The organism is Nitrospina gracilis Nb-211 (assembly GCF_021845525.1).
GTDB lineage: Bacteria > Nitrospinota > Nitrospinia > Nitrospinales > Nitrospinaceae > Nitrospina > Nitrospina gracilis_A.
In genome coordinates this window covers 978,244-1,091,902 of record NZ_JAKJKD010000001.1, presented here as the reverse complement: position 1 = coordinate 1,091,902, position 113,659 = coordinate 978,244, and the positions used below count along the sequence as shown (strand labels likewise).

112 protein-coding genes and 1 other RNA gene (1 of these 113 cut by a window edge) are annotated in these 113,659 nt (G+C 58.3%); 59 read left to right on the top strand and 54 right to left on the bottom strand.

All coding sequences use genetic code 11. From position 1 onward, the window contains the following. Positions 1-68 precede the first annotated feature (68 nt). From J2S31_RS05140 to J2S31_RS05110, 7 genes are all read left to right on the top strand, one after another. On the top strand, positions 69-401 hold the full coding sequence (locus J2S31_RS05140; RefSeq protein WP_237097993.1) for a hypothetical protein: 333 nt from the start codon (positions 69-71) through the stop codon (positions 399-401). 187 nt (positions 402-588) lie between these two features. After that, positions 589-1,698: a mechanosensitive ion channel family protein gene (locus J2S31_RS05135; RefSeq protein ID WP_237097992.1), complete on the top strand. Its 1,110-nt coding sequence runs from the start codon at positions 589-591 to the stop codon at positions 1,696-1,698. A gap of 77 nt (positions 1,699-1,775) precedes the next feature. Beyond that, positions 1,776-2,360, top strand: a complete 585-nt coding sequence (gene thpR / locus J2S31_RS05130; protein WP_336886591.1) for an RNA 2',3'-cyclic phosphodiesterase — start codon at positions 1,776-1,778, stop codon at positions 2,358-2,360. A 35-nt stretch (positions 2,361-2,395) separates the two neighbouring features. Continuing rightward, positions 2,396-3,478, top strand: coding sequence for a recombinase RecA (gene recA / locus J2S31_RS05125; protein ID WP_237097990.1), 1,083 nt, complete (start codon positions 2,396-2,398; stop codon positions 3,476-3,478). 21 nt (positions 3,479-3,499) lie between these two features. Beyond that, positions 3,500-3,973 (top strand): regulatory protein RecX, encoded by a 474-nt coding sequence (locus J2S31_RS05120; protein ID WP_237097989.1) that lies wholly within the window; start codon positions 3,500-3,502, stop codon positions 3,971-3,973. Positions 3,974-4,036: 63 nt separating this feature from the next. Beyond that, positions 4,037-4,837 carry a prepilin peptidase gene (locus tag J2S31_RS05115; RefSeq protein WP_237097988.1) on the top strand — a complete coding sequence of 267 codons (801 nt, stop codon included), beginning with the start codon at positions 4,037-4,039 and terminating at the stop codon, positions 4,835-4,837. A gap of 34 nt (positions 4,838-4,871) precedes the next feature. Further along, the gene (locus tag J2S31_RS05110; RefSeq protein WP_237097987.1) at positions 4,872-5,483 is read left to right on the top strand and encodes a hypothetical protein; all 612 of its coding nucleotides are present in this window, start codon (positions 4,872-4,874) and stop codon (positions 5,481-5,483) included. Here the strand turns inward: J2S31_RS05110 and J2S31_RS05105 are convergent, their stop codons facing one another. Then, on the bottom strand, positions 5,484-6,428 hold the full coding sequence (locus J2S31_RS05105) for an aldo/keto reductase (RefSeq protein WP_237097986.1): 945 nt from the start codon (positions 6,426-6,428) through the stop codon (positions 5,484-5,486). A gap of 137 nt (positions 6,429-6,565) precedes the next feature. On the opposite strand from J2S31_RS05105, the gene J2S31_RS05100 reads away from it, so the two are divergent. Then, positions 6,566-8,290 carry an ABC transporter ATP-binding protein gene (locus J2S31_RS05100; RefSeq protein ID WP_237097985.1) on the top strand — a complete coding sequence of 575 codons (1,725 nt, stop codon included), beginning with the start codon at positions 6,566-6,568 and terminating at the stop codon, positions 8,288-8,290. A 25-nt stretch (positions 8,291-8,315) separates the two neighbouring features. Here the strand turns inward: J2S31_RS05100 and J2S31_RS05095 are convergent, their stop codons facing one another. From J2S31_RS05095 to pheT, 12 genes are all read right to left on the bottom strand, one after another. Further along, the gene (locus J2S31_RS05095; protein ID WP_237097984.1) at positions 8,316-9,290 is read right to left on the bottom strand and encodes an acetyl-CoA carboxylase carboxyltransferase subunit alpha; all 975 of its coding nucleotides are present in this window, start codon (positions 9,288-9,290) and stop codon (positions 8,316-8,318) included. Positions 9,291-9,305: 15 nt separating this feature from the next. Then, a complete protein-coding gene (locus J2S31_RS05090; RefSeq protein WP_237097983.1) occupies positions 9,306-10,370 on the bottom strand; it encodes a leucine-rich repeat domain-containing protein in 1,065 nt (354 codons plus the stop codon). 70 nt (positions 10,371-10,440) lie between these two features. Beyond that, entirely contained in the window at positions 10,441-11,457 is a 1,017-nt protein-coding gene (gene lpxD / locus J2S31_RS05085; protein WP_237097982.1) for a UDP-3-O-(3-hydroxymyristoyl)glucosamine N-acyltransferase, read from the bottom strand. 22 nt (positions 11,458-11,479) lie between these two features. Continuing rightward, a complete protein-coding gene (locus J2S31_RS05080) occupies positions 11,480-12,190 on the bottom strand; it encodes an ABC transporter ATP-binding protein (RefSeq protein ID WP_237097981.1) in 711 nt (236 codons plus the stop codon). Beyond that, on the bottom strand, positions 12,183-13,451 hold the full coding sequence (locus tag J2S31_RS05075; RefSeq protein WP_237097980.1) for a lipoprotein-releasing ABC transporter permease subunit: 1,269 nt from the start codon (positions 13,449-13,451) through the stop codon (positions 12,183-12,185). The genes J2S31_RS05080 and J2S31_RS05075 overlap by 8 nt, the downstream gene beginning before the upstream one ends. 61 nt (positions 13,452-13,512) lie before the next feature. Further along, a complete protein-coding gene (gene lysS / locus J2S31_RS05070) occupies positions 13,513-15,015 on the bottom strand; it encodes a lysine--tRNA ligase (protein ID WP_237097979.1) in 1,503 nt (500 codons plus the stop codon). A gap of 85 nt (positions 15,016-15,100) precedes the next feature. Next, the gene (rny, locus tag J2S31_RS05065; RefSeq protein WP_371831627.1) at positions 15,101-16,690 is read right to left on the bottom strand and encodes a ribonuclease Y; all 1,590 of its coding nucleotides are present in this window, start codon (positions 16,688-16,690) and stop codon (positions 15,101-15,103) included. Between the two features lie 51 nt (positions 16,691-16,741). Continuing rightward, positions 16,742-17,314 carry a 5-formyltetrahydrofolate cyclo-ligase gene (locus J2S31_RS05060; protein ID WP_237097978.1) on the bottom strand — a complete coding sequence of 191 codons (573 nt, stop codon included), beginning with the start codon at positions 17,312-17,314 and terminating at the stop codon, positions 16,742-16,744. Positions 17,315-17,651: 337 nt separating this feature from the next. Next, a non-coding RNA gene (gene ssrS, locus J2S31_RS05055) (6S RNA) lies at positions 17,652-17,827 on the bottom strand. A gap of 66 nt (positions 17,828-17,893) precedes the next feature. Next, positions 17,894-18,217 (bottom strand): cell division protein ZapA, encoded by a 324-nt coding sequence (locus J2S31_RS05050; RefSeq protein WP_237097977.1) that lies wholly within the window; start codon positions 18,215-18,217, stop codon positions 17,894-17,896. Between the two features lie 5 nt (positions 18,218-18,222). Next, positions 18,223-18,501, bottom strand: a complete 279-nt coding sequence (locus J2S31_RS05045) for a hypothetical protein (RefSeq protein WP_237097976.1) — start codon at positions 18,499-18,501, stop codon at positions 18,223-18,225. A gap of 62 nt (positions 18,502-18,563) precedes the next feature. Then, positions 18,564-20,663 (bottom strand): phenylalanine--tRNA ligase subunit beta, encoded by a 2,100-nt coding sequence (gene pheT, locus J2S31_RS05040; protein WP_237097975.1) that lies wholly within the window; start codon positions 20,661-20,663, stop codon positions 18,564-18,566. A gap of 71 nt (positions 20,664-20,734) precedes the next feature. Here pheT and rnr point away from each other — a divergent pair, with 71 nt between their 5' ends. The 6 genes from rnr to J2S31_RS05010 all read left to right on the top strand — a co-directional run bounded on the left by rnr (position 20,735) and on the right by J2S31_RS05010 (position 28,513). Then, positions 20,735-22,954 carry a ribonuclease R gene (gene rnr / locus J2S31_RS05035; RefSeq protein ID WP_237097974.1) on the top strand — a complete coding sequence of 740 codons (2,220 nt, stop codon included), beginning with the start codon at positions 20,735-20,737 and terminating at the stop codon, positions 22,952-22,954. Positions 22,955-22,971: 17 nt separating this feature from the next. After that, positions 22,972-25,527 (top strand): DNA internalization-related competence protein ComEC/Rec2, encoded by a 2,556-nt coding sequence (locus J2S31_RS05030; RefSeq protein WP_237097973.1) that lies wholly within the window; start codon positions 22,972-22,974, stop codon positions 25,525-25,527. Positions 25,528-25,682: 155 nt separating this feature from the next. Continuing rightward, positions 25,683-25,886, top strand: a complete 204-nt coding sequence (locus tag J2S31_RS05025) for a hypothetical protein (RefSeq protein WP_237097972.1) — start codon at positions 25,683-25,685, stop codon at positions 25,884-25,886. Positions 25,887-25,936: 50 nt separating this feature from the next. After that, on the top strand, positions 25,937-26,224 hold the full coding sequence (gatC, locus tag J2S31_RS05020) for an Asp-tRNA(Asn)/Glu-tRNA(Gln) amidotransferase subunit GatC (RefSeq protein ID WP_237097971.1): 288 nt from the start codon (positions 25,937-25,939) through the stop codon (positions 26,222-26,224). A 2-nt stretch (positions 26,225-26,226) separates the two neighbouring features. Beyond that, a complete protein-coding gene (gatA, locus tag J2S31_RS05015) occupies positions 26,227-27,678 on the top strand; it encodes an Asp-tRNA(Asn)/Glu-tRNA(Gln) amidotransferase subunit GatA (RefSeq protein ID WP_237097970.1) in 1,452 nt (483 codons plus the stop codon). Positions 27,679-27,808: 130 nt separating this feature from the next. Then, the gene (locus tag J2S31_RS05010; protein WP_237097969.1) at positions 27,809-28,513 is read left to right on the top strand and encodes a hypothetical protein; all 705 of its coding nucleotides are present in this window, start codon (positions 27,809-27,811) and stop codon (positions 28,511-28,513) included. A gap of 39 nt (positions 28,514-28,552) precedes the next feature. On the opposite strand, the gene J2S31_RS05005 is transcribed toward J2S31_RS05010, so the two are convergent. Further along, positions 28,553-29,350, bottom strand: a complete 798-nt coding sequence (locus J2S31_RS05005; RefSeq protein WP_237097968.1) for a D-2-hydroxyacid dehydrogenase — start codon at positions 29,348-29,350, stop codon at positions 28,553-28,555. Between the two features lie 339 nt (positions 29,351-29,689). On the opposite strand from J2S31_RS05005, the gene J2S31_RS05000 reads away from it, so the two are divergent. The 17 genes from J2S31_RS05000 (at position 29,690) to J2S31_RS04920 (ending at position 43,990) form a co-directional block, all read left to right on the top strand. Continuing rightward, positions 29,690-30,031 carry an HU family DNA-binding protein gene (locus J2S31_RS05000; RefSeq protein WP_237097967.1) on the top strand — a complete coding sequence of 114 codons (342 nt, stop codon included), beginning with the start codon at positions 29,690-29,692 and terminating at the stop codon, positions 30,029-30,031. A 127-nt stretch (positions 30,032-30,158) separates the two neighbouring features. After that, on the top strand, positions 30,159-30,431 hold the full coding sequence (locus J2S31_RS04995) for a hypothetical protein (protein ID WP_237097966.1): 273 nt from the start codon (positions 30,159-30,161) through the stop codon (positions 30,429-30,431). A 237-nt stretch (positions 30,432-30,668) separates the two neighbouring features. Beyond that, positions 30,669-31,352 carry a succinate dehydrogenase gene (locus tag J2S31_RS04990; RefSeq protein WP_237097965.1) on the top strand — a complete coding sequence of 228 codons (684 nt, stop codon included), beginning with the start codon at positions 30,669-30,671 and terminating at the stop codon, positions 31,350-31,352. Next, positions 31,352-33,292, top strand: coding sequence for a succinate dehydrogenase flavoprotein subunit (sdhA, locus tag J2S31_RS04985; protein WP_237097964.1), 1,941 nt, complete (start codon positions 31,352-31,354; stop codon positions 33,290-33,292). Before J2S31_RS04990 ends, sdhA begins: the two co-directional genes overlap by 1 nt. An 11-nt stretch (positions 33,293-33,303) precedes the next feature. After that, complete coding sequence (gene sdhB / locus J2S31_RS04980) at positions 33,304-34,056, top strand: succinate dehydrogenase iron-sulfur subunit (protein ID WP_237097963.1); 753 nt, start codon at positions 33,304-33,306, stop codon at positions 34,054-34,056. A gap of 130 nt (positions 34,057-34,186) precedes the next feature. Then, entirely contained in the window at positions 34,187-35,068 is an 882-nt protein-coding gene (ispH, locus tag J2S31_RS04975) for a 4-hydroxy-3-methylbut-2-enyl diphosphate reductase (RefSeq protein WP_237097962.1), read from the top strand. A gap of 61 nt (positions 35,069-35,129) precedes the next feature. Continuing rightward, a complete protein-coding gene (locus J2S31_RS04970; protein ID WP_237097961.1) occupies positions 35,130-36,245 on the top strand; it encodes a squalene/phytoene synthase family protein in 1,116 nt (371 codons plus the stop codon). 4 nt (positions 36,246-36,249) lie between these two features. Further along, positions 36,250-36,696, top strand: a complete 447-nt coding sequence (locus J2S31_RS04965; protein ID WP_237097960.1) for an Lcl C-terminal domain-containing protein — start codon at positions 36,250-36,252, stop codon at positions 36,694-36,696. Between the two features lie 69 nt (positions 36,697-36,765). Further along, positions 36,766-37,218 carry a hypothetical protein gene (locus J2S31_RS04960; protein ID WP_237097959.1) on the top strand — a complete coding sequence of 151 codons (453 nt, stop codon included), beginning with the start codon at positions 36,766-36,768 and terminating at the stop codon, positions 37,216-37,218. Between the two features lie 28 nt (positions 37,219-37,246). Next, positions 37,247-37,654: a CopD family protein gene (locus J2S31_RS04955; protein ID WP_237097958.1), complete on the top strand. Its 408-nt coding sequence runs from the start codon at positions 37,247-37,249 to the stop codon at positions 37,652-37,654. Positions 37,655-37,669: 15 nt separating this feature from the next. Beyond that, the gene (locus tag J2S31_RS04950; protein ID WP_005005565.1) at positions 37,670-37,819 is read left to right on the top strand and encodes a hypothetical protein; all 150 of its coding nucleotides are present in this window, start codon (positions 37,670-37,672) and stop codon (positions 37,817-37,819) included. 13 nt (positions 37,820-37,832) lie between these two features. Then, positions 37,833-38,435, top strand: coding sequence for a uracil-DNA glycosylase (locus J2S31_RS04945; protein ID WP_237097957.1), 603 nt, complete (start codon positions 37,833-37,835; stop codon positions 38,433-38,435). 109 nt (positions 38,436-38,544) lie between these two features. Next, a complete protein-coding gene (locus J2S31_RS04940) occupies positions 38,545-38,859 on the top strand; it encodes a hypothetical protein (RefSeq protein WP_237097956.1) in 315 nt (104 codons plus the stop codon). A 1-nt stretch (position 38,860) separates the two neighbouring features. Next, positions 38,861-39,808 (top strand): aldo/keto reductase, encoded by a 948-nt coding sequence (locus tag J2S31_RS04935; RefSeq protein ID WP_237097955.1) that lies wholly within the window; start codon positions 38,861-38,863, stop codon positions 39,806-39,808. A gap of 48 nt (positions 39,809-39,856) precedes the next feature. Continuing rightward, on the top strand, positions 39,857-40,201 hold the full coding sequence (locus tag J2S31_RS04930) for a hypothetical protein (RefSeq protein WP_237097954.1): 345 nt from the start codon (positions 39,857-39,859) through the stop codon (positions 40,199-40,201). A 224-nt stretch (positions 40,202-40,425) separates the two neighbouring features. Beyond that, positions 40,426-40,890, top strand: a complete 465-nt coding sequence (locus tag J2S31_RS04925; RefSeq protein WP_237097953.1) for a urate hydroxylase PuuD — start codon at positions 40,426-40,428, stop codon at positions 40,888-40,890. A 328-nt stretch (positions 40,891-41,218) separates the two neighbouring features. Then, positions 41,219-43,990 (top strand): AsmA family protein, encoded by a 2,772-nt coding sequence (locus tag J2S31_RS04920; RefSeq protein ID WP_237097952.1) that lies wholly within the window; start codon positions 41,219-41,221, stop codon positions 43,988-43,990. A gap of 48 nt (positions 43,991-44,038) precedes the next feature. On the opposite strand, the gene J2S31_RS04915 is transcribed toward J2S31_RS04920, so the two are convergent. From J2S31_RS04915 to J2S31_RS04875, 9 genes are all read right to left on the bottom strand, one after another. Next, positions 44,039-44,695 (bottom strand): NifU family protein, encoded by a 657-nt coding sequence (locus J2S31_RS04915; RefSeq protein WP_237097951.1) that lies wholly within the window; start codon positions 44,693-44,695, stop codon positions 44,039-44,041. A 113-nt stretch (positions 44,696-44,808) separates the two neighbouring features. Then, positions 44,809-46,512 (bottom strand): carbon starvation CstA family protein, encoded by a 1,704-nt coding sequence (locus J2S31_RS04910; protein WP_237097950.1) that lies wholly within the window; start codon positions 46,510-46,512, stop codon positions 44,809-44,811. A gap of 68 nt (positions 46,513-46,580) precedes the next feature. Continuing rightward, positions 46,581-46,874 carry a CC/Se motif family (seleno)protein gene (locus tag J2S31_RS04905; RefSeq protein ID WP_237097949.1) on the bottom strand — a complete coding sequence of 98 codons (294 nt, stop codon included), beginning with the start codon at positions 46,872-46,874 and terminating at the stop codon, positions 46,581-46,583. Between the two features lie 21 nt (positions 46,875-46,895). Then, positions 46,896-48,182: an adenylosuccinate synthase gene (locus J2S31_RS04900; RefSeq protein ID WP_237097948.1), complete on the bottom strand. Its 1,287-nt coding sequence runs from the start codon at positions 48,180-48,182 to the stop codon at positions 46,896-46,898. Positions 48,183-48,331: 149 nt separating this feature from the next. Next, complete coding sequence (locus tag J2S31_RS04895; protein ID WP_237097947.1) at positions 48,332-48,742, bottom strand: YkgJ family cysteine cluster protein; 411 nt, start codon at positions 48,740-48,742, stop codon at positions 48,332-48,334. A gap of 2 nt (positions 48,743-48,744) precedes the next feature. Further along, on the bottom strand, positions 48,745-49,899 hold the full coding sequence (gene proB / locus J2S31_RS04890) for a glutamate 5-kinase (protein ID WP_371831644.1): 1,155 nt from the start codon (positions 49,897-49,899) through the stop codon (positions 48,745-48,747). Between the two features lie 117 nt (positions 49,900-50,016). Then, complete coding sequence (locus J2S31_RS04885; RefSeq protein ID WP_237097945.1) at positions 50,017-50,682, bottom strand: ankyrin repeat domain-containing protein; 666 nt, start codon at positions 50,680-50,682, stop codon at positions 50,017-50,019. Next, a complete protein-coding gene (locus tag J2S31_RS04880) occupies positions 50,679-51,542 on the bottom strand; it encodes an alpha/beta hydrolase (protein WP_237097944.1) in 864 nt (287 codons plus the stop codon). Before J2S31_RS04880 ends, J2S31_RS04885 begins: the two co-directional genes overlap by 4 nt. Positions 51,543-51,549: 7 nt before the next feature. Continuing rightward, positions 51,550-52,911, bottom strand: a complete 1,362-nt coding sequence (locus J2S31_RS04875) for an NfeD family protein (RefSeq protein ID WP_237097943.1) — start codon at positions 52,909-52,911, stop codon at positions 51,550-51,552. Positions 52,912-53,079: 168 nt separating this feature from the next. Here J2S31_RS04875 and J2S31_RS04870 point away from each other — a divergent pair, with 168 nt between their 5' ends. From J2S31_RS04870 to J2S31_RS04850, 5 genes are all read left to right on the top strand, one after another. Continuing rightward, entirely contained in the window at positions 53,080-53,490 is a 411-nt protein-coding gene (locus J2S31_RS04870; RefSeq protein WP_237097942.1) for a hypothetical protein, read from the top strand. 46 nt (positions 53,491-53,536) lie between these two features. Then, on the top strand, positions 53,537-54,373 hold the full coding sequence (kdsA, locus tag J2S31_RS04865; RefSeq protein WP_237097941.1) for a 3-deoxy-8-phosphooctulonate synthase: 837 nt from the start codon (positions 53,537-53,539) through the stop codon (positions 54,371-54,373). Between the two features lie 39 nt (positions 54,374-54,412). Next, the gene (locus J2S31_RS04860; RefSeq protein ID WP_237097940.1) at positions 54,413-55,372 is read left to right on the top strand and encodes a Kelch repeat-containing protein; all 960 of its coding nucleotides are present in this window, start codon (positions 54,413-54,415) and stop codon (positions 55,370-55,372) included. 173 nt (positions 55,373-55,545) lie between these two features. Continuing rightward, positions 55,546-56,211 (top strand): hypothetical protein, encoded by a 666-nt coding sequence (locus J2S31_RS04855; protein WP_237097939.1) that lies wholly within the window; start codon positions 55,546-55,548, stop codon positions 56,209-56,211. Then, positions 56,180-57,277 (top strand): helix-turn-helix domain-containing protein, encoded by a 1,098-nt coding sequence (locus J2S31_RS04850; protein WP_237097938.1) that lies wholly within the window; start codon positions 56,180-56,182, stop codon positions 57,275-57,277. The genes J2S31_RS04855 and J2S31_RS04850 overlap by 32 nt, the downstream gene beginning before the upstream one ends. A gap of 36 nt (positions 57,278-57,313) precedes the next feature. Here the strand turns inward: J2S31_RS04850 and J2S31_RS04845 are convergent, their stop codons facing one another. Together J2S31_RS04845 and J2S31_RS04840 are read right to left on the bottom strand one after the other, a co-directional pair. After that, positions 57,314-57,682 carry a hypothetical protein gene (locus J2S31_RS04845; protein WP_237097937.1) on the bottom strand — a complete coding sequence of 123 codons (369 nt, stop codon included), beginning with the start codon at positions 57,680-57,682 and terminating at the stop codon, positions 57,314-57,316. Between the two features lie 23 nt (positions 57,683-57,705). Continuing rightward, on the bottom strand, positions 57,706-58,464 hold the full coding sequence (locus tag J2S31_RS04840; protein ID WP_237097936.1) for a phosphorylase family protein: 759 nt from the start codon (positions 58,462-58,464) through the stop codon (positions 57,706-57,708). A 100-nt stretch (positions 58,465-58,564) separates the two neighbouring features. Between J2S31_RS04840 and rlmD the strand changes: the two genes are divergently transcribed. After that, entirely contained in the window at positions 58,565-59,938 is a 1,374-nt protein-coding gene (gene rlmD, locus J2S31_RS04835; RefSeq protein ID WP_237097935.1) for a 23S rRNA (uracil(1939)-C(5))-methyltransferase RlmD, read from the top strand. A gap of 13 nt (positions 59,939-59,951) precedes the next feature. On the opposite strand, the gene asnS is transcribed toward rlmD, so the two are convergent. After that, positions 59,952-61,352: an asparagine--tRNA ligase gene (gene asnS / locus J2S31_RS04830; protein ID WP_237097934.1), complete on the bottom strand. Its 1,401-nt coding sequence runs from the start codon at positions 61,350-61,352 to the stop codon at positions 59,952-59,954. 215 nt (positions 61,353-61,567) lie between these two features. On the opposite strand from asnS, the gene J2S31_RS04825 reads away from it, so the two are divergent. The 4 genes from J2S31_RS04825 to J2S31_RS04810 are packed head-to-tail and all read left to right on the top strand — an operon-like array spanning position 61,568 to position 64,298. Then, the gene (locus tag J2S31_RS04825; RefSeq protein WP_237097933.1) at positions 61,568-61,870 is read left to right on the top strand and encodes a YggT family protein; all 303 of its coding nucleotides are present in this window, start codon (positions 61,568-61,570) and stop codon (positions 61,868-61,870) included. A gap of 58 nt (positions 61,871-61,928) precedes the next feature. Next, positions 61,929-62,228, top strand: coding sequence for a DUF167 domain-containing protein (locus tag J2S31_RS04820; protein WP_237097932.1), 300 nt, complete (start codon positions 61,929-61,931; stop codon positions 62,226-62,228). A gap of 28 nt (positions 62,229-62,256) precedes the next feature. Beyond that, on the top strand, positions 62,257-63,297 hold the full coding sequence (gene mtnA, locus J2S31_RS04815) for an S-methyl-5-thioribose-1-phosphate isomerase (RefSeq protein WP_237097931.1): 1,041 nt from the start codon (positions 62,257-62,259) through the stop codon (positions 63,295-63,297). Then, complete coding sequence (locus J2S31_RS04810; protein WP_237097930.1) at positions 63,294-64,298, top strand: sugar phosphate nucleotidyltransferase; 1,005 nt, start codon at positions 63,294-63,296, stop codon at positions 64,296-64,298. The genes mtnA and J2S31_RS04810 overlap by 4 nt, the downstream gene beginning before the upstream one ends. A 79-nt stretch (positions 64,299-64,377) precedes the next feature. Here J2S31_RS04810 and J2S31_RS04805 read toward each other — a convergent pair whose 3' ends face one another. After that, positions 64,378-65,055, bottom strand: a complete 678-nt coding sequence (locus tag J2S31_RS04805; protein WP_237097929.1) for a DUF3386 family protein — start codon at positions 65,053-65,055, stop codon at positions 64,378-64,380. Positions 65,056-65,213: 158 nt separating this feature from the next. Further along, on the bottom strand, positions 65,214-66,266 hold the full coding sequence (locus J2S31_RS04800; protein WP_237097928.1) for a peptidylprolyl isomerase: 1,053 nt from the start codon (positions 66,264-66,266) through the stop codon (positions 65,214-65,216). A gap of 320 nt (positions 66,267-66,586) precedes the next feature. On the opposite strand from J2S31_RS04800, the gene J2S31_RS04795 reads away from it, so the two are divergent. Then, positions 66,587-69,226: a fused MFS/spermidine synthase gene (locus J2S31_RS04795; RefSeq protein ID WP_237097927.1), complete on the top strand. Its 2,640-nt coding sequence runs from the start codon at positions 66,587-66,589 to the stop codon at positions 69,224-69,226. A gap of 44 nt (positions 69,227-69,270) precedes the next feature. Here the strand turns inward: J2S31_RS04795 and J2S31_RS04790 are convergent, their stop codons facing one another. Both J2S31_RS04790 and J2S31_RS04785 read right to left on the bottom strand, forming a co-directional pair. After that, positions 69,271-69,681 carry a hypothetical protein gene (locus J2S31_RS04790; RefSeq protein WP_237097926.1) on the bottom strand — a complete coding sequence of 137 codons (411 nt, stop codon included), beginning with the start codon at positions 69,679-69,681 and terminating at the stop codon, positions 69,271-69,273. Between the two features lie 71 nt (positions 69,682-69,752). Next, complete coding sequence (locus J2S31_RS04785; protein ID WP_237097925.1) at positions 69,753-70,325, bottom strand: hypothetical protein; 573 nt, start codon at positions 70,323-70,325, stop codon at positions 69,753-69,755. 298 nt (positions 70,326-70,623) lie between these two features. Between J2S31_RS04785 and J2S31_RS04780 the strand changes: the two genes are divergently transcribed. From J2S31_RS04780 to J2S31_RS04765, 4 genes are all read left to right on the top strand, one after another. After that, positions 70,624-71,541, top strand: a complete 918-nt coding sequence (locus J2S31_RS04780) for a DUF58 domain-containing protein (protein ID WP_237097924.1) — start codon at positions 70,624-70,626, stop codon at positions 71,539-71,541. Beyond that, positions 71,538-73,694, top strand: coding sequence for a BatA domain-containing protein (locus J2S31_RS04775; protein WP_237097923.1), 2,157 nt, complete (start codon positions 71,538-71,540; stop codon positions 73,692-73,694). Before J2S31_RS04780 ends, J2S31_RS04775 begins: the two co-directional genes overlap by 4 nt. A 109-nt stretch (positions 73,695-73,803) precedes the next feature. Then, entirely contained in the window at positions 73,804-76,311 is a 2,508-nt protein-coding gene (locus J2S31_RS04770) for an SUMF1/EgtB/PvdO family nonheme iron enzyme (protein WP_237097922.1), read from the top strand. Continuing rightward, a complete protein-coding gene (locus J2S31_RS04765; protein ID WP_237097921.1) occupies positions 76,308-76,574 on the top strand; it encodes a hypothetical protein in 267 nt (88 codons plus the stop codon). The genes J2S31_RS04770 and J2S31_RS04765 overlap by 4 nt, the downstream gene beginning before the upstream one ends. Before the next feature lie 19 nt (positions 76,575-76,593). On the opposite strand, the gene J2S31_RS04760 is transcribed toward J2S31_RS04765, so the two are convergent. Further along, the gene (locus J2S31_RS04760) at positions 76,594-77,070 is read right to left on the bottom strand and encodes a flavin reductase family protein (protein ID WP_237097920.1); all 477 of its coding nucleotides are present in this window, start codon (positions 77,068-77,070) and stop codon (positions 76,594-76,596) included. Between the two features lie 325 nt (positions 77,071-77,395). On the opposite strand from J2S31_RS04760, the gene J2S31_RS04755 reads away from it, so the two are divergent. Continuing rightward, positions 77,396-78,550, top strand: coding sequence for a sensor histidine kinase (locus J2S31_RS04755; protein WP_237097919.1), 1,155 nt, complete (start codon positions 77,396-77,398; stop codon positions 78,548-78,550). 20 nt (positions 78,551-78,570) lie between these two features. On the opposite strand, the gene amrS is transcribed toward J2S31_RS04755, so the two are convergent. The 7 genes from amrS to J2S31_RS04720 all read right to left on the bottom strand — a co-directional run bounded on the left by amrS (position 78,571) and on the right by J2S31_RS04720 (position 85,921). Further along, positions 78,571-79,632 (bottom strand): AmmeMemoRadiSam system radical SAM enzyme, encoded by a 1,062-nt coding sequence (gene amrS / locus J2S31_RS04750; RefSeq protein ID WP_237097918.1) that lies wholly within the window; start codon positions 79,630-79,632, stop codon positions 78,571-78,573. Positions 79,633-79,686: 54 nt separating this feature from the next. Further along, on the bottom strand, positions 79,687-80,142 hold the full coding sequence (gene sufU, locus J2S31_RS04745) for a Fe-S cluster assembly sulfur transfer protein SufU (protein WP_237097917.1): 456 nt from the start codon (positions 80,140-80,142) through the stop codon (positions 79,687-79,689). A gap of 110 nt (positions 80,143-80,252) precedes the next feature. After that, positions 80,253-81,506, bottom strand: coding sequence for a cysteine desulfurase (locus J2S31_RS04740; RefSeq protein WP_237097916.1), 1,254 nt, complete (start codon positions 81,504-81,506; stop codon positions 80,253-80,255). After that, positions 81,499-82,815, bottom strand: coding sequence for a Fe-S cluster assembly protein SufD (sufD, locus tag J2S31_RS04735; RefSeq protein WP_237097915.1), 1,317 nt, complete (start codon positions 82,813-82,815; stop codon positions 81,499-81,501). The genes J2S31_RS04740 and sufD overlap by 8 nt, the downstream gene beginning before the upstream one ends. 9 nt (positions 82,816-82,824) lie before the next feature. Further along, a complete protein-coding gene (gene sufC / locus J2S31_RS04730; RefSeq protein ID WP_237097914.1) occupies positions 82,825-83,574 on the bottom strand; it encodes a Fe-S cluster assembly ATPase SufC in 750 nt (249 codons plus the stop codon). A gap of 92 nt (positions 83,575-83,666) precedes the next feature. Next, positions 83,667-85,133, bottom strand: a complete 1,467-nt coding sequence (gene sufB / locus J2S31_RS04725; protein WP_237097913.1) for a Fe-S cluster assembly protein SufB — start codon at positions 85,131-85,133, stop codon at positions 83,667-83,669. Positions 85,134-85,171: 38 nt separating this feature from the next. After that, positions 85,172-85,921 carry a NifU family protein gene (locus tag J2S31_RS04720; RefSeq protein ID WP_237097912.1) on the bottom strand — a complete coding sequence of 250 codons (750 nt, stop codon included), beginning with the start codon at positions 85,919-85,921 and terminating at the stop codon, positions 85,172-85,174. 499 nt (positions 85,922-86,420) lie between these two features. Between J2S31_RS04720 and moaA the strand changes: the two genes are divergently transcribed. From moaA to J2S31_RS04705, 3 genes are all read left to right on the top strand, one after another. Then, positions 86,421-87,434 carry a GTP 3',8-cyclase MoaA gene (gene moaA, locus J2S31_RS04715; protein ID WP_237097911.1) on the top strand — a complete coding sequence of 338 codons (1,014 nt, stop codon included), beginning with the start codon at positions 86,421-86,423 and terminating at the stop codon, positions 87,432-87,434. 371 nt (positions 87,435-87,805) lie between these two features. Then, complete coding sequence (larE, locus tag J2S31_RS04710) at positions 87,806-88,612, top strand: ATP-dependent sacrificial sulfur transferase LarE (protein ID WP_237097910.1); 807 nt, start codon at positions 87,806-87,808, stop codon at positions 88,610-88,612. 13 nt (positions 88,613-88,625) lie between these two features. Beyond that, positions 88,626-88,859 carry a hypothetical protein gene (locus J2S31_RS04705; RefSeq protein WP_237097909.1) on the top strand — a complete coding sequence of 78 codons (234 nt, stop codon included), beginning with the start codon at positions 88,626-88,628 and terminating at the stop codon, positions 88,857-88,859. Positions 88,860-89,149: 290 nt separating this feature from the next. On the opposite strand, the gene proC is transcribed toward J2S31_RS04705, so the two are convergent. The 3 genes from proC to J2S31_RS04690 form a co-directional block, all read right to left on the bottom strand. After that, positions 89,150-90,010: a pyrroline-5-carboxylate reductase gene (proC, locus tag J2S31_RS04700; protein ID WP_237097908.1), complete on the bottom strand. Its 861-nt coding sequence runs from the start codon at positions 90,008-90,010 to the stop codon at positions 89,150-89,152. A 41-nt stretch (positions 90,011-90,051) separates the two neighbouring features. After that, positions 90,052-90,747: a YggS family pyridoxal phosphate-dependent enzyme gene (locus J2S31_RS04695; protein ID WP_237097907.1), complete on the bottom strand. Its 696-nt coding sequence runs from the start codon at positions 90,745-90,747 to the stop codon at positions 90,052-90,054. Between the two features lie 143 nt (positions 90,748-90,890). Continuing rightward, positions 90,891-91,286: a response regulator gene (locus J2S31_RS04690; protein WP_237097906.1), complete on the bottom strand. Its 396-nt coding sequence runs from the start codon at positions 91,284-91,286 to the stop codon at positions 90,891-90,893. 325 nt (positions 91,287-91,611) lie between these two features. On the opposite strand from J2S31_RS04690, the gene J2S31_RS04685 reads away from it, so the two are divergent. Further along, positions 91,612-94,017 carry a PAS domain-containing sensor histidine kinase gene (locus J2S31_RS04685; RefSeq protein WP_237097905.1) on the top strand — a complete coding sequence of 802 codons (2,406 nt, stop codon included), beginning with the start codon at positions 91,612-91,614 and terminating at the stop codon, positions 94,015-94,017. A 28-nt stretch (positions 94,018-94,045) separates the two neighbouring features. Here the strand turns inward: J2S31_RS04685 and J2S31_RS04680 are convergent, their stop codons facing one another. After that, a complete protein-coding gene (locus tag J2S31_RS04680; RefSeq protein WP_237097904.1) occupies positions 94,046-94,807 on the bottom strand; it encodes a SprT-like domain-containing protein in 762 nt (253 codons plus the stop codon). A gap of 175 nt (positions 94,808-94,982) precedes the next feature. On the opposite strand from J2S31_RS04680, the gene J2S31_RS04675 reads away from it, so the two are divergent. The 3 genes from J2S31_RS04675 to tpx all read left to right on the top strand — a co-directional run bounded on the left by J2S31_RS04675 (position 94,983) and on the right by tpx (position 99,356). Beyond that, complete coding sequence (locus J2S31_RS04675) at positions 94,983-96,302, top strand: hypothetical protein (protein WP_237097903.1); 1,320 nt, start codon at positions 94,983-94,985, stop codon at positions 96,300-96,302. 29 nt (positions 96,303-96,331) lie between these two features. After that, entirely contained in the window at positions 96,332-98,680 is a 2,349-nt protein-coding gene (locus tag J2S31_RS04670; protein WP_237097902.1) for an endonuclease MutS2, read from the top strand. Positions 98,681-98,771: 91 nt separating this feature from the next. Continuing rightward, positions 98,772-99,356: a thiol peroxidase gene (gene tpx, locus J2S31_RS04665; RefSeq protein WP_237097901.1), complete on the top strand. Its 585-nt coding sequence runs from the start codon at positions 98,772-98,774 to the stop codon at positions 99,354-99,356. Positions 99,357-99,371: 15 nt separating this feature from the next. Here tpx and J2S31_RS04660 read toward each other — a convergent pair whose 3' ends face one another. Beyond that, complete coding sequence (locus J2S31_RS04660) at positions 99,372-102,299, bottom strand: insulinase family protein (protein ID WP_237097900.1); 2,928 nt, start codon at positions 102,297-102,299, stop codon at positions 99,372-99,374. 95 nt (positions 102,300-102,394) lie between these two features. Then, positions 102,395-103,165: an exodeoxyribonuclease III gene (locus J2S31_RS04655; RefSeq protein ID WP_237097899.1), complete on the bottom strand. Its 771-nt coding sequence runs from the start codon at positions 103,163-103,165 to the stop codon at positions 102,395-102,397. A 155-nt stretch (positions 103,166-103,320) separates the two neighbouring features. On the opposite strand from J2S31_RS04655, the gene J2S31_RS04650 reads away from it, so the two are divergent. From J2S31_RS04650 to J2S31_RS04640, 3 genes are read left to right on the top strand one after another with little or no spacing between them, the layout of a single operon-like run. Beyond that, positions 103,321-103,869 (top strand): sunset domain-containing protein, encoded by a 549-nt coding sequence (locus J2S31_RS04650; RefSeq protein ID WP_237097898.1) that lies wholly within the window; start codon positions 103,321-103,323, stop codon positions 103,867-103,869. A gap of 48 nt (positions 103,870-103,917) precedes the next feature. Continuing rightward, the gene (locus tag J2S31_RS04645) at positions 103,918-104,901 is read left to right on the top strand and encodes an ABC transporter ATP-binding protein (RefSeq protein WP_237097897.1); all 984 of its coding nucleotides are present in this window, start codon (positions 103,918-103,920) and stop codon (positions 104,899-104,901) included. A 3-nt stretch (positions 104,902-104,904) separates the two neighbouring features. Then, positions 104,905-105,867, top strand: a complete 963-nt coding sequence (locus tag J2S31_RS04640) for an ABC transporter ATP-binding protein (protein WP_237097896.1) — start codon at positions 104,905-104,907, stop codon at positions 105,865-105,867. A 20-nt stretch (positions 105,868-105,887) separates the two neighbouring features. Here the strand turns inward: J2S31_RS04640 and J2S31_RS04635 are convergent, their stop codons facing one another. From J2S31_RS04635 to J2S31_RS04590, 10 genes are all read right to left on the bottom strand, one after another. Continuing rightward, complete coding sequence (locus J2S31_RS04635) at positions 105,888-106,301, bottom strand: nuclear transport factor 2 family protein (protein ID WP_237097895.1); 414 nt, start codon at positions 106,299-106,301, stop codon at positions 105,888-105,890. Between the two features lie 41 nt (positions 106,302-106,342). After that, positions 106,343-106,945: a peroxiredoxin family protein gene (locus tag J2S31_RS04630; RefSeq protein WP_237097894.1), complete on the bottom strand. Its 603-nt coding sequence runs from the start codon at positions 106,943-106,945 to the stop codon at positions 106,343-106,345. Beyond that, complete coding sequence (gene ccsA, locus J2S31_RS04625; RefSeq protein WP_237097893.1) at positions 106,902-107,624, bottom strand: cytochrome c biogenesis protein CcsA; 723 nt, start codon at positions 107,622-107,624, stop codon at positions 106,902-106,904. The genes J2S31_RS04630 and ccsA overlap by 44 nt, the downstream gene beginning before the upstream one ends. Next, positions 107,617-107,769, bottom strand: coding sequence for a CcmD family protein (locus J2S31_RS04620; protein ID WP_237097892.1), 153 nt, complete (start codon positions 107,767-107,769; stop codon positions 107,617-107,619). Before J2S31_RS04620 ends, ccsA begins: the two co-directional genes overlap by 8 nt. Positions 107,770-107,773: 4 nt before the next feature. Further along, positions 107,774-108,454 (bottom strand): heme exporter protein CcmB, encoded by a 681-nt coding sequence (locus J2S31_RS04615; protein ID WP_237097891.1) that lies wholly within the window; start codon positions 108,452-108,454, stop codon positions 107,774-107,776. 73 nt (positions 108,455-108,527) lie between these two features. Next, positions 108,528-109,268, bottom strand: a complete 741-nt coding sequence (locus J2S31_RS04610; RefSeq protein ID WP_237097890.1) for an ABC transporter ATP-binding protein — start codon at positions 109,266-109,268, stop codon at positions 108,528-108,530. 57 nt (positions 109,269-109,325) lie between these two features. Further along, complete coding sequence (locus tag J2S31_RS04605) at positions 109,326-109,676, bottom strand: hypothetical protein (RefSeq protein ID WP_237097889.1); 351 nt, start codon at positions 109,674-109,676, stop codon at positions 109,326-109,328. 4 nt (positions 109,677-109,680) lie between these two features. Beyond that, a complete protein-coding gene (locus J2S31_RS04600; protein WP_237097888.1) occupies positions 109,681-110,184 on the bottom strand; it encodes a cytochrome c-type biogenesis protein in 504 nt (167 codons plus the stop codon). A 5-nt stretch (positions 110,185-110,189) separates the two neighbouring features. Continuing rightward, positions 110,190-112,205, bottom strand: coding sequence for a heme lyase CcmF/NrfE family subunit (locus J2S31_RS04595; protein ID WP_237097887.1), 2,016 nt, complete (start codon positions 112,203-112,205; stop codon positions 110,190-110,192). A gap of 88 nt (positions 112,206-112,293) precedes the next feature. Continuing rightward, complete coding sequence (locus J2S31_RS04590) at positions 112,294-112,788, bottom strand: cytochrome c maturation protein CcmE (protein ID WP_237097886.1); 495 nt, start codon at positions 112,786-112,788, stop codon at positions 112,294-112,296. Between the two features lie 419 nt (positions 112,789-113,207). Here J2S31_RS04590 and J2S31_RS04585 point away from each other — a divergent pair, with 419 nt between their 5' ends. Together J2S31_RS04585 and rsmH are read left to right on the top strand one after the other, a co-directional pair. Then, complete coding sequence (locus J2S31_RS04585; RefSeq protein WP_237097885.1) at positions 113,208-113,615, top strand: division/cell wall cluster transcriptional repressor MraZ; 408 nt, start codon at positions 113,208-113,210, stop codon at positions 113,613-113,615. A 26-nt stretch (positions 113,616-113,641) separates the two neighbouring features. After that, positions 113,642-113,659: the start of a 16S rRNA (cytosine(1402)-N(4))-methyltransferase RsmH gene (rsmH, locus tag J2S31_RS04580; RefSeq protein WP_237097884.1), read on the top strand. It continues 921 nt past the right edge of the window; the window shows 18 of its 939 coding nt (coding positions 1-18); the start codon lies at positions 113,642-113,644; its stop codon lies beyond the right edge, outside the window.

Genomic DNA, 113,659 nt, shown 5'->3' with positions numbered 1-113,659 from the left:
GGTTCTTGCTCATTATTGAATTATAAGGACTCGCGTCAATTAATTGAACCCAATTTCACAGGAACCCCATGAACGCAACGGACACCGCCACGAGAAAAAAACCCGATCTCAAACAGTACCTGGACCCGACCGGCGTGCAGGTGCTCAAAAAACGCCTGATTGCGGGACAGATCACCCCGTCGGTTTTCAAACAGACCCTCACGCGGCAGATGGTGAGCCAGTTTTTTCTGGAATACACGCATCCCGTGGACCACGCGTTGGAAAAAATGGCGGGGATTCTGAAGCGGGAACGATCGCTGATCCGTCAGGCCGCAAAAAACAGGAAAGAAGCGGTGGATGCGGATTCGGAAACCGGTCTCAGCCAGCCTTTCCCTTTGCCCAGTTCCAAAAAGATGGAGTGAGGCCGGGCGGGTTTCCTCTCCTCCCAGCCAAGCCCGCAACCGGTTGCTCCCACCCCGTATTGCGCCCACCCTCCGGGCGTCGAATTGAAATCCCCGGCCAATTTTGTTAGTAATGAAAAGGTTGCCCGGATTCGCAGATCGCTGATGAACCCCGGGCCGTTTTTCTCTCTGCCAAGGAGGCCTGCCCATGGATTTTGAGTCCATCGTCCATTACATCACGGAAGATCACTCCTATATCCTGCAGGCCTTCCTTGTCGTCTTCGTGACGCTCCTTGTCGACTACTTCCAAAAACGGGCGTTCGACCGGCTTCAGAAGCGCGCTGAAACATCAGCAAGTATCTGGGACGAGGCCTTGATCGATGCGGTGCGCAAGCCGCTTCGGCTCGCCATCTGGACCATCGGCGTTTACACCGCATCGGAAGTCATTGAGGAAGCCATCAGTTCCGTCGTGTTTGAAATGATGGGACCGGCCCGCGACACCCTCATCATCGCCAGCATCACATGGTTCATCGTGCGGCTCATCAAAAACGGCGAGGAGGTGTTCCTCAAAAAAGAAGGAACCACACTCGACCGCACCACGGCCGACGCCATCGCCAAACTGTTGAAGCTGTCGGTGGTCATCACCGCCTTTCTGGTCGTTCTTCAAACACTGGGCTTCAGCATTTCCGGCGTGCTCGCTTTCGGCGGCATCGGCGGTATCGCCGTCGGTTTCGCCGCGCGCGACCTGCTCGCCAACTTTTTCGGCGGATTGATGATCTATCTCGACCGGCCCTTCGTGGTGGGCGAATGGGTGCGCTCGCCCGACCGCGAGATCGAAGGGATTGTGGAGGACATCGGCTGGCGGCTGACGCGCATCCGCACCTTCGACAAACGCCCGCTTTACGTGCCCAACGCGGTGTTCGCCTCGATCTCGGTGGAAAACCCGAGCCGCATGGAGAACCGGCGTATTTACGAAACCATCGGCATCCGCTACGACGACATTTCCAAAATGGGGACCATCGTGGAAAAAGTGAAATCCATGCTGGCGAATCACCCGGAAATCGACACAAACAAAACCCTTATAGTCAACTTCAATAAATTCGCCGCATCGTCGCTCGACTTTTTCATTTACACCTTCACCAAGACCACCGTTTGGGAGCGGTATCATGAAATCAAGCAGGACGTGCTTCTGAAGGTCATCGACATCATCGAAAAGGAAGGCGCGGAAGTGGCATTCCCCACCTCCACCATCCATTTGGCCAACGGCTGGAACACGCAGGCTCCGGAACCCCAGGCCCCTGCAAAGGACTATCAATGAGGTGGGAAAGTCCCTCTTTTTCAGGTGCGGACAGCCCGGCAAATCAAATTGACAACCCCGGAGGCGATTTGTAAACTGTGCAGGCCATAAGAACCTTTGTAGCCGTTCCTGTTCCGTCCGTGGCGCTCGGCACTCTCAGCGAAATTCAGAATCGGTTCAAAAAACTGGGGTTGCACGCATCCTGGACACGGCCCGGCAACATACACCTGACCCTGAAATTTCTCGGCGACACCGACCCTCAACGCATTCCTGAAATCAAGACAGCTTTGTCCGGGGCGGTATCCATCCACGCGCCCTTCCTGGTTTCGCTTGGCGAGGTGGGAGTGTTTCCGGGATGGAAAAAACCGAGGGTGGTCTGGGTGGGCCTGAAGGATGCGGAACAGCTTTTGACCACGCTTCAGTTCGAGGTGGAAGGCGCCTTGGAACCGCTGGGCTGGCCGCGGGAGAACCGGCCTTTTTCGCCGCACCTGACTCTGGGACGCATCAAATCACCGAAAGGTTGCGACCGGTTGCGCCGGGGAATAGAGGAGTTGGGTTCCATCGACCCGAGTCCGTTCCAGGTCGCGTCGTTTTCCCTGATTCAAAGCGAATTGACACCCAAAGGTTCGATCTACACCGTATTGGAAACTATCTCGCTCCAGGGCCGGACCCCGGCCCCCTGAACCATTCATACCTCACCTTTCTATTAGGAGACGTCATGTCCATCGATCCGGATAAGGAGAAAGCCCTCGACCTCGCTTTTTCGCAGATAGAAAAGCAGTTCGGCAAAGGATCCATCATGAAGCTGGGCCAGGCCGAAGCACAGCGGGTCGCCACCATTCCCACCGGCTCCCTGTCGCTCGACGCGATTCTGGGAATCGGCGGCGTGCCGCGTGGCCGCGTGATCGAAATCTATGGACCGGAGGCGTCCGGTAAAACCAGCCTCACCCTGCACATCATCGCCGAAGCACAGAAAGCGGGCGGTGTCGCCGCGTTCATCGACGCCGAGCACGCGCTCGACCCGCAGTACGCGCGCAACCTGGGCGTCAACCTGGACGACCTTCTGTTGTCGCAACCGGATACGGGCGAACAGACGCTGGAGATCGCCGAGGTCCTGGTACGAAGCGGCGCGGTGGACGTGATCGTTATCGACTCGGTGGCGGCACTGGTGCCGAAGGCGGAACTCGACGGCGAGATGGGCGACTCGCACATGGGCCTGCAGGCGCGCCTCATGTCGCAGGCCATGCGCAAACTGACCGGCGTCATCAACAAATCGCGCACGGCGCTCATCTTCATCAACCAGATCCGCATGAAGATCGGCGTCATGTTCGGCAGTCCGGAGACCACCACCGGCGGCAACGCGCTCAAGTTTTATTCCTCGGTGCGCCTCGATATCCGCCGCATCTCCGCGCTCAAGGACGGCGATAAGGTGATCGGCAACCGCACCCGCGTGAAGGTGGTGAAAAACAAGCTCGCGCCACCGTTCCGCGAATGCGAGTTCGACATCATCTATGGCAAAGGCATCTCCCGCTACGGCGACATTTTGGACCTGGGCGTGCAGAACGAAATCATCCAGAAAAGCGGCACGTGGTTTTCGTTTGGAGACGAGCGCATCGGCCAGGGCCGCGAAAACTCCAAGAACTTCCTGGAGGAAAATCCCGATATCGCGCAGAAGATCGAAACCCAGATCCGGCAGAAACTGAACCTGCCGGTGCCCAGCGCGCCTCCCGCAGATAACGGTGCGGCTCCTGAAGAGGAAGAAATCGCAACCAAGGCCGCCGGCAAAGGCAAAAAGAAGTAGCCCTTTCCGGACCCGCTCCCGATGCCGGACGACGACACCCTGAAACAGGCCCGCAACCGGGCCCTGCGTTACCTCACCTACCGCGACCGAACCGAGCACGAACTGCGAACCTACCTTCGCGGTAAGGACTTCGAGCCGCCGGTTGTCGACCTGGTCCTCGATTACCTGAAACGGTTGGGATACGTGGACGACCCGCGCTTCGCCCTGCAATGGGGGCGCTACCGCATCGAGACCAAGCGGTTCGGCCGTTTTCGCCTGCAACAGGATCTACGCCTGAAAGGGCTCGCCGATTCCATCATCAACGACACCCTGCGCCAGCTCTATGGCGAAGTCGATGAAAAGGAACTGGCACGCGAGGCCGCACAAAGCAAACTTCCCAAGTGGAAAAATCTGGACAAGCAGAAGCAGAGACAACGTCTCGCCGGGTTCCTGCAACGCAAGGGGTTCAGCAGTGAAACCGTATTTGATACGGTGGAACGATTGATTCCTTACTGATTCTGCCTGACAATGGAAATGGCGGCGGTTGTGCCGGACGATTCTCTTTCACGTTGAGCCCGCATGGACTTCTCTACATTCGCTCTCATTCCACCTCCCTTGCTCGCGGTCATCGGCTTCGTATTCGGCCTGGTGGTCGGAAGTTTCTGCAATGTGTGCATCGCACGCATGCCGAAAAAGAAATCGGTGGCGTTTCCCGCCTCGCACTGCCCGCACTGCAAAACCCCCATCCGCAAGCGCGACAACATCCCGGTGCTGAGCTACCTCATGCTCGGCGGACGTTGCCGCCAGTGCAAGGAACGCATCTCACCGGTGTATCCGGCGGTGGAACTGGTGACGGCTCTTTTGTGGGCGGCGGTGTTTTACAAATTCGGCTTCACCTGGACCAGTGCGATTTATGCCGTGGTCATGCCGACGCTCGTCATCATCACCGTCATCGACATCGAGCACCAGATCATCCCGGACAAGATCACGCTTCCCGGCATCGCCTTCGGTTTGATCGCGGGAACCTACCTGAATGGATTCGTGGATTCCCTGATCGGGCTGGTGGTGGGCGGCGGTCTGTTTTTGTTTCTGGCCGAGGTGTATTTCAAGGTGCGCGGCGCCATGGGCATGGGTGGCGGCGACATCAAGTACATCGCCGCGGCGGGCGCGCTATTGGGATGGGCGCAGGTCCTGCTCGTCATTTTTCTCGGCGCCATTTCCGGAGCCCTGTTCGGCGCGCTGGGCATGACCACCAAAAAATTGAACTTCCTCAGCCGGATTCCCTTCGGTCCCTTCCTCGCGCTGGCCACGATCATCTCCATTTTCTTTGGTGATGATATTTTAGGCCTTTACCTGAGCCTCATGGTTGTGGAACAATAACTCCCGTTCTGAAAATTCATTGCTGAGGAGAACCATGGAATCGCGTGACGAGAACCTGGAACCGGATCGTTCGTCCGGAAATGGTGAGGAAGGCGCCGCTTCCCCTTCCCCGTTGAAAGAAACCGACAGCCGCGAAACCGTTTCCACTCCCGCTGAAACGCATTCGGCTTCCGAGATGGACGCCCTGCGCGCGGAAATTCAAAAAAACCGGCGGGAGATCACCGTCGTCAAAACCATGCTGTACCTCAGCGTTCTCGCCATCCTCGGGATCACGTTTTACACCATCAACAAAACCCAGGTTCTGCACCTGAAGGATTTGGGAACGCAATTGACGCTGTCCCAAAGCCAGGCTTCCCTCAACCTGGGTGTCAAACAGAAAATCACGGAAGAACGGATCAAGGCGCTGGAGACCGCCCTGCAACAGGTGATGGAGGATGTGTCGAAGAAACCGGAATCGATGGCTCCGCAAATCGACCATCCCGGACAGGTGAACCGGTTGGAAGAAACCGTGACCGGCATCAACGGATCGCTTTCTCTTTTGAAGCCGGAAAACCCGATGGTGCGGGTGAAGGTCGACCTGGTGAAGGAAAAGACCGAGGATATGGTGAAAACCTACAAGGGCATCCTTCAGCAGCCGAATCCCTGATCATTTGACGGCAAAAATTTCGTCGAGGCGTTTCAGAACATCGTCCTCCAGTTTCCAGCCGACAGCCTGCACGTTCTCTTCCATCTGCTTTTCGTTTTTGACGCCGATCAAGGCCGTCGCCACCGCCGGCTGGTGCGTGACCCAGTTGATCGCCACATGGGCACAGGTTTTTCCCAACGCTTCGGCGATGGCTTTCATTTTCTCCACTTTCTCCACGTTACGTTCGAACGCCTCGCCCGTGAACTCGCCGATGATGCCCTTGCTCCGCCAGTCCTTGAACTTGGTGTCCTTGCCGTACTTGCCGGTCAACACACCCGAAGCCAGCGGGCTGTATGCCACGATGCCGATGTTTTTTCCGCGGCAATAGGGAACGATTTCTTTTTCGATCGACCTTTGCAGAAGACTGTATTCCGGTTGCAATGAGACGATCGGCCCCACCTCCAGGCATTCCTGCATCTGCCGGGTATTGTAATTACTGACACCGATGTGGCGTATCTTGCCCTGTCCCTTCAGACGCAACAGCGTTTCCATGGTCTCGGCCTGCGGCGTGTCCACATCCGGCCAGTGCACCTGGTAGAGGTCGATCACATCCGTTTGCAGGCGCTTCAAGCTCAACTCGATTTCTTCTTCAATGGACGCGCGCGTCGCCACTTTGCGGATGGAACCCAGCGATTCCTTCTCCCATCGCAGGCCGCACTTGGTGGCGTAGATCAGCTTGTCGCGGTGTGGTTTCAGAGCTTTTCCGATGAGCGACTCCGAATGCCCGAATCCATACACCGGCGCGGTATCGAAAAAATTGATCCCCAATTCCACCGCCTTCAGCAGGGCCTTCTCGGAGGCGCGGTCGCCTTCCGTCGTCCAGAACGGTGAGCCGCCGATACCCCATGCGCCAAAACCCAAAACCGAAACCTTCAAATCGCTCGATCCCAACTGTCGATATTCCATGCCTTCTCCATGCATCCAGAAGTTTTTATTTAAGATTCCCGCCTTGTCTGGTCTAATATTGAACCATGGACCTCAACGGGGTCAAGCCGCCATGCATGGCTCACACAAAAATAAGACAACGCTGACACACACGCATCATGAAATCACTCATCCGGGTTTTGGGCTACCTGAAACCTTACAAATCCTTTGTGGCGTGGACTCTGGGGTTCGCCATCCTGACCACGCTTCTGGATCTGGTGCCGCCCTGGCTCATCAAGATCATCGTCGATCAACTGGTGCAGGAGCAGACCGGCAACACGATCTACTGGGTCGTGCTGGTGCTCGTGTTGTCTTACTTCGGCCGTAACTTTTCCAACTACAAGCGCATCCGCCTCAACAACGACCTTGAGCAGAAAGTGGTCTTCGACCTGCGGTCGCATGTGTACCGCTCCCTGCAGAAGATGTCGCTCAAGTATTACGAAAACCGCGCCACCGGCGAGATCATGTCGCGCGTCAACGACGACGTCACCTACGTCGAGCGCATCTTCATCGACGGCATCGAGCAGTTGGTCACCGCCGTGCTGACGCTCATTGGCATCACCCTCATCATGTTCTTCCTACACTGGAAGCTTGCATTGGCATCGATGATCCCGATCCCCCTGCTGATCCTCGGTGCGTGGAAATACACGTTCAAGGCACATGATCTGTACCACATGGTGCGCGAACGGGCCGCAAAGATGAACGGCATCCTGCAGGACACCATCTCCGGCATGAAGGAAACCTTCGCTTTCAACCGGCAGAATCATGAGATCGAGCGATTCGAAAAACGGAGCGACGCCTACTGCAAAGGCACACTGGAGGTGATGAAGCTGTGGGCATACTACTCGCCCAGCATGATGTTTCTGGGGTCGATGGGCACGGTGCTGATCGTGCTCTACGGCATCGGCCTGGTGCGCGGCGGGGAGATCACCGTCGGCACGCTGGTCGCCTTCATCGGTTACCTCGCGCTGTTTTACACCCCGATCAACCAGCTCCACTCACTCAATCACATGTTGCAACACGCGCTGGCCTCCAGCGAGCGGCTGTTTGAAATCATCGACGCCGAACCGGAGGTGAAGGAACCGGCGAACCCCATCGTGCCGTCCACCCACGTGCGCGGCCACATCGCGTTCCACGACATTCATTTTTCGTACGTGAAAGGCAAAGAAGTCCTGCATGGCGTCTCTTTTGATGTTGAGCCGGGAGAAACCATCGCACTCGCGGGGCATACGGGAAGCGGCAAATCGACGCTGGTCAAGCTTCTCATGCGGTTTTACGATCCGACGGCGGGTGAAATCCACATCGACGGCTACCCGCTTCGCGAACTCAGTCTGTCATACCTGCGCGAGCAGATCGGGCTGGTATCGCAGGAACCGTTTTTGTTCAATGGAACCGTGGCAGACAATATCCGTTACGGCAACCTGCAGGCCTCCGACGAGGACATCCGCCGCGCGGCACAAGCGGCCAATGCCGCGGGATTCATCGAAAAGCTTCCCAACGGGTATGAAACATTGATCGGTGAGCGCGGAGTGAAGCTGTCCGGCGGGGAGCGTCACCGCCTGGCCATCGCCCGCGTGTTTTTAAAAGATCCACCCATCGTGGTGCTGGACGAGGCCACCGCATCGGTCGATTCCGAAACCGAGTTGCAGATCAAGGCCGCACTCCGCCAGCTCATGTCCAACCGGACGACGCTCATCATCGCGCATCGCCTGTCCACGCTGGAGGATGCGGACCGCATCGTGGTCCTGCAGGAAGGAACACTGGTGGAGTCGGGCACGCACGAAGACCTGATCCAGGGCGATACCAGTTACGCGAACCTGTTCCGGTCGCAACTCCACCTGTAAAGAAAGAAGAATCGGGGGGGGGAAATTATTCTTTAACCGGGCCGGTGACGAACTCGCCCAGTTTGCGGAATTTTTCCTGCCGTTGTGCAACCAACTGTTCGGCACTCATCTGCGTCAATGCATTGAGGTGCACGCGCAGGGCCTTTTTGAGCAGGATGATGGCGCGTTTGTGGTTGCGGTGCGCGCCACCCAGGGGTTCGGGCACAACCTGATCGATCACCTTCATCGTGATGAGTTGTTGCGCCGTCATGCAAAGCGCATCGGCGGCTTGCTTCACTTTGTCCTTGTCGTCCCACAAAATCGACGCGCATCCTTCCGGCGAAATCACGGAATAAACGGAATGCTCCAGCATGAGCACGCGGTTGCCCATGCCGATCGCCAGCGCGCCGCCACTGCCGCCCTCGCCGATGATGGTGGCGATGACCGGCACCTTGAGACCTGCCATGACGAACAGGTTCTGCGCGATCGCTTCCGACTGGCCCTGCTCTTCCGCATCGACGCCGGGGTATGCGCCGGGAGTGTCGATGAAGGTGACGATGGGCAGGTTGAACTTTTCCGCCATTTCCATCAGGCGCAATGCCTTGCGATAAGCGGCGGGTTGCGGCATGCCAAAGTTGCGCAGGAGTTTTTCTTTCGTGTCGCGGCCTTTCTGGTGACCGATGACCATCACCGTGAGGTCGCCGAACTTCGCCATGCCGCCGACGATCGGCGCCCCCAACCCGCCATGACGGTCACCGCTCAATTCCTGAAAGTCGGTGAAGATGCCGTTGATGTAGTCCAGCGTATAGGGACGCATGGAGTGGCGCGCGACCTGCGTTTTCTGCCAACCATCCAGGTTGTTGAACGTGTCGTACTTCATGCGCCGCAGTTTTTTCTTGAGCTTGGCGATTTCGTGGGAGATATCGCCGATGCTGTCATACATGTGCGACAGCGAAACAAGTTCGCGGATCTGGTTCTCGACCGCAAAAATTTCCTTTTCAAATTCGAGTATCTGCACCATGAGTCGTATCCGGAATCAGTAAAAGCCGAAGATGGGGTAAATGAGATTTTTGAGATAAGGAGACTGGTCGAGCGCCCGTGCACCCTCGAACCCAATGCGGTTCTGCCCCAGCCGTAGCATTTCCAACTGCGACAGGTGCTCCGCCTTCGCCAGGGCAAAGGCACCTTCATCGCCGATGTAGTTGAAGTTCAAATCCAGGTTTTTGAGACTGCGCAGGGATTTGGATTGGGCCAGCGCTTCCGCACCGCGATCGGTGATGTAATTGCCCGCGAGGCGAAGCGAACGCAATTTACTCACCTTTGGGGAGTTGGCCAGCGCCACGATGGCCTCGTCCGTCAGGTTGTTGTTGCTCAGGTTCAATTCCTGAATCTCACTGATGTAAGGCGATTCCAAAAGGATCAGCACCCCCCGGTCGCCGATATAATTTTTCTCCAGATTCCCCAGCGAGTCGGTGGCCTTCCATTCCTCGATCTTCTGCCGCAGGCGGAAGTCCTTCAAAGCCTGCGAACCTTCCTTGCCCATCTTGTTGTAGGCGAGACCGATGTGTGTCAGGCGCTTGAAGCTGGAGGAATGAAGGATGGCCAGCGTGCCGGCATCGCCCACCTCGTTGTAATTCAGGTTGAGTTCGATAAGCCCGGAAAGAGTCTGCGACTCCGCCAACGCCTTCGCCCCTGCGTCGCCGATCTTATTGTTGAACAGGTTCAATGTCTCCAGGTTGTTTAGATATGGGGACTCCGCAAGGTAACGCGCCCCGGCATCGGTCACACCATTGTTCTCGATCGACAACTCTTTCAGGTTTTTCAGGTAAGGCGACTGCGCCAGCGCGCGCACACCTCCGTCGCCGATGTCACCTTTATAAATCTTGAGAACGGTGACGTTTTCCAGAAGCGGCGAGTTGGCGAGGAACTCCGCACCGGATTCGTGAATGATCTTTTCATTCAGCTTCAGAGTCTGATCGTTGCGGCGCAGTTTCTTTTCTATATATTGGCCGAGGTCTTCCGGCGTCATTTCCCAGACCGCGCCGGAGGTCATGACCCCGAGGCCCACCCACAACAAAAGTGCCTTGCAGGTCGATTTCATGTTTCGATCTACCTTCCAGAATGACAAAAGTTCGCTAAAATACACTACTTGTTCATTTTAGCAAGCGCTTTCATTTGTTTTCAATCGCATTCAAGCGCTTTTCCAACTCTCGCAATTTCTGCGCCATTTCCGGAAGTTTCGGAAACATGGTGACATATTTCTTCCAAGTCATGCCGGAAACGGCGGGACTGCCGCCGTAGAAGCCCGCATCCGGTATGTCCTTGTTCACGCCGCCCTTCGCGGCAATGATCACCTGGTTTCCCAGCGTCACGTGATCGGCCAAACCCACCTGCCCGGCAAGGATGACATGGTGGCCGAGTTTGCAGCTTCCGGACAACCCCACCTGTGAGACGAGAATGGAATGCGGCCCGATGTCGCAGTTGTGCGCGACCTGCACGAGGTTGTCGATCTTTGTTCCCTGCCGGATGACGGTTTTGCCGAACGCCGCGCGGTCGATACAGGTGTTCGCGCCGACCTCCACATGGTCCTCGATGACCACACAGCCGACCTGCATGATCTTCACATGCTCGCCTTTTTCGTTTGGCGTGTAACCAAATCCATCCGCACCCACCACCACGCCGGCGTGCAGGATGACATTGTTGCCGATCCGCGTATCGCGGTACACGGTGACGTTGGCGTGCAGAGTGCAGCCGTTGCCGATGCGGCAGTTGTCGTGCACCACGGCGCCGGGATACAACACAGTATTGTCGCCGATGATCACGTTTTTGCCGATGGTGACGAAGGGAAGCACGGTGACGTTGCTGCCGAGCTTCGCCGTTGGATCCACGGCGGCGCGATCGTCGATGCCGGGTTCGGGTTTCGGCTCCGGATGAAACACGGCGAGGATTTTGGCGAACGCAAGCTGCGGCGCGGGATGGATGATCTGCACGATGCCGGTTTCCATCGGCTCCTTGACCAGCACCGCCGACGCGGCGCAGGTCGCCAGCTTGTCCTTGTATTTTTTATCTGCGAGGAAGGTGATGTGCCCGGCCTGTGCGTGGTCCAGTCCGCACGCGTCAGTGATGTCGATCTGGTCGTCACCCTGCACGGTGCCGCCCACCTGCGCAATGATGTCCTTGAGTTTCATACTGCCTCTTGGATGTGAAAGGTTACAGAATCAATTCTTTGTCGATCGGCTTGATCTCGCCGTCCACCAGTTGCAGGACCCGGTCCAGGCTTTTGGCAATACGAGGGCTGTGGGTGACGATCACGAACGTCTGGTTGGACTTTTTGTTGAGATCGCGCACGAGATCCATGAACGCATCGCTGGACTTGGAATCGAGGTTGCCCGTGGGCTCATCCGCCAGCAGAAGGTCCGGTTGATTGACCAGGCTCCGCGCCAGCGCCACGCGCTGGGTCTCGCCGCCGGACAACTCTCCCGGCTTGTGGTGCAGACGGTCTTTCAGTCCCATCTGCGTGAGCAGGTGCACGGCGCGCTCCCGAAGGGATCCCTCTTCCTGCCCACCAATGAGACCGGGGAACAGCGTGTTCTCCAGCGCGGTGAAATCCGGAAGCAGGTTGAACAACTGGAATACGAAACCGATGTGCCGATTGCGGAACTGTTCGAGGAATCCGTTTTTCTGCCTGAAGATATCCTGTCCTTTAAACTCGACCTTGCCCTTCTGCGGGCGGTCGAGTCCGCCCATAATGTGGAGCAACGTGCTTTTGCCCGCGCCGCTGGCACCGACGATGCCCAGGATCTCGCCCGTCTTCACCTGCAGGTCGGCGTTTTTGAGCACCTCCACCGATTCCGCGTTGCGCCGGTAGGCTTTCCACACACCGGTCACGTTGAGCAGGATGTCGCCGCGCGAATCATTCATAACGCAAACCGTCCACCGGGTCCAGCCGCGCCGCCCGCCACGCGGGATACAGCGACGCCGCAAAACAGATGAGAATGGAAAACACGATGATCAGAAACGAGTCGAAGTATTGAATCTCCGACGGCAGACGGTCGAGGTAGTACACGTCGCTTGGAAATGCCTGGATATTGAACACCGATTCGATGAAACCGACGATCTCGTTGAGGTTAGGCACGATGGTGAACCCCGCCACCACCCCCAGCCCGGTGCCGACGAGGCCGATGATCAACCCCTGCATGCTGAAAATTTTCATGATGCTTCCGCTGGTCGCGCCCATCGATTTCAGGATGGCGATGTCCTTGGACTTTTCCATGACCACCATGAACAGCGTGCTGATGATGTTGAACGCGGCGACGAGAATGATGAGGATGAGGATGATGAACATGGTGATCTTTTCCAGCTTGAGTGCGGAGAACAGGTTCTTGTTCATCTGCATCCAGTCGCGGGTGATGTAGGGGAACTCCAGCTTCTTCTGGATGGACTCGGCGGTTTTCCATGCGAGGTCGATGTCCTCGACCTTGATCTCCACGCCCGTCACCGTGTTTTTCATATTGAACAGCTTCTGCGCGGACTCGATGGACACAAACGCGAGGTTGGCGTCGTATTCATACATGCCAGACTCGAACAGGCCCACCACCTGCACCATCTTGATATTCGGGATGACGCCGAGCGGCGTCATGCGCACCGAAGGCGCGAGCATGCCGATGACATCGCCCACCGACGCGCCGAGCGAGCGCGACAACTCCACGCCGAGAATGATTCCCTGCCGATGGACGCTCGATTGGCCCGGTGATGTGCCCGCGAGGGCCTCCAGTTTTCCCTGAACCATGTTTTTCTCCAGGTCGGAGATGTCGCCCTCGCGTTTCGGATCGACGCCGCGGATCACCACGCCGGAGGTGCGCTGACCGTAGGTGAGCATCACCTGCTTGAGGATGAACGGCGCCGCCGCCTTCACCTGTTCGACCTCCCTCACCGTGCTCACGACGTTTTCGTAATTGGCGATGCCCTCGCGCTCGAAACTCGTCACCACGATGTGGCTGTTGGTGCCTAGGATCTTGTCGCGCAGGTTCTTGCCGAAACCGGACATGACGGCGATGACCACAATGAGCGCCATCACGCCCAAGGCCACGCCTCCGACGGAAATGAAGGTGATGAGGGAGATGAACTTATGGGATTTCCGGGAGCACAGGTGCCGCCAACTGACTCGTAATTCGTAACCCATGATGATGGCAAGTGAGGTTGACCGAAACCGGACCGCGGTCCGGATGATTAGAGTACGGCGTTCAGGATTCTTTTTTCAACTGCGGGAACAGAATCACGTCCCGGATGGACGGGGAGTTGGTGAACAGCATGGCCAGGCGATCGATGCCGATGCCCTCGCCTGCCGTCGGCGGCATGCCGTATTCCAGCGCGCGGATGAAATCGAGATCCATCCAGTGTGCCTCGTCGTCTCCCGCATCCTTCTGCGCCACCTGCTGTTCGAAGCGCGCTTTCTGGTCGATGGGATCGTTCAACTCCGTGTACGCGTTGGCCAGCTCCCGGCACCCGACAAAGAACTCGAAGCGTTCCACCAGGTTCGGGTCGTCTTCCTTTTTCTTGGACAAGGGCGACAACTCCAGCGGGTAGTCGGTGATGAACGTGGGTTGCACCAGCTTGGGTTCGACAAAGTGATCGAACAGCTTGCCCTGCACCTTGCCCAGCGTGTCGCGCTTTTCCAGCGGCACCTTGTGCTCCAGCGCATAGCCGGTGATCTTGTCGTAATCCTGAAGGACGTCCGCGGGCACACCGCCCAGTTCCGTGATCGACTGAAAGAATGTGTAGCGCTGAAACGGTTTCGACAGGTCGAGGGTTTCCGTGCGGCCTTCCTTGTCATTCAACGTGCACGAGAAGGTGAGCGTGTTGAACACGGTGGTGCCGATGTAGCGGAACAACTCCTCCGTCAGGTTCATCAGGTCCAGGTAGTCCGCGTAGGCGGTGTAAAACTCCAGCATGGTGAATTCGGGATTGTGCTGGGTGGAGATGCCTTCGTTGCGGAAGTTGCGGTTGATCTCGTACACCCGGTCGATGCCGCCGACCACCAGCCGCTTCAGGTACAGTTCAGGCGCAACGCGCAGGTAGAGCTCCATGTCGAGCGCGTTATGGTGCGTCTTGAACGGCTTCGCCGTCGCGCCGCCGGGGATGGACTGCATCATCGGTGTTTCCACTTCCAGGTAGCCGCGCTCATTCAAAAAGGTGCGGATGGCCTGGATGATACGGCTCCGGGCCACGAACACCTCTTTGACCTCCGGGTTGACGATCAGGTCCACATACCGCTGGCGGTAACGCAGTTCGACGTCCTTGAGACCGTGCCATTTTTCCGGAAGCGGCAGGAGCGATTTGGAAAGCAGGGTGACCTTCGTACAAAACAGAGTGAGCTCGCCCGTCTTGGTTTTGGACAAGCGCCCTTCAGCGCCGAGGAAGTCTCCCATGTCCACCTTGCTGAACCACTCGTAATTGTCCTCGCCGATGTCATCCTTCTTCACATAAATCTGGAACTGGCCGGTGCCGTCCTTGATGTGGCAGAACGTGGTCTTGCCGTGCTTTCTGCGAGTCATCACGCGTCCGGCGACGATGAAGTTCAGGTTTTCTTCATCGAGCGTTTCTTTGCTTTTTTCACCGTGTGTGGATAAGAGATCGCCGATGTGGGCATTGACCTTGAAGCGATTGATGTAGGGGTTGACGCCCATCTGCCGCAGTTCATCGAGTTTGTCGCGGCGCTGTTGTAGAAAATTGCTGGTTTCTTCCATGAATTCGGAGGTTAGGGGATTTGAAGGAACGCGCCCGCTTGAGGCAGGCGCAATGGGGTTTTCGGGTTGCTATCGGATCGCCAAATCAGCGGGCGATCTGCACAAAGCGGGATTCGCGCACCACGGTGATCTTGATCTCACCGGGATACGTCACTTCCTTTTCGATGCGTTTGGCCACGTCCTTGGACAGCAGGATGGCTTCATCGTCGGTGATGTTCTCCGGAACGACGACGATGCGCACCTCGCGCCCCGCCTGGATGGCATAGGTCTTCTCGACGCCTTTGAACGAATCTCCGATTTCCTCCAACTGCGACATGCGTTTGACGTAAGTCTCCAGCATTTCGCGGCGTGCGCCGGGACGCGACGCGGAGATGGTGTCGCCCGCGGCGACAAGCACGGCGTAAATGGAATCCGGTTCGATGTCCTCGTGATGCGCGCCGATGGCGTTGACCACGTACTTGTGTTCGTTGTAACGGTTGGCGATGTCCACACCCAGCTGCGTGTGCGTGCCGTCGGTCTGCCGGTCAACGGCCTTGCCGATGTCATGCAGGAGGCCGCAGCGTTTCGCCAACTGCACGTCCAGCCCCATCTCGGAAGCGATGGCGCCGCACACCCAAGCCACTTCCTTGGAATGCTGAAGCACGTTCTGCGTGTAACTGGTGCGGTACTTGAGGCGGCCCAGCAGTTTCACCATGTCCGGATGCATGCGGTCCACGCCCACGTCCATCACCGCCTGCTCACCGGCGTTGATGATGTCCTGGTTGATTTCCTTTTTGGACTTGGAGACGATCTCCTCGATGCGACCGGGATGGATACGCCCGTCGAGGGTGAGTTTCTCCAGCGCGCGGCGGGCGATCTCGCGGCGGATGGGATCGAAGCTCGACAGCACCACCGCCCCCGGCGTGTCATCGATGATCAGATCCACGCCGGTGCTCTGCTCCAGCGCGCGGATGTTGCGCCCTTCCCGCCCGATGATGCGGCCTTTGATATCGTCATTCGGCAACTCGACCACAGACACCGTGGTCTCCGCCACGTGGTCGGACGCCAGCCGTTGCACCGCCATGGAGATGAGGCGGCGCGCTTCCTCTTCCGCATTATTGCGGGCTTCTTCCTCGATGCGTTTCACCTGGCGTGCCGCATCCTGCCGCGCTTCTTCCAGCATCTGATTGCGGATGGCTTCCTTCGCCTCCTCGGCGGTGTAGTTGCTGATGGATTCGAGCTTCTTGATCTGCTCGATGACCAGCGTTTCGTATTCCTGCTTCTGTTTCGCCACCACCGCTTCTTTTTCGTCGAGTTCCTTGCCGCGGTACTCGAAACTGCGTTCCGCCTGGCGGTTTTTTTCGATCAGGTTGTTCAGCTCGGTTTCCTTCTGACGCAGGGATTTTTCCTGTTCGCGCAGTTCGCCCATCTCGCCTTCCAGTTCCTTTTCCATACGGGCGCGGATGGCCATCTGTTCTTCCTTGATCTGGAGCCCGGCTTCCTTCTTGATCGTCTCCGCCTCTTTTTCCGCCTCCTGAATGATCTTGGCGCCCAGTTCTTCCGATTCTTTCAGTTGCAGTTCGACCAACTTTTTACGCACCAGGTATCCGGCGAAAAACCCGAACCCCAGGGTCCCCACCAGGCTCACAATCAATGTCACCAAGCTCAATTCCATACCACCCGTTGCATTTCCCATGATTTACCTCTTTTATATTCCAAAGCACCCTGCCAGAACGGAGCTTTCCATTCAGCAATCAATGATTTTTGTCTCGGTTACGATCTGATGAACGCGTCGGTCCGAAGGGCCTTGAGGCAGGGTGTCGTGAATCTGAAAATCGAAAGCCAGTGCAACCCTGCCCGCGTGTTCATTCAACCGGTCCAGCAACCGGTCGAAATACCCCTTGCCATACCCGATACGTCCCCCTTCTCTGTCAAAAGCCAGCCCCGGCATGAAAACCAGGTCAATTTCCTCCGGCGGCACCCATTTCAGAAACCGGTCCTCCGGTTCGCGGATGCCGAACGGCCCTTTGCGGAACTCGATACTCCATCCCGGCAGGTGCGAGGCATGGAGCTCGCCCGTTCGGGGGTCGATGACCGGCACGCAAACCCGCTTTCCGGCATCCAGTGCCGCGGTCACCAATGCGTCGGTTTCCACCTCTCCGGGAATGGACAGGTAAACCAGCACGGTGTCTGCACGGTGGAATGCATCCAGCCCCAACGCCGTTTCGATGATACGGCTGCTAAGCGCTTTCAGGGTTTCCGGATCGAGCGTCCGGCGATGCGCCAGGATCTCTTTCCGGATGACTGCTTTCGAATGCAAAGAGCCCTCAATATTCCGTGGGTCGAAACAAGTTTAAGAGGGTCAGGCTTTGGAAAAGTGGACGGAAGCGGTTTACCGCATCAACCGGCCCCTTCCGAATCAAGGAAAGAATCGGGTTTGCAGCGGCTTGTGGCGCCGTGCCACAAACCAAAGGGCGAGAGCCCTCCGGCAAACCGTAGGGGAGTTGTCCAAAACTTATATGTAAAAACGTATCCCTGATTCAAGATCCGTTGATCCTTTTCCAGTTTCAGGCCGTGACAACCTGTGTTAAAAAACGCCCCCGTCACGAGGGCGGTTTTCGGCTTTACTGCCGCACACCCACAAAAATATTCAGAAATGCTTCCCCGCGTGTGCCGTGAAAAATCAGTTTTTGAACCTGCCAAGGACAGGTGGGCTCTCCGTGAACTGTTTCAGGCTTCCTCCTAGGGAGGCATGCTCACCACAGTCAGTTTCGATCCCGTTGATTCATGTTGGCTCAAGAATTGATTTTAAACTCGAGCACCACAGGGAAGCACTGTATCCCAATTTTCGATCAATCGTAGCACAACCCCCGAATCCCCTCAAGCCTATTCTTTTGTGTCATTTACCGGGGTTTTCGCGAACCTGCGCCAATTCGTTTTCCAGCTTTTCGGAAAGCGCCCGGGTGCGGTCTTCCAGCTCTTTTTTGTCCGCCTCGCTTTCCACCTTCAGGGCTTCAAATTGTTGTTTCAATTCAAATAAATCCTGCGCGATATTGAGCGCCGCCAGCACCGCCACATCCGCCGGAACGGTGCGGCTGGTGGACGAAAGCTCCCGCATGCGGGCATCCACATAGTCCGCCAACTCCTGCAACGACACGTTGGAGGAGGGAGCCTTGACCGTGTATTTCTTGCCGTATATCTGAATCTGCGTGCCGGAAGCCATGGCCGTCACTCTGCGGGAATGCGGTGAAGTTGTTCGAGGATGTGGCGTACTTTGGTCCGCATGGTTTTGCGTTCCTCCTCCCAGCGTTTCTGCTCGGCTTCCAGGCCGGCCAGCCGGCTCAGCTTCGCCTGGGTGCCGTTCTGTTCCTGCGACAGAGACTCCACCTGCTGGCGTAACTGCCGGAGTTCGGTTTGCAAGCGCGCGTTGTCTTCCCGCAGGGCGCGGGCGGTCTCGATCCATTCGGAGACGAGGCGCTCCAGCTTGTCAACCGGGTGCGTGGACATGGGCGAATCGTATCACCGGGCGGGTGGGGTGTCAATTGGCCGCGACCGGCCTCACGGGCGCATCACTGGTCGCGGAGCGACGCCCCCACCTGGTCTCCCAGCGCCTTCACGATGTTCTCAAAAACCGGATTCACTTCCTCGTCGGTCAAGGTCTTGTCCGGCGACTGAAACGCGAGGGCGTAAGTGAGGCTTTTCTTACCCTCAGGCAGTTTTTTCCCTTCAAACTGATCATACAGATCCACCCGGCTCAATAAGGGCTGTCCCGCCTCGCGGATGAGGTCGCTGACCGCTCCCGAAGCCACGGGCTTGTCCACCAGGATGGAGATGTCGCGGTAGGTTTCGGGAAACTTCGGCAGGGACTCGAACTTTTTACGTCCGGGCAGGACCTCCGCCAGGCGCTCAACGTGGACCTCCAACGCAAAGGCGGGGGTGTCGAGTCCCATCGCGGAGGCCAGCTTCCCTTCCACTTTTCCGCAATAGGCGATCTCCCGGCCCGACACGCTCCACGCCGCCGACTGCCCGGCGTCCAGAAACGAACGGTTCGCGGGACCTGTCTGGGCTTTCACGCCAAGCCCGTCCAGCAACAACTCCAGCGCACCCTTGATGTCGTAAAAATCATGCGCGGCGTTCGCTCCCTTCCACACGCTGGCGGGATGCGGCCCCGCCGTCAGCACGGCGATGCAGGTGTTCTGCACGGCTTCCTGACTGCCTTTGGGCGCGTGGAAAATACCCCCCGTCTCGAACAGGCGCACCGATTTGTTCCCTTTATTGATGTTGCTCACCGCGACCTTGAGAAGCCCCGGCAGAAGGCTGGTACGCATGGCGCCCAGCTCGGCGCTGATGGGGTTGTCGAGGTCGATCGTCTCCGCGTCCCCGGGCGCGAACGCGGTCATGAAATTCACCGCATGTTCCTTTTCGATGAAACTGTAGTTCACCGCCTCGGCGTAACCCAGGTGGCACAATCTTGCGCGGGCTTCCAGCACGAGCGCGCGCGTCGGCGAATCGATGACCGGCGACAACTCGCCTCTCGGGCTGGTGACGGGAACCTTGTCGTACCCGTCGAGCCGCGCCACTTCTTCGATCAGGTCGATCTCGCGTTGCAGGGTCGGGCGGAACGCCGGAACCTCCACCAGAACGCGTTCGCCCTTCTGCTCTTCTTTTACAATTTTCAGTCCCAGCCCCTTCAGATAATTGAAAATTTTATCGGCTTCAAGCGCAGTGCCCAGCACCTGGTTGGTGCGCGAGACGCGGAGAGCGATCTGTTGGCGCGGCACGGGATCGGGATAGATGTCCCAACGGCCGTTCAGTATCTCGCCGCCCGCCAGTTCGCGGATCAACAGCGCCGCGCGGCTTTGCGCGGTGATGACCGCCTCGATGTCCACGCCGCGCTCGAACCGGTACGAGGAATCCGAACGCAGTCCGTACTTCTTCGATGCCTGGCGCACGGTGATGGGATCGAAGTACGCGCTCTCCAGCGCCACGGTGGTCGTGTCCTTGGTCACCTGGCTATTGGCGCCGCCCATGATTCCCGCAAGAGCAATCGGTTTTTCTCCGTCGGCAATGACCAGTGCATCGGGGTCGAGCCGCAGTTGCGTGCCATCCAGAGCCACGAAGGCTTCCTGCCTGCTGGCACGGCGGATGAGAATGCGCCGGTTTTTAAGCAGGTTCAGGTCGAACGCGTGCAGGGGCTGGCCGTACTCCATCATCACAAAGTTGGTGATGTCCACGATGTTGTTGATGGGGCGGAGCCCGATGGCAATCAACCGTTCCTGCAACCATTGGGGAGACGGCGCGACCTTGACGTTGTCGATGACCAGGGCCGCATAGCGCGGGCACAGCTGCGGTTCCTCATTGTCCACTTTCAGGCGCTCGGAGGCCGGAGCCGGAGCGAACGCCTTTTCCAGTTCGGGATCGGGGTCCGGCGAACGGAACGCGGCCCCGGTGAAGCCCGCGATCTCCCGCGCCACACCTAAGTGACTCAGGCAGTATCCACGGTTGGGAGTGACGTTCAACTCCACCACCTCGGTGGTCCGGCCACCGCCCAGGTCCACCGGCTCGTCGGCTTCCACCTCCAGCCCGCCCATGGTCAACAGATGGCACAGGTCCTCTTTGGACATGTTCCACTCCACGTATTGCCACAACCAGTCCAACTGAACTTTCATGTCTCAAACCCTTGATTCGTAAAAACTCAAAGGATTATAGGTGAGTTGCCTTTAAAAAGCAAAACGCCTGTATGGGTAAGAAAAAAGAGTTTTCGGTTGGCTCCATCCGTTTCGGTTTCTCCGGGCGCGGGTTGGTGTTACGATGGGAGAACATTCTATTCTCGGCCTGCCCTCTTATGGAACTCAGCGAATCCGTCGTCCTCAAACTCCTTCACGAAAAAACCAACCGGCCGATGAAGTTTTCCGAACTGATGAAAACGCTCGGCATCCCGGAAACCCAGCGTCGCGAATTCCGCCACCTGCTCAAGGACCTCGCCAGCGAAGGCTCCGTCGTCAAACTGCGCGGCGGACGCTACGGCCTGCCGGACGAGATGAGCCTCGTCTCCGGCCTCCTGCACGGCCACCCGGACGGCTACGGCTTTCTCATCCGCGACGGCGACGAACCGGACATTTACATCAGCCGCCAGAAGATGGGCGGCGCCATGCACCAGGACAAGATCGTGGCGCGCATCGAGTCGCAGTACCGCGGCTACTCGCGGCCGGAAGGTCGCGTCATCCGCATTCTCGAACGGCGCACGCAGAAGCTGGTGGGCCTGTTCGAAGCGCTCAACCGCGACGGCTGGGTGGTTCCTTCCGACGCCAAATACTTTCAGGATGTGTTCATCCCCGGCAAGGACACACTGGGCGCGCAGTCTGGCGAGATGGTGCAGGTGGAGATCGTCGATTACCCGACGCGGAACCACCCCCCGGTGGGACGCGTCATCCATGTGCTGGGCCCGGCGGACGACCCGGCGGTGGAGTTGCGTTCCATATTCCACAAACACGAAGCGCGGCAGGAGTTCCCGCCCAAGGCCCAGCGCCAGGTGAAGAAGCTGAGCCTTGAAATTTCCGATGAAGAACGCGCGCGCCGACGCGACCTGACGGATCAGATGATTTTCACCATCGACGGCGAACGCGCCAAGGACTTCGACGACGCGGTCACCCTCACCCGCGAAAAAAACCTGTACCGCCTCGGTGTGCACATCGCCGACGTCAGCCATTACGTCACCCAAGGCTCGCCGCTTGACGAAGAAGCATTTCAACGCGGCACCAGCATTTATTACGCCGAGGGCGTCATCCCCATGCTTCCGTTCAAACTGTCGAACGAGGTGTGCAGTCTGCGCCCCAATGAGGAACACCTGACGCTCAGTTGCGACATCGTGTTCAACGACAAGGGCGAGGTGGTCGACCACGAGGTTTACGAGTCGATCATCGAAAGCAAGGTCCGTTTCACCTACACACAGGTGGCGTCTCTGCTGGAAGACGGCGACCCGGAAGGCCAGTTCGACGAGGTCATGCCGATGCTGAAGGACATGGAACAGTTGAGCCGCACCCTGCGCAAGAAACGGTTTCAGGAAGGCAGTGTCGATTTCAACGTGCCGGAGGCGGAGATCCTGATGACACAGGACGGAAAAATCCAGACCATCCGCAAGGCGCCGCACAACATCGCGCACGAGATCATCGAGGAGTTCATGCTGTCGGCCAACCGCATCGTCGCCGAAGACATGGCGAAGAAGAACCTGCCCGTCATCCACCGCATCCACGAAGAGCCGGATGCCGACCGCATCCACCGCTTCGGCGAATTCGCCGCGGACTTCGGCTACCGCCTGCCGTCGTTCAAGAAAGTGAAATCGACGCACCTGCAAAAACTTCTGGAACGGGCCCGCGGCAAACCGGAGGAACGCGCGCTCAATTACGTTCTTCTGCGGTCGATGAAAAAAGCCGTGTATTCGGAGAAAGACCCCGGCCATTTCTGCCTCGGCTTCGAGCACTACACGCACTTCACCTCGCCCATCCGGCGCTACCCGGACCTGTTCACCCACCGCGTGGTGAAGGAATACCTCGGCAAGAAGAAATGCTCGCTCAAGGAGCGCAAGCAGTTGATGAGCCAAACCGCGAAGGCCGCCGAACAGTCCACCGGCATGGAGATCAAGGCAATGGGCATCGAGCGTGAGGTCAGCGACCTGCGCCGCGTGCAGTTCATGGCGGACAAGCTGGGCTCCATCCACACGGGGCATATTTCGAACGTCACCTCGTTCGGCTTCTTCGTGGAGTTAAATGATGTGTTCGTCGAGGGACTGGTGCGGGTGTCGACCCTGGCCGACGACTACTACGTGTTTTACGAACACGAGCACGCGCTCAAGGGTCAGCACAAACACAAGACCTACCGGCTGGGCGATCCGGTGAAGGTGCGGGTGCAGAGGGTGGACATGGCGAAAAAGCAGATCGACCTGGCGCTGGTGATCCGATAGCGCCCAGACTCGCGGTTATGGGACCGTTGCTTCCTCATTTCCTGTTTTACCTGTCGGGGTTGTTCCTCGCCCATCCCGCCTCGCGCGGGTTCCTGTTTCCCGGCACCCTGCCACTGGTCACACTGGCGCTGGCGGTGGGATGTGCCCGCCGACTCCACACCCGTCGCGCGTGGCAATTCGTTCTGATGGCCGTGCTGTTCGCGTGGGGCGCGACGACGTCTTATCGCCATACGATCCTGCGGCCCGTTTCCCACATTCTGAATCATGTGGAAGATGGCCGCCGCGCCGATGTCACCGGCATCGTCACCCAACCTCCCCGGCAGTATCCCGATCGCGTGCGAGTGCGAGTCGATCTCGAATCCCTGCAATACGAAGACATACCCATCCCGGTCAGCGGGCGCGCCCGCATCACCGTATATGAAGCGGGAGCGGATCTGCGCGAGGGCGACCGCGTGCGCTTCGACCAGGTGCGGCTGAAGCGCCCGCGCAATTTCAAAAACCCCGGCCGCTTCGATTACGAACACTACATGCGGACGGAAGGGATCGACGTCACCGGCGGTGTGTCGAAGGCCGAACGGGTGGAACGCCTCGACACCGCACAGGCCACCACCCTCTCCCGCTGGCATGAGGCGGTACTGCACTCTCTGCGGGGTCTGTTCGACCGCAATCTCGACTCGCACAAAGCGGCGCTGTTGCGCGGCATGGTGCTGGGCGAAAAGGAATTTCTGAGCGAAGAGTTGCAGGAAGCGTTCCGCGCCACCGGCGTGGCGCACCTGATGGCGGTGTCGGGCCTGCACATCGGCTTCGTCGCCGGCGCGACGTATTTTCTCGTTCACCCCGTGCTGTGGCGGTTGTTTTCGAGATACCGTCCGCGCTGGGTGCTTCTCGGCCGCACGCAGAAATGGGCGGTGGCGTGTTGTTTCCTGCCGGTGCTGGTGTACCTGATGCTGGTGGGGAGCAAGGTGTCGGCCCTGCGCGCCGGGACCATGGTGCTCCTGTTTCTGACCGCGGTGCTCGCCGACCGCGAACGCAGTGTGCTGAACGCATTGCTGGTTGCGGCGTTCGGCATCCTGCTGTGGAGCCCCGGCGCGTTCCTCACCCCCGGTTTCCAACTGTCCTTCGGCGCGGTGTTCGCCATCCTGTACCTGCACCGCATGCTGTTGCAGGCGGAGGACGACGCGATCGATCGCCTCGGCGAACAAGCCTGGTACCGCCGCCTGCCGGGTTTGCGGGATGAGCGTGGCGGGGTGATCGCTTCCGCCCTGCGGTTTCTCTATGGCACCGCGTTCGTCTCCGCCGCCGCCATCCTCGGCACCTTTCCCGCGCTCGTGTACCAGTTCAACCGGGTGAGCGTGGTCGGGTTTCTGCTGAACCTCGTACTGGTGCCGCTGGCATCGGTGCTCATCCCGGCCACGCTGTTGATCGCTCTTCTCAACTCCGTGTTGCCGACACTCGCCGATTTGTTGATGAGCGGCGTCGACGGACTCCTCGGCGTGCTCGTCGCGCTTCCGGTATGGGCGGCATCGTTTGACTTCGCCTCGTTTTATGTGCCGACGCCGCCGGACTTCTGGCTGGTGTTTTATACCGCGCTGGTGCTCGGGGTCCCGGCTTACCTGCATCGTTATCATTTGTCCGCAAAGAGAACCGGGGAGACGCCGTCTCAAAAAACCGGGACCGCGCAACGCGGTCAGGCGGCGGGGCTGGCCCTGTGCGCGGCGGCTGTCTTTGTCTGGTGGGTGTGGCCGCAGTTTCCCAAATTCCAGAACGACACCCTTCGCGTGACCCTGCTCGACGTCGGACAGGGCGAGAGCGTGTTCGTCGAGTTCCCCAACCACGAGACGTTGCTCATCGACGGCGGCGGCTTTTACAAGGACGCGCTGGACGTCGGCAAGGCGGTGGTGGGGCGTTTCCTCTGGCACCGGGGAGAACACGGTCTCGATTACCTGGTGGCCACGCATTCCGATCACGATCACATCAGCGGCCTGCTGTCGCTTTCGGGGATCATGGACGTGGGACATTTTCTCGACCGCGCCCTGACCATCGCCGACATGAAGATCGACCGCTTGCGCCAGACGCTGGTGGCCCGCGGCACGAAGCGTCTGATTCTGGCTCCGGGCGAGAGCCTCGAGTTCGGCGAAGCACGCCTCACCGCCCTGCACCCGGGAAGACGATTCATCAAAACCGTGGGACTCGAACCCCGGCGCATCGGCAACGACCTGTCGTGGGTCCTGCGTCTCGATTACCGCGAGTTCAGCCTGCTGTTGACCGGAGACATCTCCGCCGAGGCCGAGGCGCACCTGGTGGCGTCCGGCGCGCCGCTTTCCGCCGACGTGCTGAAAGTGCCGCACCACGGAAGCCGTTACTCCAGTTCCCCGGAATTTTTAAAGGCCGTCGGGGCGCAGGACGCGCTCATTTCGGCAGGCTACGTCAACCCCTTCGGCCACCCGCATGATGAAACCCTGAAACGGCTGGCCGGACAGGGCGCCCGGGTGTGGCGCACCGACCGGCAGGGCGCGCTCACCGTCACCACAGACGGCCGGGATTGGCAGATCGAGACCCACGAGGGGCTTTAAGTGGCCAAGCGGCGCACCCTCAATCCATCTTCAGGGCATCCCTCCATACCCCATTTTTTCCCGTTGCCTCCCTTTCAGAAGGTTTGCGGAAAAGCCGGAAATCTGGTATAAACAGGCCCCAATCTCAACCCTTTACCCAATTGAGGCACACACGCATGGCAACGAAGGAACAGTTGAAAGGCCACATCGAAAAGGCCAAATCCAAAAAAGACGAGGCGAAGAAAAAAGCAGGCGACAACAAATACGATACGGATCTGCGCCAGTCCAAAAAGAAGTTCAAACGCCTGACCCGCAAATCCGCAAAGATCGATTACAAGGAAAAGATGCTGGCGGAGAAAGGCAAGAAGAAGAAAAGCTGACGCCACTTCAAAACCGCCCTGCTTTTTTTCTTAAACAGCCGCACAACACCATGTCCCACGACGACGTCGACATCCAGAAGATCGCCCACCTCGCCCGGCTGGAGCTGACCGCGAAGGAAAGGGAGAAGCTCGGCCCGCAGTTCCAGAAGATCGTCGAGTACATCGACCAACTGGGCGCGCTCAACACGGATAATGTGGAGCCGACCTCGCACGTCCTGCCCATCCACAACGTCCTGCGCGAGGATGAAGTGGTGGCGCGGTTTCCGCAAGCCGACTACCTGTCGCTCGCACCGCGCCACGACAAGGGTCATTACGAAGTGCCCAAGATCATCCAGTAGCCATGCAGAGACCCAGCCTGGCCGAAGCCCGCAAGCACCTGAAAGCCAAATCCTACTCCTCGCTCGATCTGCTGGAAGAGTATTACCAGCGCATCGACAAGGTGGATCAGGACATCGGCGCCTACGCACACCTGACGCGCGAACTGGCGGAAGAGCAGGCACAGGCGGCGGACGCGCGCATCGCGAAAGGCGAGGACGCTCCCCTATTGGGCGTGCCCATCGCCATAAAAGACCTCATCTGCGTGAAGGACACCCGCACCACCTGCTCGTCGCGCATCCTCGACAACTTTGTCGCACCGTACGACGCGACGGTGGTGACGCGCCTGAAAAACGCGGGTGCGGTGTTGATCGGCAAGACCAATATGGATGAGTTCGCCATGGGCTCGTCCAACGAAACCGCGTATCATCATATCACCCGCAACCCGTGGGACAAATCCCGCGTGCCCGGCGGTTCGAGCGGCGGCTCGGCGGCGGCGGTGGCGGCCAACGAATGCGTCGCCGCGCTGGGATCGGACACCGGCGGCTCCATCCGCCAGCCGGCCAGCTTCTGCGGCATCACCGGACTCAAACCCACCTACGGCCGCGTGTCGCGCTTCGGTCTCGTCGCCTTCGCTTCGTCGTTCGACCAGATCGGCCCCATGACCAAAACCGTGGAGGACGCCGCGGTGCTGATGAACGTCATCGGCGGGCACGATGCGATGGATTCGACCTCCGCCAACGTGGAACTCCCCGATTTCACCGCCACACTCGACCGCGACGTGAAGGGACTGAAAGTGGGCGTGCCAAAAGAATACTTCAGCGACGGCATCGACCCGCAGGTGCGGGCGGCGGTCGAGGCGGGCATCCGGCATCTGGAATCGCTCGGCATGGAGCGGGTGGAAGTCACCCTTCCGCACACACCGTACGCGGTGGCGGCGTACTACATCCTCGCCTGCGCCGAGGCCAGCACCAACCTGTCGCGTTACGACGGCGTGAAATATGGCTACCGGTCCGATAACGCCGGCAACCTGTTCGACATGTACACCCAGACGCGGGAAGAGGGGTTCGGTGAGGAAGTGAAGCGCCGCATCCTGCTCGGCACGTTTGTACTCAGCTCCGGCTATTACGACGCCTATTACTTGAAGGGGCAAAAAGTACGCACCCTAATCAAGCAGGATTTCGACACCGCCTTTAGGAAATGCGATGTCCTGGCCGCACCCGTTTCTCCCGTTCTGCCGTTCAAGCTGGGGGAAAAACTCGACGATCCGTTGCAGATGTATCTTTCCGACCTGCTCACCCTGTCGGCCAACCTGGCGGGCATCCCCGCGCTGTCCGTCCCCTGCGGCTTGTCTCAAGAGGGATTGCCCATCGGCCTGCAACTGATGGGCAGGCATTTTGAGGAAACCCTCCTGCTGAACGTCGGCCATCGTTTTCAGGACACGACGGACCACCACCTGAAAAACCCGCCTCACTGAATTTTAGAAGTTCCGAATATCAGGCATTTCAATTTTTCTTCAGACAAAAAGCTTTCAAGTATATAATTTAATAGACCGATAGGGGATTGGGGCTGTTTTTATAATACCCCTTTTGGGGGTGGAGCGGCTTATGTTTACAGATGAATTTCTGGATCACCTTCCAGACAATCCCGTGGAAGCTCTGGAGAAACTGATCCACAAATTTCAGGAGTGGGAAAGCGCCAACCGCTTCAAAATGAAGAAGCATCCGGATTTCAACGGGCACTATCCGGACATGCTGAAGGCTTATGCGGTCTTGCAGGCGTATTCCGAAGCACACGACCTGAAAATCGTGTTTCCCGATCTGAACGTCAATAACAAGGACGAAAACGTCCTGAATATCAGCAAGGCGTTCAACCACTACGCGAACAGCAAACTCCGTCAGCTCAAGATGGTCCAGGAAAAACTGGACTTTCAGCTGATCAAGGACCAGTACGCGCAGAAATTCGGGCGGAGCTTCGCCTACCAGTTTTCCGACGGCGACCTGCGCAAGACGCAGAATTTACTGCGCTTGCTCGGCCATATCGTGTCGCGCTCCGACTACCTCGACGAAAACCACATGAACCGGCTGGTGAACCGCATTCAGCGGTCCCTGCAGATTCTGCACAAAAAATCAGTCAACCTCGATCCCATTTGGGGGCTGATCGGCGACGCCGGCGTGGTCATCTCCCGCTACGGCTCCAAGGCCGACTCCATCGCCAACCGCATCTTCGAAATCATCGAGATCATCTGGCGCACGCAGGCCATCACCGAAAACCTCGAAAGCGGCATCAACAATCCTTTTCTGGGCGACTGACCTTCCCCAAATGCGAACGGCCCCCGGCAACGGGACCATTCAGATTTTTAATTTTCCAATCAATTCCTGAATAAACAGGTCCAGGTACTGCGGCGAGGCGGCGGACAGGTGCGGTTGGATGAGCACGTTGTCGAAATTCCAAAGCGGCGACGATTCGGGCAGGGGTTCCTCGTCGAATACGTCCAGGTAGGCCCCGGCGATCTGCCGGGTCTCCAACGCCCGCGCCAGGTCCTCCTCACGATACGGGTTGCCCCGTCCCACGTTGTACAGGTGACAGTGCGCGGGCAGTTGTGAAAAGTGATCGGCGGTGAGCAGTCCGTCGGTCTCATCTCCTCCCGGAAGAACGAGAACGAGGTGATCTGTCTCCGGCAGGACCTCGTTGAGGTGATCGACGGAGACGACGCGGTCGGACTCATCAAAATAATCGGGCCGCTCGTCCGTCCGCCGACGCACACCGGTCACCCGGCTTCCAAAGGGTTTCAGCACCCGGCCGATGGTCTGGCCGATCCGGCCGAAGCCGAGGATGGTCACCCGCGCCCGGTAGAGGGAGGTGATCTGTTGCGAAAGCTTGATGCGCGCCCACTTCTTCTGTTTCTGGAAGGCGTACGACGCCTCGAATGCCTTGCAGAAATAAAGCATGGCCCCCAGCACGCTCTCGGCCATCATCATGCCGTGGAAGCCGCCGTGGTGCACCGTGATGGTGGAGTCGGGCGGCAGATCGATCCAGTCGCTCCCTGCCGCGGGGGTGGCAACCCATTGCAGGCGCGGTGCCTGCGCCAGCCATTCGCGGCGGAAATACCAGCAAATGGCCGCCTCCGCCTCGGGAAGGCCCTCCAAAAATTCCTTTGAATGCAGGCACTTTACAACCCGTATCCCCGGAAATTGTGCACTTATTTGCTCAATATGGCGGTCTTGCAGGTTCCACACCCCCACATGAGGGTGGGTTAGGTAAATCAACAGGTTCTTCATGGGCTATTTTCAATGGGTATCAACTGTGGCATCAACTGTTCACTTTATTTCAAGCCGATTTATGAAAAAAGATAAACAAGTCGCTTCCTGCCTAAAACGGCTTTTTTCAAAATATTCAGAAATCAATGGGTTATGCCGTTAAGGGCTCATTGGCACGGTTCTTGAAGTCATGGATGCAAAACCAACTTTTTCCCAATGGGGGTAGCAATGATTCGATCCGATTTAGCCAACAAGTTAGCTCAAAAACTGGACATTTCCAAGCAGGAAGCCGACCGCATCCTCCTCACCTTTGTGGACGGCATCATGACCAACCTGGAGAAAGAAGGGCGTGTGGTGATTCAGGGATTCGGCTCCTTCCGGGTGCGCGAGTATCCGGCCCGTATCGGCAAGAAACCGGTGACCGGCGAGCCCATCGAAATTCCGGCGCGCAAGAAACCGGTGTTCCATGCCAGCAAGGAACTCAACGCGCTGATCAATCGCGAGAGCCGGGAAGTGCCGATCGCCCGCGTGTTCGTGGAATCCGCTCCGCTGTACGTGCAACGTCCTTAACGCAGGGCATCCCTGAATGGGTTTCCCTTAGCGCCCATTCACCCTTGTGCTATAATGGCGGCGGATTCGATGGCAGGGGGAGGATCTCCTCCCCTCATCCATCGACCTTTCACAGGAGGGCCCCGGCATGAGTGATCCCAACACGTGTTCCAAATGCGGTGAGGCGAGCATCCTGAAAGGAGACATCGGCCTCCGCACCAGTCGTGACCTGGAACTCATCATGGTCGTGCGCCAGGATCACGGCATCGAAAAGAAAGTGCCGCTCCAGCCCCGCGTGTGCGGCAAGTGCGGCTACGTCGACCTGTTCGTTGAAGAGCCGAAAAATCTCATGATCACCCGCAACGACAAGCCGGTCGATCCGGACTACAAACACCGGCCGCTCCTCGAGTACGATTTCTGACTTCCGCTTTCACCACATTCCTTTCTCAACGCGTCCCCTTTCTTTCGATGCGTCGAAAGCGGCGCAATTAAATCGTTCCCCTGCACCCCCCAATCGCGTAAAATAAAAAGCATGACCCGTTTCTGCGGGTTTGTTTGCCGGAAGGAGCGCGCCCTGTAATCCACACCGGCGCGCCCCCATGACCGACAATCCGGGCAAGAGCGCGGCGGTTCCAATCTTCTTCACGTGGACGAAACCATGGGCGCGATCCAGCGAGACCAGGCGCATTTTCTCCTGCTGAAAATCCACTCCCTCACCGGCCTCATTCCCATCGGCATCTTTCTTGTCTTTCATCTTGCGATCAACAGCCTGCGCACCGTCGGCGTGTTTCCCTACCAGATCAGCATCGACGTCATCAACAACCTGCCGTTTCTGATCTGGATCGAAATCTTCGTGCTCTACGTGCCCATCCTGTTTCATTCGGTGATGGGCTTCTACCTGACTTCCGTTGCCAAGTACAACTTCCTGCGCTACCGCTACCCGCGCAACTGGATGTACACCCTGCAACGGCTGACCGGCGGCATCGTCTTCGTATTCCTGATTTACCACATGGGCACCACCGTCGCGCCGAAACTGTGGTACGGCCACAACGAATTCCAGGCGGCACCGTTTCTGATCGGCGTCATGAATGACGAATTTCAGACGTGGACCGGACGCATCATCTACCTCATTGGCATCGTCTCGGCGACGTTTCACTTCGGCAATGGATTGTGGGGATTCTGCATTTCGTGGGGCATCATCGTCGGTCCCAAAGCGCAGAGAAACGCGGGCATCGCGTTTCTTCTGATCGGGCTGGGGCTGACGGTGCTCGGGCTGGCCACGGTGGTTGAGTTTTCACTGAACCCGGTTCCCGTGGAACCCACCAAAGTGGGAGACCTGTGATGCCAAAACGGCAGGCGACATTCATCGTCATCGGCGGGGGGCTCGCGGGATTGTCGCTCACCATGAAACTGTGTGAGAACAACGCCCAGGTCCTGCTGGTGTCGTACCAGCCGGTCAAGCGCTCGCACTCGGTGTGCGCGCAGGGCGGCATCAACGCCGCCATCAACTCCAAGGGCGAGGGCGACTCGCCGGACATCCATTTCTACGACACGGTCAAGGGCGGCGATTTCCTGGCGCACCAGCCGCTGGTGCGGGATATGTGCTTTCAGGCCCCAGCCATCATTCATCTGATGGACCGCATGGGCGTCACCTTCAACCGCACGCCGGAAGGACATCTCGATTTCCGCCGCTTCGGCGGCACCCTGTACAACCGCACCGCGTTTTCCGGTTCCACCACCGGCCAGCAACTCCTCTACGCATTGGACGAGCAGGTGCGGCGCTACGAAGCCGACGGACGGGTGAAAAAACTCGAATGGCACGAGTACCTGGGCGCGGTCATCGATGAAGGCGGCGTCTGCCGAGGCGCGGTGATCCACGACCTGCACACCTCGGAAATTTTCACGCTGGCGGGCGACGGCGTGGTGCTGGCCACCGGCGGCCCGACGCAGGTGTACGGCAAATCCACCGGCTCCACCGTGTGCAATGGCGCGGCGGCAATGTCCGCTTACCTCCAGGGCGCGCGCTACGCCAACGGCGAGTTCATCCAGATCCACCCCACCGCCATTCCCGGACAGGACAAACTGCGGCTGATGAGCGAGTCGGCGCGCGGCGAAGGCGGGCGCATCTGGGTGCCGCGCAAGGCCGGCGACACGCGCAACCCGCTCGACATCCCGGAGGCGGAACGCTATTACTTCCTCGAAGAGAACCATCCCCTGTTCGGCAACCTGGTGCCGCGCGACGTCGCCTCGCGCGAAATCTACGACGTCTGCATCAACCAGGGACTGGGTGTCGGCGGCGATCAGATGGTGTATCTCGACCTCACCCATCACACCGAGGAATATCTCAACGAGCGGCTGGGCGGCATCCTCGAAATTTACGAAAAGTTCACCGGCGACGATCCACACAAGGTGCCGATGAAAATCTTCCCCGCCGTGCACTACTCGATGGGCGGCATCTGGACGGATTACGAGGACGACGGCCACGGCATGATCGACCACCGCTCGCCGCGCAACCAGATGACCAACATCCGCGGCCTGTACGCGGCGGGCGAGGCAGATTACCAGTTCCACGGCGCCAACCGCCTGGGTGCGAACTCTCTCTTGAGTTGCATCTACACCGGATTGATGATGGGGCCGGGCATGATCCAGTACAGCAAAAACCTCGACGTGCCCCACGAGGACGTGCCGTCGCGGATATACGAGGACGCGCGCAATCAGTGGCAATCGCGCTTTGAAGACATCAAACGCATGAACGGCAAGGAAAACCCGCACCTCCTGCAGAAGGAACTGGGCGACATCCTGATGAAAAACGTGCTGATCGTGCGCGAAAACCAGAAACTGGAAAAGGCGCTGACCCTGATCCATGACATCCAGACCCGCTTCCGCGACGTCAAGTGCCTGGATACCACGCACTGGTCCAACCCCGTGCCGAGCTTCATCAATCAACTGCATTGCATGATTCACCTGGCGAAGATCATCACCATCGGCGCGCTCCAGCGCAACGAGTTCCGCGGAGCACACTACAAGCCGGAGTTCGACCTGAAACAGCCGGACAACTTCGATCCGCACGAATACGTCGATTACCTGGAAAAAAGCCAGTATGGCGAGGTGGAAGAAAATGAATTCCAGCCGGGGCACATGGAATACATGAAACGCTTCGAGGCGAACAACAAAAAGTGGCTGAAAACCACCATTGCGGAATACAAGGACGGGGAACCCGCAATCCATTACGAAGACGTGGACACCCGCCTCATCACCCCCCGTCCGCGCAAATACGAGTGAGGCCGCAGATCATGAGCGACAAGAAAACGGTTCGACTGAAAATCAAACGGCAGGACGCTCCGGATTCCAAATCCTACTGGCAGGAGTTCGAAGTGCCCGACCGCGAAAACGCCAACGTGATCTCCTGTCTGATGGACATCCAAAGACACCCCGTCACCGCCGACGGCCGGACGGTGACGCCGGTGGTCTGGGAGTGCAACTGCCTGGAGGAGGTGTGCGGCTCGTGCACCATGAACATCAACGGCCACGTGCGCCAGTCCTGCACGGCGCTGGTGCATCAATTGGAACAGCCCATCGTGCTGGAGCCGATGAAAAAGTTTCCCGTCGTGCGGGACCTGGCGGTGGACCGCTCCCGCATGTTCGAAAACCTGAAGAAAGTGCACGCGTGGATCACCATCGACGGCAGTCACGACATCGGCGAGGGCCCGGTGATTTCCGAAAAACAACGCAACGCCGCCTATGCGCTTTCCGAGTGCATGACCTGCGGCTGTTGCCTGGAGGCCTGCCCGCAGTTCGCGCTGGACAACGACTTCATGGGGGCCTCGACCTTCAGCCAGGTGCGGCTGTTCAACATGCACCCCACCGGCGCCATGGAGAAGGAAGAACGGTTGGAGGCGGTCATGGGCAAAGGCGGCATCGCCGACTGCGGCAATGCCCAGGTCTGCGTGGAAGTCTGCCCCAAACGCATCCCGCTGACCGAAAGCATCGCTGAAATCGGGCGTCAAACCACCTGGCAACTGGTCAAGAACCTTATTTTTAAGTGATTCCGCCGGGAATGGCGGGGCCGATTTTTATTCCAAACCCGGTGGCATTCTGTTATGCTTTTGAACTTAAATCATTAGCGAAAAACCCGTTTCGGGTAATCACTCCATATATTCAGAATAAGGACGGACGATGAAAGTATCCCTCGCAAGTGCGCTCGGCACCTGTTTCGGCGTCAAGGACGCCATCAACCTGGCGATGGAACCACAGTTCAAATCCGACCTCACCATCGTGGGTCAGTTGGTCCACAACCGTCAGGTGAATGAATCGTTGAAACGCAACGGTGTCGATCTGGTCAACGGCATCGATGATTTGAATAAGATCAAAACCAAGAAAGTGATGATCACCGCCCACGGCGCCGCCGAGAAAATGAAAGAAGCGCTGGTGAATGCCGGACACATTGTTTACGACGCGAGTTGCCCATTGGTCATGCGCGTGCACAAGACCGTCAAAAGCATGGTCGAGCAGAACTACTTCCCCGTTGTCATCGGACAGGAAGAGCACGTGGAGGTGAAGGGCATCGTCGGCGATCTGGACGATTACATCGTCATCAACAACGAAGAGGATCTCGAAAAACTGCGCGCCGCGCCCACCAAGCGGTTCGGCATTGTCAGCCAGACCACCCAGCAGATGGAGAAGGTGGAAAACCTGGTGCGCAAAATCCGCGAGATGGACTGCGTGGAAGACGTTGCCTTCGTCAACACCATCTGCCAGCCGACGCGCGACCGCCAGATTGCGGTGCGGGACCTGGCCGACCAGGTGGACCTGATGATCGTCATTGGCGGCTACAACTCATCCAACACCAAGAAGCTGGTGCAGGTGTGCGACGAGAAAAACGTCGAAGCGCATCACATCGAAGCCGCAACCCAGCTGGACCGCAGTTGGTTCACCAACAAAAACCACGTGGGTATCACCGCCGGCACCAGCACCCCGGAATACGTGATCAACGAAGTCCACACCGCCATTCTGAAAATCGCACAGGATATGGAAGAAATGCCTCAGGCCGCACACTAGGCCTGTTGACTTCATTCCGGAGGGTTACCCCACATGACGGGTCCCGTACTTTGGATAAAACATGCAGGATTGGGAATATTGCAGACAGATGTTGCCGAAGGTCAGCCGCACCTTCGCGCTCAATATCGCCGTTCTCAAGGATAACCTGTATCGCAGTATCCTGACCGCCTACCTGTTCTGCCGCATCGTCGATACCGTGGAAGACGCGGCGGAGCTCGACCCCAGAATCAAAATCCGCCTCCTGCAGGAGTTCTCGCACATCATCGAGGACCCGGATTACCGTGCCAGCAACCTGGCCCGGTGGGTGGAAGAGTGCCGCGCCGTGGACGGCTCGGAAAACGACCTCGACCTCCTGCTCAACACGCCGCGCGTGTTCAACGTGTTCGACTCGTTGCGCGTCAACCACCGCGAACAGATCATCCCTTCGGTTTCGCGCATGGCGCGGGGCATGGCCTACTTCCAGCAGAAGTTTTCGTACAACGAAATCACCCTGCTCGAAGACGAGCACGAGCTGGAGGAATACTGCTATTTCGTCGCCGGGCTGGTGGGAGAAATGCTGTGCAACCTGTTTTTCCAGGAAATCCCGCATCTGTCACCGAAGGCCAAAGAGACCATGCAACGCACCGCCGTCTCCTTCGGCCTCGGGTTGCAGATGACGAACATCTCGAAAGACATCATCGTCGACCGCGGCCGGGGCTGGTCGTACATTCCGCGTTCGTACATCACCGGTCAGGGCCTGACGGTGGAGGAGTTCAACGCCGGTACTTCCATCAACCGGAACCTCGAGGTCATGGAGCGGCTCCTGCACAAGACGCTGGGGCACCTGGAGGACGCACTCAGGTTCACCCTCGCCATTCCGCGAAGCGAGACGCGCATCCGCCTGTTCTGCATCTGGCCGTTGTGGATGGCCATGGAGACCGTGGCCGTTCTGCACAACAACAAGGCATTGCTGAACTCCGACGATCCGGTTAAAATTTCAAGATCTACAGTACGCCGCATCCTGCGCCGAACGCGTTGGCTGTGTTATTCCGACCTCCTGCTGAAGTGGTCATTCGGAGACATCAAAAAGCGGGCGCAGTTGAAGAACCCGCCCCGATTCGACCTCGATGCCCTGAACCAGCGACTGAACAGGATTTCCCTGGACTCCCTGGGCAACGAAACCGCACTCTCTCACTGAAACCATGAGCGACAAACAACGATTCATCGACAACGGCAACGGCACCATCAAGGACACCCTGCACGATCTCTTGTGGGCGAAGGAAGATTCCTGGCAGGCGGAGCAGAAATGGCTGACCTGGGACGAAGCTTTGGAATACTGTAAAAAACTGACGACGAACAAATTCGCCGGTTACGACGAATGGCGGCTACCGGAAGTCGAGGAATGCAAATCCCTGATGGAACCCGATCCGGTAAACCGCGACAAATACGATCACGAAATTCACCTGAATCCCGTCTTCCCCGCCGGCCCCCTGCCCTACATGTGGACCAAGGACGGCATCGGGCAGGACGGCTACCTGGTGGACCTGAGAAACGGCGAGACGCGCCTGCTCTACAAAAGCAAAAGCGGAAGGATGGCGACGCGCCCCGTCCGCGGCAAACCGTTCAGCGACCGCAAGCCAAATCCCTGAACGCGGCCACAAACCCTTAACCGGCCCGGCATCTGTTTTGGAGACGCGGGCGGCTGGAAAGCCATAACAATGACCAAAAATCAACTTTATACAATTGCAGGAACCATCTGGGGGCTGGTCGGCCTGTTCTTGCTGGTGCGCGGCATCGGCATGTATTTCCTCGCCATCGAAACCCAGGGTTCGTCCCAGCAGGCGGTGTTCATTTCACTCGGCGCGGCGCTTTTGATCGGCGGGGTCAAGGGCAAATTCGTACTCACCAAAACCGCGCGCCGCAACAAGGACCGCATCGACAACCTCGAGCCCCCGCTCAAGGTCCACCACGTGTACGCCAAACCGTTTTATATTTTCATCGCGGTGATGATGGGCGTCGGCTTCATGCTCCGCGCATGGAACGAGCTCCTGGGCGGTTACGTGGTGGTGGCGGCGATTTACTGCGGCATCGGCATGGCCCTCATGGTTTCCAGCCTCGTTTACTGGAAAGCCGGACCGCCGGACAAATCCGCGGTGCAGAACACCCCCTGACCCAAATACACGAACCGGTTTCGAGTCCATGAAAAACTTCTTTCTGACGCTCCATATGATTTCCATGTGCCTCGTGGTAGGCACGCTGTTTTTACAGTCGCTCACCGTCGTGTTCCGCCTGCGTCTGAAAGCCGCTGAAGAACGCGAAGGCCTGCGCAAAACCCAGAAGCGCATCCATAAATTCATCTACTACCCCATCCTCGGCGTCACCATCCTGTCCGGCATCTATCTCGCCGTCACCACCGGCGTGTTCGACGAGTCCAAGTGGATTTATCCCAAGCTGGGACTTCTGCTGGTGCTCATCGCGCTGGGATTCCAGAACGGCGTTCAAATCAATAAAGACATGTTGCCGAAGAAATACGCTATGATGGTGCATATTGCGATTTTCCTCATTGGCGGCGGCATGATTTATTTCGCCACCGTCAAGCCGTTCTGATTTGCGTGAGCCGTCATGGATATTCTGTTCACCATTCTGGCCAGTGTGCTGTTGCTCGTCGGGTTCCTCGTCATCTGCCGCTCCAGCGACGATGACGAAGAGGACGAAACGGAAGACGAGTTGACGCACGACCCCGCCCGGCGCGACAAGACGGAAAACTCCTGACCGGGGCCACACCATGAGCGCCTCCGCCAAACGCCGCCGCTTTCTTTCGCTTTCTGGACGTGCCGCCGAATGCATTCAGTGTCCCAAACTGGCCTGCCAGCAGGCCATCCTGAGCGACCGCAACGGAAGTATCGACTCCGAAGTGGTGTTCGTAGCGGAAGCTCCCGGCCGATTCGGCGCCGCCCGCACGGGCGTGCCTTTTTCCGGTGACCAGTCCGGTAAAAATTTCGAAACCCTGCTCGCCCACATCGGCCTCACCCGCGGCGACGTGTTCATCACCAACGCAGTGCTGTGCAATCCCCTGGAGAACGGCAACAACCGCCGGCCCACGACGCAAGAAATCGACACCTGCGCCGCGTTTTTGAAAGAAACGCTGGAAGTGATCCGGCCGCGCGTGGTGGTGACCCTGGGCACCGTGGGGCTCGAGGCCATCAACCGGCTGATGGGCACCCGGTTCAAGCTGGCGGACATCCTTGCCAGGCCGCAAGATATGGACGCATTCACCCTGCTGGCGCTGTACCACCCGAGTCCGCGCGTGGTCAACTGGCGACGGCCGCTTTCTCTGCAGAAACGGGATTTCGGCCAGATCCGCCGCCTGCTCGCAAAGCCCGCCTGATTCGCAAAGAATCGCCTCAAACGACACATTCGGGCCCTTGACCCGCCACCCCCGCGATTTTATGTAATGGACATGAAGGCAATGGAGCCTCAATTCAGAAGGAGGGCGTATGTTCAACCGGACTCATCAGCCAAAAGATTTGTTCACCGAAGGTTACAATTCACTACAGTGGTCGGTGTTGATTTTTGGTGCGGCATTGATTACGCTTGCGGTCCTGATCTTCCTGTACCCGGCGCTGTTGGGATTCCTGTTCGCCACGCTGATCCTGTTTATCGGCATCGCGGCAGTGATTGGTGGGTACCGCCTGTACCGCTTCAAGAAGCACCTGGAGAAAGTGGAAAAGGAAGGTGAACCCTTCGCCGCGACCATCAAGACGGAAGGTCCTCATTACCGCTACCGCAGTTTCACCATGATCGTGAGGTAACATGCGCGCTGTCTCCGTAAAGGGACTGGACACACCCTGGAGCGTGATCACCTTCGGATGCTGGCAGATCGCCCCCAGCGGCGGCTGGGGGGACTACGCCACACCGGAAGAAGCGGACGCGTCTGTAAAAGCCGCACTGGAGGGAGGCATCACCGCTTTCGACACCGCCGAGGGCTACGGCGATGGCGAGTCCGAACGCCGCCTGGGCAAAGCCCTCGGCAGTAAAAAGAACGACGTCCTCATCATTTCCAAAATCTGGCCGGATGCCGATCTCACCCGCGCCGCGTATGAGGAACGGCTGGACGGAACTCTGAAAGCACTGGACCGGGATTACGTGGATGTGTACCTGGTCCACTGGCCCGGCACGTACTTCAATTCCCCGGACAAATCGCGCAAGTTGTGCGAGATCATGCACGCGCTCAAGGAAAGCGGCAAGGCCCGCACCGTGGGGCTCTCCAATTTCGATGCCACCGACCTGCAACTTCTGGGCGACCGCGCCAGTGCGTTCACCATCAACCAAATCCCTTACAATTTACTGCAACGCGAATACGAAGGCCGGACGCTGGACGCCTGCAAGCAGAACAAGATCGGCTACATGATCTATTCCCCGACGGCGCGCGGACTGCTGGCGGGGCGCATCGATGACGCCGCGCGGAAAGCGCCGACACGGCAGGAATATTATCTGTACCAAGAGCCGTATTTTTCGAACTCCAAACCCGTGCGCGAGGAGGTCGAAGCCATCGCCGAAGAGTTGAGCACCGCTCCTGTCAACGTGAGCCTCGCCTGGGTGCTGGCGCAGGACAACGTGGTGACGGCGGTCGTCGGCTCCAAGAAACCCGGACAGATCCGCGAGTTCGCCCAGGCGGGCGATCTCATTTTATCGCCCGGCCACATCCAGCGGCTGACGGAAGCGAGCGGCCGTTTTCACGCCGCCGGCAAAACGGCCTGATCCGACTCCACTGAGCGTCCCTCCTCCGAGGGGAGAAAGTCTGACACCATGACCGAAGAATGGACCGATCCGCCGGAAAGCGAGGGCATCACCCGCGGACCGGAAGAAGCGCTGGAACGGGAGGTCGCACGGTCGAAAGCGTTGAAGGTGGAACGCCTGCAACTGCGGGACCGGGTAGCGACCCTGCAAAAGGAAGTCGATCGGTTGACGCTGGAAAACCGCCGCCTGAAGGAAATTCAGGGGCGCACACAAGGTGCGGCCCAAACGCCACCCACGCCTGCCACGCCAGCCGCCGTCCCCCGGCCGATGGTGCCGCGGAGCTGGGCATGGTCCCTGCTGCTGTTCAACCTGCTTGCCTTGGGGTTGCTTTTGATCCTGCTATTGGGGCGCTGACCCGGCTCCCCACACAGGCCCCAAATGCCCGGAAATCCGTTCGGGCGCATTTTAATCTGCCCATTTTTCCCAAAATTTTCCAAAATTGATGAATCTCAACCCCTGATTTTCCATCTTACTCATTAAATTGTCTGTCCGTCCTCGTTCGGCCCAGAGCTTGATTCTTAAGAATCCGAATTTAATAAACCAACATTTACCAGGCATATATAAAGGAGGCGCATTTTATGTGGGTAGCTGAATTTTTTCACGTCGTGTTCGGGATTTTCTGGATTGGCCTGCTTTGGTTTTTTAACATCATTCAGGTTGCCAGCATGCCCCAATTGACGGAACAGGGAGCTGCCAAACCGTACACTCAGGTCGTCCTGCCGAAGGCCCTTTGGTGGTTCCGCCATATGGCGTGGTTGACGGTCGTGTCGGGAATCATTTACTACGGCGTCGGCCGTGGCCAGGTGGAAGGCATTCCCAGCATGACGATTCACATCGGCATGGTTTTGGGTATCATCATGATGATCAACGTCTGGGCGTTCATTTGGCCCAACCAGAAAAAGATCATCGCGGGCGAGCTGGAAGGTGATGCGCTGGCCAAGGCAAAAAAGACCGCTTTTGTGGCAAGCCGCACCAACGCCATCCTGTCCATCCCCATGTTGATGTGCATGATCGTCGCCAATCACGGCAGTTGGACGTTCTAAGCACCACCGTAATACAGAGAGCAAACCGGCTGAGGTTCTACGGAACCCAGCCGGTTTTTTTTATGCGCTCCACTCTCCGCAAATAACCGACGCCCGAGCCTCTAATTAAGCTGAATTCGATTTTCCCTTAGCCCAATAAGCCTTTATAATTAAAGGCATGGCCAACACACCACAGAAACCGGACGTCCCCAAAAAAGGGACCCGGGGCCGGGCTTCGGCCGGTCCCGGAAAATCCTCCCCCCACTCACCGCGAAAGCCTCAAAAGGGTTCCGGCAAGTTCATCCGGCCCCGCTTGAAGTCCCCCCGCGCGAGGCGGATGATCGGACTCGTGAAACGAATCATGCTGGGGTTGGCGGCGGCGGTGTTTCTCGGCATCCTCGTTCTCGCCGCACTGGCCTACTTCGTCGATGTTCAGTCCCTGAAAGGTCCCCTCACCCGCACCCTCACCGAGGCCACCGGCATGAAGGTGGAAATCGAAGGCCTCGCCTATAACTTCCAGGATGGATTCAGGCTGAAGGCGGATGGAGTCAGCGTGGAGTCCATGGACGGCAAGGACAAACTCGTTTCCGCCAAAAACCTGTTCGTCAACGTGTACCTGATGCCCCTGCTCGCCGGCAAGGTGGAAGTGAAAACCATCGACCTCATTCAACCCGCAATCACCATTTACCTGGATCAGGACACGGCCCCCGAAGAACAAAAACCGGATGAATCCCAGCCGGAAGCGGAAGGCACGGAAACCATGGTCAATTCCATCCGCGGCACCTTCCGTAACTTTCAACTGGCGATCGATAACATTGGCATCGAACAGGGACGCATTTACTGGATCAAGCGCAAGGGCGGCAAGGCGATCGACCAGCAGATGATGCGGATGTCCGGCATCATTCAAGTCTCCCGGCCCAGCAGTCAAAAACTGGATGTGACGTTGAGCGACCTGGATGTCCGTCTGGACAAACTGCATCTTCAAGGCGACCTTGCGGTGCATGAAGTGCTCACTCCCGGCGCTTCTCTGGACGTGGGCCTCACGTTGAACCGGTTCACGCTGGAGGAACTGCAATCCATCAATTTCTTTTTCCCGCAAGACCCGTCGAAAATCTTCAAACCCTACAACCCGCAAGGCCGGTTTGAAATGTTGCAGGCCGATATGCAGGTGCCGCTGGATGCGTTGGAAGATGGCGCCCAGTTCCAGCAACAAGCCGTAATTCAGGCGCACCTGGTAGGAAGCAATGTGTCCATCACCGCCGCCGGCCGAACCTACCCGTTCGACCACCTGGACAGCCAGGTGGTGTGGCGCCGGGGCAACCTCAACCACCACCTCGATCTCGAAATGGGGGCGGGGCACATCGAACATTCCGGCGACCTGCGGATTTCCGGCACCACCCCGGACCCGGTGCTGAACACCACCACGAAGGTGAGTCAATTGGAACTCAACCGGCTGGGCATCCCGGAAGTATCCCAATGGGGAAACGGACTGGTCACCGGCTCCCTCCAACTGCGCGGCCCCGCCACGCTGGAAGGGCTGACCCTGCACGCCTCGCTTTCGGGTGACGAATTACTGCTCACACCCGCAGACATGCAGATCGGCGTCGGACGCTGGCAGGCCGACGCGGAAATGAAAAACCGCAAACTCCACAACACCCTCAAGGCCACTGCATTCGGCGGCGAAGTTCAGCACGAAGGCGACCTCACCTTCCCCGCCGATGGAAACGAGGGGATGATGCTGGACTCGACCGTCACGGTGAATCGCATCGATGTCGCGCAACTGCCCATTCCCAAATCGGCAGGCATCGGCAAGGGCATGCTTACCGGTAAACTGACCGCCAAAGGTCCCGTCAACGATCCCGATAAACTGGCGTACGAAACCAGCCTGGTGGCCGACGACGTTCTCGTGACCATTCAGGCGCTCGACAGCATGGCTCTCCCCATCTCGCGGCTGGATGCGGACGCCACGATGCAGGGCCGAAACATCGATAGCAAAGTCAAGGCGGCGATGTTGAACGGCGAATTGATCCAGAATGGGAAAATCACTCTGCCCGCACCGGGAAACAAGAAATCGGTGGCGGAGCTCAACTCGGATTTCAAACTCCGCAAACTGGATCTGTCGCAGGCAAAATGGCCGGCAAAATGGGGCCTGGTCAAAACCGTGTTGTCGGGCGACGTGAAGGCCGTGGGACCGGCGTCCATCGACCGCATACGCTTGACCGGAAACCTGCAGGGGGAAAAAATGGTGCTGTCACCGGACAAGCACAACTTCTCTATTCAGGATGCGATGGTGAAAATCAACTCCAAGCCGCCGAAGATCCCGGTGTCACTGGGATTCAAGTTGATGAAAGTGAACGCCAAGGGCTACCCCTTCAATCGCATCACCGGCGAAATCACCCTGCTGAAGGACAAGGTGGTGCTCAACCGCTCCGCCTTCGTGCCGCCGCATGGCACGATGGGCGTCAAGGGGGTGTACAACACGGCGAAGGACAAATACGATTTCTCGTTCGGCGGCAAGGGGCTTTCCATCGAGGACTATGAAGCGAAGCACCTGAAAGGCATCGTCAAGTTCACGGGAACCCTGAAAGGGCACGTTCCGGAAAAGGGCCCGGCCACGAAGGGCATGAATGGAGACCTGAAACTGCTAGTCACAGAGGGCAGTCTCAAGGAACTGGGCGCGGTGAAAGCCATCCTCACCATCCTCAATCCCACCGCCCTGCAGAAGCTGAGCGAAAAGGGCCTGGTGTTTGACCGCATGGGCGGCACGTTCAAAATCAAACAGGGCGTGGTCCACACACCGCTGATGGGGCTGGAGGGCCAGTATCTGAAGGTGTACCTGGAAGGCACCGCCGACCTCAACACGGAAACATTCGACATGAACGGCAAGGCGTTGCCCATGGGCGACCTGGATAAAATCCTGCAAGGGGTGCCCCTGCTCGGCCGGTTTGTTGCGGGAAGCAAAACCGACGAGGGTCTGGTGGAAACCTACTTCAAGCTGGAAGGCCCGTTCAACGACCCGAAGGTGGACATGGAAGCCGCCAAATCAATTCTCGCCAAGCCCAAGCGCATTTTCGAAGCGCTGGGCGACCTCCTCACCGGCGGGGCCGTCACCGGCAAATAAAAAAAGCCTCCCGTGCGGGAGGCCTGTTTTGCGTGGGGTGGAGCGGCGTCAGACCGATTTGACCACCAGTTCGCGGTGCAACTGCTGTTTGATGAGCTTTTCGATGTGCTGGAGGGTGCCGGTCATCGACGACGGGCAGTTCTCACACGCCCCCTGGTAGTGGATGAGCACTTCGTTGCCCTCGAGACCCTGCAGGTCCACGCCGCCGCCATCCTGCGCCAGCTGACTGCGGATGGAGCGGTTCAGCACCATCTCGATGGCTTCCAGTTTCTTCTCGTAAGGCAGGCCGTGGAAATCGGACACGTCCACGTGCTCCGTCTTGCCCGCTTCCTCGCTGGGGTACACTTCCACCAGTTCGTCGATGGTGTTCCACACCTGGGTTTTCAACGGATTCCACCCCGCCGTGTCCTGCTTGGTGACGGTGACGAAATTTTTCATGATGTACACGTTCTTCACCGCCGAATTCTTGAACAGGGCCTGCCCCAGCTTGTCGTCGCCACAGTCTTCCGGCGAGGAGTACGACTTGTTGCCGGTCTCCAGAATCTGGGCGTTGAGCACAAATTGCAGAGCATTGGGATTGGGTGTTTCGCGGGTGCGGATCACTTTGAGCGCCCGATTGTTCACGGGCGTCCGTGGCCGGTCGCCGGGAACCTGACCGCCGGTTTTCTTCTCCGTCTGCCGTGCTATCACCTCGCTCAACTTCATAACGCTTCCCCTTTCAACCTGATCCGTTGATTTGGCCCATCATACATCCCCCGTTGGGGGAAAATCAACCGCCCACCGTGAGAGTGGCGCGGGAAAATTGCGCTCAACGCGGTTCAGGCTTCGCTGGTGACGGGTTCAGTACTGATTTTCCTGCCCTTCAGCGCCTGCAAACCCTCATGTCCGACAAACAACGCGAGGCCGATGAGCACCAGCGCCGCCGTTCCCAGAAACAGGTGCGGCTCCGGCGCGGTGAAAAACCGGTACGCCTGCCACGACAACGCGCCGATGGTGGTGATCACCATGAACACCGCCGGATACAGCGCATAATGAGTCGGCCGCTTGACACCGATGAGGTAGGTGGCGATGACGAACAGGGCGACGGCGGCGATCAATTGATTGGTCGCGCCGAAGATCGGCCAGATCTTCTGCCAGCCGTCGCTCGCGCCGATCACAAACGCGATGGCGATGACAGCCGCGGTGGTCACGTATTTGTTGAGGAACACGGGAACGCGCTGGCCCAGCGACTCCTGCACGATGAAGCGGGTGATGCGCACCGCCGTATCGAGGGTCGTCATGACAAACGTATTGAGCGCCAGCACCGCGATCATCGACGCCAGCGTGAATTCCAGCACCGGCAACATCTGGTGAACCACGTTGCCGTAGCCGTGACCGAAAGCGTGAATCCAGCCGCCCGTTTTCAGCGTCTCGCGGAATCCCAACTGCGCCATGTCGATGCCGCCGCCCGCGGGCGCGACCCAGTACAATCCGCCGCCCACCAGCAGAACCGTCACCACCGCCACCACGCCTTCCGTCAACATGCCGCCGTAACTGATGAGGCGGCCCTGCGATTCGCTCGACAGTTGTTTGGACACCGTGCCTCCGGCAACGAGGGAATGGAATCCCGACACCGCGCCGCACGCCACCAGCACGAACAGCATCGGCCACACCGGACCCTGCTCCTGCGAAAATCCGCCCATGTACGCGGGGGTGTTGAGTCCCGGCGCCACCCACAACAACGCCACGATACCCAGCGACATGCTCCCGAACAACACGTAGGTGGACAGGTAATCGCGCGGTTGCAGAAGAACGTGGACGGGAAGCACCGACGCCACGGCGGCGTAGATCATGAGCAGGACAAACCAGAACATCAGGGGCGACAGGCCCAGCACCGCGCCTTCCAGCGGCAGGGGCAATTTGAATCCGGCATAAATACTGGCGACCAGCGCCAGTACCGCGACGACCGACGCGCCGGCCAGGTTGCCGCCCTTTTTATAAATGAACCATCCGAAGATCATGCTGATGGGGATGATGGCGAACGTGGGAATGACCATCTCCGGTTGCGCGATCAGCGTTTTCGCCGCCACCACGCCGAACACGGCGATGACCAGCAACATCGCCAGCACGAGGAACAGCGCGAACACGGACTTGGCGCGCGAGCCCATGGTGGACTCGGCAATGTCCGCCACCGAGCGGCCGCGGTTCCGCACCGACATCATGAGCGTCAGGTAGTCGTGCACCGCACCGATGAACACGTTGCCGACCAGCACCCACAGCAACGTCAGCGCCCAGCCGAAATGGTGCATGGCGATGATGGGACCGATCACCGGCCCCGCCCCGGCGATGGAGGCGAAGTTGTGTCCGAACAGCACCATCGGCTTGCTGGGCACGTAATCGACGCCGTCGTTTTCCGTCACCGCAGGCGTGTGCGACCCCGCATCCGGGCGCACCACATCGCGGTCCAGCCGCCCGGCGTAATACCGGTAGCCGGCGAAATAGAAAAACAGGCATGCACCAATGAGGATGGTCCAGGTCAGCATGAGGCCTCAGTAAAATCCGGTCTATAAACCGAGGAAAAAACGGCTATATAAATCAACTTTATTATAAATTACAAAATGAGGTGGATGCCAGAGACTTCGATCTTTTTGAAGGGGCCGATGCCGGAGACGTACACCCGCACGGTGTCGCCGGTGTGCAGAAGCTTTGATAAATGGAGGGTGATGCCGCCCGTCTCGAAATGACGGTAACCGGTGGGATCGAACGGCGGCTGGTGCCGGATCCGCATCTCCGGCATGCGTCCGACGCAACACGGCGTTTCCAGGTCCTCGACCTCGATGGTCACGTCGGACCGGCCCCGCTCGCTCAGAAATGCGGCAACATTGTCGGCAACTTCAATCTTCATCGCCCACCTCGATGCGGACGGTTAAAACAGTGCGCCCTGCGAAATGGTGTGGTCGCGGTGCGGTCCGGTGGAGATCATCAGCATCTCCACGTCCAGCAGTTTCTGCAGACCGTCGATGTAGCGCTTGGCGTTGTCCGGCAGGTCGCTGAAGCAACGCGCGCCCGAAGTTTTCTGCTTCCAGCCCGGAAACTCCGTGTACACCGGTTCGCACTCTTCCAGCATGCGCGGACAGGCGGGCACGCTTTCCAGCACTTTCCCCTTGTGCGAGTAGCCGGTGCAGACTTTGATGGTGTCGAACTGGTCGAGCACGTCGATCTTGGTCAGCGTCACCGCGTCAATGCCGTTCAGCTCCACCGCGTACTTCGCCACCACCGCATCGAACCAGCCGCAACGCCGCGGCCGCCCGGTGGTCGAGCCGAACTCGTCGCCGCTTTTCCGCAACTGATCGCCAAACCCGTCGGTCAGCTCCGTCGGGAACGGTCCCTCGCCAACGCGCGTGGTGTAGGCTTTGATCACGCCGATGACGCGGGCGATCTTGTTGGGCGGAATGCCGAGGCCCGTGCACGCACCACCAGAGGTGGCGTTCGACGAGGTGACGAACGGATAGGTGCCGTGGTCCACGTCCAGCATGGTGCCCTGCGCGCCTTCGCACAGAACCTTGTGCCCCGCCGCGATCTCCTTGCGCAGAATGCTTTGCGTGTCGCTGATGTATTTCAGGATGACTTCACGGTAGCCGAGTAGGTCATCGTACAGTTTGTCGAACTCCGCCAGATCGCAGTCATACAGATTCTTGAGGATTTTTTTCTTTTCCTCGTAGTTGGCGCGCATGGTGTCTTTCAGAATCGCCTCGTCCATAAAATCGCACAGGCGCAGTCCGGCGCGTGCCACCTTGTCGGCGTAGGACGGGCCGATGCCGCGCCCGGTGGTGCCGATCTTGCGGTCGCCGGAGGTGCTCTCCTTGTTCTGGTCGGACACCATGTGGTACGGCAGGATGATGTTGGCGCGGTCACTGATCACCAGCTTGTCGTCGAACTCGAACCCCGCCTGCTTGAGCATGTCGATCTCCTCCACCAGCGCCTTGGGGTCGATCACCACGCCATTGCCGATGACGCACAGCTTGCCTTTATGGAAAATGCCGGACGGGATGAGATGCAGGATGAACTTCTTGTCGCCGAAGCAGATGGTATGACCGGCGTTGTGTCCGCCCTGGTAGCGGGCGACCACATCGGCTTCTTCGGAGAACAGGTCGATGATTTTTCCTTTTCCCTCATCGCCCCACTGCATACCCACCACTACGGAAACAGGCATGATTATCCCTTCATTATCGGTTTAATGGAATCGAGCACAGGCTGGCAAGGCCGGTCGTGCGGGGTTGGTCTCAGAGTTTTGACCGGGAAGTTATTATCGGTCCGCACCGGGGCAATGTCAACCGCTTTCGGGTCGGCGGGAAATGCAGGCTAGAGGCGGAAATCCCGCAGGTACTGCTTGATCTCTTTCGCCGGAACGGGCGGGCCTTCGTTGATGCCGGGACAGAACCCGCCCACCAGCGTCCAGTAGTTTTTGGAGTCGAGGTGTTCCTTCCAGAACGGGTAGGCACTGCACTGCTTCGGTTTCGCCGGGTGGATGGAACAGCCCTGCATCGTGAGGAAGGTACAGGCTTCCCCTTCCTTCACTTCCATCTCCCAGTACCCCTCGAACTTGCGCAGGCGGTACTTTTTGCGGAACTCGCTGGGGTTCAGCCCCACATAGTCCGCCGCACGGTGAACGTCGTCGGAATCGAAATACACCACGCCGGGTTTCATGCAGCACTTGAAACACCCCTGCTGGCATTCGAAGCGGACCGGTTCCTTTTCCCACCATTTCGCCATGATTAAAGTATCACCAGGTCGTCGCGGTGCACGACTTCTTCGTAGAAGTCGGTACCGACGAGGTTGCGGATCGCCGACGTTTTCATGCCCTTGATGCGGTCGAGAGCGCCGGAACTGTAATTGACGAGGCCGCGCGCGATCTCGCTTCCGTCCGATACGATGCGCACCGACGCGCCGAACTCGAACGCGCCCTCGACCTTCACCACGCCCGCCGGAAGCAGGCTTTTGCCGCGCTCGACGATGGCTTTACAGGCGCCGGCATCGACGGTCAACGTGCCCGCCGGTTTCAGCGTGTGGGCGATCCAGTGCTTGCGGTCGCGGATCTTGTTTTTTCCCGACCAGAACAGCGTGCCCACCGCCGCCCCGGCGAAGATCCTGTCCAGTATTTTACCATCCAGCCCGTTCACCACCAGCGTGGGAATGCCGAAACTCATGGTCTTTTTCGCCGCCAGCACCTTGGTGTACATGCCGCCGACGGAAAGCGGGTTCCGGCTTTTGCCCGCAAGCTGTTCGATGTCCGCCGTGATGCGGTCCACGTGCGGAATCAGCTTCGGCGCGTCCGCCGCGTTCTTGCGCGCGCGGGCGGGGTCGCCGTCGAACAGGCCGTCCACGTCCGACAGAATGACCAGCAACTGCGCCCCCGCCATGCAGGCAACGTTCGCCGACAAGGTGTCGTTGTCGCCGATCTTGATTTCATCGACCGTCACCGAATCGTTTTCGTTGACGATGGGGATGACGCCGCGCTCCAGAAGGGCCTCGATGGTGTGCTTGGCGTTCAAAAAGCGTTTGCGGTGCTCGAGGTCGTCGTGGCCGAGCAGGATCTGCGCCACCTTCAAACCCTGTTTGTCGAAAAAGTGTTCGTAGGTGCGCATGAGAAAACTCTGACCGATGGCGGCGCAGGCCTGTTTTTCCGGGATGTCGAGGGTGGAACGCACCAGGTTGAGGCGTTGGCGGCCGGCCATGATGGCGCCGGAGGAAACGAGGATGACCTCGACGCCCAAGTCGGTGATGTGTTTGATGCGCCGGGCGTAACTGCGGATGCGCTTTTCGCTGAGGCCGCGCTCGAGCGCGGTGCGGCCCGACTCGTGATCGCTGATCACGCCGCTCCCGATCTTGATCACCACGCGCTTGACCGCCTTCAGGATTTCCCGCCGCAGTTCTTTTTCCTTAGTCCCCGCCCGTGTCGCCATTCACCTGTTCCGTAAATAAAGAAAACCATAAGGAAGGCATCATAATCCATTTGCAGGAGGTGCACAAGATGAGGGAACGGAGCGTCACTCCTTCGCGCCGAGGGATTTGAGCAGGAGGCGCATCTGCGGGTCGGCGGCCAGTTGCAGGGGCGTGGTGTTCGGCTGGCGGGTGAAGGGGTCCTGTCCCCGCGCGTGGATGTCCGCTCCGTGATCCACCAGCAGGGTGACGACGCCCTGCTGTCCGCTCAAGGACGCGTAATGCAGGGGCGTCAGTTCCAGCGCGTCGCGCACGTTCACGTTCGCGCCCTTCTCGACGAACAGCTTCGCCAGGTTCTCGGTACCGAACTGCGCCACGAAATGAAGCGGCGTTTTCTGCCACGAGTTTTCTTTCAATTCCAAATCCGCGCCGTGTTCGATGAGCAGGCGCGCCATCGCCGGTTCGCCCAACTGCGTCGCCAGGTGGAGCGGCGTGAAACCCTCGCGGTCGCGCGGGTTGGCATTGGCCCCGTGATCGACAAGATACCGCACCGCCTCAAGGTGACCCCGCGCCACGGCCCAGTGCAGGGGCGTGCGGTGGAATGCGTCCTTGACGTTGATGTCCTCGCCCTGCTCGATCAGCTTGTCCATCATGCCGACCGCGCCGATCTTCGCCGCCTCGTGCAGGTGGCTGGTCGCTTCATTGCCGCAGGCGGCGAGTCCGCCCAGCATCCAGACCGCCGCCGCCATCCATACCATCCAGGTTTTTTTCATGGAGCCTGCTTGTTAGAGAGTTTCGGTTTGCTGTCCGCCAGCGCTTCATCGACAAAGCGGTGGATGCGGTCGAAGTACGCCTGCCCGCCCAGGCGGTAGGTGTTGTTGTGCCCCACGCCGGGCAGATCGTAAAACGCTTTCGGCTCCGCCGCCGCGTCGTACAGTTTGCGTCCCAGCCGGTACGGCACGACTTCGTCGTCGGTGCCGTGGATGATGAGCTTGGGGATGGTGATGTCCGGCACCTTGTCGACGGCGTTCAATTTGGAACGGATGGCCCAGCCGATGGGCAGGACGGGGAACATCGCGCCCGCCATGTCGCGCGCGTTGGTGAACGCCGCCTCCAGGATCAATCCCGCCGCCGGGTTGTGGTACGCGACGTCCGCGGCGAACGCCCCGCCCAGCGACCGGCCGAACAGGATCACCGTATCCGGCGGCACCTTGCGTTCTTTCACCAGCGTGTCGTACGCCGCCTGCGCGTCTTTCAGCAGGCCCGCCTCGTCCGGCGCGCCTTCGCTTTTGCCGTAGCCGCGGTAATCGAAGATGAACACGTTGAGGCCGAGCGGCATGAGGCGCTGGATGTTGTCCACGCGGTGCGTCAGGTTGCCCGCGTTGCCGTGAAAGAACAGCAACGTCGCGCGCGCTTCGGTGGCGGGAAAGTACCAGCCATGCAGTTTCGTACCGTCGGACGCCTTGAACCACACGTCCTCCACGGCCAGGCCGTCCGCCGCGTGCCATTCGCCTTCCGGGTAGACATGGGGGTGGTAGATGACCTTGTTCTCGCAACTGACCAGCACCACCGCGTAGAACACGAGGATGCCCAGGATTACCGCCGCCGTCTCGAAAATACGCTTTCCTTTCATGAACGCATCAACCGGATTTTTTGACCCGCACGGTGAGGCCGTCGAGCGCCTCCACCACCACCGCCTCGCCCTTGTTGATGGTGCCGTCGCACACCGCCTGCCAGATTTCGCCGTGCACCATGACCTTGCCCTTGGGGTTGAGCTTCGAATACGCCATGCCGTGCTCGCCAATGAGCCCTTCGTGCCCGCTCACCGCCTTCAGCCCGGCGGAGCGCGTGGCCAGCCACACCGCACCCGCTGTCACCAGAACCGAGACAACGAACGTCGGGATCAGGACCGTCTGCGATATCTGCATTGCCGGGTCGTCGCTGTCGATCAGCATGATCGATCCCAGTAACAGCGACACCGTGCCGCCCGCGGTCAACAGGCCGAACGTCGGCACGTTGAGTTCGACGACGAACAAAATGCCACCGAGCAGGATCAAAAGCAATCCCGCGTAGTTGATGGGCAGGGTCTGCATGGCGTAGAGGGCGAGGATCATGCTGATGCCGCCCAGGATGCCGGGCAGGATGAGGCCGGGGTTCGACAACTCAAAGTACAGCCCCACCATGCCGATCATCATCAGAATGTAGGCGACGTTGGGATTGGAGATGACGTCGAGGATCTGCTCGCGCGGTGTCATCTCGCGATGCACGATGGGTTTGTTTTTCGTATCGAGCGTCACCGTGCGCCCGTTGTCGAGTTTCACTTCGCGCCCGTCGATGGCAAGGAGCAGGGCATCGAGGCTCCCCGCAACGAGATCGATCACGCCCAGCTTCTTCGCCTCCTCGGCGGAGACGGACTGGCTCTGCCGGACGGCCTTCTCCGCCCAATAGGCGTTGCGGCCGCGTTTTTCCGCCAGCGAGCGGATATATGCCGAGGCGTCGTTGACCACCTTTTCTTCCATCGGCGAGGGCTTGTCCTGCTTGTCTTTGTCCTGGCCGCCGCCCATCATGTTGACCGGATGCGCCGCGCCGATGTTGGTGCCCGGCGCCATGGCGGCGACGTGCGAGGCGATGGTGATGAACGTGCCCGCCGAGGCGGCGCGCGATCCGCTGGGCGCGACGTAGGTCACCACCGGCACGTCGGACGCCTGAATGGCCTTGATGATCTGCCGCATGGAGGTATCGAGTCCGCCCGGCGTGTCCATCTGCAGGACCACAAGAACCGCGCCCTCGTCGTTGGCGGCCTGGATGTGCTTGCTGGTGTAATCGGCGGAAACGGGGTTGATGGCTCCTGCAATGTTGATGACCACGACCCGGCCGTGGGAGGCGTCCTGGGTGGAGGCCGAAGGCGGCACTTTCTGGTTATCGGTGTCCCCGGCAAACGCCCCGCCCGCCGCCAGCAGGAGGCCACATCCGAACACCGCCATCCATCGTTTCCAGTACATAGGGAGCACGGGATAAAGGATTGATTCCAAATATTTTTTCAAACCGCTCCGGCAAAGTCAAACCGAAAAGCCGCGTCCAAACAGGCCAAACGAGGGACTGGGAAATTTGGTTCAACGGTCCGGTTTTTTGGTGTTACACTGAACCGATTGGAAACACGGGTATTACTCATGGACTACAAAACCATTTTCATTGTCGATCCGGTCAAGTACGAGCGCATCCAGCTGGCCAAGTTTCTCAAGCAGGAGAGCTTCACGGTGATGAGTTTCGTCAGTCTCGCCAATGCGTTCGGCAAACGCACACCGATCCAGTGCGACCTGCTGATTTACGTCCTGCGCAAGGGGCAGACGGACCTGAAAGCGCTGGAGCGGGTGAAGAAGAAAGACCGGAGCCTCCATTTCATCCTGATGGTCCAGCACACGGACGAAAAGGTGGAACTGGAACCGTACCGGGAGATGGGGTTCGAAAACATTTTCATCGCGGCCAACAACGAAAAAGTGCGCGAGATCGCCTATGGCTACCTCGCGCCCGACGGGTTGCAGTCACGCCCGGAAACGCCGCACCCCCTGCCCCTGCCCTGAATTGGCAACGAAACCACTCACAACCTTGCAATAGAATTTTTGAATTATGGAATCCAGTTTGAAAACGCAGGAAGTGCACATCGGCCCCATCACCGTCGGCAACGGTCATCCGCTGGCAGTCATCGCGGGACCGTGCGTCATCGAATCCGAAAAGCACGCCATGGAAACCGCCGGACAGTTGCAGGAGGTGTTCTCCAAGGCTGGCATTCCGTTCATTTATAAATCGTCGTACGACAAGGCGAACCGGTCGTCGTTCAAATCGTTCCGCGGACCGGGCCTCGACGAAGGTCTGCGTATCCTGAACAAAGTGAAGGCGGAACTCGGACTGCCGGTGCTCTCCGACGTGCACAAGGAGGAGGAGGTCGATCCCGCCGCCGAGGTGCTGGACATGTTGCAGATTCCGGCGTTCCTGTGCCGGCAGACGGACCTGGTGGTGAAGACGGCGAAAACCGGCAAGCCGATCAACGTGAAGAAAGGCCAGTTTCTCGCGCCGTGGGACATGAAAAACGTCATCGATAAAGTCAAGGAAACCGGCAACGAAAACATCGTGCTCACCGAGCGCGGCTTCATGTTCGGCTACAACAACCTCGTGGTCGATATGCGCTCTCTCGTGCTGATGCGCGAACTGGGGTATCCGGTGTGTTTCGACTGCACGCACAGCTTGCAGTTGCCCGGCGGTCAGGGCACGAGTTCCGGCGGCCAGCGCGACCTGGTGCCACACCTGACGCGCGGCGCCGTCGCTGTCGGGTGCGACATGCTGTTCATGGAAGTGCACCCGGATCCCGACAGCGCGCCGTCGGACGGACCCAACATGCTGAGGCTGGACACGCTTCCAGCGCTCCTCGACCAGATCAAGCAACTCGACGCCCTGCGGCTGTCCTGAATTCGCCGCCTCATTCCCTTTCTTCTTCGGAGGTGCGGGATGAAATTCAAATGGCTTCTGCCTTTTCTGGGATGCGCTCTGCTTTTTATCTCGAGCCCTTCCACTTCGTTTGCGCAGGAGGGAAGCTGGAAAGTCCTCGCTCCCACCCCCACGCCGCGCACGGAAGTCGGCGTCGTCAACCTCAATGAAAAAATTTACGTGATCGGCGGCTTCACGCCGGACGGCATCGCCGAGAAGGTCGAGGTGTACGATCCCGCCAGCGGGGAATGGTCGGAAGCCGCGCCCCTGCCCCGCGCCCTGCATCATGTCGCGGTGGTGGCGGTAAACGGCAAGATCTATGTGATTGGCGGATTCGCCACGGGCATGTGGTCGCCGGTGAACACGGTGTACGCCTACGATCCGCAGTCGAATGCGTGGACGGAAAAAGCACCGATGCCCACGGAACGCGGCGCGCTGGCGGCAGGAGTGATCGACGGCAAGATCCATGCGGTGGGCGGTGCGCTTAAAAAATTCCTCCGCCTCAAAAACACCGGCGCGCACGAAGTGTACGATCCGGCCACCGACACATGGACGGAAGCGGCCGACATCCCGACGCCGCGCGACCATTTGACCGTCTCAGTGCTGGGCGGAAAACTCTACGCGCTGGGCGGACGCATCGACGTCGATTTCGGCAACAATCTCGATCTCAATGAAGCCTACGATCCGGCCACAGGCCAATGGCAGACGCTCGCGCCGCTCCCGACCAAGCGGAGCGGCATCACCTCGCAAGCCGTGAATGGAAAGATTTTCGTGTTCGGCGGGGAAGCGACCGAGGGCACCTTCGATAAAAACGAGGCCTACGATCCCGCCACCAACACCTGGCAGACCTACAAACCCATGCCCAACCCCTGCCACGGCCTCGGTTCGGCGCTGGTGAACGGCTCCATCCACCTCATCACCGGCGGACCCAACCCCGGCGGCGGCGGCAGTCAGTACCACCAGGTGTTTACTCCCTTTTAAATAAAGGGGTTATGACTCTCCCATTGCATGAATAAGCAGTATAAAAATTCCCCCTTGACCGAATTGTACTTTTGTGAGAATATTATTCATTAGATAGTACACATCCATCCACAAGGAGGAGGCCGAGATGATTATTAACATGACCAAAACGCTAACATTTTGGAGAAAAACCTATGCCGCTAAATATCCCTTCTTCTGACCATGTAATCCAAGACCTCACCCCTACCTTAAAATTGATTCATGAGGCACTTCAATTTGCCACGGAAAAAGCAAAAAGTTACTTCTATGTGGAAAACCCTGATGAAAAAATTGATCCCTATACTGGAGCAATGCTAACTCGGTACTGGGCAAAATTTTTCATCAACAAATGCGGCTATTCGGCTGAATTCGATTCCGATCTTGAATTGAAAAATTCCCCAAATGTGGGATTAATTTTACGCAGTGAAAACTACCATATTCGAATCCTGAAGTCCTGCAATGGCAATGTTCCGGTAGCAGGGCATTCAAGAAAAAGACAAAAGTTTTATGAACAAGCACACTTTGAATTTGAGGTCATACCAGAAAACAGGGATTTACCATTAAACCTTCTGGTCATCTGGGTAGCAGATAGTGATTTAAACATAAACGAATTGTCTCTTGCCTGTCCGAGGGAGGGAGGAGCCCTAAAAGATTCTGTAAAGTGTCACTGGCATCAACCATTCCCGGATTCACTTACCAACCTGGAGTCACAATTCAAATACATCCTCGAAGAGGATGTACCTGAGGATTTACCAATAGCCCCCAACCTTAACCAAAGAAAAATTAAAAATGATAATTGGGGAAAGAATAAGACAAGCTAGAGAATTAAACGGCTTAACTCAAAAAGAATTTGGGGGGAAAATAGGCCTCTCCCAGCCCCATGTAGCAAAATTGGAAAATGGGTTGCTTGATGTTGATAACAACCTTTTAAATAAAATTGTATTTGCTAGCGGGCTATCAATTGAGTTCTTTAGGAAACCAACTTACGTTGACTTACCGTTAGGTTCCCTTTTATTTAGATCAAGAAAAATATCATTAAAGCAAAAAAACCAAATCGTCCAACAAGCAAAATTGTTATTCGAGCTCCATCAATTCTTGGAGGAATTGACATCCCCTATACCGTTGACATTACCCCAGATTAGCGAGGATCCTAAACTTTCCGCGCAACTAACACGTTCAAGTCTGGGCTTAGGCCCTGAAACCCCGATAAAGAAACTAATTTTCTCATTGGAATGTGCGGGAGTCGTAGTATTGGCGCTTCCAAAAGCATTTCAAAAGTTTGATGCTTTCTCCACATGGATAATGAACAAAGGAAAACGTCCCGCAATTGTTTTTTCAAAAACGGAATCGGGTGACAGATTGAAGTTTAGCCTTGCCCACGAACTTGGCCACTTAGTAATGCATTTACCCGAATTAAATAGGGATATTAAAACGTTAGAAAAAGAGGCCGATCAATTCGCTGGGGAATTTTTATTTCCTGAAAAGAGCGCAAGGTCAGAATTGATTCCTCCCATTACTTTAAAAAACCTTATTCCCTTAAAAAACAAATGGGGCCTTTCTTTGCAAGCTCTAATTAGAAGGTCGTATGACTTAGATATTATTTCCAACCGCCAATACAAATACCTAAATCAGCAAATAAGCATTAAAAAATGGAAGCAAAAAGAGCCCGCTTTTGGTGTCCCCATTGAGAAGCCAAGATCTATTGCCCAAATGGCGGAAATGCTTTTCGGAAACCCGGTCCAAATCAAGAGGTTTTCAAAAGACGTCAAGATACCTACTAAAGTTTTAAAAGACATATTAGAAAGTTATAACTTAAAGAGTCCCCCCAATGATCCCGTAATACCGCCAATAAAGCAGGGAATTCTGTTTAATTTTAAAAATCCCTAACTACTAGAATAGAAAAAATTTTATTTTTATGGACCCCTAACAATTGGTCTCGATGATTTCGCCCTTGCGCGCGGAGGTGGCGCAGAGGGAGGGTTCGTCACCGCCCGGATGCCATTCCGTCTGCCCGGCGCGCAGGCTGACGATGTGCACTTCCTCTTTCGGCAGGGCGCGGCTGGCGTACCTCGCGGCGGTGAGGTTGAGGGTGCGGAAGCGGCGCGGCGGATCGATCCAGCCGATCATCACATGATGCCCCTCGGCCCGAATCCACGCCACCTCCGGCAAACCGCGCAGGTAGGTGACGGAATCGATCAGGATCTGCCAGGGCTGACGCCACTCGCGCGCCTCGGCGGCGGCGGGAAGCATCAGCATGGCGGTCAGCAACACAACTGGCATCCATCGCAACATACGCGTTCGCTCCTTCGGAAATATCATTTCAGGCAGTGCAGGTATTCTTTCAAATAAGACGTCAGGTTGGCGGTGGCAAGACGCGCGTGACGGCCGAGTTCGATCATGCCGGTGAGATCGCCGGGATGCGTCAGCACGTGCCACCCGGCTTTCAGGGTCGAGACGTTGCCGTCGGCATCGACCAGGTGCGAGCAATTCATCAGCGCCTGCTCCACCGTGTCGGTGATGGCGCGCACGGACAGAAACTGGACCTCGCGCCGTTCGGCTTCCTTCGCCAGCTCAAACGTTTCCATATCCACCCCCAATGCGTCGCAGGCCTGTCCCAGCTTTTTTTTGTCGTCCGGGTGACTGACGACGTCGTCCACCGTCACCAGCGTGCCCTGGTACGCGGTCGCACCTTCCGGGCAGGCCACCACCATCGCCTGGTTGACCAATGCAGTGGGGATGGCCATCGATTCGGTGGTCACCGCCGCACCGTCGCGGACCATCGTGATGGTATCGGCGACCAGGAGGTCGCCGACCTGAAGCGCGGGGTCGAGCCCCCCGGCAAAGCCTATGGAGATCGCCTGCGCGAGCGGAAAGTTCTCGCACACCTGCTTCAGTGCATTGACGGCACGCGTGCGTCCCACGCCGGAGCGCACCAGCACAAGACGGAAACCTTCCCAGGTGCCGACAAACGCGGATGCGCCGTTCAGCTTGACCGATTTGTCGATGCGCATGCGGCCCTTGATGCCCGCAATCTCTTCCCGGATGGCGCCAATGATGCACAGGTGATGTTCCATGCGCCCGATTGTACTCCCTTCGCTTTGCCGATTGAATCCATTTTTGACGCGGCGGCCTTTGCGGTAGTATGATCTCTGACTTTCCTCACAGGAGCTCATCTTGGCCAAACAGAAATTGGAAATCCCCGTTCGTGTCGGTGACGAGGTCGAACTGGAAGTCGAATCGCTGGCATCGAGCGGCGACGGCGTCAGCCACCACCACGGCTACACGCTGTTCGTACCGCACTCCCTGCCCGGAGACCGGGTGAAAGCGCACGTCACCAAAACCACAAAACGATTCGGCGTCACCCGCGTTGTCGCACGCCTGCACTCGACGCCCGACCGCGTGGACGCGCCGTGCGCGGTGTTTCCCGAATGCGGCGGGTGCAAAATTCAGGACTGGGATTACGCCCGGCAGATGGCATTCAAGGTTCAGCAGGTGCAGGACGCATTGGCGCACATCGGCGGGTTGAACATCGCAGTGGAGATCGATCCCGTTCCCGCCGATATGCCGCTCTACTACCGCAACAAGGCCAACTACGCCATCGACAGACGCGGCCGGAATGCGTCCATCGGTTTCTACAGGCAGGGCACGCATCACGTGGTCGATCACGTCGAATGCCACACGCTGATGGAACCGATCACGCATATCAAGGAATGGTTGCGGGAGTTGATCGAAAGTCACAGCCTGTCGATTTACAAGGAACAGCGTCACACCGGATTTCTGCGCGGGCTGGTGGTGCGGCATTCGGCGGCAACGGGCGAGGCGCTGGTGGGGCTGGTCACCACGCCCGGAGAGTTTTCCAAGAAGTTTCTATCTAACCTCACCGACGAAGGCACGCTGAAACGGTTCGGGATTCAGGGCATCGTGCACAACATCAACCACGCGAAGACCAACATCATCCTCGGCCCGGAAAACATCACGTTGTGGGGACAGGATTTTTTCCGCGAGAAGCTGGGGGAGTTGGAATTTCACCTGTCCCTGCCGTCGTTCTTTCAGGTCAACCCGTACCAGTCGGTCAAACTCTACGGCATCGTGCAGAGCTGGGTGGAGGGAACGGCCGGTGCGGTTCTGGACGCCTACTGCGGCAACGGCGGCATCAGCCTGTGGCTGGCGAAAGCGGGATGCGAGGTGGTGGGCATCGATTCCGCCGCCTCGAACATCGAGGACGCGGAGCAAAGCGCGCGGCTGAACGGGATCACCACCTGCCGGTTTTGGAACCTGCCTCTGGAACGGGCGTTCCAGCTTAAAGAAGAACTGGCGGCGGTGAAGACCGTGGTGATCGATCCGCCGCGCAAGGGCTGTTCACCGGAAGTGGTCGCGGGAATTCTGGAGATGAAACCGGACCGCATCATCTACGTCTCATGCAATCCGGCCACGTTGGCGCGCGACCTTTCGCTCATGCCGGGCTATGCGGTGCGCGCCATCAAGGTGATCGACATGTTCCCGCAGACGCAACACGTGGAAGCGGCGGTCCTGCTGGAACGCGAGTGAGGAATACGTTGCGTTAAAAGCCCGCGTGCTTGGGGGTGCGGGGGAAAGGAATGACGTCGCGGATATTCTCGACGCCGCTGACGAACTGCACCAGCCGTTCGAACCCAAGTCCGAAGCCGCTGTGCGGCGCACTGCCGAAGCGGCGCAGGTCCAGGTACCACCAGTACTCCTCGGGGTCGAGTCCCTTCTCCTGGATGCGCCGTTGCAACGTATCCAGATCGTCCTCGCGCTGACTGCCGCCGATGATCTCGCCCAGCCTGGGCAAAAGCACATCCATCGCGCGCACCGTCTCGCGGTCGTCGTTGAGCTTCATGTAAAACGGCTTGATCGATTCCGGATAGTTGTAAATGATCACCGGCTTCTTGAAATGCTTTTCGGCCAGGTACCGTTCATGCTCGGCCTGCAGGTTGCAACCCCACTCCACCGAGTAGGTGAACTTTTCACTGCTCTTCTCCAGCAGGTGGATGGCGTCGGAATACGGGATGCGTTCGAACTGATTTTCGGCAACGTGCGTCAGCGTTTCAATCAGGTGCTTGTCGATGCGGTTGTTGAAAAACTCCAGGTCCTCGGCGCAGGTCTCCAGCACGTCCTTGAACAGGTACTGGATGAACTCTTCCGCGAGGTCCATGTCGTCGTCGAGGTCATAGAACGCCATCTCCGGCTCCACCATCCAGAACTCGGCGAGGTGCCGGCTGGTGTTGGAATTTTCCGCACGGAACGTGGGGCCGAAGGTGTAAATGAGCGACAGCGCCATCGCATAGATCTCGCCTTCCAACTGACCGCTCACGGTGAGGTTCGCCTTGCGCCCGAAAAAATCCTCGCCGTAGTTCACCTGCCCGTTGTCTTTCGGCACCTGGTTGAGGTCGAGCGTCGTCACCTGGAACATCTCGCCCGCGCCTTCGCAGTCGCTGGTGGTGATGATCGGCGTATGCAGGTAAACAAAGCCGCGGTCTTGGAAGAAGCGGTGGATGGAGTACGCGAGGCGGTTTCTTACGCGCATGACCGCGCCGATGGTATTGGTGCGCGGACGCAGGTGGGAGATCTCGCGCAAAAACTCCAGCGAATGGTATTTTTTCTGAAGCGGATAGGTTTCCGGATCGGCGCCGCCGTACACCCACAGCTCGCCCGCCTGGATTTCCACCGACTGCCCCTTGCCCTGCGAGGCCACCAGCTTGCCGCGAACACCGACACAACTTCCGGTATGGAGTTTCTTTTCGTTATCCTTATAAGCGTCGAGGGAGTGATCGACTATGGCTTGAATGTTTTTCTGGCAGGAGCCGTCGTTGATTTCCAGAAACGAGAAGCCGCCCTTGGAGTCCCGGCGGGTCTTCACCCAGCCTTCGACGATGACGTCGTCGCGCGGCTCGCCCTTTGTCAGCAGTTCTTTCACGCGGGCGCGTTTGCTTTTATCCATGAGGTTCCATCCCAATCATTTCGCGTCTTGCGGTTGGCGAATCCACTATAAACGTTTTCGGAATTGCCTGAAAAGAGAAAAGTGCCGGACCGCGGGCCGTGTTGACATGCCAGGGGTTTTCGGATACGTTAAGGCAGGTTGACAATGAAATCAAAACTGGAATTCTCTGCACCCGTTTACCGCCTGCCGGCGAAAGGGAACCACCACATCCGCCTGTGTTTATCCTAGCCGAATTCATCAATGCCACCGCCACCGTGTTGGGTATCGCGCTCAACCTGTATATGTGGATCGTCATCATCCGCGCCCTGTTGTCGTGGGTGAATCCCGATCCCTACAACCCCATCGTGCAGTTCCTGCACGCGATGACCGATCCCTTGATGAACCGCGTGCGCAACTGGATCGGCATGGGCGGCGGCATGGGCATCGACTTTTCGCCGATCATCATTCTGCTCGGCATCGTGTTCCTGCAGGAATTCCTGGTGACGTCGCTCCGCATGCTGGCCCTGCAATTGCAATGACCGCAGTGGGCCGCATCCGCTTGCCGTAGGTCGCACCCGCCCACCACGGTGTCTCATCATGTCCCTTCCCGTTAAAAAGAATGACCACGGCCTCACGTTTTCTGTTACGATTCAACCCCGGGCGTCGCGCAACGAAATCGCGGGCGTGCACGACGGCGCGTTGAAGATCAAACTCACGTCGCCACCGGTGGAGGGCGCGGCCAACAAAGCCTGCCTGAAACTGCTCGGCAAAACGCTGGGCGTCGCCCCGTCGAAACTGTCCATCGTCAGCGGCACGACTTCCCGCAACAAGGTCATCCAGGTGGACGGCATGGACGAAGCCCGGTTCCGGGAAAAACTGGAACCGCACCTGACCTGATTTCATTCACCCATACCGGTTTTTCAACATGGTCAAAACAATCGAATATCTCGACGGCGTGGTGAGGATGATCGACCAGACCCGCCTGCCTGCTGAAACCACTTTTGTGGACTGCAAAACAATTGAAGACGTCGGCGAGGCCATCCGCGGCATGATCATCCGCGGTGCGCCCGCCATCGGTGTCGCCGCCGCCATGGGCATCAGCCTCGGCGCGAACGCCATCGACGCCGCAGACTACGGCGCGTTTCTGGCGCAACTGGAACAAAAATGCGACCGGCTGGGCCAGGCGCGGCCGACGGCGGTGAACCTGAAGTGGGCCATCGACCGCATGCTGACGGTGACGAAAGCACACAGTCACCTGCCCGTTTCCGAACTCAAGCAACGCCTCAAGCAGGAAGCGATGGCGATCTACCACGAAGACATCGCCACCAACGAAAAGATGGGCGGATTCGGCCAGTCGCTCATCGAGGACAACAGCACCATCCTCACCCATTGCAACGCGGGTGCGCTGGCCACGGCGGGATTCGGCACCGCGCTCGGCGTGGTGCGTGCGGCGGTGAACGCAGGCAAGAACGTGCGCGTGCTCGCCAACGAAACGCGGCCATTCCTGCAGGGCGCGCGGCTGACGGCGTGGGAACTGAAAGAGGACAACATCCCGGTCAAACTCATCACCGACAACATGTGCGGCCATTTCATGAAAAAGAAGGAAATCGACGTGGTGGTGGTCGGCGCCGACCGCATTGCCGCGAACGGCGACGTCGCCAACAAGATCGGCACCTACATGGTGGCGGTGATGGCGCGCCAGCACGGCATCCCGTTCTACGTCGCCGCGCCCGTCTCGACGCTCGACCTCACACTGGCATCCGGCGACGCCATCCCCATCGAGGAACGCAGCGCGGAGGAAGTGGTGACGCTGAACAAGCAACGCATCGCGCCGGAAGGCGTGGACGCCTCGCACCCGGCGTTCGACGTGACGCCCAACGAGTTCGTCACCGCCATCATCACCGAGCGCGGCATCGCGCGCCCCCCGTACACCGAATCGCTGAAGGCGCTGGCCGGGCAATCATGAAGGCGATGATCCTGGCGGCGGGCTTCGGCACGCGGCTGAGACCGCTCACCTTCCACACCCCGAAACCCATGGTGCCGGTGATGAACCGCCCCATGCTGGAACACTCCATCGAACTCCTGCGCGGTCAGGGCATCCATGACCTCACCATCAACCTGCACCACCTGCCGGACAAAGTGATCGCCTACTTCCGCGAGGGTGGCGGATTCGGCGTGCATGTCAACTGGTCGAAGGAAGAGGCCATCCTCGGCACCGCGGGCGGCATCAAGAAAGCGCAGAAGTTTCTGGACGGCGCTCCGTTTCTGGTGATGAACTCCGACGTGTTCGCCGACATCGACTTCAAACGCGTGCAGGCGTTCCATGAAGAAAAGAAATCGGTGCTGACGCTGGTGCTCAAGGAAGGGGATTCGCCGGAGGCGTGCGATCCCATTGAGATCGACGCCAGCGGACGCATCGTGCACATGCCGGGCGTGCCGTCGAAAAACGCGCCGGACACCGAGCACCGCCACACCTTCACCGGCATCCAGATCATGGACCCGCGGGTCTTCGACTACATGGCCGAGGGCGTGTTCTCCGGAACCACCACCGACGTGTTTCCGCAGATGATCGAAGACGGCCTGCCGGTGTACGGTTACATTCACGAGGGATACTGGATCGACATCGGCCAGCCCGCAAGTTACCACCGCGTCCACCGCGACCTTCTGGACGGCACGGTGCGCTGGCAACTGCCGGAAGCGTCCGCCGACCCAGGCAGGGCCACCATCATCCCGCCGGTGCACATCGGCAACGACTGCACCATCGCAGAAAGCGCCCGGCTGGGTCCATACACCGTGCTGGGCGACGGCTGTGTGATCGGGGAGAACGTGACCGTGGACAACACCGTCTGCTGGCAAGGCGTCACGCTGGAAGCGGGAGCGCAGGTGACACGCTCGATTCTCGGGGACGGTGTCACCGTATCCACGGGCAGGCAGTGCGAAGACGCGGTGCTGGCGGCGAAGACCTGAGTCCCAATGTCATCACAAACCATAAAAAAACCCGGCGGGGAAATCCCCGCCGGGTTTTTGTGTTTCTGCGAGAAGCCGGTTACAGCGCTTTGTGGTTTGCCAGCGTCATGGTGCTGACCACGACTTCGCTGTTCTGCACGTCGATCACCCGGCGCTGTTGCGGCAGGTCGTAGTTGCCGACGCGGGTGTAGTCGTCGGTGTAGCTCTCGACGTTCTTGATTGAGTTGTCTTTCGGATTGAAGTAGTACACCGTGTAATTGCGCGTCAGGAATTTGCCTTCCGCATTTTTCACGCTGTCTTCGATGTTGATCGAAAACGCAACGTGCGGCGTCTTGCGGTTGATCTGCCGGATGCGGCCTTCCTTGATGCGGTAGAACGAGCTCATGCCGTCGCCGCCCATGACCACGGCGCGTCCCAGCGGATGCGTGCCGTCATCGCCGAACGTCAGCTTGTACTTGCCGTCCGACTCCTCGAACGAGCGCGGACCGCGGTGCATGGCGATGGACGCCAGGTTTTCCGAGGCGAATTCCTTCATGCTCTCGTCCTGCAGGCTGAGTTCGATTGCCTTCGGGCCTTTCACGGTGACGGTGCCCTGCTCTTCCTTGCCGTTGATGTTGACAGTCACATCCGCGGTGAAGCCTTTGAATCCCGCGTCCCAGCGGGCGGTGTTCGAAAACACCTCTTCCAGCGCCTGGCGCGCCTGCGGGTCGTCCTCCACGGTGGATTGAACGTCTTCCGGCTTGGTGTAGGTGGCCATGATGTTACTCCTTGAATATTCCAAATAGTTTGAAATGTTTGTGTGGTCGTTATGAAGACAGCGGGACGTCAGCAGACACATCCCGCGCCGGTTCAGATCCTGCTTGTAAGAAGGCCACATTCTAGCACAGGGATTCCGACCCGTCGAAGGGCTTTTCCTCACCCCGCGGGCTGATAAAAAATCTCGATGTCCGCCTTTTTGCGCAGGCTGTCGATGTAGCGCGCAATCACCTTTTCCGCCTCGGTGGTGAACAGGTAACTCTGGATGGATTCCTTGACCTCCTCCAGCGGCACGTCTTCCGCGGGCTTGGTTTCATTGAGTTTCAGGATGTGAAACCCATACTTGCTGCGCACGATGCCGCTCACCTCGCCCATCTCCAGCTTGGAGATGGCCTCATCGATTTCCGGATCGAACACGCCTTTGTATATGAAATCCAGATCACCGCCCTTTTCGGCACTGCCCACGTCTTCCGAATACGTCCGCGCGAGTTCCGCAAAATCCGCGCCCGCCTTCACCTTCTCGTAAACCGCTTCGATCTTTTCGCGAGCCTGGGCGATGTATTTTTCCTTGTCCAATTTCAACTGCTCTATCGGGGTTTGCTCAATCACGTCCACCGGAATGAGCGGCACAAAAATGTGCTGGGCGCGGTAGGCCTCCGGCCGCTGGAACGCGTTTTTCTTCTGTTCGTAAAAATGCTCCACCTGCTGATCGGTGATGACGATCTTGCCTTTCACCTGGTCACGCAGAAGGCTGTTGGCGGTGAGGTCCACTTCGATCGATTTTTTGATGTCCGCCTCGGTCAGGTCCCGTTGCTTGAGCGCCGCCTGGAACGCCGCTTCCGATTCGTAATTTTCCTTGAGCTTGTTGAACTGCTCCCGCACCTGTTCCGGATCGATGGCGTACCCGGATTTTCCGCCTTCCTTGTAGATCAACTCGCGGTTGATCTCACGATCAAGAATATCGAGCGCCATGCGCTGGCGCTGACCCAGCGGTATGGGTTCCCCTCGGTCCTTCAGCAGGCGGTTGAGTTCGAACCGGATGTACTTGGACTCCAGGTCCACACCATTGATACGCGCCACCACGTCCGGCAGGTTCATGTCACCGGTGACATCGCCTTCAAAATATTCCGGCTCCGCCGCCACCGGCAGGGCCGCACAAATCCACACCATAACCGCGAGCGCGGTCCACTTTCTAAAAAACGAAACCCACATGCGTATCAATTCCTTACAAGTTTGACAAAAATTAAACCGATTGGCTTCCGCCACCCGGTGGTAACGGTGTATGAATACAGAAGAGGGTATCACTCCGTGACAAGACAGGCAAGAAGCCGCCAAAGGAGGCCGGGGCACGCTGGGGTTCCGGTCCATAGGAGGGACGTTCGTTTTTACCAGACCGGGTTCTCCGTGGCAAGGGTAAAGCCCGGGAACGACGCGCCCGATAACCGCCGCGCCGACACCGGGTGAGAGCCGCGGCGTTGACTCCCCTCCCCGATTGTGTGAAAATCACGGCCAATTTTTGGACAATCCTTTCAATGCATTGGAATCCCATTCGATCCCGGGGCGCGGTCCTGTACGGCTGTCTGTTCCTGTCCGGCTGGACCAGCCTGACCTACGAACTGCTCTGGATCAAGCAGATCACGCTGGTCATTGGCGGCACGTTGTATGCCATCAGTGCCGTGCTGTGCGCCTTCATGGCCGGGCTGGCGCTGGGGGCGTGGGGCGGCGCCCGCATCCTCACACGCTTCACCGAACACCCTGACGGGCTGGTGCGCCTCTATGGCGTGCTGGAAGGCATCATCGGCCTCTACGCGCTGGCGTTTCCGTTTCTATTACACCTCGTCGAAGCGGGCTACCCGCTGTTGTTGACCTTGTCGTTCGGCTCGGACACGCTTCTTCATTTCTGGGAGTTCGTGCTGTGCGCCCTGCTGATGCTCCCGGCGACGTTCATGATGGGCGCGACCCTGCCGGTGATCGGCCGCTGGCGCATTGGCGACCGGCAGGACCGCATCTTCACCGACCTCTCGGTGCTTTACGGCGTCAACACGCTGGGCGCGATGGGCGGCGTGCTGTACACGCAGTTCGGCGGCACGCGCTTTCTGGGCATCGAGGGCACGCTGTACTCGGCAGTAGCGCTGAATCTATTGGTATGCGCGGTGTGCTGGCTGTGGCGGGCTGAGGCAATGCCTGCGAAAGACGCACCGGCACCGTCCCGCACCCAATCCAAACCCGCCAAAGACGAATCGACCCCCGATCGCAAACTGGCGTGGCTCCTGCTGTTTCTGTTTTTCTTTTCCGGCATGGTGGCGTTGTCGAGTGAAATTCTATGGACACGCGTGCTGGTATTTCCGCTGGGCCACTCGCTGTACTCCTTCGCCATCATCCTGGCGACGTTTCTGTTCGGCATTGGCCTGGGCAGCCTGGTGGCGGAGAAAATCCTCGGCCCCGGAAACTGGGTGGCGAAATTCATCGCGGTGGAGACCGCCGTCGCCGTACTGGGCCTTTTGGCCATCCCGGCGCTGGGTTCCATCACCGTATGGACGCAGGAACTGGATAAGCTGTTTTACGATGTGAACGCCACCGCTGCCCGCACGCTGTGGATGCGTTCCCTCATGGCCTTCGCACTGATGATCCTGCCGACCCTCGGCTTCGGCATGATCTTTCCGCTGGCCGGGCACATTCACTTCCACCTGTTCGGCACCGTGGAGCGCACGCTGGGCAACAGCTATGCGGTGAACACCGTCGGCGCGATTGCCGGCACGGTGCTGACGCCGTTTCTGTTCGTGGCGCTGTTCGGCATCCGCGGCTCCCTGTTCGTGCTGTTCGGCGGTCTGCTCTTACTCGCCGTCACGGCGTGGGCGTGGCGCCGTGGCAAGGCACCGCGGCGTTTTCTGGCGGGTTACGCTACCGCCGCATTGCTGATGGGCGTCGTTTGGGCCGCGTCACCACCCTCCGCCGCCACCCACACACCGGGTGAAGGCAACCTGGCGCGGATTGAGATCGACACTCCGCCCGAAAGGTTGAACCTGCTCGATTACAAGGAAGGCGACTTCTCCACGTTGAGCGTGGTGGAGGACGCGCGAAACGGCGGACGGACACTGTACGTCGATGGGTTCAGCACCGCCACGGCGTCCGACTCTCTCGGCGGCAGTGCCTACATGCAGGCGATGGGCCTGGTGCCGATGCTGTTGCATCCCGCCCCGAAAGACGCGCTGGTTATGTGCTTCGGCACCGGCAGTACGCTGGGCACGGTGGCCGAGTTCCCGGATGTGAACGTGGACGGGGTGGAAATCGACGACAACGTGCTCGGCATGGCGCACTGGTTCGAACGCTGGAACCACGGCGTGCTGGACAAACCCAACGTCGATTTTCACATCCAGGATGCACGCCGCTTCATCCGCTGGACCGGTCAACGCTACGACGTGATCACCCTCGAGCCCATGTCGCCGGTGCAGGCGGGGGTGAACAACCTGTACTCGCGGGAATTTTACGCCGAGACGCGCGCCCGGTTGAAACCCGGCGGCCTCATGATGCAATGGCTTCCCCTGCACCTGGTGACGCCCGAGGACGCCCGCGCCATTTTGACCACGTTCCGCGCCGAGTTCCCGCACGTCTCGGTGTGGAACAGCTTTCTGACACGTATCGTCCTGCTGGTCGGCTCCGACCAACCGGTACGGCTCGACAAACAGCACTTTGACGCGGTCACGCAAAATCCCAGACTGAAACCGCTGGCGGAGGGCATCGGTCTCTACAGCTTCATCGACTTCATGGATTTTTACATCACCGAAAGTAAGGCATTGAAGACGTACTGGAAGGAAGCGCCGGTCGTCACCGATGACAACCGCCTGCTGGAACATTCCGACGCGGTGCTGGTGCCGCCGCTCAAACGCGAGACGGACGAATCGTTTTTGAATTTACTGCTGGCGCGGGTGGGGCAGGCGCCTCCTATCACCGGCGTGACGTCCCGTGAAGCGGCGTATTACGAACAGCAATTCCGTCTGCGCACGGCGCAACGGCTGTCCGTATTCGCCCAGCGGTACCGGGGACCGGGGTATTCCCTGTTTGCACAAAAGGAATATGAAAGCGCCGTGGCGCGGGTGCGGGCGTTCCTGGAAGGGTTGGGGGACCGTACGGTGCGTTTGAGCGAGAACGGCTGGAGCCCGGCGGAGAGATGAAAAGGACGCAATGAAAACCGTTCGTCGTCAAAAGGGAAAATCGGCTAACCTTCCCGTGAACGGCCACCCCGATATCTGAACAGGCCGGCGAAGATGTTGTACACCAGCTTGCCGACAAAGAGCAGGACCAGCAACAGGAAAGCATAGATGACGGTGCCGAAGAAGGCCTGCGAGCCTTCACCGCGCTCGAATCCAAACAAGGCTTTCATCCAGTTATCAAAACCCGTCCACGTATCAACGAAGAAGTTTTTGATATCCTGAAAGATTCCCATAATGCCGCTGGTCGCGCCGTCCAGCTTTTCCTTCGCTTCTTTCGACGCATCGGTTACTTCCGTATCCGTATCCCGGTCCGCATCCCGTTGCGCCACTTCCTCATAAACATTGGCCGCCAACGCCGGGACGGACGCCAGAACCGCGCCCCCCAAAATCACAACACCCAGCAGAATCGCCCCCATCCAACCAGAACTCCGCCTGCGATCCGACACACTTTGGCAGGTATGCATTTGTCCCCCTCCTGCGGAGAGTTTCAAGCCAGGATCAGGTCTTTGATTTTGGCGAACGTCTCCGATTGTTTGATAGCGGCCTGACCCTCTTCCGTCAGACCGTTGCCGAAAAGATCCAGGTACTTGAGATCGGTCAGCGTCATCGATGCGGCCAGGGCACGCGCGCCTTCATCGCCGATGCGGTTCTGCGCCAGGTCCAGCACTTCCAGACCCGACAGAGACAGGGATTCGGCGATGGCCTTGGCCCCTTCCGGTCCCACCTTGTTCTTCCACAAATTCAACTGCTTCAGGTGCGAAAAGTTCGCCGACCCGGCGAGAAGCTGAACCGATGCATCGTCCAGGTCGTTCCGCTCCAGGTGAAGCCAGGTCAACTGCGTGAGGACGGGCGACTCCGCCAGCGCGCGAATTCCTTCGGCGGTGATCTCATTCCGCTCCAGGTTCAACTGCCGCAGGTTTTTCAATCGCTCATCCTGAGCCAGCAATTTGACTCCCTCGTCCCCGATGTACTTTACATGCAGGTCGAGCGAGGCGCCGTCGGCACTCAGATTCTTTTCAATCAGCACTTCAACGGGTTGATCGTTGAACGGTCTCGTCATTTCAGTATAAGCATCTCAGGTTGATTTTGGAACCCCGATATTACTTCCAATTTTCCGGGGCCGGTCGGATTTTCACCGGACATGCCCAAACCGGCTGAAATCGTTTGGACTTGGTTTCAATTGTAGACCCCCTTGGTATTTTGTCAACCAACGCCTGCGCGCAGAGGACCAATTTAAAAAGGCGATTCGGCGTTCCTTTTTTATCTGTATGAAGGCAGGCGGGGTATTTCCGCAAACCGTGAATTGTGAGATGATAAACATCGTGACGTATTTTTATTTGCCCTGAGCACCCTACTTCATGGCCGAAGATCCTTCATCCCTGTACCGCGCGGAAACGCTTTCCGAAATCTCATCGCTCAGCCTGCGCGCCATCACGCTGGTGGAGGGCCTGCTTTCCGGCCAGCACCGCAGTCCGCACAAGGGATCGAGCGTCGAGTTTGCCGAATACAAGGCGTACACGCCGGGCGACGACATCCGCCACATCGACTGGAAGGTCGTCGGCAAGACGGACAAGTACCACGTCAAGCAGTTCGAGCAGTCCACCAACCTCAAGTGCACCATTCTTCTCGACACCAGCGGGTCGATGGGCTACGCCTCGCCGCTCAAAAAACAGGACGCCATGCCCAAGGCGCAGTACGTGCGGACGCTGGTCGCGGCGTTTTCGTACCTCCTGCTCAAGCAATTCGATGCGGTGGGGCTGATCACGTTCAATCAGTCGATAACGGCGCACATCCCGCCGCGTTCCAAGCCCTCGCACTTCCAGCACATCCTGCACGCGCTGGCGAATTGTGAGTTTCAGGGCGAGACGCACATCAGCCGCGTGGTGGGCGACATCATCGAACGCCTGCCGGGGCGCGGCATGGTGATCGTCATCTCCGACCTGCTGGTGCGCGACGATGACGTGCTGAAAACGCTCAAGCTTTTGTGCTCGCGCGGACTGGAGGTGCTGCTGTTCCAGGTCCTGCACCCGGATGAACTCCACCTGCCGTTCGACGGCGACATCATGTTCGAGTCGCTGGAGAACGACCCGCCGGTCGGGCTCGATCCCGCAGACGTGCGCGAGCAATACCAGGAAGCGGTGCAGGAGTTCATCGGCCACTTCCAGACCAACTGCCCGTCTCTGGGCATCGATTACCAGTTTCTGGACACCGCCACGCCGCTTGAGCAGGCGCTTCGTTATTACCTGCTCCGGCGCAAGAGCCTGCTGAAACTATGAGCCTCCAGTTTTTATCACCGTGGTTTTTGCTGGGCCTGCTGGGCATCGCCCTGCCCATCCTCGTGCACCTGCTGACGCGCCGCCAGCAGAAGCGGATTCCGTTTTCCGCCGTGTACCTGCTGGAACAGGTGCAGAAGCGGAGCATCCGCCGCTCGCAACCCAACCGGCTCCTTCTCCTGCTGTTCCGTTGCCTGGCCATTGCGTGTTTGAGCCTGGCCCTGGCGAGCCCGATCTTTTCCTTCGGCGGACCGGAGGAATTTCTGCCATCGAAGCCGACCGCCAACGTCATCGTCATCGACAACTCGTACAGCATGGCGGCCCGGGCCAAGGACCAGGCCCTATATGACCAGACCGTGGCGTTTGCAGCGTCGTTATTACAACGGCTCCCTGCAAACAACACGTTCAGTCTCGTTTACGCATCCGATCCGGCGCGGGTGGTGCAGGACTGGACCGGCGATCCTGCGCAGATCGTCAAACTGCTCAAGCTTTCCAAGCCCTCATTCCAGACCACGAGCATCGGCCAGGGGTTGACGAAGGCGTACGACCTGTTGAGCACGGCACAAGAGGAAAACCGGCGCATCTTCGTGCTCACCGACCTCGACCGCAACGGCTGGAAGGAAAAGGAACTGGAGAACCTGACTGAAAATCCCGGATCGGTGCCAATCAAGATCATCGACTTCTCCGCACACCGCATGGAGAAAAACCGCGCGCTGGTGGAGCATGTGGACCTCACGCAGGAATTTCTGACCAACAACCGGATCCTGCGCGTGGAGGCACGCATCGCCAACCTGCAACCGGACACGGCGATTTCGCAGTTGCGCGTGGCTCTGGTGGTGGACGGCAAAACCAAAAGCGAGGATTTCATCGACCTCCCCCCTGGCGGCCGCGTGGACAAGGCATTTTCTTTTCCGTACCTGGGACGCGAGGCGGTGCAGGGATACGTCGAAATTCAGGACGACGGGCTGAACGTGGACAACCGGCGGCTGTTCTCATTTCAACCCGACCGCAAGATCCAGGTGCTGGTGGTGGACGGCGACCCGCGCGGTGTCTCCCATCAGAACGAATCGTTTTACGTTGAAAAGGCGCTGAATCCGTTCCGCGCCACGGTGACGGACATCCAGCCCACGATCTCGACGCTGGCGGAACTGGCGGACCGAAAGCTGGAGCAGTATTCGGTGGTCATCCTGTGCAACGTGCGCTCCCTGCCCTTCGATTACGAGCGCAGGCTTGAAGAATTCGTGAAACGCGGCGGCGGCCTGTTCGTCGCGCTGGGCGACCAGGTGGATGCGAAGTTCTATAACGAAAAAATGGGCATCCTGCTGCCCGTCACCCTGCAAACCCTCAACCAGATCGATACGGAAAGCGAACCTTTCCGGCTGGAAGGCGGCGACCATCCCCACCCGGTGCTCCGCACATTCCAGGGAAAATCCATGCACCAGATGGCGCAGGTGCCCTTTCACGCGCTGTACAGCGTGCGGCCGCGGGCGGACCGCGACTTCCTCGTGCCCATGCGCTTCACCAACGAGTACCCGGCGCTGATCGAATCGGCTTACGGCCGGGGCAAGGTGCTGTTGTTCACCTCCAGCCTGGACCGCGACTGGAACCAGTTTCCCATCCAGCCCACCTTTTTGCCGTGGCTGCAACGCTGGGTGAAGTACATTGCACAGAGTCTGGAAAGCCTGTCCGAGCAGAACCTCAAGGTGGGCCAGCCCATCCAACTGGAAGACGTGTCCCCCTATGCCTACATCGTCGCGCCGGGCGGGGGCATCACTGCGCTGGAGAAAATCGGCGATGCCGAACTGCAGTTTGGGGACACGTGGACCCCCGGGCCCTACCGTCTGCTCCAGTCCGGCACCGCGCCTGAAGGCGAGCGCCACGAAGGGGAGCCCGGCACACGCGTTACCCTGCTTCCCGCCGACGCCCGCTACATCGGCACGGTGACGGCGAACATCGACACCGCCGAGTCACTCTCCGAAACGCTGACACCGGAAGACGTGAAGAAACTCCTGCCGGGATATACGGTGACGGTTCTCCGCGACACAGAGATGAAAGAGACTTCCCGGGTGGATGGCGGCGTGCCGCTGGTGGGACCCTTTCTGTTTCTGCTGGCCTGCGTGTTCCTGGTCGAGGGGTGGATGATCCGGCGCGAATGAGGCGGCAAACAAGGCCTCAAGCGGGGTCTCGTCAACGCCCCGGCATTTGATATAATAGGAAAAATTCTGAACCGCTCCGACAATTCTTTACGAGGTCGCCAGGTACCGTATGATTTCCCGTCCCGCTCCCCTTGCCGTTCTTCTCCTGCTCCTATTGACCCTGTGCTGGCCCTGGAGCGCGACCGCTGCGCCCGTCACCGAGGACGCCATCCGGAAGGCGGTGAACCGCGCCCCGGACGAGATCGACCTGGCGGAAACCCTTCTGCTGGTCTCGCAACACTGGCAACCCTCGCTCGATCTCGACCACCTGCGTCGGCAGTTGGACGATCTCACCGAAAAGGCGAAACAGCGGTTGGGCGACAATCCGACGCCGCAGAAAACCGTGGAGGTGCTGACCGACCTCATCCACAAGCAGGAAGGCTACCGCTTCACCGACTCCGTCGATGCCGCTGGCATGCCGACGGTTCCGGCGGAATTGTTCCTGCACGGTCTTTTGGAGACCAAGCGCGGCTACTGCATGAACCTGTCGTTGCTGTATTTGATCCTCGGCCAGTGGCTGGAACTACCGCTCTACGGCGTGCCTTTGCCGAATCACTTTTTTGTGCGGTACCAGTCGCCAAAGTATCGGGTCAATATTGAATCCACGCAGGGAGGCCAGTCGTTTCCGGACGACTTTTACCGCGATCGCTTTCAGGTTGCGGTAAACGCATCGTATTTCCTGACCAGCCTCAACAACCGGCAGACGCTGGGCGCGTATTTTTCGAACGTCGGCCTCACCTTCTACCGCAACCAGCATCCCGACACGGCGGTGTTCTACCTGACCCTGTCCACGGAGATCAATCCGGAATCCATCGACGCACTCAATAATCTCGGCAATGTGTATTCCGAGATGGGCCGGATGGAAGATGCCATCGCCCAATACAAAAAAGCGTTGGAAGCGGACCCGGAAAACATGTCGTCGATGTTCAATCTGGGCGTGGCCTATGCACAGGCCGACCGCACGGAGGAGGCCATCGAGATCTTCCTGCAGGTGGCGGAGCGGGAACCGCGGTTCCCTCCCGTACACGATCTGCTGTCGCGCCTGTACCTGCAATCAGGGAACTTCGTCGCCGCCCTGCTCCACACCAAACTGCTCGACCGTCTGCAACCCGGCCAGTTTGAAGTGCGCATGCAGATGGGCAACATCCTGCTCGAAATGGGAGAGGCGCCACTGGCTCTCGGGGTGTTCGAATGGATGCAGGGCACGTTTCCCGACCGGCTGGAGATCAACGAGCGCATGGGCGAGGCGTATTACCTGATGGACGATTTCGACAAGGCCATCGTGCAGTACGAATACATCATCGAGCGCGCCCCGCAAAGCCTGCCCGCCTACGTGCAGATAGGCTGGGTGTATTACCGCAAGGGTGAACTGGACAAGGCGGTGGAATGGACCGAACGCGGCCTGCAGGCCAGCCCGCAGGCAAATCCGTTCATGCCGCTCGCCTTCATGAATCTCGGGTTGTACCACGTCCTGAAAAAGGAATTTACGGCCGCCCGCCAGTGGTACCAGAAAGCCTTCAATGCGGATAAGGACAAGGTGGTGGAGGGCATGATCGACGATCTCAATGAAGCCCGCGACAGGTATCCGGGCCTGGCGGAGATCGATTTTTTCTCCGGCTGGATTTTATATGAGGGTGGCCGGGCCCAGCAGGCCCAGGCGCGGCTGAAGGAATTTCTGGCCGCCAGCCCGGAGGGCGAGCTGGCCGAGGAAGCCCGCGCGCTACTGGATAAAATCGGTGAGGTCGTGCCGGCGGGCATGGTGAAGGTGCCACAGGGGTTTTTCATCATGGGCGACGACCACCACGGAGACGATGAAGCGCCGCAACACAAGGTGTATCTGGACACGTTTTACATCGACCAGTACGAAGTGTCCGCCGCCGAGTTCGCCGAATTTTTGAATGCCATGCCGGAGACGAAACAGTTTTACGGCATCAACAAATTCGGCATGATCGAACAAAACGGAAGCCAGTTCGTGCCGCGCCGTGGCTTGGAAAATTACCCGGCCAACAACGTCAGTTGGTTCGGCGCGGCGGCTTATTGCAAGTGGAAAAACCAGCGCCTGCCCACCGAGGCGGAATGGGAAAAAGCGGCACGGGGTCCGAACGGCAACCTGTTTCCGTGGGGGAACGACCCCATCTCACCCCAAAAAAGCCGCTACAACCTGCAATGGAACGAAAACATCCGTCACCGCGTGATGGTGCCTGTGGACTCCATGCCCGAAGGTAAGAGTTTCTACGGCGTGTTCCACATGCTGGGCAACGTCAAAGAATGGGTGGACGACTGGTACGACCGGGAGTATTATAAGGAGGAAAATCACAAAACCAATCCGAAGGGTCAAATCGGCGGCGAATACAAGGTGCTGAAAGGAGGGTCGTGGCGCGACCTCCGGTCTTTCGTGTACGCTTCCTTTCGCAACAACAGTTATCCCGCGGCCATGGTCGATGATTACGGATTCCGTTGCGCCTGGAATGCAGGCACCCTCGATACCCAGACCCCGAAAAAACTCATTTCGTTCGACCCGGCATCCGGTCCCGAAACCCTGAGCCCCGCAAGGCGGGAAGGAATGACACAACCATGATCGGCGCCATTGAAATTCTGATCATTCTGGTCATCATCGGCATCATTTACAGCAAGGATGTCGTGGACAAGACCTGGCGCAAACGTCCCGACGAAGGCGTGGTGGAAAGCTTCGCCGTGGACGTGAAGGATTATTACAAGGAAAATCCCAAGCGCCTGGTCTTCGCCATCATCGGCACGGTGGCGACACTCATGTTCGTCATCACCCTGTTCTGGTGGCTGTGGACGCGCACCGACTTCAAGCAAATGCTGGGCCTGGAGTGATGGTCCGCATCCCTCTTGTTTAGTAACTGAACCCCGTATCGCGCACGTGCACGTAGGGCTCTCCGCCCTTCAGCGTTTTACCGCCGACGATCTCCCCCGTGTACAGGATGTGATCGCCAAACTTCTGCTGGGCGCGCACCTCGCATTCCAGACAGGCCACGGCATCATCCAGAATCTTGATCCCCTTGTGCCCCTTCGACACGTTGAGCCCCTGAAAAATGGAAACACCCTCCGCGGGTGGTTTGAAGAAATGTTTGAGCAGACTGTTGGATTCTTTTCCCAGAATGTTTACGGTGAATGCCTCAGACGCCTCCACCAACAGCCGTGCCGGGCGCGTTGTGGCCAGCACGATGGTCACCGCAGGCGGCTCGAAGGAACACTGGTTGACCCAGCTCGTCAGCACCGCGTCTTCGCGGTCTTCATGCGCCGCAGTCACAATGAACAATCCACTGGGCACACGGCCCAACGCTTTGCCTATCTGTTTTTTATTACGCAAAACTATCTCCTCACTCGGTGTGGCTTAAATTCCAAAGAGAATTTTCGCAAAAGTTGATAATTCCCGGTCCCATGCGGCCCATGCAAGCCCATGGGAACCTGCCTATATTGTCCTAAAATTCAATGCATTTGGCCAGCCCGGAAAACCCCCCGGCTTCATGCTCGATCCGGATCCCCAAACCACCCATAATTCCGTAAGCCACTATTTTCAAACATGTTTTGAATACGCAAAGCTTTTCACATCTTTTTAAATCGTTGAACCTTCCACCGGATTTATTTACGATGAATGTATCAACCTTCATGACTCACCCCACTGGATTTCACTCATGAATTCCGACACCCAGCCGGACAACTCCTCTTGGGACACGCCAAACGCCAAATTGCAACTTTTGAAGCAGTGTAAAGTCTTTGGCCTGCTGGACACCGCAACGCAAGAGGTGCTGATCGAGCAGGGGCACGAACTCCACCTGCAGGAAGAAGATGTGCTTCTGCAGGAAGGCGACACCACCAAGTCTCTTTTCATCATTCTGAAAGGAGAGATCGTGGTCACCCGCGGCGGCAAGGTGCTGGCATGCCTGGAAACCGGCGACCTGCTGGGCGAGATGGCGCTCATCGATTTGAAACCACGCTCCGCCAATGCCCACGCGTCGAAAGAAAGCCTGTTGTTGGAGGTGAACGAGGAGCTGTTCCGCAAAACGGTGGGCAACAACCCCCATGCGCTTTGGGAAATGCTGCAGATTTTATCGGCGCACATACGAGGCCTGTTGGGTGCTTTGGAACAGGATATTCTATCCCTCCGTCATTTCACACACGATCTCAAGAACTGCCTGACGCCCCTGGGCTACGCGGAGTTCTGGGCATACGAACTGCTGGGCAACCTGCGCGGCACCAACGAAGCACACCGGGCGCGGCAAGGCTGGGACACGGCACAGAAATGCCACGATACCATTTCCACCGTCAAGAGCGACCTGGTGGCCATGGTCGAACATGAACTTTCACGCATCAAAAGCAGGCACATCAAATATCCCAAATCAAACTACGACCTGGTCAAACTCCTGCGCGAGACGGTGGAAGAAACCAGTCTGCACAAACATCTGAAAGGCAAGCGGGTGGAATTCGTAAACAACGGCATGGAAGGCTTCGGCCGGTTCAATTACCTGGATATCAAACGCGTGGTCCAGAACCTGCTGATCAACGCCGGTTACGTCACCCAGCCGGAAGGCGAGATCCGCATTCACCTGAACGACGAGGGCGACCGATTGAGGGTGGGCATTCAGGATTTCGGCGACGGTATCAGCAGTGAGGTGCAAAACGTGCTGTTCAAGGAGGTGTACACCTCCAAACCGGAAGGAAACGGTTTAGGCTTGTTATCCTGCCGCGAGATCATCGAAGACATGCACCGGGGAAAAATCTGGTTCGAAACCGAACAGGGAAAGGGTTCCACCTTCCTGTTTGAAATCGACCGCGACCCCGCAAGCTGACGGGCCGCAAGCACCGCATATCAAACAGGGCAAGCCCACCTGCCCGGAATTTTTTCTCCGCAATCGGGACAGGCTCCTTCCTCACCAAGCCGGTTGCGAACCACGTGAAACCCGATCCGCTCAATGAGCGTCGCACGGCAACCCGGGCAAATTGTATTTTCGGAATCGCCCACCTCGCCCGGACGGTTGCCGCTGTAAACGTACCGGAGTCCCTTGGAGAAGCCGATGTTGCGCGCGCGGTCCAGCGTCACAATCGGGGTGGCCCCGAAGTCTCCCATCTTGTAGTCAGGATGAAACGCGGTGACGTGCCAGGGAATGTCCAGCGACACGTCAGCAAGAAACTCGGCGATGCCATTCAACTCCTCATCGCTGTCGTTGTAATCGGGGATCACCAGCGTCACGATCTCCAGCCAGAATCCCATCTCGTGCACCTGCCGGATGGTATCCAGCACTTCCTGAAAATTTCCGCCCAGAAGCTTGTACTTCTTCTCGTCGAAGCATTTGAGATCGATCTTGAACAGGTCGAGCCACGGCCGCACGTACTCCAGCACTTCCGGCGTGCCGTGACCGTTGGACACGTACCCCGTCACCAATCCGCGTGCCCGCGCTTCCTTGAACACCTCGACCGCCCACTCGCTGGTGATCAGCGGTTCGTTGTAGGTGGAGACAATGGTTTTGGAGCCGTGGCGCAATGCCACATCGCAGATTTCACGGGGAGTCGTCGGTTGGCAGTCCTGCGTGGCCCGGTCGTCGCGGAACGTCTGGCTGGTGAACCAGTTCTGGCAGTAGGCGCACCGGAAGTCGCACCCCAGCATGCCGAAGCTGAGCGCGTTGGTCCCGGGAAGCGCATGGAAAAACGGTTTCTTCTCGATGGGATCGTTCTGCACCCCGGCGGTGTAGGCGTACGGGACAAAAAGCTTCCCGTCGAGATTGTAACGGATCTTGCATACACCGCGCTGTCCGGGTTTTAACGTACAGCGGTGCCCGCAGGCGGTGCAGACGAGTTTTCCGTTTTCAAGAGGGTGGAACAGATCGCCCGGGCGGGTCCGGGTGTCGAGGTCGGTCAAAGTGAGGGTTGGCATCGTTCACCTCCAAACTTGCTTAGGAGAGAGCCAGGCCGGGGAATGCTCCCGGTTCTACTCGGTTGTGACGTCGCTGCTTTTGTCCAGCGCGCCCACCATGGAATGCCAGGACAAGCTGGCACACTTGATACGCGAAGGAAACTCGCGGATACCCTTGAACAGCGACAGTTTACCCAGGTGGTTGTCCTTGTGTTCTTCGGGATCGAACTCGCCCAGCACCATGCGGTGGAATTCGTCGAACATCACCTTGGCCTCGTCCACCGTCTTGCCTTTCAGGTTGTGGGTCATGAGCGACGAACTGGCCTTGGAAATGGCGCATCCCGATCCCATGAAACTGATGTCCTGAATGATCCCCTTGTCATCGACAGTGAGGTACACCGTGTAGTCGTCGCCGCACAGCGGATTGAAGCCGTGGCACTGGTGCGTGGCGTTTTGAATTTCCCGGAAGTTGCGGGGTTTTTTATTATGATCCAGGATCACCTGTTGGTACAACTCGTTACTGTAAGACATCCCAAATTACCTTGAATTCGTTATCATAACCAACGGCCGCTCCGCCAAAGAACCGTATGGAGGCGGGCCTTCGTGCAACCACCCATTACGTGCTTCTGCCGGGAGCCGGATTAGGAAAAAATCTTGATTGCCTTGCGGATGCTTTCCGCCAAAAGGTCGAGCTCCTCGAATTTATTATAGAACGAAACCGAGGCGCGCGTCGTGGCCGGCACCTTGAACCGCTGCATGGTCGGCTGGGCGCAGTGATGCCCGCCGCGCACGGCGATGCCGTCCTGATCGAGAAGCGTCACCATGTCATGCGGATGAATCAGGTCGTGGTAAAACGACAGGATGCTGGCCTTGTTCTCCGCCGTGCCGATAATGCGCAGTCCGTCGATGTTCTCCAAAAGGCGCGTGCCGTGTTCCAGCAGTTGATGCTCGTATTCGGCGATCTTGTCGATGCCCACCGCCTGCATGTACTCGATGGCGGCGGCGAGGCCGATGGCCTGGCTGATGGGCGGCGTGCCCGCCTCGAACCGTGACGGCGGTTCGTTGAACGTGGTCTTCTCGAACGTCACCTGCCGGATCATGTCGCCGCCGGTCACGTACGGAGGCATGCTTTTGAGCACGTCCATCTTGCCGTACACCCCGCCGATGCCGGTGGGGCCGTACATCTTGTGGCCGGAGAAGGTATAGAAATCGCAATCCAGCTCGCGCACATTGATGGTCATGTGCGGCGTGCTCTGCGCGCCGTCGATCAACACCACCGCCCCCGCCTTGTGGCCGAGGTCGATGATTTCCTTGATGGGATTGATGGTGCCCAGTGCGTTCGATACGTGGTTGACCGCGACGACCTTCGTTTTCGGGCTGAGCAGTTTTTCATACTCCTCCATGAGGAGCTCGCCCTTGTCGTTGCACGGAATGATTTTGAGCTTCGCGCCTTTTTCCTCGGTGATCATCTGCCACGGCACGATGTTGGCGTGGTGCTCAATCTGCGAAATGATGACCTCGTCGCCTTCGTTCAGGTACTTGCGTCCGTAGCTTTGTGCCACCAGGTTGACCGACTGCGTGGTGCCGCTGGTGAAAATGATCTCGTTGCGGTCCGGGGTGCCCAGCAGGTCCGCCACCTTCTGCCGCGCTTCCTCGTACATGCGCGTCGAACCCTCGCTCATCTTGTATGCGCCGCGGCGCACGGTGCCGTACTCTTCTGAATCGAATTTATGCACCCGCTCGATCACCGCCCACGGTTTCTGCGTGGTGGCGGCGTTGTCCAGGTACACCAGCGGTTTGCCGTGCACCTTCTGCGCGAGAACGGGAAAGTCTTTACGGATTTTATCGACATCCAAAACCGGTTTGGATGACGTCACGGTGCCGGTGTCAGACATTTTCGGCCTCCAGTTTTTTTAACAGGTATTGGTTGAAATCCCGAACCACATCCTCAAACGGAACCGCATCGATGATGCTGGTGACGAAGCTGGTGGTCAGAAGGGATTTGCCCACCGCCTCGGACAAGCCGCGCGTCTTCAGGTAAAACAACTGATTCTCGTCGATTTGCCCGACGGTCGCGCCGTGCGTGCATTTCACGTCATCGGCGAAAATCATCAGGTTCGGTTTGGCATCCGCCTTGCCGTCATCCGACAACATGAGGTTGTTGATCAACTGGTCGGAGTTGGTCAACTGCGCGCCCTTGTTGACGATCACGGTGCCGTCGAAACTGGCGCGGGCCTTGTTGTTGATGACGTTGCGGAAAAACTGGTTGCTGGTGCAGTGCGGAGCTTCGTGGTGAACGCGTACGAAATTGTGCGCCTGTTCCTGGTTTTCCAGAACGGACACGCCGTTCATGTTGAGTTCCGCACCCTCGTCCTTCAGGCGGACTTCGTAATGGTGACGGGTGAGGCGGCTTCCGGAGGAACCGTTGGTGCATACGAAGCGGCTGTTGCGGTGCAACTGCACGCGCGTCTTAGACGCGTGCCACGCCGTGGCGTCGTCCCGCTGAACCTGCCAGTAGGTCAGCCCCGCGTCGGCGTCTACCAGGAAATCCTGAACGGCGTTGACGAAATACCCCGTTCCCTGGCCGATGAACTTCGCCACCAGCTTCAACTCGGCACGCGGTTGCAGTTTCACCAGCAATCGCGGATGGCTGGCAACGGAACCATTGGCCGCGCCCGTGGAAACGTAAAGAACCTGCACCGGCTTTTCGATCACCGCCTTTTCAGCGACGGTCACCACCACGCCGTCTTTCACGAAACCGCTGTTGAGCGCGGCGAACACATCGTTTTCTTCTTCCGCCGTCTCCAGCAAATATTCCTGGATGGCGGCGTCCTGCATGGCTTCAACGAGCGGGGTGAATTTCACTTCCGCTTCCAGCCCGGAGGTGTTGGACAGCGCCGCGTCGTACACGCCATTGACAAACACGATCACCCGGTCTTGGCAGGACGGGTAAATCTCCGCCTGCACCCCCTTGGCGTCGGCGGCCGCGTGGCCGGTCAACTGAAACCGCGTTTCGGTGAGGTCGTGCGTGTTGACGAAGGTGTACATCTCGTGCTTGCGGTGCGGAAACTTCACCGCCTCGAAGCGCCGGATGCCCGACTCGTTGAGCGGTTTGAGTGCAGGGACCGCGTCTTTTAGAAACTCCTTGTGCAGGTCGAGGACCGCCTGCTCGCTTTCACTGATCACATCTACAGTCGTGGACATACCCTCTCCTCACTTCGTGGCGGTGGCGACCCAGTCGTATCCCTGGTTCTCGACCTCGAGCGCCAGTTCCTTGCCACCGGACTTGACGATCTTGCCGTGAGAGAACACGTGCACGTAATGGGGTTCGATGTAGTTCAACAGGCGCTGGTAATGGGTGATCAGGATCAGCGCATTGTCCTTGCTGGTGAGCTTGTTGATGCCGCTGGCTACGGCTTTCAACGCGTCGATATCCAACCCTGAGTCGGTCTCGTCGAGCACGCCCAGCTTCGGCTGGAGCACCGCCATCTGCAGGATCTCGTTTTTCTTTTTCTCACCGCCGGAGAAACCGTCGTTGAGCGCACGGTCCTTGTAGCGCGGGTCCATCGACACCAGCTTCATCTTCTCTTCCAGGAGGTCGTCGAAGTCCAGCGGATCGAGTTCCTCTTCGCCGTTGTGCACACGCTTGGCGTTATACGCCATGCGCAAAAACTCGGCATTGTTGACGCCGGGAATTTCCACCGGATACTGAAATCCGAGAAAGATGCCTTCCAGCGCGCGCTGTTCCGGGTCCATCTCCAGAAGATTCTTGCCTTCAAACGTAACGGTACCCGCCGTCACCTGGTAAGCCGGGTGTCCGGCCAGCACCTTCGACAGTGTGCTTTTGCCCGACCCGTTGGGCCCCATGATGGCGTGAACCTCCCCTTTATTGACCGTCAGGGACACACCCTTGACGATTTCGACGCCTTCGAATCCGGCGTGCAGATCGTTGATCTCAAGCATTAACCTGTTCCTCTCTGATTTTCAAAACAGGCCAGCCAGGCATCGACCCATGGGGCCCTGCCTGGCTGGCCGGTGTTGCCGAATGATGGGACTCAGCCGACGCTGTCTTCCAGCTTCAGGGCCAGGAGCTTTTCCGCCTCGACGGCGAATTCCATGGGAAGCTGTTTGAAGACTTCCTTGCAGAAGCCGTTGATCAGCGCCGAGATGGCGTTCTCGCGGGAAATGCCCCGCTGTTCGAAATAAAACAACTGCTCCTCGCTGATCTTTGAGGTGGACGCCTCGTGCTCCACCTGCACGGAGCTGTTGCCGGTTTCAATATACGGGAACGTGTGCGCACTGCACTTGTCGCCGACCAGCATGCTGTCGCACTGCGTGTAGTTGCGCGCGTTGGTGGCGCCCTTGTTCACCTTCACCAGGCCGCGGTAGCTGTTGCTGGAATGGTCCGCGGAGATGCCCTTGGAGATGATGCTCGACCGGGTGTTCTTGCCGATGTGGATCATCTTCGTGCCCGTATCGGCCTGCATGTGGCCGTTGGTCAGCGCCACGGAGTAGAACTCGCCCTGCGAGTTATCCCCCTGCAGGATGCAACTCGGGTACTTCCAGGTGATGGCGGAACCGGTTTCCACCTGCGTCCAGGAAATCTTCGAGTTTTTGCCCTGGCACTTGCCGCGCTTGGTGACGAAGTTGTAGATGCCGCCCTTGCCCGTTTCCGGGTCGCCGGCGTACCAGTTCTGCACGGTGCTGTACTTGATCTCGGCGTTGTCCAGAGCCACGAGCTCGACCACCGCCGCGTGAAGCTGGTTGGTGTCGAACTGCGGCGCGGTGCACCCTTCCAGGTACGACACGTAGCTGTTGTCCGAGCAGATGATGAGCGTGCGTTCGAACTGCCCCGTCTCCTCCGTGTTGATGCGGAAGTAAGTGGACAACTCCATTGGGCTGATGGTGTCCGGCGGAATGAACACGAACGACCCGTCCGTGAACACGGCGCTGTTGAGCGCGGCGAAATAGTTGTCGCCCACCGGCACAACCGTGCCCAGGTATTCCTCGACCAGTTCCGGATATTCTTTCAGCGCCTCCGAGATGGAGCAGAAGATGATGCCCACTTCCATCAGCTTTTTCTTGTGCGTGGTGGCGACGCTGACGCTGTCGAACACCGCGTCCACGGCCACGTTGGACAGCCGCTTCTGTTCTTCCAGCGGGATGCCCAGCTTTTCGAACGTGCGCAGGATTTCCGGATCGACCTCGTCCAGGCTTTCCAGTTTTTCCTTCTGCTTGGGCGCGGAGTAATAGGACACCGCCTGGTAGTCGATCGGCGGGTAATGCACATTCGGCCACTTGGGCTCTTTCATCTCCAGCCATTTTCTGTAGGCCTTGAGACGGAAGTCGAGCATGAACTCCGGCTCTTCCTTTTTCTTGGAAATGGCCCGGATCACATCCTCGTTCAACCCTTTGGGGAAGGTCTCGGATTCGATCAGCGTCCGCCAGCCGTATTTGTATTCACCCCGGTTCTCGAGGACCTCATCGACGTCCGTGACGTTCCGGGTGGTTTCCTTAGCCATATATCCCAACTCCTTAAGAGACGGATTCTAAAAATTCGCTACATATTCGGGACGACCTGCAGGTCGCCATACAATTCCTGACGGAGGGTCCGTTCGATGAACGACAACGTCGCCCCCAGCGAGGAGCCGCAACTGCCGCAGGCCCCCTGATACTGGACGAGAACCCGCTCGCCGTCAACCACTTCCAATACCTGGATGTTGCCGCCGTCGGACATCAGGGCCGGGCGGACTTTTTCGTCCAGAACCAGCTCGACCTGCTTGATCTGGTCTTCCTCGCTCAAGTCCAGCCATGCCTGTTCCTGCATGGTCAACTCGCGGGCGCTTTTCGGTTTGCCGGCGCCGCTGTCCTTGATGGACGCCGTGGCCTGCGCCACGGCCTTGGCTTCCGGATACTTTTCCTTGATGATCTTGAGCAACTCCGGCACGTTGCCGAAGGCGGTCTTTTTGGACTCCGGCACCGCCGGCTCGTCCGGGTCGTCACGGAGCGCGCGCTCGACGTCCGCCCCCAGAAGGGAACAGGCTTCGTCGATAGTGAGTCCCTTGACCATGGAGCACAACTGCTCACAGATGCCTACGGACACCTTGCCTCCGTAAGCGAAAAACTTGGCGCTGTACACCCGGCCTTCAACCGCATCCACCAGCCAGTACAGCTTCATATCCTTGAATTTGGCTTCCACCAGCGCCATGCCCTTTTCCGTGGCGTCTTCCTGATAAAAGGCACCGCGGTGCTTCGGCTTGGAGGCGGCTTCTTCAAATTTAGTGGAGAATTTTTCTTCGGCGACAGACATTATAAGACTTTGTGTTTTAATCAGTTACCAATGCTTCCCCCGAGGAGGAAACCCTTTTCAGCCCATCTTGTCAGATGGGCCCCATTGTATATCAAATGCCTGTGAAAATCAGGACAATCTTGAGCGGGCAGACCCATCCCCTTACTGGTTAGATGCAATGAGGCTCCTCAGGTTCCTTCCAAAAGCCGGAAATATCCATATTTTTAGGGATTTTTCAGCTTCCGGGCGGCATCCGGGGACACAAGGGATTCAGAGACCCACTCGCCCCCAGCAGGTATTTTTACAGGTGGATGGGAACGTGGTGACAGCCTCCTGCCCTCCCCTTTTTCGGAATCTTCCCACCCCCTGCCGGGAAAGCATTTGGGGTGTACATCGCTTTTTCAAAAAGGGTATAATTCCAGCAAATGAACCTCCGCCTGCAAGACTGGGGGCAAACCTGCCCGGCAAACGGCAATTCGCCGGTAAAACCGGGTGTCACACCGACGTGAGAGGAAGTCCGATGTCCATCTCCGAGAGCCAGAAACGCCCGATTCTGATCGACGGCATGGGCCGCCGCATCGTCAACCTGCGAATTTCCGTCACCGACCGCTGCAACTTCCGCTGTACGTACTGCATGCCGGCGGACAACGTTGAGTTCATGGACCGTTCGCATCTGCTCTCGTTTGAGGAGATCGCCCGCATCGTCGGCGTGGTATCGAAAATGGGCATCTTCCGCCTGCGGCTGACCGGCGGCGAACCGCTTCTGCGCAAGGATCTGCCGGAGCTGGTGCGCATGCTGAGGGCGGTGCCGGGCATCGAAGACATCGCCATGACCACCAACGCCTTCTTCCTGAAACAGCACGCGAAAGCGCTCAGGGAGGCGGGACTGCACCGGCTGAACATCAGCCTGGATGCGCTGGACAAGGACAAATTCACCCACGTCAATCGCCGCGACTGCCTGGAACAGGTGATGGAAGGCATTGACGCCGCGCGCGAAGCGGGTTTTCCGATCAAGATCAACGCCGTCGCCATCCGTAATTTCTCGGAGCCGGAAATCCTGAAGCTGGTCGAGCTCGGACGCTCCGACGGATTTGAGATCCGCTTCATCGAATTCATGCCGCTCGATGCGGACCACATCTGGGAACGCGACAAGGTACTGTTCGGCCACGAAATCCTCGATATCATCCACAAGAAGTTCGAGTTGTCTCCGATCCAGGACTCGCTGGAAATCGGCCCGGCCAGCGAATACGAATTCGCCGACGGCAAGGGCAAGATCGGCATCATCACCGCCGTCAGCAATCCATTCTGTGATTACTGCAACCGCATCCGTATGACCGCCGACGGCAAACTGCGCACCTGCCTGTTCTCCACCAACGAACACAACCTGAAGGAACTGGTGCGCGACAGCAATGCGACCGACGCCGATGTGGAACAACGCATCCGCGCCGCCCTGGTCACTAAGGAGCCGGGCCACAAGATCAATCTGGACGACTTCGAACGCCCTGCCCGCGCCATGCACGCCATCGGCGGCTGACTAGGCCGCGTTACCCCACGGCACCAGACGCAACCCCTCTTCGATCCTGTTTTCTGCAGTTTCTACACGGTCGGCCTCAACCCTTATGGATCGACCGCGTCCATTTTCTCCGCTATTTCCTTGACTTGCAAACCGCTACCCATTTAGGGGTTTCGTACACTTCACCTGCCAATGGAATCAAGCTCTTGCAGGTTCTTTAAAGATTTTCGCGAACTTTATAAAATGAGATCAGCAGCTAACTTCAATCTGGTTTTACCTCCTTCTGAGGATCCGGGAGCTCCCCCCCTGCTCCCGGATCTTTTTTTTGTTCCGGGGACATGGTAAGTTGATATCTGTATTGGCGCTGTTTTGAGCGCACGGACCAACCAGCCATGACCTTACACGACAAGCACAAACGAATGCAGGCGCAGATCGCGGCGCTTCCGGGCGCAGTGGTTGCGTTTTCCGGCGGCGTGGACAGCACACTGGTGCTGGCAATAGCGCACGCCGCTTTGGGCGAGCGTGTGCTTGCCGTCACCGGTCGCTCGCCCAGCGTGCCGGAACGGGAGCTGGAAGCGTCGAAAGAACTTGCCCGGCGCATCGGCGCCCCACACCTGATCCTCGACACGGGCGAAATCCACAATCCCGATTACGCCGCCAACCCTGCCAACCGCTGTTATTTCTGCAAGACGGAGTTGTACGATCATCTGAAACGCATCGCCGCCGAACGCGGCCTGCCGTACATCCTGAACGGCACCAACGCCGACGACCTGGGCGACCATCGACCGGGGCTGGTGGCGGCGGACGAGGCGCGGGTGTTGAGTCCGCTCGCCGATGCGGGCATGAGCAAACAGGACGTGCGGGACCTGTCGCAGAAGCTGGGACTGCCCACATGGGACAAACCGGCGATGGCCTGCCTCGCCTCCCGTGTGCCGTACGGGCAGGAGGTGACGGCGGAAAAACTGTCGATGATCGAACGCGCCGAAGACATCCTGCTCGCCATGGGTCTCAAACAGGTGCGCGTGCGGCATCACGGCGACATCGCGCGCATCGAGGCGCCGCAGGACGACCTGCCGATGCTGTTGGACCCGGAACAGGCACAGGTAATCGAAGCCAAATTCCGCGAAATCGGGTTTCAGTTCGTTACCGTGGACATTCTGGGTTTCCGCTCCGGAAGCCTGAACCAGATGCTTCGCTGAGGAGAGCCCCGCCATGTTTCATTTTGAATTGCGCCCCGAAGTGAAAAAACAGTTGAAGAACCCGGACCTGTTCGTCAAGGGACAGGAGAAGATGTACTGGGGCATCATCCTCGCCATGTCGGCGGTGGTCATCATGCTCATCCTGATGTTCAAGGACCCGGAGAAGGTATTGCATCCGGTATGGCTGATGTTTTTCGGGCTGGGTCTTGCGGGCTGGGGTGAAGTGCAGAAATACCGCGCCAAATAAAAAAAAGCCTTTCAGGGGTTCCCTCTCGTTCCTGAAAGACCTTTCGCCGTCGCGGGGTAGGCCAACCCTGCTTCCTCTTTTTCAATGCCTACCCCGGTTGGCATACAACCGGTCACGATCCCTCTTTTGTCATTCCACCCAGTTGCTCGGGTCTTCTAGCCGAACCGCCGGTTGTATGGAAGGGGGCTTGGCCTCCTTCCATAAGTAATATGGTATCGCGCCGGTCTTCTGTCAATGACCTGCCATGCGAAATACGCAGGCGGAGCGCCGATTTCCGTGACCCGCTTCCGTTATTGAGAATCGTTTCCGTTTTGTTTCTTTTCCGCGTTGCGGCCGAGTTCGATGGACCGTTGCGTCGCCGCTTCCACGGCGTTGATGAGCGTCGTACGAAGGCCGCCTTTTTCCAGCCAGTGCAGACCGGAGATGGTGGTACCGCCGGGCGAACACACCATGTCTTTCAGCTCACCCGGATGACGGCCGCTTTCCTGCGCCAGCTTGGCGGAACCGAGCACCGTCTGCAGGGTGAGGATGTTCGACACGTCGCGCGACAGGCCCATCTTCACCCCCGCGTCCGACAGCGCCTCGATGATCATGAATATGTAAGCCGGGCCGCTTCCGCTCAATCCGGTCACCGCATCCAACTGCGCTTCCGGCACGTCCACCGTACGGCCGACGGCTTCAAAGATGCGGTGCGCGACTTTGAGGTCGCTTTTGCTCACATGATCGCTCGCCGACAACGCCGTGACCCCCGCCTGCACGAGCGCCGGCGTGTTCGGCATGGTACGCACCACACCGACTTTTTTATCCGCCTCCGGGTTCAGCAGGGTTTCGATGGCGTGAATGGGCACGCCCGCGGCGACAGAGATCACCAGCTTTTTCTCATCGATCTGCTCGTGAATGCCCGTGCACACCGCCTTCACCGCCTGCGGTTTGACGGCGAGGATGATGATGTCGTTTTTCTGAACGAGTTCATGGTTGTCCGTGGTGGTTTTGATTTTGAACTCGCGTTTCAGAAACTCCAGGCGTTCGACCACCATGTCCGACGCCATCAAGTTTTTTGCTTCGATGAACGACGCGGACAACAGGCCTTTGATCATGGCCTCCGCCATGTTGCCCCCGCCGATGAACCCGATTCGTTTGTTGGTCAGCACAGCAAGTCACTCCGTTGCATTGCGGAATTGGTCCGGCCTGCTCAGCCGGTGCGTTCACCGAAGATGGCCGTGCCCACACGCACCCAGGTGGCGCCTTCCTCGATGGCAATTTCGAAATCGTGGGACATGCCCATCGACAATTCGTCCAGCGACACGCCGGGAATATTCTGCTTCCGCATGCGGTCGCGCAGGGCACGAAGGTTCGCAAAATGCTTTCGCGCCTCTTCCTCGTCCGGCGTGTACGGCGGAATGGTCATCAATCCTTTCACCGCAATGCCGGACAGCGCTCCGGACCGGCGCAACAGACCTTCGAGATGTTGGGGATCGATGCCGAACTTCGACGCCTCGCCGGAGACGTTGACCTGGATGAGGACGGGGGTGACGACGCCCCGCTTTTCACTTTCAGCGCTCAGTTTTTCGGCCAGCTCCAGGCTGTCCACGGAATGCACCAGGTCGAAACGTCCGACCACATACTTTACTTTATTTTTCTGCAAATGTCCGATGAAATGCCAGCGGCAACCTTCGCTGCCGATCACTTCGATTTTGGGCACCGCTTCCTGCACCTTATTTTCGCCGAATACCTCCGCGCCCGCTTCCTTCGCTTCGCGAATGCGTTCCACCGGTACGGTTTTGCTCACAGCGACGAGATGCACCGACTCCGGGTCGCGCCCGGAACGAAGAGCGGCCTGCGTGATACGCCGGCGAACCGAAGCGAAGTTATCCGTAAGAGAAGTCATTCAACCGGAATCAATGGAGTTCATTGCGAAGGGGGCGGCCCGCATGCGACAACCGCATGCCGTCTAAAATGTAGTCGAAAAAAAAAGGCTTTGCAACCGGGCGGAAGCAAAGCCTCTTTTCCCCCTTGATGGCGGGCAAACGATCAATACTCGAAATCCTTGCCGGCGGCGATCAGTTGATCCACCACCTTGAACAGCCTTTCCTTCTCGACAGGTTTTACCAGGTAGTCCTTGACTCCCTTTCTCATCAAACCGACGGCCAATTCCGTATCCGGGTAACCGGTGATCACCACAATTGGGATTCCCGGGGCGTTTTTCTTGAGATAGTCGATCGCTTCGATGCCGTTGATCTTGGGCATGCGAATGTCGCACAGAATCACGCCGATGTTGACCAGATTGTTTTCAGAATGGAGGACCTTAATGGCTTCCTCCCCGTTTTCCGCTTCCAGCACGTGCAGACCGTGCTGTTCCAGTTGCAGACGAATGACATCCCGGACATCCTGTTCGTCATCAATGACCAAAATTTTTCCGGTAACCATGAGTCCCTCCAGTGAGAAATTGGAATCAATCTCTTCTCCTGTGCGAATGACGGGAGAAAGATGACGGCCGTTGGTTCCCCCTTGCGGCCTTCGAATCGCTAAAAATAAACATAGGACGGGGGTGGGGTTCTGGCCACTTTTTTTGGGGAAAGGATGAAATTTGAAGGGAGGAGCCCTATATTGATTTTAAATTAGAGCGCCCACTCGGTTAACAAATTCTGGTTAAGAAACAAGGAGTTCCGGGTGGAGGCTTCGGTTTCTCCCACGGCAGGCCGCGAGGCCTTTGCCGGTTCCCGGTCAAATTATGAACGTAGCCGGTGTTCCCTTGCCCAAACAACGGGCCCGCGTTCGGTCCGGGCTCAAAAACAAACTGATCGCCATGGTCATCGGGGTGGGCACCATTCCTTTGGTCCTGGCCATGGCGTGGTCGTTTTTCCAGGGCAACGCCTCGCTGACGCAGGTCATTGGCTCCAGCTTCAAAGCGCTGGCCTACGAAACGTCCACCAAGATCGACCTGTTGATCAAGGATGAGTTTCAAAAGATGCGGCATTGGGCGTCGCACCCCACCCTCATCGTCAACGTCAAGGGAAACAACCGCACCACGCCCGAACCCGCCAATTCGTTGAACGACATCACGGCGGCGCCCCTCACCTACAAGGATATCCTGGAAAACGGCGCGAGCCGCGTCCTTCAGAATTTTCTGCGTGACGATCTGAGCGCAGTGGAATCCACTAAAGCTCTGTTTGTCACCGATGCGTCCGGCAACCTGGTCGCCACCATCAACGATTACCCGGATCGCGACAACCGGTCGCGCCGGACCTGGCAGGGTGTGATGATGCAGGGCTTGCCCGAAGCATTCGGCCGACTGCATTACGATCCCAAACTGAAGACCCACCTGTTTGAAATCGCCGTGCCCATCCGCACCCGGGATCGCATGCGCATGGGCGTTCTGCACCGCCTGTATTCCAGCAAACGTTTTTTTTCGCCGTCGATTGAAAACATCCTGTTCGGACAAACCGGGCATGTGATGCTGATCAACTCCAACGGCGTGGTGCTGGATTGCCCCATTCTGCCGACAGGTCACCAGTTGAGCGAGCCTGACCTGGTGTCGCGGGTAACGGGCCCGGAAGCGAGCTGGGCGGAGACCCAAAGCGACGGTCACGGCAGTCACCGCCTGTCCATCATCGGCTACTCGCCTCTGTCTTTCTCCAACAAGATCATCTCCGGCACCAAGGGACCGCGCCTGTACACGTTCGCGTGGCAATCTTCGGAAGAACTGTTCGCACCCACGCAAAAACTCCTGGGCTGGATGGCCGCGGCGGGATTCGTCTCTGTTCTGCTCATCGCGGCGATGGGATCGCTGGCCGCCAACCGCATCGTGCGGCCTATCCGCCAACTTCAAAAAACAGCGGAGTCCATCGGCCGCGGCGAATCGGTGCAACCGCTCCAGATCAAAACCGGAGATGAGATCGAACTGCTGGCGGAAGAAATCAACATCATGAACGCGCTGTTACGCAAGACGTTCACCGGCCTCGAACAACAGGTCGAGGAAAAAAGCCGGGAAGTGATCTACCTGCGCGAATATACGGAAAGCATCCTGATGAGCGTGCCGGAGTCCATTTTGACCTTCGACGCCAGTCTGCGTATCGAATACGCCAATCCCGCATTTGAAAAAATCACGGGGCTCCAACGGCAGAGTTACATCGGCAAACACCTTCAGGAGGTGCCCGTGAAGCACCATGAGGAATGGACCTTCCTGGCCATGGAACTGAAAAACTACAGCACGGGGCAACCGCCCAAGCTCCAGCACACGCCGAACGAAGGTTACCGGGCCAAGGACCCTCTGGCACCCACCGCCTCCCATACGAAAGAATGGCAGCCGACCATCAAGCTGGGTGATCTCTATTTCGCCTACCAGTTCTTCGACATGAAGTTCAAGCAGAAGGATGGACGGCGCATCGGCCTCATCATGAAAAACATCACGGAAGAGAAAAAACTGCTCGAGCAGTTGACCAAGGCAGACAAGCTTTCGGGCTTGGGTACGCTGACGGCGGGCATCGCCCACGAGATGAACAACCCGCTTTACTCCATCATGGGATACACCGAGGCCATCGTGGACCAGGCCACGGAACCAAAGATCAAGACCTATGCGCAGAAAGTGCTGGACCGTTCCCGCCACATGGCAAACGTCATTCTGAACATGTCCGGTTACGCCCGCACCAACGAAAAGGATTCGGATCAGACGGTCAACATCAACGAACGCATCGACGCCGCGCTCGACATCGCCCTGCTGGACTCATATTCGGATGACATCGCGCTCGAAAAACACTATGGGAACCTGCCGAAGCTCAAGGCCAGACCGGAGGAACTGCAACAGGTTTTCCTGAACATTGTGCGCAACGCGGTGCAGGCCATGGAGGGCAAAGGCACCCTCACCATCAAAACCTTCCGGGAAAACGGCAACATCACCATCTCCATCCGCGACACCGGACCGGGCATTCCAGAAGAACACCTTTCGCGCATTTTCGATCCGTTCTTCACCACCAAGGAGCAAGGCTCCGGGACGGGACTGGGGCTCAACATCGTGCATCGGGTGGTTGAGAAATATGGCGGGCGCATCGATGTGAAATCCCAAACCGGCAAGGGGACGACATTCGTCATCCGACTGCCCATTTCACTGGCCTCGACCAATGCACCGCAGGAGTCCGCCCAAGGCGGTCAACCCGCCTGAATCGATTTCAACGAAAAACCGGGAGAATTCATTCGGAAGGGGAAGGGGCGAGCAGTTTGGCCCAGTGCTTCTTTTCCCACTGCATCGCTTCCTTGTAATGCTTGTACTCTTTTTCGCGCGCCTTGAACTCTCTGTGGTGGGTTTTCCACTGCCCATTCTGGCGCACCGGGGGAACGGCCTGGTGGCACATCTCATGAAACACCGTCAACTCCAGCACCGGAATCGGCACGAAGTCCTGCTTGAGACGGGGGTGAATGCGGATCAGCTTCTTCCTGGCGTCGTAGGACCCAAACTTCACCGAACGCCGGTTGGCGATCCTGGTTTCTTTCGACCACTCAATGCCGGCCTCCACCTTGCCTTCAAAATATTCGGCATTCAAACGGTCGAAAATGCCCTGCAAGTCGCGTGGGTCAGCCTCCTCTTTGATTGCGGGCAACGGCTCCAGCGGTTGCAGGATGGATTCTTCCAGCCGCGAGTGGATGACGTCACGGAAGCGGTCGTTCAGGGCATCGCGGCCCAGAAGCTGGTTGAGCAGGGTCCTCTCCAAAGTGGCGGTCACCACTTCCGCTTCCGCCTCGAACAGTCCGAAATAGTTGGCATTGAACATTTCGAGGCGCACCCCTTCCTCCCCCAGGTGCACGTTCACCTGGCCCAGGTACTCAAATCCGCCTTTTCTGATGCGGAACAGAGCGCGGTAGGCGTCGCCGCCGGAAAACCGGCCCTCGCCGAGCACCACGGTGCCGGGTTTGATGGTTGTGGATTGGGATGGGGTGGTTGCGGTGGCGGTCATAGAGCAGGCAAGAGAGCAGGTTGATGAACGGGTTGGACTCCAGTCACTTCCAAATGTTATGAATCTTTGCGTTTAAAATCAACACTTTTTTCCAGTCCTGCCGGGCTTCCCGGCCTTTACTTGCAACCTCGGTTTGTGTCAAGATCAGAGTATGCGAAACGTGTTTTCAGGGCTAGTGATAGCGGCCCTCCTCGCGGCCTGCATGCCGCCGCCGGAGGTGCCGAAGATGGTGACTCCGCCGCCTTACGATATGGAAGGCGATGTGGACCTGTATCTATCCACCAACGATCCGCAGGTCGAACAGCAGGCGCTGGCCCGTCTTGAAAAACAGGGCACCTCGCACGACGTCATCAAGCAATACCTGAAACGGGTTGGACGCGGTTCCGGCGGCGCCCCGGGCCTGCATACGGATCTGGAAATCGCCAACGGCGACCAAACCTATCCTTACGCCCTCTATGTTCCTGAACTGGAGCCCGGACGCGACTACCCCATGATCGTCATCCTGCACGGCATGGGCGGCAGTGGCGACCGCACCATCGAGACCTGGTTGCCGCGCCTTAAAGACGAGGACTTCATTATCCTCTGCCCCACCTACCCTGCCGGCGCCTGGTGGTCCCTGCGCGCGGAAGGGATGGTGATGGACCTCATCCAGACCGTCAAGCGGCGCTATCCCGTGGACCACAACCGCGTGTTTCTGGCGGGGCTGTCCAACGGCGCCATCGGGGCGTACATGACCGGCATGTTTTACCCGGATCACTTCGCGGGCATCGTGCCCATCGCCGGGGCCATCACCGACCGTTACCTGCACTTTCTGGTGAATCTCAAGAACACGCCGGTTTACAGCATCCAGGGCGTGCACGATTCGATTTTTCCGATCCAGTACAGCCGCAGAATCCGTAAGATTCTGAACGATCTCAAGTACCCGCTCGAATACCACGAGCACCGGGAACAGGGATTGGCACACGGCGGGCATTTTCTACCTGACTCGGAGGTGCCGGGGCTCGTTGAATGGTTGAAGACGACGCAACGCGATCCGCATCCCCACATCCTGCGCATGGTGCGCGAGGGAAACCACCTCGACAACATCCACTGGGCGCAGGTGACGCGCGGCGTGCAGATGGCGGCCCTGCAACTGCCGGGGCCGGAAAAAGAAACCATGAACATCCGCGACGGCAAGATCACCACCCTCCTCGCGGTGCATAAGGAGCCCAATCTGTTCGAGATCGTCGCCAAGAACCTGCTCGAGCACGAGGTGTTCCTGAATGCCGATCGCGTGAATTTCGACCAAAAAATTCTGGTGACCTTTCAGGAGTTGATGGAAGAAGACGGTCAGTTCAAGACCGGCCCCCAGCGGGTGAGCTTCCACGAGAAGGTGGAACCGCGGCTGGAAGTCCTGCTCTCCGGTTTCAAACAACGCTGGGACCCGGAGATGCTGTATGACGCCCGCATCCACATCAATCTGGAAGAAAAAGTCCAGTTCGCTTCCCTGCCATGAACCCGAAGGACGCCCCACCGCCTGATATCATGCTGAACCAGTCAATGGCCCTGCTGGGCTGGAGTTGGATTCAGCGGGCGCTCGCCGGGCAGGCGATGTCCTCCCTCACGCGCTCTTTGCTCGAAACCGAATCGCCCGCGAACGATTTCGAAACCGCGCGAACGCGCCTCAACGAAACCGCGGAGATGGTGGCGCTGTTCGACGAGGTGGAATCGCTTCCGCTTCGTGCCTTCTCCGATCTCGATCCCGCTCTCATTTCCGTACGCGAGCGTTTGCTGGTGGAGGCGGACGACTGCCTGCACATTGCGGAATCCCTGCGTCTGGTGCGGGATCTCAAACGTTATCTCGGCAAACGCGAATCGGTACCGCACCTTGCGCCCTACGCATCCCAACTGGAGCCGGTGCCGGAACTCATCCGTGAGATCGAGCGGTGCATCGACGACGACGGCGAGATCAAAGACGACGCCTCGCCGGAGTTGAAGCAAGCCGTGCGCGATGCGGCGCGCGCCCGCGACAACCTGGAATCGACGATGAGCAGGCTGATGTCCGGCTCCTACAAGGACATTTTGCAGGACTCGTATTATACCGAGCGCGATGGCCGGCTGGTTCTGCCGGTGCGCGCGGATGCAAAAGGTCGGCTGGAGGGCATCGTGCACGACACCTCCGCCAGCGGCCAGACGGTGTTCATGGAACCGACGCAGGCGGTGGCGCTCAACAACCAGGTGAAGCTCGCGCGCCTTGCGGTGCAACGCGAACGCCAGCGCGTGCTGGAATCGCTGGCGCTGCAGATCAGGGAACACGCTGACGCGTTGATGTGCAATCAACAGCAGTTGGTGGCGCTGGACGGCATCCACGCCCGCGCCCGCCTCGCCCGGCACATGGACGCGCACCCCTACGCGTTTCATGAAAATGGCCCCCTCACCCTGCATCGCGCACGCAACCCGGAACTGGTGTTGAATGGCACGCGGGTGGTGGCCAACGACATCACGTGGAACCCGGACACGCGCATCGTCATTATTTCCGGACCCAACACCGGCGGCAAAACCGTGACGCTCAAGACCGTGGGTCTGATGGCGTTGATGGCGCGGTGCGGCCTGTTTTTGCCCGTCGGCCCGCGCTCCGAGATGCGCTTTTTCCCGGAAGTGTACGCCGACATCGGCGACGAACAGAACATCGAGCTCAGCCTGTCCACCTTCTCCGGCCACATCAAAAAAATCATCCACATTCTGGAACGGGCGGCGTCGGGCGCGTTGATCCTCCTCGACGAGTTGGGCATCGCCACCGATCCGCAGGAAGGCGCGGCCTTGGCGGAAGCGATCCTGCTGGAGATGAAGGCGCGCAATTTCACGACGATGGTGTCCACGCACTTCCTCGCACTCAAGACGCTGGCGCAGACGCAGGAAGGGTTTCTGAACGCCTGCATGGAGTTCGATCTCGATAAGATGGCGCCGACCTATCGCCTCGTTTTCGGCGTACCGGGCGACAGCGCGGCGCTGGAAACGGCGCAACGGCTCGGCCTGCCGCTAAAAACCATCGAACACGCCCGCAGAATTTACGCGGAAAAAGACCGCCGCGCGGAAGCACTCCTGCAGGACCTCAACCGGCAGAAACTCGACCTTGAAAACGAAAAGGAACGCATCGCCCGCGACCGGGAAACCATCGACACCCTGAAACGCGAACAACAGCGGTTGACCGACGCCCTGCGTGCGCAGGAAAAGGACTACACCCGAACCAAGGCGAAGCGCATCCAGAATTACGTGCACGAAGCGAAGCGGGAGATCCGCCACCTGATCGACGGTGTCCGGAAAAGCCGTGATCTGCCGAAACTGCGCAAGACGGAAAAACAACTGCGGCAACTCGGTCACACGCCGCTGTCGCAGACCGGTCCCGATCGCAATGGATGGGACGTGCCGCCGGACCAGTTGAAAGAGGGCGATGAAATTCTGGTCGAGGACTACAACGCCTGCGGCGTGCTCCTCGAAAGCCCGGAACAGAAAGACCGCGTGCGCGTGCGCCTGGGCAACCTCGTTACGGTGGTGGAAACCAAGCGGCTGAAAGGCCACATCCGCGGCACACCCGCCGCCGCGAAAAACAAAAAAACCGAAACCGTGAAAATCCAAACCGAGTCGCAGTCGCATCCGCGCGGCACGCTGGATTTGCGCGGCATGCGCGTGGAGGAAGCACAGGAAGCGCTGGAGTTGTTCCTGAGCCAGGCGGTGGTCAACAAACTGCCCAAGGTGACGGTGATTCACGGCCACGGCATGGGCAAGATCAAAACGATGGTCCGCGACTACCTGGCGACGAGTGGCATCGGCAAGGACTTCGCTCCTGGCGAGCGCCACGAAGGCGGCGACGGAGCAACCATCGTCACATTTTAGGAGTGGAAGCGAATCTCCACCGGGCACCCGGGCATCCCAATTTCAAACCCGGAACCTCAATATTCATTCCAACCACAGCGAGGCATTCATCATGAAAAAATCCATCGCTTTGATTTTGGCTTCTGTCTTCACCACGGCCCTCCTGGCCACCACCCTTTCCGCGCGGACCGGATTTCACGTCACCATGGGCGGCAAGCCGCTGACGTTGATGGGCGAGCCGTTGCAAGTCAATGAACCCCTGCCGGACGTGCAACTGCCCGATGCGGGCCTCAACATGGTGAGTCTGAAAGACGGCTTCAAGGGCAAGGTGACGATCGTCAGCATCGTGCCGTCGATCGACACCCGGGTGTGCGAGAAGCAGACGCACATTCTGAGCGAGGAAAACAAGGGGCTGGATGAAACGGCGCGGCTCGTGACCATCAGCCGCGACCTGCCGTTCGCGCAACAGCGCTTCGCCCGCGAGGCCAAGATCCACAACATCCTGTTTCTGTCGGATTACCGTGAGGCCACCTTCGGCAAGGCCAGCGGCCTGCTGATCGGCGAGAACCGCCTGCTGGCCCGCGCCGTGCTGGTACTGGACAAGAACGGCATCATCCGCTACATGGAAGTGGTGCCGGACCTCGGCCAACTGCCGGACATGGAACGCGCGTTCGAAACAGCCCGCTCCCTCACCTGAAGGACGGAGCGGCGCTCATTTGAACACGTCCACCAGGTGGTCGAACCGCGACGCGTCTTTTTTGATGCGCGCGGCGTTGCCGAGCACGCACACGGAACCCTTTTCCTTCACCGCGTGGAACAGATCGGCGTAACCGCGCACGTCGTCCAGCGTCGTGGACATCACTTCGTCCAGCCGCCGCTCCTTGAACTCCTGCGTCATGCCGGTCAGGTATTCCGCGCGGGAAATGGAACCCTTGCGGTCCGGGGTGAGCGGCGGGTCCATCTTGCCGATGCACCCGATGATGATTTTTTCCAGTTCCTCGCCGGGGAGATCGAGGTTGGCGAGGAAATCGCCGATCTCGTCGTACACGTCCAGCGTTTCGCCCAGGTTCGGGTCGCGGTAGGAAACCAATCCCAAGTCGCCCGTGTACAGGTCGAAGTTGATCATGCTTCCGTACGCCCCACCCTGCACGCGGATGCGGTCCCACAGAAACGCCGTGCGCAACAAGGCTTTCACCACCTCGAACTTGCCGGAGTATTTGTAACCCAACTGGTACAGGTTCGCGCCCTTGCCAACATACTGCACGGTGCTGGTGGTCATGAACCCTTCGTTCGGCGCGGGGGCTTCGAATTTGTAATCCACGCTCGGATGCGTTGCCTCCGGCAGAATTTCCGTCAGGTGCTTCACCCGCTTGTCGATCCTTGAAAAATCCTTGGCCGGAGAGGTGATGTTGACCAGCATGTTGCCGCGGTGGATCACTTTGTCCGCCACCTGCCGGAACTCGTCCGCCACCGCTGCCGGGTCTTTCTCCACGCGCCTGTACAGGTCTTCCAAAAACCGGAAGTAGGTGAGGCCATCGGTCCATTCGTCGTACCGGCCCAGCCGCGAATGATACGCCTGCAGGCGAGACAACACATACTGGTTGCCATGAGGCACGATCGACGTCTCCATGTTCGCCTTGGCACTGCGGATGATCTCCACCAGCCGGTCGGTATTGCTGAAGTCGCGCTCGGTGAACAGCTCCGCGTACAGATCGAACAGCGCATCGAGTTTTTCCATCAGCACGGTGCCGCTGAAGTTGAGGTACGAGAGCAGGCGGCTGCGGTCGTTGAAGGTGACGGAAGAATAATGCGAGGGCGCAATGCCTCCGGTGTGGATGCCGATCTGTTGCGACATCTCCACGTAGTCGCGTTTCTTCGTGCCCATGCCCAGGATCAGGCGTCCCAGCAAACCCAGGTACTGAATCTGTTCCTGCGGCACCGCGTTGGTGCCGAAACAGATCTGCGTGTAGGCGATGTCATTGGTGAACAGGTCGTGGAGCAGAACCGTTGGCTTGTCTTTCCGCTTCACCTCACAGGGAAACTTCGGCACCCTTTTCTCGACGTCGTTCAAATGCAGGCGTGGCAGAGTCGCCAGCGCCTCCGGCGTGTCCGGCGCCATCTGCATTTCCTGCAGGGCCTTGGTTTCCGCGATCAGTTTTTCGATGTCCTTGTCAGAGAGGCTGGATTTCATTTCGCGCAGGGCCTTCCTCACTTTCGCGTCCTGTCTATCGCCGAGCCCCGGTTTCGGGTACAGCACCAACACACTGCGGTGATTGTTGTCGAGCAGGTGTTTTTTGATGAGCGCCTCGAAATAACCCTCGTTCATTTTCTTTTTGATCTTCTTCATCAGCTTTTCGTACTTCAAATGCCCCATTGGGTCAGCGTCGTACAGCCACGATCCCAAAGCCTGTATGTTGTACACAATGCCTTTCGGAAAGCCGCCGAAATTCGCCTCGCGCAGTTTGAAGTCGATGGTGTTGACCGAGGCCTTCACCTGGTTTTCGTCGATGCCGTTTTCCGCCAGGTCCTTGAGCGTGCTGAAAATAAGATCGAGGATCTTCTGCGCGTCCTCACGCTCCGCACCCTTCATGCCGACAGCGAACAGCGTCTCCGCACGGTTGTCATCGAAACCGCCGCCGATGACCTCCGTCCCCAGGTTGGATTGAAGCAGAGCCTTGCGAAGCGGCGCGGCGGAGGTGCCGAGCAGGATGTAGCTCAGGATTTCCATAGCCAGGCAGTGTTCGTAATCCGTGGACTTCCCCAGTTTCATGCCCGCCACGACATAGGTTTTCTTTACCACGGACTCGCTTTTGGAAACGGCGTACGGCACATCCTTCCATTTGGGCTTGCTGAACCGGCGTTGTAGTTCGATATGCGAGTCCACCTCCAGCCGGTCGAAATGGATCAGGTACTCCTCGTTCAGGTATTTGAGGTATTCGTTGGTATCGCCGTCGCCGTAAATGAAAAGGCGGCTGTTCGTCGGGTGGTAGTATTTACGATGAAATTCCTTGAACTCGTCATACGTCAACTGCGGAATACGCAGGGGATCGCCGCCGGACTCATGCCCGTAAGGCGTTTTCGGAAACAACGAGTGCGCCAGGTGCCGGTCGAGTACGCTTTCGGGATTGGAGAACACGCCCTTCATCTCGTTGTACACCACCCCCTTGTAAGTGATGTCGCCGTCCGGAGCATCCAGCTCGTAATGCCAGCCTTCCTGTTTGAAAATATCCTCGGTGATTTTGGGATAAAACACCGCATCGAGGTATACCGTCATCAGGTTGAAAAAATCCTTACGGTTTCTGCTGGCCACCGGATACATGGTTTTATCGGGAAAGGTCATCGCGTTCAGAAACGTCTGAAGGCTTCCCTTCATGAGTTCGACGAACGGTTCCTTGACCGGGAATTTCTTGGAGCCGCACAGCACGCTGTGTTCCAGAATATGCGCCACGCCGGTGTCGTTGAAAGGTGGCGTGCGGAAAGTGGCGCTGAACACCTTGTTGTCATCGTCGTTCTCCATCACCAGCAGTTCGGCTCCGGTTTTCTCGTGCTCAAAGAAAAGCGCAAGGGAGTTCAATTCCTTCAGCTTTTCCTGTTTTTTCAGCCTGAAACCGTGATAGGAGCAATCCACTTCAAAACTCATGAATGATCCTTTCTAATAAAAACGGGCCGCCGGGGCCCGGTGGAGGTCCAATTTCTGTCACCGTCAGAATATCACAGGTGCAGTGGGATTTCGCCTCAAACGATTTCGAGTCCGATGGGGCAATGATCGGAACCCATGACTTCCGGCGTGATAAAGGAGCTTTTGACCTTCCTCAACAGATCGCGGGTGACGAAGAAATAATCGATACGCCACCCGATGTTTCGCGCCCGCGCATTCGCCCGATACGTCCACCAGGTGTACTGGTCGGGTTCCTTGCAGAACTCGCGGAACGTGTCCACGTACCCATGCTCGATGAACTTGTCGATCCACTCGCGCTCCATCGGCAAAAATCCGGAATTCTTCTCGTTCTGCTTTGCATTTTTCAGGTCGATCTCCTTGTGCGCGGTGTTGACGTCGCCGCAGATCACCAGTTTTTTCTTTTCCTTTTTACGGAGCGTCTCGCAATGCTCCAGAAACGCGTCGTAGTATTCCATCTTGAACTGCAACCGTTCGTCGCCGCTGGTGCCATTCGGGAAATAAATATTGAGCAGGTCGAACTTCGGAAACTCCAGGCGCAGGTAACGCCCTTCCAAATCGAAACGATCGATGCCCATGCCGTAATGCACCTTGCCGGGCTTGACTTTGGAAAACACAGCCACCCCGCTGTATCCTTTGCGCGTGGCCGGGCACCAGTAGGCCTCGTAGCCTTCGGGGTACGCCACCTCCGGCGGCACCTGCTCCGGGTGTGCTTTTGTTTCCTGCAGACACACCACATCCGGCGCGGGGGAGGCGGACGCCATCCAGTCGCCAAACCCCTTTTTGGCCACGGCGCGGATGCCATTGACGTTCCAGCTGTAGATCACCATATTCAATTCCGTTTGAAGAAGTCGCAAAAGGGTCAAGCATATCCAAAATCGCAGACCCATTCAATAGCCGGAAGGGGCACCCGTTTTACCGGTTTGCAAATTCGGCATCAGGAATTAGAATTGGTTATGGGTGAGTATTCCAATTACAGGGGACTATGAACGACTCGAACGACCGCAACCGCGAACTGCAACAAAAACTCGAGCAGATCATGCAACACGGTGACCCGGGCGTGAAGGAAATGTTGTGCGACCTGATTCGCGAGTTTCACAACCAACTGATGGACGACCCCAAGTCGCGCGCCAGTATGAAGGAACAGCAGAAAGCCCTGCGCGCACTGGGTGAAAAGATCATCCAGCTTCCCATCTTTCACCAGAGTCCGGAAGAGGAAGCATTGGACCCCGCGCCGGCTGCCGCGCAACCGCAACCGCGCAAGCGGGGCAAGTTGATTCTGCTCACCATGACCGTGGTGCTGGTGCTTGCGGTTACCGGGAAATGGATCGGCGGTAGCGAACAGTCGCCTCCCACCCGCGTGTGCGACATCAAAGGCAACATCAACGACCGGCAGGAAAAAATCTATCACCTGCCGGAGTCCGAATGGTACGAAAAAACTTTCATCGACGCCTCGCGCGGCGAGCGCTGGTTCTGCAGTGAAGCCGAAGCCCGGGCGGCGGGCTGGCGGAAATCCCTGCGGGAAGGGGAATGATGCCATGATCCGCCCACCAGACACTCTCCTTCCATCCACCTCCAATTCATGACCGCATCCGCGCCGGAACTGGAAATCCAGAACCTGACAGTGACCTTCTCCGTCAACGGCAAAGAGGTCACCGCCGTCAACGGCATCAGCTATCATCTGAACGCGGGCGAATCGCTGGCCGTGGTGGGCGAATCGGGAAGTGGCAAAACCGTGAGTGCCCTGTCTCTTCTACGCCTGGTACCGGAACCACCGGGACGCATTGCGTCGGGACGCGTTCTATTTCGAGGCCGCGACCTGCTGGCCCTGGACGAGGACGCATTGCGCACCGTGCGCGGCAACGACATCGGCATGGTATTCCAGGAACCGATGACGTCGCTCAATCCCGTGCTCACCATAGGAGAACAGATCGCCGAAACCCTGCGTGCTCACCGCAACCTCAGCGCCAGAGAAGTGCGGGAAAAAAGCATCGACCTCCTCAGGCAGGTGGAAATTCCTTCTCCGCAGACGCGATCGAAAAGTTATCCGCATGAACTGAGCGGCGGCCAGCGGCAACGTGCCATGATCGCCATGGCGCTGGCGTGCGATCCCGCCATCCTCATCGCCGACGAGCCGACCACGGCGTTGGACGTTTTGGTGCAGGCGCAGATTCTGGAATTTTTGCAACGCATTCAGCAGGAGCGGAACATGTCCGTGCTGTTGATCACGCACGACCTCGGTCTCGTCGCCAATATCGCTCACCGGGTACTCATCATGTACGCGGGGGAAATCGTGGAAAGCGGCCCGGTGCACGAACTGTTTTCAAAACCGCGTCACCCATACACACGGGGATTGATTCAATCCATTCCCCGCCCCGGCGCGAAGGCGGAGCGCAAACGGTTTCATGAGATGAAAGGCAGTGTGCCTTCACTGGGCGCCCTGCCCTCCGGTTGTCCGTTTCATCCGCGCTGTCCTTCGGCGCAGAAAAAATGTGAAATCGAAAAACCGGTTCTCGAAAGTATCGAACTCAACCGGCAAGTGGCCTGCTGGTATCCCAACGACTGAACTATGAACGAATCCACAATTCCGGAAAACGGCAAATCGCTCCTCGTGGTGGAAGGTTTGAAAAAAACATTTCCCGGCGGGGTGCGCGCGGTGGACGGCGTTTCGTTTTTCATTCCGGTCAACAGCACACTGGGACTGGTGGGCGAAAGCGGATGCGGCAAATCGACCACCGGCCGCGCCGTCTTGAGGCTGATCGACCCCACCGCCGGGCGCATTGTGTTCGACGGGCAGGATATCACGCACCATTCGCACACGGAGATGGTGCCATTGCGGCGGAACATGCAGGTGATCTTTCAGGACCCGTACGCCTCGCTCAACCCGCGCATGACCGTCGGCCGTATTCTGGAAGAGCCGTTCCGCATTCACAACGGCGGCGCCAAACCCGAACACCGCGACCGCGTGGCGGAGCTGTTGCGCAAAGTGGGGCTGTCGCCGGACGATGCGAAACGCTACCCGCACGCGTTCAGCGGCGGCCAGCGCCAGCGTATCGGCATCGCCCGCGCGGTGGCGCTCCGTCCATGCCTCATCGTGGCGGACGAAGCGGTGTCGGCGCTCGATGTGTCGGTGAAAGCGCAGATATTGAACCTCCTGCAGGCGTTGCAGGACGAGATGGGATTATCTTACCTGTTCATTTCGCACGACATGGGGGTGGTGGAAATGTTCTGCGACCGGGTGGCGGTGATGTACCTGGGAAAGATTGTCGAGATGGCGTCGAGCGAAACGCTGTACGCCTCGCCCAGACACCCGTACACCGAGGCCCTGCTCGATGCGATTCCGAAAATGGATGCGGTTCGTCCCCGCGAAAGGAAAGTCGTGGCAGGCGATGCGCCGAGCGCGTCGAATCCGCCAGCCGGATGCGCCTTTCATCCGCGCTGTCCGATCAAGGAAAAACAGTGCGAGACCGAGGTGCCGGAGTTGAAAGAAGTCGCGCCCGGCCATTGGGTGGCGTGCCATCTACGGAGTTGATGGCGGACGGATGGAACGTGTCAGCGTTCGTCTTCGCTGGTGGAAGAAGGCGACGGCACCGACGCGGCATGATGCAAAATCATCTTCCACGTGCCGTTGACCTGGCGGAACAGGTTGGTGGTGTGCACGTGCGAGGTCTGCACCCCCGCCATGTGGATGGAGAACAGGTTCTCCTGGCAACTCACCCAGGCCATGTCCGCGGACACCACCACGCTCACATCGCTCAGGCGGATTTCCATGTGGTCCGTGTTGTCGAAAATGTCTTTCCAGCTTTGGATGATGGAATCGAACCCGCGTAAAACCGGCCAGCCGGGATGGATGCAGATGCACGAGCCGTCGTCCTGCCACAACGATTTCATCGCATCCAGGTTCTGCTTGTTGAACGCTTCGTAGAACAGTTCGTTGGCGGAGAGGATTTCGGAATGCACTTCCATATCACGGAATCACGATGGATGGGACCGCGGTCCCGGAGGTTTCAGGATGGTTTGAGCAGGATCTCGAGGGCGTCGAAGGTTTCCTGCGCCTCCCAGTTCTTGGCGCCGTCCACCACAGCCACGATGCGCCCCGTGCGATCGATAACGTAAGTGGTGGGAATGGTGAAGGTGTTGTAGCTACTCTCCACTTTCTGTTGCGCGTCCAGCAACACCGGGAACGACAGCCCGTACTCTTCCACGAAGTCGCGCACCTTTTGATCGTTGTCCTTGTCCAGGCTCACTGCGAGAACCGTCAGCCCTTCCGACCGAAAACGCCGGTACAGGTTTTCGAATCCCGGCATCTCAATCCGGCACGGGCCACACCACGTCGCCCACAGGTTGAGGATCACCACCTGGTCCCGAAAGTCGGCGAGGCTGACACGGTTGCCATCCAGGTTGCGCACCGTGAAGCCCGGCGCCATGTATCCCACCGCGGAACGTTCCTGCGTGTATACCGAGGCCACCTGCACCTCTTCCGGCGTCACCGGCGTTTCGTAATAATGACTGACGAACGCCATCAGCGCGCCGGCGAACAACACGATGTAGATCGCGGCGTACTTTTTAATGAGAGTAAAGTCTCTCTTTTTTGAGCCGATCGACTTCATCTTTCATCCGTTCGATGGAAACGCGTTGGGACATGAGCAGAAAATAAAGCAGGGTGAACGCGCCGAGCGCGATCATCAGCGTGATGATCATGGGCGTGTCCATGCCCGCGCCGAAGCCTTCCGGCGTGATCATTTTCGGTTTGGGATGGAATGTGCGCCACCACAGCACCGAAAAATGGATCAGCGGAATGTCGAGAAACCCGACGATGCCCACCACCGCCGCGTACTTGGCGCGGGTCGATCCGGCATCGGTCTGCACGCGGAGCATCAGGTAGGCGACGTAGATCAGCCACAGCACGAGCGTGGAGGTCAGCCGCGCGTCCCACACCCACCACGTGCCCCAGATGGGCTTGGCCCAGATGGGCCCGGTGATGAGCACGAGCGAGCAGAACAGCACGCCCACTTCCGCCGAGGCATGCGCGTAGATGTCCCATTCCCGGTCGCCTTTCCATAGAAACAGGATACTGCACAAAAACACCACGAAGAAAGCGAAGAATGCGATCCACGCAGACGGAATGTGGTAGTACATGATGCGCTGGACCACGCCCTCGGTACGCTCGGTGGGCACGTAAATATAAATGGCAATGAGCATCGCCATCACCGCACTGATGGTGAGCACCAGCAAAACGAAGCCGTTGCCGCCGCCGTTCGCGGGCGTGTCGTTTGCGGGCTCAGTCATGCCGTTTGTCCTTGTTGAGGGTTTCGTTCAAGAGGTCCAGGTCCGCTTTCAATGAGCGGTTGCGCTTCATGAGGGTGAACACGTAAACGAGTATGCCGCCCCACACGAACAGGTTGGCGGCGAACAGAAATCCCAGGTTGTTCATTCCTTCACTCCTCAAAAATGTAATCGATGGTCATGATGGACACACCGATGTAAATCACGTCAAAACACAGGGTCAGGCCCAGCCAGTTGAGGTTGTCCGCCAGCGTCTTGCCCATCAGAATCTGGCTGGTCATGCGTACGGAGCCGATGGCGATGGGCACCATGAGCGGGTACAGCAGAATCGGAAGCATGATTTCGCGCGTTTTCAAATTCGACGACAGCGACGACAACAGCGTGCCCAGTGCACTGAACCCCAGCGTACCCAAAAACAGCACCACCAAAAGCGGCCCCAGGTGCGACACCAGGTCGATGTTGAAGAACACCATGAACACCGGAAGCAGGAAGGCTTCCATGACCAGAAGGAACACGAGGTTGCTCACCATCTTGCCGAAGTAAATCGCCGAGCGGTCCACCGGCGTCAGAATGAGTCCCTGCAAACAACCGTTCTCTTTTTCCAGCGTGAACGAGCGGTTGAGTCCCAACGTGCCCGCAAACAGGATGGCGACCCACAACACGCCCGGTCCCACGGCGTTGGCGTTGACCAGACTCAGATCGACGGAAAAGATGAAGATCAGGATCACCAGCAGACCGAAGACGAACATGGAGCTGAACAGCTCCCGCGTCTTGAACTCGGTGCTGAAATCCTTGGCGGCGATGGCGCCGATCTGTTGAAAGTATCCGTTCATCTTGTTTGTATGATCCGCGGTTCATTATGCCTCAACCGCCACGCCGCCGCCAATGCCGCTTCGCGGAACGCCGTCACCCCGCCTTAGCGACCTGTTCCAGGTACAGGGTCTCAAAACAGTTCTTGTCGATGTTCGCCACCGGTTCGTGCAGGACAAACCGGCCGCGCGCCTGAATGGCCACACGGTCGCACATCTCCAGTCCCCGCGCGAAATCGTGCGTCGTCATCAACACCGTGCGGTGCTGGGTATGCAGGGTCTCCAACTGCTCGCGCAACTTCAAGGAGGCGTGCTGGTCCAGCCCGGTGTACGGTTCGTCGAGAAACAGGATCGACGGATCGTGCACGATGGCGCGGGCGATGGACAGCCTCTGCAACATGCCGCGTGAAAACGTGCGCACGCGGTCGTGCATGCGCGGAAGCAGACCGACCTCATCAATCACTTGCTTTGCCCGGTCCGCCGGATTGTCCACGCCGTACATCTTCGCGTAGAACTGCACGTTCTCGAACGCGGAGAGGTCCGCATACAGGAAACTGGCGTGCGAGATGACGCCGATCTCGCGCCGCATGGCGGGATCGTTCGCCGTCACGTCGTACCCCGCCACCGTCGCCTGGCCGCTGGTGGGGCGCGTCAACGATGACAGCATGCGGATGAGCGTGGTCTTGCCCGCACCGTTGGGCCCGAACACCGTCAGGAACTCGCCACGATTGAGATCGAACTCGATGCCTCGGACCGCCTCAATGTGGCCGAAACTTTTCCGCAATCCCCGCACCTGGATGGCGGGGTCCTGCGACGGGGCAACGGTGGGTTCGGACATGGCTGGCGATTATTCGATGGTGGGACGCGCCGGGATGCAGGCGCCGGTTTTGTCCTTTCAGGCCGCATCCACCTGCTTGGACTGTTTGGGCTTATTTTTCTTTTTGGCTTTGAACTGCTCTTCCAGTTCGTCGGTGCGTTTCAATATCTGGAGCGCTTCCTCTTCCAGCTTGGCGAGGAGCGCATCGTGATCGGCCTGCGAGATCTTGTCGGTCTTCAGGTCGAATTCGAGTTCCTTGATGCCCAGCAACACTTCTTCCTTGCGCACGAGCAGGTGCTTGTATTCTTCACCGGCGGGATCGAGAGGAGAATACAGTTTTTTGCCGCTGAGCTTGGAAAACAGAGGAATGCCGACGGCAATCAGAATAGCAACGACAACAATGAACTGGAGGATATGGACACCGGTCATAGGCTCAGGTTTCCAACCGATCCAGTTCGTCTTTCAACCGGCTCTGGTACGGCTGGTCCCCAGCTTTCTTCTGCGTCACTTCGCTGGTAGCGGCATCCTGTGCGGGGGCGGTTTCCTCCCCGGGCTTACCGGTGGATTTGCGCGTCCAGACGACGATGACCTTGCGCACGCCGAATCCGCCTATCACCAGCGCCACAAACGGCGTGATCCACGCGGTGAGGTTGAAGCCGGACTTGGTCGGCGCGGAAAGCACCGTCTCGCCGTGCTTGTCCACATAAGTCTGGATGATCTGTTTGACGGTCAGCCCCGATTCCAATTGTTTGGTCAACTCGCCGCGCATTTTTTCAGAGTGATCGCAACTGCAGTTGATGAGCACCTTGCCACACTTGTCGTCGCAGGTGCACATGAGCGCATTCTCAAGGTTCTCCAACTGCGTCGCGGCGAAAACCGGGAGCGCTGAAAAAGCCCAGAAGCAGAATGAAACGGCAATCAGGATTCGGGTACGCATGATATTCACTCCTGCGCCGGGACGAAGATGGCTTCCTGGCGCTTCAGGCGTTCCAGGCGGCGGCGTGACTCCAGCCGGTCCGGCCACATGCAGATGGAGGTGCCGAAGGCGATGATCCACGCGCCGGTCCACATCCAGCTCACCATCGGGTTGATGTGCACCTTGATGGTCGCTGAACTGTTGTCGGGGTTGAAGTCGGCGAGGATCAGATACAGGTCCTCTTTCCACGTGGAGCGCAGGTCCACCTCCGAGACAGGCTGTTTCTGTCCCTTATAAAATTCCTTTTCCGGGTTGCCGGTCCATATACGGCGTCCGTTTTCCGAGATGCCCAGCTGCGCGATGACGCGGGTCTTCACCGAGGTCTGTTCCTTCACCATCAACCGCTCGTAGGTGATGTCGTAGTTGCGGAGCTTGAAGGATTCGCCGACCTGCAAGTGTTTCTGGAACTCCGTGTCGTATGCCTGAGACCCCGCGATGCCCGCGAACAGGAGAACCACGCCGATGTGCACGATGTAGCCGCCGTAACGCCGCTTGTTCTTCCACACCAACTGCGACAACGCCGCCGGATACGTCTCCTCATGCGCCGCGTGGCGCGCCACCGAACCTTTGATAAACTCGGTGATGATCGACGCCATCACGAAAATGCAGAGGACGAAGGTGATGTACGAATAAATTTCCGCTTTATCAGTGAGCGGCACGAAGGGAAACAGGACCGCGCCCCCTGCCAGCGCGATCATGACCGGCTTGGCGAAATTCTTTTTGAGGTTCGACCATGTCGCCTTGCGCCAGGCGATGACCGGGCCGATGCCGATCAAAGCGAGCAGGATGAGCCCGATGGGCACGTTGACCTGGTTGTAGAACGGAGGGCCGACGGTGATTTTCACGCCGCGGAACGCTTCCGAGATGATCGGGAAGATGGTGCCCCAGAACGTGGCGAACGTGATGCCCAAAAGCACCAGGTTGTTGAACAGGAAACTGCTCTCGCGCGACAGGAACGAATCGAGTTCGTTCTTGCTCTTGAGCATCGGCAGGCGCTTGGCAATAAGAATGGTGGAGAATGTGATGATGACGCCCAGGAACGCGAGGAAGTAGTAACCGAGGGTCGCTTCATCAAACGTATGCACCGACTGAATGAGCCCGCTCCGCGTGATGAACGTGCCGAAGATGGTCATCACGAAGGTGAGCAGGATGAGCGACATGTTCCACACCTTCATCATGTCTTTCTTTTCCTGAATCATCACCGAATGCAGAAAGGCGGTGGCGATGAGCAGAGGCATGAACGCCGCGTTTTCCACCGGGTCCCACGCCCAGTAACCGCCCCAGCCCAGCTCCACGTACGCCCACTGCGCGCCGAACAGGTTGCCCATGCACAGGAAGAACCACGACACCAGCGTCCATTTGCGCGTCATGCGAATCCAGCCGTCATCAAGGTTCTTGGTGAGCAGGGCCGCCGTGGCGAATGCGAAGGGCACGGTGAAGCCGACGTAACCGAGGTACAAGGTCGGCGGGTGGATCACCATCCAGTAGTTTTGCAACAGCGGGTTCAGGCCGCGTCCGTCTTCCGGCGGAAGCGGAATGCGTTCGAAAGGATTGGTGCTGAAATTGAGCAGACCCAGAAAGAAGATGGCGATGACCATCATCACCGCCAGCGCCACCGGCACCAGGCGGACGTTCTGTCTGCGGTTCTGGATGTACACCACCAGCATGTAGGTGGACAGGATGAGCGTCCAGAACAACAACGACCCTTTCTGCCCGCCCCAGAACGAAGAGAATTTGTAGAAGACGTCGAGTTCGCGGTTGGAATAAGCCCACACGTATTCGACGCTGAAGTCGTTGGTGAGAAACGCGTACCACAACGAACCGGAAGCCACCGCCACACAACTCCAGACGATGAGCGGCGTCTTGTCCGCACTCATATACAGATCGACACGATTGTTGCGGAACGCCATCACATACCCGACGACGCCGTACAGCGCGGTGGCCAGCGCCACCATCAATGCAAATTCACCCAGTTCATTCATGCTTTACGGTTCCTTAAAACAAATATCACGCCAAGCGCACCCTCACCGGGAAAACCGGGCGCACCCCGGCGATCCCGCCCCGGGTGAATCAGATGGCGGTCTTTTTGGTCAGAATTTTCGGGCTTTCCAAAGCAGGCTGTTTCTGTTTCCCGTCTATCGGGATGTCGCCCGGGTGGGATTTTCCCGCTTCCTTTTCGGCCTCGTATTTCGACGGGCAACTGGTCAACAGAGTGTTGGCGTGGAATACCCCGTCGCGGCCAATGGTGCCCTCGATGACCACTTCCCGGCCATCCTCAAACATATCCGGAGTGATGCCGGTGTAGGTGACGGGCAAAATCGATTGCTTTTCCTCTATCTTAAACGCCACATCCAGGAAATTGTCCGGGTTGCGGGTGATGGAGCCCTCGACCACGGTTCCCTTTACTTTCAAACCGGCGCCCCGGTAAGTATCCATTCCCGCCGTCAACTCATCCACCGTCACGAAGAATTTGGAGGTGCTGCTGATGCTGGTCGTGATCAGATAGGCGATCGCGCCAACAATCAGACAGGCCCCTACCATGAACTTGATTTTTCGGTGTTGCATGGGTCTGCAATCTCTTTAAATAAAAGGGTTAACCTGAATGAATCCAATCCTTTTCGATTGGAGCCATAGTATCACTGGCCAATAAATATTGTCAAAGCAATTTCCCCCGCCTCCGGGCCGGGAATGCCGCCTGGAAAATCCACACGCTTTTCCCTATTGTACCCCCAACCCGCCACCCGGATTCCACTTAAATCTGGCCCCATTCCAGATCCGGTTTTTCCCTGCCTCAATCCCTCAAAGCAGAAAACCAAATCCACCTGCCAAAGCCCCGCCAAAGCCCCGTGGCAGGCCTTTCACGCCCCCGCCCGATTTTTTCTTTTTTTATTGACAGAATGTCACGTTGTGCTAGCATAGTGTCTAAATGTGTCGCATAGTGTCACATTATGGCGGGCAACCGAATTACCTTTGGCAGGGTAGAAATGGTTGGTTTTTTAGGGACATATCAGGTCAACCTGGACGAAAAGGGGCGTCTCAACGTTCCGGCGAAGTTCAAGGGCCTTCTGGACAAGCAGTACGACAACCACAACCTCGTGGTCGCCGTAATGCCGGACAAGGAGGGGAATAAGGACCGCGAGTACCTCATTGTCTTTCCTCAGAAGGAATGGCTGGTCAACGAGGAAAAGCTCAGCCACCTCTCCGGGTTGGACGGCGACGACCGCAACAAGATGCGCGAGATTTACGCGCAGGCCAGCGAGTGTGAAGTCAAGTCCGGAAAAATCCTGATACCCCAGCACCAGCGCGAGCGCGCCGGGCTGAAAAAAGAAGTGATCCTGGTCGGCATGTCCAAGACGTTCGAGATCTGGTCCGCCGACCGGTTTGAGATTTGAGGGGATCGTGGAGGGCCGATTCCGCCATGGTGGATTACCACACG

Excerpts from the sequence above, each read along its gene's own strand:
- J2S31_RS05140 (WP_237097993.1), top strand. The coding sequence starts at position 69 with ATGAACGCAACGGACACCGCCACGAGAAAAAAACCCGATCTCAAACAG.
- J2S31_RS05135 (WP_237097992.1), top strand. The coding sequence starts at position 589 with ATGGATTTTGAGTCCATCGTCCATTACATCACGGAAGATCACTCCTAT.
- recA (WP_237097990.1), top strand. The coding sequence starts at position 2,396 with ATGTCCATCGATCCGGATAAGGAGAAAGCCCTCGACCTCGCTTTTTCG.
- J2S31_RS05120 (WP_237097989.1), top strand. The coding sequence starts at position 3,500 with ATGCCGGACGACGACACCCTGAAACAGGCCCGCAACCGGGCCCTGCGT.
- J2S31_RS05115 (WP_237097988.1), top strand. The coding sequence starts at position 4,037 with ATGGACTTCTCTACATTCGCTCTCATTCCACCTCCCTTGCTCGCGGTC.
- J2S31_RS05110 (WP_237097987.1), top strand. The coding sequence starts at position 4,872 with ATGGAATCGCGTGACGAGAACCTGGAACCGGATCGTTCGTCCGGAAAT.
- J2S31_RS05105 (WP_237097986.1), bottom strand. The coding sequence starts at position 6,428 with ATGGAATATCGACAGTTGGGATCGAGCGATTTGAAGGTTTCGGTTTTG.
- J2S31_RS05100 (WP_237097985.1), top strand. The coding sequence starts at position 6,566 with ATGAAATCACTCATCCGGGTTTTGGGCTACCTGAAACCTTACAAATCC.
- J2S31_RS05095 (WP_237097984.1), bottom strand. The coding sequence starts at position 9,290 with ATGGTGCAGATACTCGAATTTGAAAAGGAAATTTTTGCGGTCGAGAAC.
- J2S31_RS05090 (WP_237097983.1), bottom strand. The coding sequence starts at position 10,370 with ATGAAATCGACCTGCAAGGCACTTTTGTTGTGGGTGGGCCTCGGGGTC.
- lpxD (WP_237097982.1), bottom strand. The coding sequence starts at position 11,457 with ATGAAACTCAAGGACATCATTGCGCAGGTGGGCGGCACCGTGCAGGGT.
- J2S31_RS05080 (WP_237097981.1), bottom strand. The coding sequence starts at position 12,190 with ATGAATGATTCGCGCGGCGACATCCTGCTCAACGTGACCGGTGTGTGG.
- J2S31_RS05075 (WP_237097980.1), bottom strand. The coding sequence starts at position 13,451 with ATGGGTTACGAATTACGAGTCAGTTGGCGGCACCTGTGCTCCCGGAAA.
- lysS (WP_237097979.1), bottom strand. The coding sequence starts at position 15,015 with ATGGAAGAAACCAGCAATTTTCTACAACAGCGCCGCGACAAACTCGAT.
- rny (WP_371831627.1), bottom strand. The coding sequence starts at position 16,690 with ATGGGAAATGCAACGGGTGGTATGGAATTGAGCTTGGTGACATTGATT.
- J2S31_RS05050 (WP_237097977.1), bottom strand. The coding sequence starts at position 18,217 with ATGGCTTCCGGCACGCAGATTCAGATATACGGCAAGAAATACACGGTC.
- J2S31_RS05045 (WP_237097976.1), bottom strand. The coding sequence starts at position 18,501 with ATGTCCACGCACCCGGTTGACAAGCTGGAGCGCCTCGTCTCCGAATGG.
- pheT (WP_237097975.1), bottom strand. The coding sequence starts at position 20,663 with ATGAAAGTTCAGTTGGACTGGTTGTGGCAATACGTGGAGTGGAACATG.
- rnr (WP_237097974.1), top strand. The coding sequence starts at position 20,735 with ATGGGTAAGAAAAAAGAGTTTTCGGTTGGCTCCATCCGTTTCGGTTTC.
- J2S31_RS05030 (WP_237097973.1), top strand. The coding sequence starts at position 22,972 with ATGGGACCGTTGCTTCCTCATTTCCTGTTTTACCTGTCGGGGTTGTTC.
- J2S31_RS05025 (WP_237097972.1), top strand. The coding sequence starts at position 25,683 with ATGGCAACGAAGGAACAGTTGAAAGGCCACATCGAAAAGGCCAAATCC.
- gatC (WP_237097971.1), top strand. The coding sequence starts at position 25,937 with ATGTCCCACGACGACGTCGACATCCAGAAGATCGCCCACCTCGCCCGG.
- gatA (WP_237097970.1), top strand. The coding sequence starts at position 26,227 with ATGCAGAGACCCAGCCTGGCCGAAGCCCGCAAGCACCTGAAAGCCAAA.
- J2S31_RS05010 (WP_237097969.1), top strand. The coding sequence starts at position 27,809 with ATGTTTACAGATGAATTTCTGGATCACCTTCCAGACAATCCCGTGGAA.
- J2S31_RS05000 (WP_237097967.1), top strand. The coding sequence starts at position 29,690 with ATGATTCGATCCGATTTAGCCAACAAGTTAGCTCAAAAACTGGACATT.
- J2S31_RS04995 (WP_237097966.1), top strand. The coding sequence starts at position 30,159 with ATGAGTGATCCCAACACGTGTTCCAAATGCGGTGAGGCGAGCATCCTG.
- J2S31_RS04990 (WP_237097965.1), top strand. The coding sequence starts at position 30,669 with ATGGGCGCGATCCAGCGAGACCAGGCGCATTTTCTCCTGCTGAAAATC.
- sdhA (WP_237097964.1), top strand. The coding sequence starts at position 31,352 with ATGCCAAAACGGCAGGCGACATTCATCGTCATCGGCGGGGGGCTCGCG.
- sdhB (WP_237097963.1), top strand. The coding sequence starts at position 33,304 with ATGAGCGACAAGAAAACGGTTCGACTGAAAATCAAACGGCAGGACGCT.
- ispH (WP_237097962.1), top strand. The coding sequence starts at position 34,187 with ATGAAAGTATCCCTCGCAAGTGCGCTCGGCACCTGTTTCGGCGTCAAG.
- J2S31_RS04970 (WP_237097961.1), top strand. The coding sequence starts at position 35,130 with ATGCAGGATTGGGAATATTGCAGACAGATGTTGCCGAAGGTCAGCCGC.
- J2S31_RS04965 (WP_237097960.1), top strand. The coding sequence starts at position 36,250 with ATGAGCGACAAACAACGATTCATCGACAACGGCAACGGCACCATCAAG.
- J2S31_RS04960 (WP_237097959.1), top strand. The coding sequence starts at position 36,766 with ATGACCAAAAATCAACTTTATACAATTGCAGGAACCATCTGGGGGCTG.
- J2S31_RS04955 (WP_237097958.1), top strand. The coding sequence starts at position 37,247 with ATGAAAAACTTCTTTCTGACGCTCCATATGATTTCCATGTGCCTCGTG.
- J2S31_RS04950 (WP_005005565.1), top strand. The coding sequence starts at position 37,670 with ATGGATATTCTGTTCACCATTCTGGCCAGTGTGCTGTTGCTCGTCGGG.
- J2S31_RS04945 (WP_237097957.1), top strand. The coding sequence starts at position 37,833 with ATGAGCGCCTCCGCCAAACGCCGCCGCTTTCTTTCGCTTTCTGGACGT.
- J2S31_RS04940 (WP_237097956.1), top strand. The coding sequence starts at position 38,545 with ATGTTCAACCGGACTCATCAGCCAAAAGATTTGTTCACCGAAGGTTAC.
- J2S31_RS04935 (WP_237097955.1), top strand. The coding sequence starts at position 38,861 with ATGCGCGCTGTCTCCGTAAAGGGACTGGACACACCCTGGAGCGTGATC.
- J2S31_RS04930 (WP_237097954.1), top strand. The coding sequence starts at position 39,857 with ATGACCGAAGAATGGACCGATCCGCCGGAAAGCGAGGGCATCACCCGC.
- J2S31_RS04925 (WP_237097953.1), top strand. The coding sequence starts at position 40,426 with ATGTGGGTAGCTGAATTTTTTCACGTCGTGTTCGGGATTTTCTGGATT.
- J2S31_RS04915 (WP_237097951.1), bottom strand. The coding sequence starts at position 44,695 with ATGAAGTTGAGCGAGGTGATAGCACGGCAGACGGAGAAGAAAACCGGC.
- J2S31_RS04910 (WP_237097950.1), bottom strand. The coding sequence starts at position 46,512 with ATGCTGACCTGGACCATCCTCATTGGTGCATGCCTGTTTTTCTATTTC.
- J2S31_RS04905 (WP_237097949.1), bottom strand. The coding sequence starts at position 46,874 with ATGAAGATTGAAGTTGCCGACAATGTTGCCGCATTTCTGAGCGAGCGG.
- J2S31_RS04900 (WP_237097948.1), bottom strand. The coding sequence starts at position 48,182 with ATGCCTGTTTCCGTAGTGGTGGGTATGCAGTGGGGCGATGAGGGAAAA.
- J2S31_RS04895 (WP_237097947.1), bottom strand. The coding sequence starts at position 48,742 with ATGGCGAAATGGTGGGAAAAGGAACCGGTCCGCTTCGAATGCCAGCAG.
- J2S31_RS04885 (WP_237097945.1), bottom strand. The coding sequence starts at position 50,682 with ATGAAAAAAACCTGGATGGTATGGATGGCGGCGGCGGTCTGGATGCTG.
- J2S31_RS04880 (WP_237097944.1), bottom strand. The coding sequence starts at position 51,542 with ATGAAAGGAAAGCGTATTTTCGAGACGGCGGCGGTAATCCTGGGCATC.
- J2S31_RS04875 (WP_237097943.1), bottom strand. The coding sequence starts at position 52,911 with ATGTACTGGAAACGATGGATGGCGGTGTTCGGATGTGGCCTCCTGCTG.
- J2S31_RS04870 (WP_237097942.1), top strand. The coding sequence starts at position 53,080 with ATGGACTACAAAACCATTTTCATTGTCGATCCGGTCAAGTACGAGCGC.
- kdsA (WP_237097941.1), top strand. The coding sequence starts at position 53,537 with ATGGAATCCAGTTTGAAAACGCAGGAAGTGCACATCGGCCCCATCACC.
- J2S31_RS04860 (WP_237097940.1), top strand. The coding sequence starts at position 54,413 with ATGAAATTCAAATGGCTTCTGCCTTTTCTGGGATGCGCTCTGCTTTTT.
- J2S31_RS04855 (WP_237097939.1), top strand. The coding sequence starts at position 55,546 with ATGCCGCTAAATATCCCTTCTTCTGACCATGTAATCCAAGACCTCACC.
- J2S31_RS04850 (WP_237097938.1), top strand. The coding sequence starts at position 56,180 with ATGATAATTGGGGAAAGAATAAGACAAGCTAGAGAATTAAACGGCTTA.
- J2S31_RS04845 (WP_237097937.1), bottom strand. The coding sequence starts at position 57,682 with ATGTTGCGATGGATGCCAGTTGTGTTGCTGACCGCCATGCTGATGCTT.
- J2S31_RS04840 (WP_237097936.1), bottom strand. The coding sequence starts at position 58,464 with ATGGAACATCACCTGTGCATCATTGGCGCCATCCGGGAAGAGATTGCG.
- asnS (WP_237097934.1), bottom strand. The coding sequence starts at position 61,352 with ATGGATAAAAGCAAACGCGCCCGCGTGAAAGAACTGCTGACAAAGGGC.
- J2S31_RS04820 (WP_237097932.1), top strand. The coding sequence starts at position 61,929 with ATGTCCCTTCCCGTTAAAAAGAATGACCACGGCCTCACGTTTTCTGTT.
- mtnA (WP_237097931.1), top strand. The coding sequence starts at position 62,257 with ATGGTCAAAACAATCGAATATCTCGACGGCGTGGTGAGGATGATCGAC.
- J2S31_RS04810 (WP_237097930.1), top strand. The coding sequence starts at position 63,294 with ATGAAGGCGATGATCCTGGCGGCGGGCTTCGGCACGCGGCTGAGACCG.
- J2S31_RS04805 (WP_237097929.1), bottom strand. The coding sequence starts at position 65,055 with ATGGCCACCTACACCAAGCCGGAAGACGTTCAATCCACCGTGGAGGAC.
- J2S31_RS04800 (WP_237097928.1), bottom strand. The coding sequence starts at position 66,266 with ATGTGGGTTTCGTTTTTTAGAAAGTGGACCGCGCTCGCGGTTATGGTG.
- J2S31_RS04795 (WP_237097927.1), top strand. The coding sequence starts at position 66,587 with ATGCATTGGAATCCCATTCGATCCCGGGGCGCGGTCCTGTACGGCTGT.
- J2S31_RS04790 (WP_237097926.1), bottom strand. The coding sequence starts at position 69,681 with ATGGGGGCGATTCTGCTGGGTGTTGTGATTTTGGGGGGCGCGGTTCTG.
- J2S31_RS04785 (WP_237097925.1), bottom strand. The coding sequence starts at position 70,325 with ATGACGAGACCGTTCAACGATCAACCCGTTGAAGTGCTGATTGAAAAG.
- J2S31_RS04780 (WP_237097924.1), top strand. The coding sequence starts at position 70,624 with ATGGCCGAAGATCCTTCATCCCTGTACCGCGCGGAAACGCTTTCCGAA.
- J2S31_RS04775 (WP_237097923.1), top strand. The coding sequence starts at position 71,538 with ATGAGCCTCCAGTTTTTATCACCGTGGTTTTTGCTGGGCCTGCTGGGC.
- J2S31_RS04770 (WP_237097922.1), top strand. The coding sequence starts at position 73,804 with ATGATTTCCCGTCCCGCTCCCCTTGCCGTTCTTCTCCTGCTCCTATTG.
- J2S31_RS04765 (WP_237097921.1), top strand. The coding sequence starts at position 76,308 with ATGATCGGCGCCATTGAAATTCTGATCATTCTGGTCATCATCGGCATC.
- J2S31_RS04755 (WP_237097919.1), top strand. The coding sequence starts at position 77,396 with ATGAATTCCGACACCCAGCCGGACAACTCCTCTTGGGACACGCCAAAC.
- amrS (WP_237097918.1), bottom strand. The coding sequence starts at position 79,632 with ATGCCAACCCTCACTTTGACCGACCTCGACACCCGGACCCGCCCGGGC.
- sufU (WP_237097917.1), bottom strand. The coding sequence starts at position 80,142 with ATGTCTTACAGTAACGAGTTGTACCAACAGGTGATCCTGGATCATAAT.
- J2S31_RS04740 (WP_237097916.1), bottom strand. The coding sequence starts at position 81,506 with ATGTCTGACACCGGCACCGTGACGTCATCCAAACCGGTTTTGGATGTC.
- sufD (WP_237097915.1), bottom strand. The coding sequence starts at position 82,815 with ATGTCCACGACTGTAGATGTGATCAGTGAAAGCGAGCAGGCGGTCCTC.
- sufC (WP_237097914.1), bottom strand. The coding sequence starts at position 83,574 with ATGCTTGAGATCAACGATCTGCACGCCGGATTCGAAGGCGTCGAAATC.
- sufB (WP_237097913.1), bottom strand. The coding sequence starts at position 85,133 with ATGGCTAAGGAAACCACCCGGAACGTCACGGACGTCGATGAGGTCCTC.
- J2S31_RS04720 (WP_237097912.1), bottom strand. The coding sequence starts at position 85,921 with ATGTCTGTCGCCGAAGAAAAATTCTCCACTAAATTTGAAGAAGCCGCC.
- moaA (WP_237097911.1), top strand. The coding sequence starts at position 86,421 with ATGTCCATCTCCGAGAGCCAGAAACGCCCGATTCTGATCGACGGCATG.
- larE (WP_237097910.1), top strand. The coding sequence starts at position 87,806 with ATGACCTTACACGACAAGCACAAACGAATGCAGGCGCAGATCGCGGCG.
- J2S31_RS04705 (WP_237097909.1), top strand. The coding sequence starts at position 88,626 with ATGTTTCATTTTGAATTGCGCCCCGAAGTGAAAAAACAGTTGAAGAAC.
- J2S31_RS04695 (WP_237097907.1), bottom strand. The coding sequence starts at position 90,747 with ATGACTTCTCTTACGGATAACTTCGCTTCGGTTCGCCGGCGTATCACG.
- J2S31_RS04690 (WP_237097906.1), bottom strand. The coding sequence starts at position 91,286 with ATGGTTACCGGAAAAATTTTGGTCATTGATGACGAACAGGATGTCCGG.
- J2S31_RS04680 (WP_237097904.1), bottom strand. The coding sequence starts at position 94,807 with ATGACCGCCACCGCAACCACCCCATCCCAATCCACAACCATCAAACCC.
- J2S31_RS04670 (WP_237097902.1), top strand. The coding sequence starts at position 96,332 with ATGCTGAACCAGTCAATGGCCCTGCTGGGCTGGAGTTGGATTCAGCGG.
- tpx (WP_237097901.1), top strand. The coding sequence starts at position 98,772 with ATGAAAAAATCCATCGCTTTGATTTTGGCTTCTGTCTTCACCACGGCC.
- J2S31_RS04660 (WP_237097900.1), bottom strand. The coding sequence starts at position 102,299 with ATGAGTTTTGAAGTGGATTGCTCCTATCACGGTTTCAGGCTGAAAAAA.
- J2S31_RS04655 (WP_237097899.1), bottom strand. The coding sequence starts at position 103,165 with ATGGTGATCTACAGCTGGAACGTCAATGGCATCCGCGCCGTGGCCAAA.
- J2S31_RS04650 (WP_237097898.1), top strand. The coding sequence starts at position 103,321 with ATGAACGACTCGAACGACCGCAACCGCGAACTGCAACAAAAACTCGAG.
- J2S31_RS04645 (WP_237097897.1), top strand. The coding sequence starts at position 103,918 with ATGACCGCATCCGCGCCGGAACTGGAAATCCAGAACCTGACAGTGACC.
- J2S31_RS04640 (WP_237097896.1), top strand. The coding sequence starts at position 104,905 with ATGAACGAATCCACAATTCCGGAAAACGGCAAATCGCTCCTCGTGGTG.
- J2S31_RS04635 (WP_237097895.1), bottom strand. The coding sequence starts at position 106,301 with ATGGAAGTGCATTCCGAAATCCTCTCCGCCAACGAACTGTTCTACGAA.
- J2S31_RS04630 (WP_237097894.1), bottom strand. The coding sequence starts at position 106,945 with ATGAAGTCGATCGGCTCAAAAAAGAGAGACTTTACTCTCATTAAAAAG.
- ccsA (WP_237097893.1), bottom strand. The coding sequence starts at position 107,624 with ATGACTGAGCCCGCAAACGACACGCCCGCGAACGGCGGCGGCAACGGC.
- J2S31_RS04620 (WP_237097892.1), bottom strand. The coding sequence starts at position 107,769 with ATGAACAACCTGGGATTTCTGTTCGCCGCCAACCTGTTCGTGTGGGGC.
- J2S31_RS04615 (WP_237097891.1), bottom strand. The coding sequence starts at position 108,454 with ATGAACGGATACTTTCAACAGATCGGCGCCATCGCCGCCAAGGATTTC.
- J2S31_RS04610 (WP_237097890.1), bottom strand. The coding sequence starts at position 109,268 with ATGTCCGAACCCACCGTTGCCCCGTCGCAGGACCCCGCCATCCAGGTG.
- J2S31_RS04605 (WP_237097889.1), bottom strand. The coding sequence starts at position 109,676 with ATGACCGGTGTCCATATCCTCCAGTTCATTGTTGTCGTTGCTATTCTG.
- J2S31_RS04600 (WP_237097888.1), bottom strand. The coding sequence starts at position 110,184 with ATGCGTACCCGAATCCTGATTGCCGTTTCATTCTGCTTCTGGGCTTTT.
- J2S31_RS04595 (WP_237097887.1), bottom strand. The coding sequence starts at position 112,205 with ATGAATGAACTGGGTGAATTTGCATTGATGGTGGCGCTGGCCACCGCG.
- J2S31_RS04590 (WP_237097886.1), bottom strand. The coding sequence starts at position 112,788 with ATGCAACACCGAAAAATCAAGTTCATGGTAGGGGCCTGTCTGATTGTT.
- J2S31_RS04585 (WP_237097885.1), top strand. The coding sequence starts at position 113,208 with ATGGTTGGTTTTTTAGGGACATATCAGGTCAACCTGGACGAAAAGGGG.